The sequence below is a fragment of the Burkholderia sp. SJZ089 genome (assembly GCF_007828315.1).
Classification (GTDB): Bacteria; Pseudomonadota; Gammaproteobacteria; order Burkholderiales; family Burkholderiaceae; genus Burkholderia; species Burkholderia gladioli.
In genome coordinates, this window is record NZ_VIUM01000019.1 from 57,672 (window position 1) to 171,151 (window position 113,480).

Genomic DNA, 113,480 nt, shown 5'->3' on the forward strand with positions numbered 1-113,480 from the left:
CACGCACGACTTCAACCAGCCGCCCAACGGCAAGAACCGCGTGAAGCAGTGGAGCACCCTGATGAACCAGGGCATCACCAGCCTCAAGAACTGTGACGCCGATATCGTCAAGGTGACCAGCTGGACGATGAAGTAAGTCCGGGGCGGGGCCGGCCGTCGCGAGCGGCGCCGGCCCCGCCCACTATCTGGGCGCCTCGCACGCGCTTTTGCATTTCCGGGCCGGACCGTGTATCAGAGCGAGACGGCGTCGGCGCCGGCGCCGCCCGGCCGTATCGGCGGCCGGTGGCGGCACATGGCGCCGGCCGATCCTCAACCGCCAGCCGACCGAAATCCGATGACCGACACGACTGCCCAGCCCGCCCCGAACGCCACCGCCACCCTGCTGGTCGACGGCCGCCACGCGCTCGGCGAATGCGCCACCTGGTGCGAACTCGCGCAAGCCTTCTACTGGACCGATATCGAGGGCGCCCGGCTGTGGCGCCACCGCAGCGGCGCGACGCCGGAAACCGAAAGCTGGGCGATGCCCGAGCGGCTCGGCTGCTTCGGCCTGACGGACGACGCCAACGTGCTGCTGGTCGGGCTGGCCACCCACCTGGCGCTGTTCGACCTGCGCGACGGCCGCTTCGAGCGCATCGTCGAGGTCGAGCCGGGCGAGCGCTCGCGCCTGAACGACGGCCGCTGCGACCGCGCCGGCAATTTCGTGTTCGGCATGAAGGACGAGCACGATCCGCTGGAGGCCTCGACCGGCTTCTACCGCCTCAATGCCGATCGCTCGCTCGAGCGGCTCGCGCTGCCGCCGGCCGCGATCGCCAACAGCATCGCCTTCTCGCCCGACGGCACGCGCATGTATTTCTGCGATTCGCTCGCGCGCCAGATCATGGTCTGCGACTACCGCGCCGACGGCCCGGTCGCCCGGGTGCGTCCCTTCGTGGCCCTGAGCGACGCGAGCGGCGATCCCGACGGCTCGACGGTCGACGCCGAGGGCGGGCTCTGGAACGCGCAATGGGGCGGCTCGCGCGTGGTGCGCTACGACGCGAACGGCGTGGAGACCGACCGCGTCGCGGTGCCGACCGCGCAGCCGAGCTGCGCCGCGCTCGGGCCCGCGCCCGGGCGGGCCGGCGATGCATCCGGCGACGGCGAGGGCTGGCGCACGCTCTACATCACCAGCGCGCGCACCGGGCTCGACGAAGCCGCCTTGGGCGCGGACCTGCATGCGGGCGGTGTGTTCACGGCGAACGTCGCGTATCGCGGGCTGCCGGAAGCGCGTTTTCCGCTGCGCCGGGGGTAAGGCGCGGCAAGCGGGGTGCGGGCGTCGAGCCGTCGAGGCTCGCGCTGGTTCGCCGACGGTTTCGGCGTTCGCGCCCGGGCCCGCCTGCCTCGCTCCGTCAGCCGGATCAGCCGGCCCCTCGCGCGGCAAGCCGCTCGCGCAGCAGCGGCAGGGCCGTATCCCGCCAGAAGCACGGCGAGATCATCCCGCTCGACATCCCGCCATGCCCGAAGGCCGGCACATGGAGGCGGTCAGGTAAGTCGAGCGCCTGCCCGGTGAGGCCGAGATAGCGCTCGGCGATGCTTGCCTCGAGCGCCTCGGCCGAGGCCGGCAGCGCCTGGCCACGCAGGGCCGCTCGCATCGCTTCCCACAGATACGGATCGCCGCGCAGGCCCCATTGCGCCGGCGGCGGCTCGAACAGCGAGGAGAAATCCTGCTCCGGGATCAAGGGCATGACGCGCCGCGCGGGCTCAGGCCGGGCCGCCGGCGAGATCGTCGCGTGTATCGACATCGCGCAGCACGCCCGGATCGTCGACCTCGAGCTCGGCAACCTCGTGCGCGAGCAGCAGGGCGCGCGCGCCGGTGTCGCCGTCGAGCGCGGCCAGCGCGTCGCGATGCACGGCCGCGAACGCCACCGGGTGCCCGCGCCGGCCCTGGTGATGGGGCGCGGCGATGGTGTTGCGCCCGCTCGCCAGCTCGCGCGCGACCGCGCGGATCGAGGCCGGCGCGACCCAGGGCATGTCGCCGAGCGCGACCAGCCAGCCGCCCGCGTCGCGCGAGGCGCGCACCGCGGCGGCCAGGCTCGCGCCCATGCCCTGCGCGGCCTCGGGCGCCACCAGCACGCGGCAGCCGACGATCGCCAGCCGCTCGGCCAGCACCTCGGCGCCGGGCCGCACCACGGCGATCACCTCTGGCATCACGGCGCGCAGCCGCCGGGCGGCGGCCACCGCCACCGGCGTGCCGTCGGGCAGGGCGGCCAGCAGCTTGCTGTCCTGTCCGCTGGGGTCGAATCGGGTGCCGAGGCCGGCGGCGAGCAGCACGCCGATCACGGGGGAGGAGTGAACGTCAGACATGAGCGAAACCGGAAACAGGGAAGCCGTGATGGCGATTGTGCCGATTCCGCCGCGGCTTCGCACGGATCAAAAAACGACCGTGGAGAGCGGCCGCCGCCGCGGGCCCTCAGTCGCGCGCCTCGGCGTCCTTCGCATACCGAGCCAGGAACATGTCCGCCGCCGATTCCGCCAGCGCGCGCCGCGCCTCGCCGGCGATGGCCGGCTGTCCCATCGCCACCTGCGGCCAGAACGCGAAGGACTTCACCAGCCCCTGCAACTGCTGTCCGGCAAAGCCTGGATCCGCCACCGACAGCCGCCCGTCGGCGCTTGCCGCGCGGATCCAGATGCCCAGGTCCTCCTCGCGTTCGCCCAGGCGCGCCACCATGTCCCGTGCCCGCTCGGGCGAATGCATCGCGGCGGCCATCGCGACGCGCACCAGCGACAGGAAGGTGTCGTCGGCGAGCAGCCGCAGCTTGCGCATCAGCAGCTCGACCAATTGCCCGCGCAGCGGCTCGCCGGCGCGATAGGCGAGCGCCTCGCCGCCGCGCGTGGCGTCCCACAGCCGCTCCAGGATCGCCAGGAACAGCGCGTCCTTGCTCGGGAAGTGGTTGTAGACGGTGCGCTTCGAGACCTGCGCGCTGGCGGCGATGCGGTCCATGCTGGTCGCGTCGTAGCCGGCCGAGAGGAATTCGTCGATCGCCGCGCTGACGATCGCGGCCCGTTTCCGGTCGGTCAGGCGGGTGGGAGTGGGATTGGCGTCCATGGGCGAATTTTACACTTGTCGGTTTACTTTTCCTGAGAACAAACTACACTAGCGAGTCTACTTTTCGCTCTCCGGACGGATTCACCATGATTTCGCTTCCCGACTGGTTCAGCCGCACGCTGGGCATCGCCGCCGCACAACGCGGCCGCGCGCTGTCCGCCGCCTCGCCGCAGCACGACGGCGAGCGTTTCCGCAATGTGCGGCCGCGTCCGTCCGAGGGTTTCGGCAAGACCTTGTCGATCGCCTGGAACGTGCTGTTCAACAAGCCGCGCGGCACCCAGCCGGGCGCCGCGCTGCCGGTCGATCCGCTCACGCGCGCCGAGCTGGACGCCGCGCCCGATCGCAGCCTCTACCGGCTAGGCCATTCGACCCTGCTGCTCAAGCTGCGCGGCGGCTTCTGGCTGACCGATCCGGTGTTCGGCGAGCGCGCCTCGCCGTTCAAGCGCGTCGGGCCGAAGCGCTTCCACGCGCCGCCGATCGCGCTGGCGGCGCTGCCGCCGCTGGCCGGCGTGATCCTCTCGCACGACCACTACGACCACCTCGACCGTGACACGGTGCTGGCGCTGGCCGAGCGCACCGCGATCTTCCTGACGCCGCTGGGCGTGGGCGAGCGCCTGATCGAATGGGGCATCGACGTGGCCAAGGTGCGCCAGTTCGACTGGTGGCAGGGCACCGAGATCGACGGCATCAGCTTCACGGCCACGCCCGCGCAGCATTTCTCGGGGCGCAGCCTGTTCGACGGCAACAGCACGCTGTGGGCCTCGTGGACCATCATCGACGCGCAGCTGCGAATCTTCTTCAGCGGCGATACCGGTTATTTCGACGGCTTCCGCGAGATCGGCGAACGCTTCGGGCCGTTCGACGTCACGATGCTCGAGACGGGCGCCTACGACGCGCAATGGCCCTATGTCCACATGCAGCCGGAGCATACCGTGCAGGCGCACCAGGACCTGCGTGGGCGCTGGCTGGTGCCGGTCCACAACGGCACCTTCGACCTGGCCATGCATCGCTGGCAGGACCCGTTCGAGCGCGTGTTCGGCCTGGCGGCCGCGCAGGGCATCGCGCTGGCCACGCCGCGCATGGGCGAGCGGCTCGACCTGGCCGCGCCGCATCGCGGCGAGCGCTGGTGGCGCGGCGTCGCCGACGCGGCAGCCGAGCCGGCGTCGCGCGCGCGCCGCTGGCGCTGCCGCGGCGAGCAGGCGCCGGAGACCTGAAGCGGGTCAGTTGATCAGAAGCCCGAAGTATCGAAGCCGCCGTCGTTCCTGTCGCGACGGCGGCTTTGTTTTTATCCACCGTTGCGGCCGCGCTCAGCGCTCCTCGTCGCGATAACGCTTGCGATACTCGGCCGGCGTCACGCCCACGTGCTTGACGAAGGCGCGGCGCAGCACGTCGGCATTCGCGAAGCCGCACTTGGCGGCCACCTGCTTGGGCGCGTCGCCGGCCGTCTCGATCAGGGCGCGCGCCGCGTTCACGCGCGCCAGCTCGACCCAGGCGGCCGGCGTCACCCCCACCTCGGCATGGAACAGCCGCGCGAAATGGCGCGGGCTCAGGCCGGCGCGCCCGGCCAGGCTCGTCACGCTGTGATCGAGCTCCGGCTGCGCGGCCACCCAGCGCTGCACGTCCTGCAGCACCGAGCGGCCGGCCGGCGCGGTGGCGCCGTTGCGGCTGAACTGCAACTGCCCGCCGGGGCGCTTGAAGAACATCACCAGTTGGCTCGCCACGCGCATCGCGATCTCGCGGCCCAGATCCTCCTCCACCAGGGCCAGCGCCAGGTCGAGCCCGGCCGTCACGCCGGCCGCGGTGCGCAGCCGGCCGTCGCGCACGTAGAGTGCATCGGCTTCCACCGTCGCGCTCGGGCAGCGCTCGGCCAGCGCCTCGACCGAGGCCCAGTGCGTGGTGGCGCGTCGGCCGTCGAGCAGGCCCGCCTCGGCCAGCACCAGCGCGCCGGTGCAGACCGAGCCGAAGCGCTTGCAGCGGCGCGGTACCGTGCGCAGCCAGTCGAGCGTCGCGACCGGCACGCCGCCGGCGCCGATGCCCGGCGCGCCCGCCACCAGCAGCGTGTGGATCTCGGGCAGCGCCTCGCCGACCACGCCATCGGGCACCAGGCGCGCGCCCGATGAACTGACCAGGTGGCCCGGCTCGCAGGCCAGCACCAGCATCCGGTAGGCGGCCTTGCCGGCTTCCACGTTGGCCTGCGCGAACACGTCCAGCGGCCCGCTGACGTCCAGCAACTGCACGCCCGGCACGGCCAGGATCGCGATGGTCTTGCTCATTCGGGTTCCCCTTGGCGCCGTCCGCATTCCGCGCGATTTGGCAGAAAATGACGTGACACGCCGATTGATGACAATCCTATCACGCGGGAGAATCAATTCCGAAGCCCTCACACGGAGAAGAAGATCATGAGCGTCGATATCGGTGGCATCCGCGTTCCCGACAGCCAGCTTGCGCGGGAGATCACGGAATTCGTTCGGGATACCGAAAGTCCCCTGTTGTTCCATCATTCCAGCCGCGTGTTCTATTTCGGCGCGCTGGCCGGCCGCGATCGCGGCCTGAAGTTCGATCCGGAATTGCTCTATGCCGGCGCGATGTTCCATGACGTCGGCCTGATGCCCTCGCACAGCAGCGCGCACGAGCGCTTCGAGGTGGACGGCGCCAACGCGGCGCGCGAGTTCCTGCGCCAGCGCGGCATCGAACAGCACGATATCGACCTGGTGTGGACCGCGATCGCGCTGCACACCACGCCCGGCATTCCGCAGCACATGCATCCGGTGATCGCGCTGGTGACGGCCGGCGTCGAGATGGACGTGCTGGGCCTGACCTACCACGAGTACCACGAGCACGAGCGCGAGGCGGTCACGCACCTGCACCCGCGCCCGGAGCACTTCAAGGAAGACATCATCCAGGCCTTCTACGACGGGATCCGCCACAAGCCCGAGACGACCTTCGGCAACGTCAAGGCCGACGTGATCGCCGACAAGGAGCCGCATTTCCATGCCGGCAACTTCTGCTCGGTGATCCGCTGCTCGGCCTGGCGCGGTTGAGCGCGCCACGCGCGTGGCGGCATGGCTCGAGCGGTGACGCGAAGCGCGTCACCGCAGCAGGGCGTGGACCGCGCGAGGCGTGACGGGGGGCGTCGCGTCTCGCGCTAAGCGGGCGCGGGGCCTGGCGCGGCGTGGGGGAGACCAGGCCGCGCCAGGCGTTCCGCGCCCGCGCCGCGCACCTTGCGCGCGGGAGATTCCCGTCATCCCGGCCGAAAGCTTTCGATTGGTTTTCGATGCGCAACGGCGTGTCATTTGATTTCAAAAAGAAAAACGAAAAAATTAAAGTTGGGGAAGCCGGCGCCGTAATCGCGGCAGGGCATGCCGTCCCGAGGGACGGCACGTGCCCGCCGAAATTTCGCCCGCCGCGCCCGGGGGGGCGGCCAAAAAAACAGGAGACCCCACCGTGAGCAGCGTGCAGCACAGCGTCCGTTTCAAAATCGTGATGGCCATGACGGCCTGCGTGCTGATCATCGCGCTGGTCGGGGTGTTCGGCACCCTCACCATCTCGCGGCTGGAGACGATGGTCAGCGACGAGTACACCACCACCGTCAAGCCGATCCGCACGCTCGGCGAGATCCGCGCCGGCCTGATCGACGTGCGTCTGCAGATGCGCCGCATGCAGGTGATGCGCGAGGGGGAGGGCAACCGCAAGTCGCTCGATTCGATCCAGCGCACCGTGAGCCGGATCGCCAAGATCTGGCCGAACTACTATCCCGGCGCGATCAACTCCGACAAGGAGCGTGAGCTGGCCGACGGGCTCAACGCCGCGATGCCCCAGTTCCGCCAGGCCACCGCGCAGGTGGTGGAGGCGTTCACCGCGGGCAACTACGACGGCGCGACCCAGTTGATCGACGCGCAGAACGACGCGACCAACGAGATGCTCGATCGCATCAAGGCCGATATCGACGTGAACGACCAGCAGGCCGCGCAGTTCGCGGCGGAAGGCGCGGCCAGCGCGCGCAACGCGCTGGTGATGGCGATCGTGCTGGTGGCGGCGGGGCTGCTGGTGGCGGTCGGTGCCTCGGTCTACCTGCTGCGCACCATCATGCGGCCGCTCGGCAGCGCGATCGCGGTGGCCAACACGATCGCCGACGGCCGGCTGGAAGTGCGCATCGACGACAGCTTCCGCGGCGAGTTCGGCGAACTGATGCACGCGCTGCGCGTGATGGACACGCAACTGGCGCAGACCGTGCGACGCATCCAGTCGAGCACCGGCTCGGTGTCGCTGGCGGCCCGGGAGATCGCCACTGGCAATCTCGAGCTGTCCTCGCGCACCGAGGAACAGGCCGCCTCGCTGGAGGAAACCGCCTCCAGCATGACCGAGCTGACCGAGACGGTGAAGCAGAACGCCGACAACGCGCGCCAGGCCAACGGCCTGGCCACCAACGCCTCGAGCCTGGCCGACGACAACAATCACGCGATGCGCGAGATGGTCGACACGATCCTGCAGATCAGCGGCAGCTCGGGCAAGATTTCCGAGATCACCGGCACCATCGAGGGCATCGCGTTCCAGACCAACATCCTCGCGCTCAACGCGGCGGTCGAGGCGGCGCGCGCCGGCGAGCAGGGCCGCGGTTTCGCGGTGGTGGCCAGCGAGGTGCGCACGCTCGCGCAGCGCTCGGCAGCGGCCGCCAAGGAGATCAAGGAACTGATCGCCTCCTCGGTGACGCTGATCGAGGGCGGCGCGGGGCAGGCCAATGCCGTCAGCGAGAAGATGGGCCGCGTGCGCGAGGCGATCCGGCGCGTCTCGGACATCGTCGCGGAAATCTCGGCCGCGTCCGACGAACAGGCGCGCGGCATCGAGCAGATCAACCAGGCCGTCACGCAGATGGATGCCGTCACGCAGCAGAACGCCGCGCTGGTCGAGCAGGCCGCGGCGGCCGCGCAGTCGCTCGACGAACAGTCGGCGGTGCTCAACGATGCCGTGTCGGTGTTCCGCCTGACGGGCAACGGCGCGGCCGCGCATGCGCCGCGCGCGCCGGAGCGGGCGAAGCGCGGTGTCGAGCTGGCCACGGCCTGAGGTCGGGACGGCTTGAAGGAAGGCGATTCGCCCCGGGGCGTGCCAGGCACGGCCCGTGGCGCGGATCGCGAGGGATGACGCCGGGCGGCGTGTCGTGCGTCATGGCACGACACGCCGCCTTGTCCTTGGCTAGTGCCGTCGCGCCAGCTTGAGGCGCGCCGCTTCGTGCAGCTCGGCCGGCAGGCTGTCCTCGTAGACGAACTCGCCGCCCACCAGGGCCGCCACCGCCGCGCCGTCGCGCAGCAGCACGCGGTTGCCGGCCAGCGCCGGCACCTTGCGGCCCGGCAGCAGGGTGCCGGCCAGATTGAGCGGATCGGCGCCGCTTACCACGATCCATTGCCCGTCGGCGGGCTGGCGGCGAATCTCGCGCAGCACCGGGATCGCCTCGGGCAGCGCGAACTGCTCGCCCGCCAGCCCCGCCACGAAGCGCCCGCCGCGGATCTCGCCGCGCGCCTCCAGGCGCTGGTAGACGCGCAGCAGCTCGCGCCAAGGCGGCAGCCACGCCGCCTCGCGTTCGAGCAGGCGCCAGAACACCACGCCGTAGCGGCGCAGCAGGGTCCAGGCCAGATGCTCGAGCGTCTCGCGCGAACGCGCGGCCGGCGCGGCTTGCGTGGCGAGGTCGTTGCGATGGGCCGCGCTCGCGGCGCCATCGCCGGCGTTGCCGGCGTTGCCGCCGTGCGCGTGATCGCCGTCGTTGTCGTTGCCATCGGCGGGGGCCGGCTGCACGCGCACTGGCCGCCGCACCAGCGACCAGCGCCCCGCGTCGTCCATGCCGCCGATCAGCGCGCCGCCGCGCCGCGTGCGCGGCGCGTAATGGGCGCTGCGCTTGACGGCCGGCCGCAGCAGCGCGCGCAGCCCGGCGTAGCTGTCGGCATTGACGCGGCCCGCCGCCACCAGTTCGCCGAGCGCCTGCTCGAGCTCGATCGGCAGCAGGCGCGTATCGTCGAGCAGTTCGTCGAAGAACATCGCGCCGTGCGCGGCCAGCGCGTCGTGCACACGGGCCGCGCGCGCCGACAGCGGCGGCTGCGCCCCGGCCTCGTGCAGGGCCTGCCAGGTGCCGACATGGCGGCGCGGCAGCAGCACGATCGGGGTGGTCCTGACCGGGCCGCCGGCGGCCTTGGCGGCGGCGCCCGCCGGCTTGGGCGGCGGCGCGATGCGGGTCCACACCACGCGCCCGGAGCGGCACAATTCGTCGATGCCGCCGGTCGCGTAGTCGGCCACGCGCGCCGGCAGCAGTTCCTCCTCCCAGGCGGCGGCCGCCGCCTCGAAGCCTTCCAGTTGCTCGACCACGGCGGCCAGCGCATCGCGGCCCAGGCCGCGCGTCTCGCCGCCGACATGCTGCCAGTGGCACAGGAAACGCATGAAATCGGCGCGCTCGACCGGCTCGATCTCGCGGCGCAGGCGCTTGACGGTATAGCGATGAATCCGCGCCAGCAGATGCCGCTCGCACCATTCCTCCCGCGCGGTGCCCGGCGTGAAGCGGCCGCGCATCACGTAGCCTTCGGCCTCGAGCGCGACCAGCGCGGCCTCGACGGCCGGCTCGGGCAGGCCGAGCGGCGCGGCGATGGCGGCCACCGTCAGCGGGCCGAAGCCGGTCAGGCGCGCGCGCAGCACGTCGACCAGCGCCGCCTCGTGTGTCCAGGGCCCGTCATGGCCCTTCGGCGCGGCGATCGCGGGCTCGGGCCGCGCCTCGGGATGCAGCGCGCGCAGGCAGGCGATGCGCTCGGCCGGCACCCACAGCAGGTCCTCGCCGGGCAGGCGCAGCGCGGCCACGCGCCGGCCCGCCGCGAGCCTGGCCAGCGCCGCCTGCCAGCCGTCGTGCGCGCGCGCTTCCCTGTCGGCCACGCAGGCCAGGCTGACCAGCGCGTCGTGCACCTCGTCGGCATCGCGCACCAGCGGCCAGGCTTCCTCGCGCACCGCGGCGATCGCCTCGGCGTCGAGCGCGCCCAGGTCGTCGGCCGATTCCGGGTCGCTCCAGCGGCGCGCCAGCACCGCCTGGGTGCGGCGTTCCTCGAGCGGCGCATCGTCGAGGAAGGCATAGGGCTTGGCGTTGAGGATCTCGGCGGCCAGCGGCGAGGGCGCCGGCAGGTCGCGCGCCACCAGCTCCACCTCGCCGGCCTCGATGCGGCGCAGCAGGGCCAGCCAGGCCTCGGTGTCGAGCGCCTCGTGCAGGCAGTCGTCGAGCGTCTGGTCGACCAGCGGGTGATGGGGAACCTCGCGCTCGCCGACGATGTTCTCGATGCAGGCCACCTGGTCCGGGAACACCGTGGCGAGCAGGTCCTCGCTCTTCATGCGCTGCAGTTGCGGCGCGGTGCGGCGCCCGCCGGTATAGCGCGGCAGCGCCAGCGAGGTGGTGGCGTTCCAGCGCCAGCGCACGCCGAACAGCGGCGCGTCGAGCAGGGCCTGCACCAGCACGTGCTCGGCGCTGGCCGCGCGCAGGTAGCGCCAGACCTCGGCCAGCTCGAAGCTGTGCGCGAGCGAGAGCGACAGGATGATGGCGTCGTCGGTGGCCGCCGCCTGCAGCTCGAAATTGAAGGCGCGGCAGAAGCGCTTGCGCAGCGCCAGGCCCCAGGCGCGGTTGACGCGGTTGCCGAAGGGCGAATGGATCACCAGCTGGGTGCCGCCCGATTCGTCGAAGAAGCGCTCCATCACCAGCGTGTGCTGGGTCGGCAGCGCGCCGAGCGCGGCGCGCGAGCGGGCCAGGTACTCGACGATCTGCCGGGCGGCTTCGGGCGCGAGGCCGAGCGTGCCGGTCAGCCAGTCGAGCGCGGGGGCCAGGCGGCCGGGCTCGGGCGTGTCATGGGCCGTCGAGTCGGCGAGCGGGGCAGCGCCTGCCGGCGGGGGCTCGGCGCCGGGCCTGGCCTTGGCGGCGGGGTTCGGATCGAGCGCCGCGCGCGAGGCGGATTTCGCCGCGCCGGCCTTGGTCGCCTTGGTTGCCTTGGTCGCGGCCTTGGCGCGCGTGCTCGCGTCGGTGGCGGCGTCCTGCGCGAGCGCGGCCGTCGAGCGCGCCGTGTGGATCGCCCGCGAGGCGGCTGGCGCGGCGGCCGCCAGCTCGCCCTGTTCGAGCAGCGCGTCGAGGGTGCCGCGCAGCCGCGCCACGCCGGCCGACAGCTCGTCGCTGCGCCCCGGCGCCTCGCCGAGCCAGAACGGGATGTTGGGCGCCTGCCCGCGCGCGTCCTCGACGCGCACGCGGCCGGTCTCGACGCGCAGGATCCGGTAGGACTGGTTGCCGAGCTGGAACACGTCGCCGGCCAGGCTCTCGATCGCGAAATCCTCGTTGACGGTGCCGATCTGGGTGCCTTGCGGCTCGAGCAGCACCGAGTAGTCGGCCGTATCGGGGATCGTGCCGCCCGAGGTCACGGCGGTCAGCCGCGCGCCGCGCCGGGCGCGCACCGTGCCCGTGCTCAGGTCGCGATGCAGGTAGGCGCGACGCGGGCCGCGCCGGCTCGAGAAACCCTCGGCGAGCATCGCCATCACTTCGTCGAAGCGCTCGCGCGACAGCGCCGCGTAGGGCGCCGCCTGCGTGAAGCGGCGCCACAGCTCGGTCTCGTCCCATTCGGCGCAGACCACCTCGGCGACGATCTGCTGGGCCAGCACGTCGAGTGGCGCGCGCGGCACATGCAGCCGGTCGAGTTCGCCGCGCGCCACGCAGTCGAGCAGGGCCGCGCATTCCACCAACTCGTCGCGCGACAGCGGGAACAGGCGCCCCTTGGGCGTGCCGCCGACCTGGTGGCCCGAGCGCCCGACGCGTTGCAGGAAGGGCGCGATGCCGCGCGGCGAGCCGATCTGGCAGACCAGCTCGACCTCGCCGATATCGATGCCGAGTTCGAGCGAGGCGGTGGCCACCAGCAGCTTCAGCTCGCCGCGCTTGAGGCGCTGCTCGGCGTCGAAGCGCGCTTCCTTGGCGAGGCTGCCGTGATGCGCGGCGATCGCCTGCTGGCCGAGCCGGTCGCCCAGATGGCGCGCGAGCCGCTCGGCCATGCGCCGCGTGTTGACGAACACCAGGGTGGTGCGATGCGCGGCGGCGAGCTCGGCGATGCGGTCGTAGATGCGCTCCCAGACGTCGTTGGCCATCACCGGTTCGAGCGGGATCGGCGGCAGTTCGAGCGCGAGGTCGCGCTCGCGGACGTGGCCCACATCGACGATCGCGCAGGCGCGCGTGTCGAGGGCTTGCGGGAGCGATGGCGGGGGCGATGCGGGCGATGTCGTCGCTGTATCGGCGGGTGCCGAGGCGGCTGCCTTGGTCCTGCGCCGCTTCGTGGCCGGCGTCTTGGGGGCTTCGGGTGGTTCCGACGCTGCCGAGGCTTTCGGCGCTTGGGGAATGGCGGGCGCTTTCCGCGCTTCGGGCGCTTCCTGCGCTCGCGCCGCGTCGGCCGCGTCGGCCGGCTCGCCGCCGGCCGAGCCGTTCGCGGCGCCGGCCTCGACGCCCACCAGGAACCGCGCCACCAGCTCGATCGGCTTCTGCGTGGCCGACAGCCCGATGCGCGGCAGCGGCCGGCCCGCCAGCGCGTCGAGCCGCTCCAGCGACAGGGCGAGATGGCTGCCGCGCTTGTTGCCGGCCAGCGCGTGGATCTCGTCGACGATGGTGGTTCGCACCGTCGACAGCATGCGTCGCCCCGATTCCGAGGAGAGCAGCACGTACAGCGATTCGGGCGTGGTCACCAGGATGTGCGCGGCGCGTTTGCGCAGCGCGCTGCGCTCGGCCTGGGTGGTGTCGCCGGTGCGCACGGCGGTGCGGATCTCGGGCACCGGCAGGCCGAGCCGGGCGAGTTCGTGCGCGATGCCGGCCAGCGGCGCCTCGAGATTGACGCGGATGTCGTTGGACAGCGCCTTGAGCGGCGAGACATAGACCACCAGGGTCTGGTCGGGCAGGCTGCCGTCGTTGGCGAGCGCCTCGCGCACCAGCTCGTCGATCGCGCAGAGGAAGGCGGTGAGGGTCTTGCCCGAGCCGGTCGGCGCGGCCACCAGGGTCGAGCGGCCGGCCTTGATGAGCGGCCAGGCGCGTGCCTGCGCCTCGGTCGGCGCGGCGAAGCTGCGCGCGAACCAGCCGGCCACGGCCGGGTGGAAGGCATCGAGCGGGGCGGCCGGCGAGGCCGCGGGCGAGCGGGTGGCGCTATCCATCAGGCGGGTCCCGGGCCGGATCGCGGCGGGCGCGGCGCCGGCGCTCCGCCGGCTCGGCGCGCCGCGGGGCGGCGAAGCGAAAACATCAAGTTTGCCAGAGCCGCGGCCCGGTTGCCGGGGGCCGGATCGGAGCGGGGGAGATCGAGGCGATGGCAGGCGCCGGCGAGGGCGGGCAGGGTGGTCATGGGGGTGAAGATGGGGGCCCAGCGCGGGTTCGCAAGCCTGCCGAGAATTCTCTGCGCAGCGCGGAGAGAATTCGACCGCCCGTGCCTGCGTGTCTCGTCAAGGGGTTTGCTGGCCGGCGCGTCGCTTCGTCCCCGAGCCGGTGGAGCCGCCCCTACCGCCCCGGCTCGTAGAACAACGCGAACAATTCCGACTGCGAACTGACGCCGAGCTTCGCGTAGATATGCTTCTTGTGGGCGCGCACGGTCTCGAACGAGATGGCCAGGCGTTCGGCGATCGCGCGGGTGGAGAAGCCGCTCAGGCCGAGCCGCACCACCTCGACCTCGCGCGCCGTCAGCGGAGCATGGCCGCGCTGCTGGACCACGCGCTCGAAGTGCTCGGCATAACCCGCTTCGTCGGGCGCGGCCGGGGCAAGTCCGGCTGCCTCCGCCGGCCCCGCGTGCTGGCCGGCTCCGGTAAAGCTTTCGTAAGGCAGGCGCTGGCGCATCAGCGCGATCACCCAGGGCGCCACCACCGCGAACAGCGCCAGGTCGCGCTCGCCGTAATGGCGCGTGGCGCCCAGCGAGAAGATCAGCGTGTGGCGCTCGTCGATCGCGTGGTTGAACTGCACCTCGTCGCCGATGATGTTGCGCTTGAAGTAGCGCTGGTAATAATCGGTCATCCGGAAGTTGTCCGGCGCCACCGACTCGAGCGTGACCAGGCCCGAGGCGGGCCGCTCGCAGGCCGCGATATAGAAGGGATCGAGCTGGTAGAGCGCGCCCAGGTAGTCCTGGAACATCTGGTCGACGGTGCCGTCGGGCATCGGCGATTCGGCGCACACCAGCGGCGCGCGTTCGCGCGCGAACAGCATGCCCACCCAGTTGTCGAAGGGCACGAAGCGCTGCAGCACGCGGGCCAGGCGGGTCCAGAAGTCGGGGCTGTCGAGCGCGTCGATCAGCGTGGCGACGTGGTGATGGAACGCGAGATCCCGCCAGTCGAGTTCCATGTGTCCTCCGATCGTGGTACCCCAGGTGGGGAATTCCTGGACAAAAATAACGTCCCGATAATAGCGCCACGCCGCCGCGTCGAGCGGTGGCGCAATGCGAGCGCGAGTCTATCGGCCCGCAATACTGGAGGCAAGCAGATGCAAATTGAACTCGCCCAGATCCCGGTCGTCGACGGTCACGTCGCCCCGAATCTGGCCCGTGTCACCGAGGTGATCCGCGCCCGGCGCGACGGCACCGACCTGATCGTATTCCCCGAAACCACCCTGACCGGTTTCCCCACGCGCGAGAACGTGCGCGAGCTGGCCGAGCCGCTCGCGGGAGCCTCGATCGCCGCGGTGCGCGAGGCCGCGCGCGCGGCCGGCGTGGGCGTGGCGGTCGGTTTCGCCGAGCGCGACGGCGGGCGCTTCTTCAACACCACGGTGCTGGTCGACGCGCAGGGCGAGATCGTGCTGCGCTACCGCAAGACCCATCTGTGGGCCTCGGACGTCGGCGTGTTCGAGCCGGGCGACCGTTATGCCGTCTGCGAATTCAAGGGGCTGACGGTGGGCCTGCTGATCTGCTACGACATCGAGTTCCCGGAGACGGCGCGCGCGGTGGCCTCGCTCGGCGCCGACCTGCTGATCGTCACCAACGGCAACATGGAGCCGTTCGGCCCGGTGCACCGCCGCGCGATCGTGGCGCGCGCGATGGAGAACCAGATGTTCGCCGCGCTGGTGAACCGCATCGGCAGCGGCGACGACGACCTCAGCTTCCCCGGAGAATCGGCGCTGATCTCCCCGTCGGGCGACGTGCTCAGCGAGCTGCACGGCGAGGACGCGGTGCTGTGCGCCACGCTCGATCCGGCGCTCCTGGCCGCCAGCCGCGAGCATTACAGCTACCTGCACGACGCGCGCGTGCGGCTCGAGTTGCGCGAGGATCCGGCCGGCGATGCCGAGCCCCACGCGGGACGCGGCCGCGTGATCCGCGCGCGCTGAGTTGCGCTGAACCGCGCCGGTTCGCGCCGGTGTTCCGATTCGCGCCGGCCCGCTGCCGCATGAACCGGGCCGCCCCGCATCACCCTGGCGCAGCACGCTTCGTCCCGCCATCCGCGGGCCGGGGCACCCGGCCCGCGTCCGCGCGGCCGGCCGGCGCGAACCCATCGCGCCGGGGCCGCGGCACCTGTCGTTTTCGCTTTCGCCTTCGTTTTCGCTGAACCCGCAGCATCCTGCCGCCGCCGTGCCATCGTGCGGTGCGGCGCCGTGCAACCTGGTGTATCGCATCCGGACGCGCCGAGCGCGTCCATCGGAGACCCGACCATGACCTCATCCTCCCCGACCTCCGCGGCCGGGCACGCGCCGCGCCTGAAACGCACGCTCGGCCTGCCCTCGGTGCTGCTGTTCGGCCTGGCCTACATGGCGCCGCTGATCGTCTACGGCACCTACGGCGTGCTGGCCGGCGCGAGCCAGGACACCGCCGCGCTGGCCTACCTGCTGGCGCTGATCGCGATCGTGTTTACCGCGCTCAGCTACGGCAAGCTGGCGCGCCTGTTCCCGGTGGCGGGCTCGGCCTACACCTACACGCGCAAGACCTTCAACGCGCATCTCGGCTTCATGATCGGCTGGGCCACGCTGCTCGACTACTTCTTCCTGCCGATGGTGATCTGGCTGATCGGCGCGGCCTACCTGGTGGCGGCCTTCCCGTCGGTGCCCGCCTGGGTCTGGATCGTCGCCTTCATCGTGCTGACCAGCGCGCTGAACATCCTCGGCATCGAGCTGGCGAACCGCTTCAACATCGTGCTGATGATCGTGCAGCTGGTGATCGTCGCGCTGTTCGTGACGCTGTGCTGCCACTACGCGATCGCGGCGGCCGGCCCCGGCGGGCTGATGGCCGCGCAGCCCTTCTTCAACGCCCATGTGCCGCTGTCGGCCACCATGGCGGGCGCGGCGATCGCCGCCTATTCCTACCTCGGCTTCGACGCGGTCTCGACGCTGACCGAGGAGACCGTCGATCCCGAGAAGACCATCCCGCGCGCCATCGTGCTGATCGCGCTGATCGGCGGCGCGATCTTCGTGATCGCCGCCTACACGCTGCAGCTCGCGCATCCGGGCGCGGTCTTCAAGGACCCGGATTCGGCCGCCTTCGAGATCGCCAGGAAGGTCGGCGGCGACATCTTCGTGTCGGTGTTCCTGGCGGGCCTGATCCTCGCGCAGTTCGCCTCCGGCATCTCGGCGCAGGCCAGCGTCGGCCGCCTGCTCTACGCGATGGGCCGCGACGAGGTGCTGCCGCGCCGCCTCTTCGGTTACATCCATCCGCGCTTCCAGACCCCGGCGCTCAATATCGCCTTCGCCGGCATCATCGGCCTGATCGCGCTGAAGCTGGACGTGGCCACCTCCACCTCCTTCATCAACTTCGGCGCCTTCCTGGCCTTCACCTCGGTGAACCTGTGCGTGATGCGCCAGTTCTTCCTGATGTCGCCGCAGCAGCGCCGCTTCGGCTGGCTCGGCGGGCTGCTGTTCCCGGCGCTCGGCGCGATCGCCGATATCTGGCTGCTGGTCAGCCTGGAGAAATCGGCCCTGGTGCTGGGCGGGATCTGGTTCGTGCTGGGCCTGGTCTACCTCGGCTGGCTCACGCGGGGCTTCCGTCAGGCGCCGCCGGAAATGGCGGTGTGAACCGGCGGCCCGGCGGTTCGTGCCGAGGCGCCGGGCCGCGCCGGTTGCCGCCGTGCCGCGCGGCCTTACAATCGAGGCCGCGCGCCCGCCGCGCCGCCGTCCCGCCCGGGCCGGCGATGTCCGCCCCGGAGGCACAAGTGCTTGACCTGTCGACGCTCGGTACCTTCATCGTGATCATGTTCGGCCTGTTCCTGGTGCCGGGGCCGGCCGTGCTGCTGGTGCTCTCGCGCACCGCCCAGGGCGGCCGGCGCGCCGGCGTGATGACCAGCATCGGCGTGGCGATCGGCGATTTCGTCCACACCCTCGCGGCGGCGGCGGGCCTCTCGGCGCTGCTGATGACCTCCGCGCTGGCCTTCAACGCGGTCAAGTACGTGGGCGCGGCCTACCTGTTCTACCTGGGCTGGCGTGCCTGGCGCGCGCCCGCGGCCGACACGCGGCTGCCCGAGCTGGCCGGCGTCACGCCGGGGCGGGCCTGCCTGCAGGCGATCCTCACCGAGCTGCTCAATCCCAAGACGGCGCTGTTCTTCATCGCCTTCCTGCCGCAGTTCGTTCATCCCGAGCGCGGCCATGCCTTCGCGCAGTTCATCGAGCTGGGCCTGCTGTTCGCGGTGTTCGGCGCGCTCTATACCTCGTTGCTGGTGCTCGCGCTGCGGCCGCTGCGCCATGTGCTCGGCAGGCTGCCGCTGCTGCGCCGGCTGCAGGGCAAGCTGATCGGCGGCATGCTGATCGGGCTCGGGCTCAAGGTCGCCGCGCAGAGCCGCTGAGCGCGGCCGGCCGCTCGCGGGAGCCATCAGGGCCGGGCAGGGTCGGATGCATGGGGACGCTCCTATGCAATATCAGTCCCGTCCGATATCGCTCACGGAGCGATATGTCTACCATTCGTCGGTTTTGGCGGTGCCGGCCCGCAATGCGGCCGGTGCCTCGATGCCTGTCGAAGGAGCCCAGCCCGTGATCGAGAAATTCGAGCAGTTCAAGCAGCGGATCGCCACCATCCAGCAGCAACTCGACGACGAGAAAAGAACCGCGGCCGCCGGCGTGCTGGCCGATATCCGCGAGTGCGTGCGCCTGTTCGGCCTGACGCCGCGCGATATCTTCGGCGATGCGATCGCGGCGCCGCGCCGGCAGCGCGCCCCGAAGTACTGGGATCCCGTCTCGGGCCGCACCTGGAGCGGCATCGGCCGCGAGCCGGCCTGGATCAAGGGACGGGATCGCGCGGCCTTCGCGCTCGATCGAAGCGGCAGCGAACCCGGCGACGCAGCCGAGGTGGTGGTGGCGCCGGCTCGGACCGAGCCTGGCGCGGCGAAGCCGGCCGCCAAGCGCCGCGCTGCCGCGCCGGCCTCGGTCAAGCGCGCGGCGCGTCGGCGCTGAAGCGGGGGGCGCGAGGCGCGGGCGTTCACTTCCCGGCTGTTCGACACAGCTTGGGCTTCGGAAGCCTTTCCTTCCCATCAACGGCCTGCTCGGCCGTTCCCTGCCTCGCTCCGGTCCTTTCCGCCCATTCCCGCATCGCCTCCCCCATTGGATGATGCCGGCTCGCATCCCAGGCGAGCGCGGCTGTCACCACCATCACGCGCTCCTTGAGCGGACGCACCATCACGTTGTCCGGCGCCAGCAAGCGCATCGACGCGGGCACCAGCGCGCCGCCCTGGCCGCAACTGACGTAGGCCATCTGCGAAGCCGTCGAGCGCACATCGTGCAGGACGCTTCGCTGTCCTACCTGGCTGAGATCGAGGCGCGCGGCCCGACGCTGGCCGAGATTCCGCGCTGCGGCCATTTCCCGATGTACTCGATCCGGCCGCGATGTGGCAGCGGATCGCCGCGTTCCAGCGGCAGGCGGTGGCAGGGGAGCGGTGACGTGGGGCGGTGCTTGCTGGCCGCCATGATCGATGCGCATCGATCATGGCGGCCTTGCCGTTGCGGCGCTGGCCCTCGTGCGATGCGAGGCCGGCATCGGCAATGTCCGGCGCGGCGCTCGCCGCCGGCAGCCTCGCCGGCGCCGAGCCCCTCGGCCTCAGGCCATCCTCAACCAATGCAGCCAGTGCTCGAGCAGCGCATCGCGCTGCCAGGCCGCCTGCGCGACCCACAGCGCGCCGATCCAGGCCGCGGCGACGACGATCAGGTCGCAGCGCCCGCTCTTCCACCAGTTCAGCGAATGCCGCTGCAGGATCCACGGCACGCCGAGCGGATTCGGCCAATCCGCCAGCAGATGCATGAGCCCGCCGCAGGCGAAGCCGAACAGCGGCGGTGCCCAGGGATGCAGCGCGCTCAGCGAGCGATCGGCGAACCACAGCAGGGCGATCCATCCCAGGCCCCAGTGCGTGGCGGTGCGATGCCTGATCCACAGCCGCCGCTTGCGCGACCACCATGCCACCTCCAGCCAGTCGGGCGCCGTGCCGCCGGCCACGCCGGCCGCGAACGCGGCGAAGCTGCCGACGTGCCAGGGCCCGGCGGCGCCCGCCTGCCAGACGAGCGCGGCGGCGATCAGGCCGGCGGCCCAGCCGGTGGCGTGATGGGCATTGTGTGAGGCCATGCGGGAAGCGATCGCGAGGTTGCGCTGCAAAAATTCTGGGGCGCCATCATCTCAGATCGACACGCGATATGGCGCATCTGCGACGGAATATTTCTCTGTGCGCAGCAATTGCATCTAACGGCTCGGAACCCGCGCGGGGCCTGGCTCGCGCATCGAAAGTTGCATTGCACCATCGGGCGGCGGCGCATTTTTTTCGCGTGTCGGACCATGCTATAAGCGGCGGGACGGCCTTACTTTTCAGCCCGCCAGGGCAACCTCGTGAGGGATGCGCAATGATCGTTTCGTTCCATCGTGTCAGGATTTCCATGCTCGCGGCCTGTGTCGGCGCGGCGGTTGCCGGCTTCGTTCCCAATGCGCCCGCGTTCGCCAAGTCTTCGTTGCACGCGCAACTAACCGGCTCGGCGGTGGCGGTCGCCGACAAGTACAGCGCCGATGCGGCCGAGAAGATCTTCAAGCAGGGCGGCAATGCGGTGGACGCGGCGGTGGCGATCGCGTTCACGCTGGCCGTGACCTATCCGGAAGCCGGCAATATCGGCGGCGGCGGGTTCATGACGCTCTATGTCGACGGCAAGCCCTACTTCCTGGACTATCGCGAGCGCGCGCCGCTGGCCGCCACCAAGGACATGTACCTGGACCGCGATGGCAACGTGATCAAGGGCATGAGCCTGTACGGGCCGCGCGCGGTGGGCGTGCCCGGCACGGTGGCCGGCATGTGGGAGGCGCAGAAGCGCTTCGGCAAGCTGAAGTGGCAGCAGGTGCTGGCGCCGGCCATCCACTACGCGAAGGACGGCTTCGTGGTGGACGAGCAACTGGCCCAGCGCGGCGTCGACGCGTCCAAGGAGTTCGACGGCAAGACCAACTTCGACAAGTTCTTCGCCGGCATGAAGGCCGGCACCAACTTCAAGCAGCCCGACCTGGCCGCGGTGCTGCAGCGGATCGCCTCGCAGGGCGCCAAGGGTTTCTATGAAGGGCCGACCGCCGAGAAGATCGCCGCCGCGATGCAGCCCGGCAACGGCCTGATCACCACCGAGGACCTGGCGCAGTACAAGGCCGTCTGGCGGCAGCCGGTGCAGGCCAACTGGAACGGCTACCGCGTGATCACGGCGCCGCCGCCGAGCTCGGGCGGGGTGGGCCTGGTGCAGTTGCTGAAGATGAAGGAGGATCTCGCGGCCGACTTCAAGGGCGTGCCGCTGAACTCGGCGCAGTACGTGCACCTGGTGGCCGAGATCGAGAAGCGCGTGTTCGCCGATCGCGCCCAGTACCTCGGCGATCCGGATTTCTACAAGGTGCCGGTCGCGCAACTGACCGACGACGCCTATCTCGCCAAGCGCGCGGCCGAGGTCAACCCCGACACGCCGTCGGACACCAAGAGCGTGCAGCCGGGGCTCGGCACCTCGATGCCGGAGAAGGCGGAAACCACGCACTTCTCGGTGATCGACAAGTGGGGCAACGCGGTGTCGAACACCTACACCATCAACGGCTATTTCGGCTCGGGCGTGGTGGCCGAGGGCACCGGCATCGTGCTCAACGACGAGATGGACGACTTCTCGGCCAAGCCCGGGGTGGCCAACATGTTCGGCGTGGTGGGCAGCGACGCGAACGCGATCGAGCCGAAGAAGCGGCCGCTGTCGTCGATGTCGCCGACCATCCTCACCAAGGACGGCAAGGTCGCGCTGGTGATCGGCACGCCGGGCGGCTCGCGCATCTTCACCTCGATCTTCCAGGTGATCACCAACGTCTACGACTTCGGCATGCCGCTCAAGGAGGCGGTCGGCGCGTTCCGCTTCCATCACCAGCTGCTGCCGCCGAACACGATCTTCTGGGAGCCGTATCACCCGATCACCGGCGAGCTGGCCCAGCAGATCGAGGCCAAGGGCTACACGCTGAAGGGGCAGGATTTCAGCGGCGACATCCAGGTGATCCGGGTCGACGGCAAGTCGCCCGAGGCGGCGGCCGATCCGCGCGGGCGCGGCGTCACGCGTGTGATCCGCTAAGGTCGCGCAAGCCCGCGAAGGCCCGCGCAGGCGCGAAGCCGCCCGGCGCGTCGGGCGGGGTGGCGGCGGGCCGATCCCGCCGCCCCGTTCGCGTTGCGGTGCTCAGTGCAGCGGGCTCGCGGCCGGCGCCGTCAGCCATTCGGCGCGCAGCCGCTCCAGCGTGCCGTGCACGCGCCGCAGCTCGGCCACCAGTTGCGGCGAGGCCGGCGTGATCGGCATGCGCACCTCGGCCGTCATGTCGTGCGAGAAGGCCAGCATGGCCTTGATCGCGGCCGGGTTCGGCGCCGAGAACAGCAGGCGGATCGCCGGCTGCATCGCGTCGAACAGCGTCTGCGCCTCGGTCACGCGGCCGACCTCGTACAGGCGCTGCACTTCCACGAACAGGTCCGCGCCGACATGCGCGCTGGCCAGCACGCCGCCCGAGCCGCCCGCGGCCAGGCAGTCGAGAAACGCGCCGTCGGTGCCGCACAGCACGTCCAGCGGCAGGCTGTCGAGCGCATCGAAATGCGCGGGCACGCATTCCTTGATCCCGACGATGTTGAGGTGACGCGTGAGCTGGCGCACCGTCGACGGCTCGATCGTCACGCCGGTGCGATGGGGCACGTCGTAGAGCATCACCGGCCGTCGCGTATGCAGCGCGACCTGGCCGAAGTGCCAGAGCACGCCGGCCTGGTTCGGGCACAGATAGGCCGGCGGCGAGACCAGGTAGCCGGCCACCTCCCATTGTTCGAGACGATCGATCTCCTCGAGGAAGGCGCGCGTGTCGAAGCCGCCCACGCCGACGAACACCGGCAGCCGGCCGGCCGCCACGTCGAGGATCGCCTGCAGCGCCGCGGCGCGCTCGAGCTCGCTCAGCAGCGCCGCCTCGGCCGTGGTGCCCAGCGCGACGAAGCCGGCGATGCCGCTGTCGAGATAGGAGGCGGCCAGCGCGCGCAGCGCGTCGAGATCGACGAGACCGGCGCGCAGCGGCGTGACCAGCGGGACCCAGATGCCTTTGAGCATGTCAGTGCTCCCGGCGGATCGACGAATCGGCGGGCGCGGCCGGCAGCGAGCGCGTGATGGTGCCGATGGTCGCTTCGTCGAGGGTCGCCATCAGCAGGTCGAGCAGCGCGCGCATGTCGTCGGGCGCGGTGACCAGGCTCAGGTGGATCGCGCGGCGCGCGGGCCGGGCCTCGACCAGGTGGCTGGCCAGCGGCGAGCGCAGCAGGGTGGCGAGCTGCGCGTCGCGGTCGTGCCGCGTGAGGGCGATCCGCACCACGGCCTGGGCCGGCCGCGGCACGCGGATCGAGGGGGAAGGGGAGCGTTGCAGCGAGGGCGAGACAGCCTGGATATGGCGCATGCGATGGTCGTTGACCCGGAACGGGTAGGAAGGACGACATCAGCGTAGCGGGCCGCGCGTAAATCCCGCGTAAAAAGTGCGGGCGGATCCGTAAACCGCGAGCCGCGCGCCGCGCGTGGTTCAGGCCTGCCAGCCGTTCGCCACGCACTGCTCGACCACCTCGACGAACACGCGCTTGAGGATGCTGCCGTCGTCGAGCCAGATCAGGCCGAGCGGGGCGCGATAGCCGGGCAGCGCGAGCGGCAGCGCCACCACGTTGTGCGGCACGGCGGCGGCCGCCTCGGCCGGGATCAGGCCGATGCCGAGGCCGGCGGCCACCAGCGCCAGCATGGTGGTGTATTCGCCGAGCTCGCGCGCGATGTCGAGCGTGACCTGCTGCGCGCCGAGCGCGACCAGCAGCGCGTCGAAGAAGCCGGGCGCGTAGCGGCGCGCCAGCACGAAGGCGGGCTGGCCGCGCAGCGCGGCCGGCTCGATGCGGCGCCGGCGCGCGAACGGATGCGAGGCCGGCACCGCCACCACGAAGGATTCCTCCATCACCACCCGCGAGCTCAGCCCGCTGGCCGCGATCGGCAGGCGCGCCAGGCCGAAGTCGAGCGTGCCGCCGTGCAGCGCCGCGATCTGGTCGGGGGTGGGCATGTCCTTCAGCTCCAGCGCGATGCGCGGGTAGCGCGCGTGCATGGTGCGGATCAGCGTCGGCAGCAGTTGCGGCAGCACCGAGGAGACGAAACCCAGCCGCAGCGTGCCGATCTCGCCCTGCGCCGAGAGCCGCGCCACCTGCGCGGCGCGCGCGGCCTGCTCGAGCGTGGCGCGCGCCTCGGGCAGGAACAGGCGGCCCGCCTCGGTCAGCGCGACCTTGTGGCGGTCGCGGTCGAACAGGCGCACGCCGAGGCCGGTCTCGAGCGTCTTGATCTGCATGCTCAGGGCCGGCTGCACGATGCACAGCCGTTCGGCGGCGCGGCCGAAATGCAGTTCGTCGGCGAGCGCGACGAAGGCGCCGAGGTGTTTCAGTTCCATGGCGGACGGCTCCCGTGCGGCGCATCGGCCGCTGTCATCAGCGTGGATGATAACAATGGACGGGCAGCGGCGAAGCGTGGATCAGGCGGGAATCGTGGAGGGCGCGGTCGCGTCTCGACGAGTGGCCCGGGTCGTGGCGGGCTGGTCATCGGCCGGCATGATCACGATGGGCGCCGTCACGCCGCCGGCTTCAGCGCCTCGCGCGCTCGTCGCTCGCGAAGATCTCCACCAGGAAGTCGATCAGCACGCGCACGCGCATCGGCACGCGCCGGCCGGCGGCATGCACGAGGTGGATCGGCAGGGGTTCCGGTTGCAGCCTGGGCAGCAGCACCTGCACGCGGCCGGCGCGGATCTCGTCCTCCAGCAGCCACAGCGGCGCCTGCGAGATGCCGAGCCCGTTCACCACGGCCGCGCGCACGTGTTCCGCGTCGCCGGTCAGCAGCGAGCCGCGCGGCCGGTAGGACAGCGCCTCGCGCCCGACCCGCAAGGCCCAGGGATAAGGCTCGCGCTCGCGCGAGAACACGATGCAGCGATGCGCGTCGAGATCGTCGAGGCGCGCGGGCGTGCCGTGCGTGGCGAGGTAGTCGCGGCTGGCGACGAGCACCAGCGCGGTCTCGCCGAGCCGGCGGGCGATCAGCGACGAATCCACCAGCTTGCCGTGGCGGATCGCCAGGTCGATGCCCTGGCCGACCAGGTCCACGTTGCGCTCCGATACCGACAGCTCGACCGAAACCTCCGGATGGCGCACGAAGAATTCGGGCAGGCGCGGCGTGATCCAGAGCCGGCCGTGGCCCGGCGCGGTATTGAGCCGGACCAGCCCGCGCGGCGACTGCTGGCGCTCGCCGACCGAGGATTCCACCGCATCGAAATCCTCCACCAGTTGCCGCGCCGATTCGTAGAAAGCCTGGCCGGCATCGGTGACGGCGATGCGGCGCGAGGTACGCAGCAGCAACTGCGCGCCCAGGTGGCGTTCGAGCGCCGCGATCTGCTTGCTGACGGCCGGCTGGCCGATGCCTTGCTCGCGCCCGACGGCGGAGAAGCTGCCGCGTTCGACGAGGCGGACGAACAGGCGGATGGCATCGAGACGGTCCATGGGGGCGGTGATCCATTCCAGAGTGGAATCGATGATATGTCGCCTGACGGCGTTTTCGCAATCGATGAAAGGGCCCAGGCTACGGGTTCGTCGTGCCGGCCAAGGCACGCGCCACCCACCAGGAACAGGAGCGGCATCGATGAAGGCGATTTGCGTGACCCCCGAGCGGACCCTGGAAGTCCGCGACATCCCCAGGCCGGCCGAGGCGGCGCCGGGCCATTTGCTGGTCGAGATGGACGCCTCCGCGATCAACCACGGCGACAAGACCTTCCTGCGCCAGCCGGGCGCCGCGGGCGCCGGGCTGCTGCCGGTCGGCCAGGGCGTGTGGGGGGCGTCGGGCGCGGGCACGGTGCGCGCGATCGGCGCCGGCGTGCCGGCCGACTACCTGGGCCGGCAGGTGGCGATCTACCGGTCGCTCACGCGCAGCGCCGAGACCATCGGGCTCTGGAGCGAGCAGGCGCAGGTGCCCTGGACGAGCTGCCTGATCCTGCCGCAGACGGTGCGCGCGCGCGATTACTGCGGCTCGCTGGTGAACGTGATGACGGCCCATGCGTTCCTGGAGGAAATCGTCGCGGCCGGCCATCGCGGTGTGATCGTCACGGCCGGCAATTCGGCCACCGGGCGCGCGCTCGGCGCGCTGGCGCGGGCCCGCAAGCTGCCGGCGATCCTGCTGGTGCGTCATGCCGAGGCGGCCGAGGCGCTGCGCCGCGAAGGCGAGCCGCATGTGATCGCGGCCGGGGAGGGCTTGGTCGACACGCTCGCGCCGCTGGCCGAGACGCTGGGCGCCACGGCCGTGTTCGACGGCGTCGGCGGCGCGCTGGCGAGCGCGCTCGTGCCGGCCCTGCCGATGCGTTCGACGCTCTACGCCTACGGCTTCCTCGATCGCGCGGCGCCGTTCTCGATCCCGACCTCGCTGCTGATGATGAAGGACCTCACCCTCCGCCGCTTCAGCAATTTCGAGAGCGCCACGGTGCGTGAGCCGCAACGGCTGGCGGCCGCCTTGCGCGCGCTGGAGGGGGTGATCGGCGATCCGGTGTTCCGCACGCGGCTCGGCGAGGCTTTCGCCTACGAGCACGTCGAGCAGGCGATGGCGCTGGAGGCGCCCGAGGGCCGCAAGGCGATCCTGCTGGCCCGCGCCTGAGCTGGCGAGGCGGTTGCCGATGGACAGGGCGGCTCGCGCATGGTGTCATGTGGGCCTCCCGCCCACTGGAGCCCCACGATGTCACGCCCTGAATTCATCAAGCACTGGACCGAACTCGAAGGTGCCGACGACCAGCACTATCCCGGCGACAGCGAATTGATGGGGATTGGCGCGCCGCTCGCGCGCAAGCTCGGCCTCGAGCGCATTGGCATTCATCACGTGCGCCTGCTGCCGGGGCGGCGGACTTCCTACCCGCACGCGGAAAGCACCGAGGAGGAGTTCGTCTACGTGCTGGAAGGCACGCCCGATGCCTGGATCGACGGCCATCTGCATCGGCTCGAACCCGGCGATGCGGTCGCCTTCCCGGCCGGCACCGGCATCTGCCACAGCTTCCTCAACAACACGGCCGAGGAGGTGCGCCTGATGGTGATCGGCGAGCCCGCCAAGGACGACAACCGGATCCGCTACCCGCTCAACCAGGCGCACCAGGCCAGGCGCCCCGACGGCTGGACCGACTGGCCGACGCGCGAACTCGGCCCGCACGACGGCAAGGCGCGCGTCGAACCGGAGTGAGGCGGGGGGGCCGGCCGACGCCGCCTTCCCGCAAGGGCCGATCGGGCGCCCGGCCACGCTATCATTGGCGCCCCGTTTCCAGAGTCAAGCCGTATCGTGCCAGCCATCCCGTCCTTCCTGCCCCGTCTGCTGGCCGCCTGCGCCTGCGCTTGCGTCTGCCTGCCGGCCCTGGCGCACGCCGCCGCGCAGGATTCGGCCGCGTCGTCCGAGCCGGCCGCTTCCCCGGCGTCCTCTGCCGCCCGTCCCGCCGGCGCGCAGCCCTTCGTCGGCGACGACGCGCTGGCGGTGCGCGACGCGCTCGCCAAGGCGAAGCTCGATACCGGCAAACCCTCGCTGAAGGAACACGCCCGCGAGTGGCTGCACGCCGTGGCCAGGCAGCCGACCGACGAACCGGCGCTCAAGCCGCTCGGGCTCGATCGCACGCTGCGCTTCGTGATCCCGGTGAGCTACGGCCTCCTCTATCGCGCGAAGCGGCACCAGCTGAGCGTCGATCTCGATCTCTCCAGCGAGGCGACGCCCGACACGATCCTGCTCAGGAAGGCCATCACCGGGCCGCGCGGACGGCGGCTGGTGGTGGCCGCCGAGGCCAAGGCCAAGGGCTATGTCCAGCACATCGACATCATCGAGATGGATCCGGGCAAGGCCAGGCAGACGGCGGTGCGCGCCCGGGTGAGCGTCGCGCCGTCCGACTTCGCCGCCGCCGGCGACGACGGCGGCTTCGCGATCGTGCTGCTGGCCGAGCTGGCGCCGCCGTACCTGAGCGAGCGCAGCGAACACAGCGACCCGAGCAACGAGGAGCCGACCGACATCACCACCCGCACCTCGACGCTGCATGCGCAGGTGCAGGCGGTATGGCTGGTCAATACGAAGACGGGCGCGGTGCTGACCCGCAAGCTGCGGCTGTCCAGTTCGAAGTAAGGCGGCCGGGCGCCGCTCAGGGGCGGCTTCGATCCTCGCCCTCGGCAGCCTGCCGAGGCGCTTTCCGAGCTGCCGGGCCGGGCGCCGTCGCGGCGCCTTCCGGCGCCTGCGCGCGCGTATCGAAACGCTCGCGCGCCTCGGCGATCTCGGGCTGGTGCGTCTTGGCCCAGGCCACCAGCGGCCCCACCACCTGCGCCAGCGAGATGCCCAGCGGCGTGATCGAAGACAAACCGACGATCCGGGGCGGCGAGGCTTGAGGGCGCCGCCGCGCGCCGCGGCGCGTTTCAGCCCAGCCGCGGCTGCCGGCTCAGATCACCTCGTCGCGCAGCCAGTTCACGATCTCCTCGAACACCGGCGCCCAGTGGCCGGTCTCGCGCTGGCGCAGCACGGTTACGCCCGGCAGCCAGGGCGTGTCGCGCCCGCGGCTGCCCCAGCGCCAGTCGCCGGCCTGGTTGAGCGGCACGCAGGTGCGCGCGCCCAGCAGCGCGGCCAGGTTGGCGACCGCCGAATCGACGGCGATCACCGCATCGAGTTCCTGGATGCAGGCGGCGGTATCAGCGAAATCCTCGATATCGGGCGCGTAGTGGCGCATGCCGCGCGGCAGCCCGCCGGCCAGCGCCTCGCCGCTCGGGTGGTGCAGGCTGACGAATTGAATGCGCTCGGCCAGCGCGGGATGCGCCACCAGCCGCTCGATCTCGACGCGCGGCAGGCTGCGCAGGCCGGCCCAGCAGCGGATCGTGCTGCCCAGCTCGGGCCGGTGGCGATGCGCGCAGTCGTAGCAGAGGCCGACCAGCTTGCGGCCCGGCGCGGCGGCGCGCATCCGGCGGGCCCACAGCGCGGCGTCGCGCGCGCGCTCGGGCGGCACGCGCAGATAGGGCTCGAAGCGGCCGCGTGGCTGCGCTCGGGCCGCGTCGAGCAGGGGCAGGTGCAGCAGGGTGGCGTGCAGGTCGGGAGCGAAGACCTCGAACTCGCGGCGCAGCGCCTCGTCCTCGGGCCAGGGTTCGGCCGGCGTCAGCGGGCGCGGCGCGTCGATCACGCGGCACTCGGGCAGCGAGGCGCGCAGCAGCGGCAGCAGCGGCGTGTCGCAACTGATCATCAGGCGCGCGCCGGCATGCAGCCAGTCGCGCGCGGCCGCCAGCATCAGTAGCTGATCGCCGAAACCGAGCTGGTGGGTGACGAGCACGCGCCGGCCCGAGGGATCGCCGCCGTTCCAGGTCGGCAGGCGCGCGGGGCGGTAGCTGCCGCTCGAATTCGGATCCTCGTTGCGATGGAGCCAGTTGGCGAAACCTTGCGGCTTGCCCTGCCTGAGCTGCGCGTCGCCCAGGCGATGGGCGGCCAGGCTGGCGATGGCGGTGTCGCCGGCGGCGACGGCCTGCCGCCGGGCCTCGTCGAGCCGCGCCGCGCCGGCCTCGGGATCGCCCGCCATGCTCAGTTCGTAGCCGAGCCAGCTCTCGAAATCGCGGCGACGCGAGCGCAGGCCCTCCTGGTGGCGGCGCAGCGTCTCGGCGGCTTCGCGGTGCAGGCCGCCCAGCGAGAGCGCCAGCGCGCGCATCTCCACGAAGTCGAGCGCGAGCGGGTCGATCAGCAGGGCGCGGTCGGCCCAGGGCAGCAACTCGTCCTCGCGCTGCTGGGCGATCAGGCGCTTGCAGATCTCGCGCAGGAAGGGCGGGATGGCCGGCGCCGCCGGCTTGGCGAGCGGCACGCGGAAGGGTTCGGCGGATGACTTGCTCGGCACGGTGCGCATCGTGGGCAGGTGCGGCTCTCTCGGGTTCCGGGGCGGTTTGCTGTTCTGCTCGGGGCTGGCGCGGCCCGATGTGGAATCGGGCCGGATACATTCCTCAGTGTAGAGAATCCCGGGCCGATCGGCGAGAGGCGATCCCGCCGGCCGCCAAAATCCCGTCGCCGGGCGCCCGGGCCACCGCCCTGGCCGCCACTGCCGGCCGCCATCCCTGCGTCTCCACGCCATCCCGTCCTTCGGCCCGAATTAATGCATCTGACACGCAGCGCTGCGATAATCGGCGCACGAACGACTCTGACGTAGATACGGAGGCAGCACGATGAGCGAGAACCGACCCGAAGACCGAGACGCCGCCGAAATCGAGGCCGTCGAACGCCAGCGCCGTCTGGAAGAGGATCTGGTCGACGCGTATGACGAAGAGCTGGAAATGGAGCTCGACGACCGCCGCTTCGACGAGCCCGACACGATCTTCACCGCCGAACGCCGCGAGCAGCGCAAGCAGTACTTCCGCGAGCTGTTCCGCCTGCAGGGCGAACTCGTCAAGCTGCAGGACTGGGTGGTCAGCACCGGCCATCGCATGGTGGTGATCTTCGAGGGCCGCGACGCGGCCGGCAAGGGCGGCGCGATCAAGCGCATCACGCAGCGCCTGAATCCGCGCGTGTGCCGCGTCGCCGCGCTGCCGGCGCCGAGCAACCGCGAACGCACCCAGTGGTACTTCCAGCGCTACGTCGCGCACCTGCCGGCCGGCGGCGAGATGGTGCTGTTCGACCGCAGCTGGTACAACCGTGCCGGCGTCGAGCGCGTGATGAATTTCTGCACCGATGCGGAGTACGAAGAGTTCTTCCGCTCGGTGCCCGAGTTCGAGAAGATGCTGGTGCGCAGCGGCATCCAGATCGTCAAGTACTGGTTCTCGATCACCGACGAGGAGCAGGAAACGCGCTTCGAGGCGCGCATCCAGGATCCGCTCAAGCAATGGAAGCTGAGCCCGATGGACCTGGAAAGCCGCCGCCGCTGGGAGGCCTACACGGTCGCCAAGGAAGAGATGCTGGCGCGCACGCATATCCCAGAGGCGCCGTGGTGGGTGGTGCAGGCCGTCGACAAGAAGCGCGCGCGCCTGAACTGCATCGACCACCTGCTGAGCCTGGTGCCCTACCACGAGGTCGAGCGCGAGCCGGTCAAGCTGCCCGAACGTGTCCACCACGAGGATTACCTGCGCCGTCCGACGCCGCGCGAAATGATCGTCCCCGAGCGCTACTGAGTTTCGCTGCGCGCCGGGCGTGCCTGATCCAGGCTCGCCCGGCGCGGGGATTGACAAACGCGCCGGCATCCCGGATGCTTCCGCCCATGACACGTCACGCCTTCCCGATCGCGCACATTATTCACACCATTCATCGAATGGTGGGTTAGCGCGCGCAGGAAGCCGTCACGAAACCCGCCCCCGAGGCGGGTTTTTCGTATCCGTCTCCGGGCAAGCCCATCCCCAGCCAGGAGCGTCCGATGCTGTCGCCGTCCCGTCGCGGTCAGGAAACCGCCACCACCCCGTCCGCCGAGATCGCGTCGAGTGTCGATGCCTACCTGAAGAAGATCCTCACCTCGCGCGTCTACGACGTGGCGGTGCAGACCGCGCTGGAGCCCGCGCGCAACCTCTCCGCGCGCGTGAGAAATCGCGTCCATCTCAAGCGCGAGGATCATCAGCCTGTTTTCTCGTTCAAGCTGCGCGGCGCCTACAACCGCATGGCGCATCTGTCGGCCGACGCGTTGGCGCGCGGCGTGATCACCGCCTCGGCCGGCAACCACGCCCAGGGCGTGGCCTTCTCGGCGGCGCGGCTCGGCGTGAAGGCCGTGATCGTGGTGCCGGTCACCACCCCGCAGGTGAAGGTGGACGCGGTGCGCGCGCACGGCGGGCCGACCGTGGAGGTGATCCAGGCCGGCGAGTCCTATAGCGACGCCTATGCCCACGCATTGACGGTGCAGGCGGAACGCGAATTGACCTTCGTCCATCCCTTCGACGACCCCGACGTGATCGCCGGCCAGGGCACCGTGGCGATGGAGGTGCTGCGCCAGCACCAGGGCCCGATCCACGCGATCTTCGTGCCGATCGGCGGCGGCGGCCTGGCGGCCGGCGTGGCCGCCTACGTGAAGGCGGTGCGCCCCGAGATCCGCGTGATCGGCGTGCAGGCGGCCGATTCCTGCGCGATGGCTCGGTCGATCGAGGCAGGAGAGCGCGTCACGCTCGGCGAGGTCGGCCTGTTCGCGGATGGCACGGCCGTCAAGATGGTTGGTGAGGAAACCTTCCGCTTGTGTCGCGAACTGCTCGACGAGGTGATCACGGTCGACACCGACGCGCTGTGCGCGGCGATCAAGGACGTGTTCCAGGATACGCGCAGCGTGCTGGAACCTTCGGGGGCCTTGTCGGTGGCGGGCGTGAAGCGTTATGCCGAGCGCGAGGGCCTGGAGGGCGAGACGCTGGTGGCGATCACCTCGGGCGCCAACATGAATTTCGACCGGATGCGCTTCGTGGCCGAGCGCGCCGAGGTGGGCGAGGCGCGCGAGGCGGTGTTCGCCGTGACGATCCCCGAGGAACGCGGCAGCTTCCGGCGCTTCTGCGAGCTGGTGGGCGAGCGCAACGTGACCGAGTTCAACTACCGGATCGCCGACACGCGCTCGGCGCATATCTTCGTCGGCGTGCAGATCCGTCGCCGCGCGGAATCGGCCGAGATCGCCGCGAATTTCGAGGCGCATGGCTTTCGCACCGCCGACCTGACCGACGACGAACTCTCGAAGGACCATATCCGCTACATGGTGGGCGGGCGTTCGCCGCTGTCGCGCGAGGAGCGGCTGTTCCGCTTCGAATTCCCGGAGCGCCCCGGCGCGTTGATGAAGTTCCTGTCCTCGATGGCGCCGAACTGGAACATCAGCCTGTTCCACTACCGCAACCAGGGCGCCGACTACAGCTCGATCCTGGTGGGCCTGCAGGTGCCGGCGGCCGATCGCGAGGCCTTCGATACCTTCCTGGCCGCGCTCGGCTATCGGTTCCAGGAAGAGACCTCGAATCCCGCCTATCGCCTGTTCCTGGGCTGAGGGATCGGTTGCGTGTGCATCGAGATGGGTGCTCGTGCAAGCATCTCGATGTCGCACCGTTCATTCGAAGGCGGGAAACCCGGCGCGCCCCTGCGTGGCGTCGATCAGCATGCTGCGTGCCGCTTCCACCTCGGTCACCGGCAGCTTGATGACGAGCTTCACGGTCATGCCGTAGGCGCTGTCGACGAGCTCGTGCCCGGCCTGCTCGATCCAGCGCCGCACGCGGGCCTCGTCGGGATAGCTCATCTCGATCGCGAGCCGCGTCATGGCGATGCGCTCGACGCGCTGCGCATCGAGCAGCGCGCCGGCAATCGCATCGGTATAGGCGCGCACCAGGCCGCCCGCGCCGAGCTTCACGCCGCCGTAGTAGCGGATCACGGCGCCCAGCACGCCGTCGAGATCGTGGTGGCGCAGCACCTCCAGGATCGGCCGGCCCGCCGTGCCGGACGGCTCGCCGTCGTCGGACATGCCGGACTGGCCGCCGGCCAGCAGCGCCCAGCAGACATGGGTGGCCGTGGCGTGCTCGGCGCGCAGCCGCTGCAGTTCGGCCATCGCGGCGTCGCGGTCGGCCACCGGAATCGCATGCGCGATGAAGCGGCTCTTGCGGATCTCGAGCTCGCAGGAGTAGGTGGTGGCGAGCGAGTAGGTCATGCGCGGGGGGATTGGAAGTCCATCGAAATCAACTGGTTGTTCCTTTTTTACCGCCTTTGGCATGAAGCGGGAGCGGGCCGGGAGGAATTTTACCGTGGCGGGTATCGAAGCGTGCCGATGGCTGCGCGGCAGAACCGCAGGATCGGCCGGGATGCCCAGGCGCCCTGCTTGGGACTGAGAGTGGCGCCAAGGAGCGCGTTTGCGGATATGTTCGCGTGACGATCGATCGTCTGGATCGATTTCATGGCGCGCGGCCGACATAAATGATGACTTGGTAAGTTTTCCTTAAATGCGTCGATTCGAATGGAAATAATTTCCGCGAATTAAGCTGATTGAAAGTTTCTGAATCGGCATTTTAGATGACCACGTCGGTTCAATACCGTTTTTCACGGATCAGTTTGCTCTCGTGATGCAACTTTTTGTAGAATCGCGGCGCTTGTATTGAATGCGGGTGCAGTTAAAAGAACGGAAAAGGAAGGCGGGGCATGGGCGCACAGGATCTGATAAGTAGCTGGATGACAGGCGGCATCTCGCAGAACGATCGCCTGATAAGACTCGACACGCCGCTCGGTGCGGATCGACTGCTGCCGCAGCGCGTGGTGGGCCGCTCGCGGCTCGGACGCCACTTCGAATTCACCGTCGATGCGGTTTCCACCTCGGGCGGCGTCGAGTTGAAGACGCTGATCGGCGAACCGGTGACCCTCTGGATCCAGCAGGCCGACAAGTCGTATCAGCCGCATCACGGCTACGTGCATACCGCGCGCCGGCTCGGTTCGAACGCGGGGCTCACCAGTTACCAACTGGGTTTCACCTCGTGGATGCACTTCCTGCGATTCCGGCGCGACCAGCGCATCTGGCAGGATCGCAGCGCCGACGACATCATCACCGACGTATTCAACACGCATCCGCAGGCACAGGGCCTGTTCCAGTTCGCGCTCTCGAAGCCGCTGCCGCCGCGCTCGTATTGCCGGCAGGACGAGACCGACTGGAACTTCGTGCACCGTCTGCTCGAGTGCGAGGGGCTGTACGGCTTCTGGCAGCAGGCGCCGGACGGCAAGTCCCACACCCTGGTGATCACCGATCGGCTCGCGGCGCTCGATGCGATGCAGCCCGGTGCGGTGTCGTTCTATCGTGCCGGCACCGGCAGCGAGACCGATGCGCTGGTGCAATGGGCCGGCACGCGCACGCTGCAGAGCGCCACGCTGACCACCCGCACCTTCGACTACAAGAACCCGGCCTCCCCGCAGAACCCGAAGGGCACCAACGTGCCCACCATGCCGAACCAGGGTTCCCTGCCCGAGCAGGCCGAAGTCTACGAATATACCGGCGCCTATACCTACGGCGGTCAGGATCGCGGCGACCAGCTCTCCAAGATCCGCATGGAGGAATGGGAATCGCGCGCCAAGCGCTTCGTCGGCACGGGCAGCCTGCGCGGCATCGACGCCGGGCGGCGCTTCGTGCTGGACGGCCATCCCGAACACGATCGCGATCGTGCTAGTCAGCGCGAATTCGCCGTGATCGAGACGGCCTGGACGATCGCCAACAACCTGCCGATCGGCAAGCAGGACCACGCGTTTCCGCACAGCCTGCAGGCCGTGGTGGACGCCGCGCGCGCGAACCACGCCGGCGGCGGCGCGTTCGCGGTGCCGCACGCCGACGGCTCGGAAGGCTTCTACCTGACCGAGATCGAGGCGCAGCGCACCAGCGTGCCGTATCGCAGCCCCTTCGAGCACGACAAGCCCCAAACGCATCTCGAATCTGCGATCGTAGTTGGGCCGCCGGGCGAGGAAGTCCATACCGACGCGCTGAACCGCATCAAGGTGCGCTTCATCTGGGATCGCCAGAACGACGGCGACGAGCGTGCCTCGTGCTGGGTGCGCGTGGCGCAGTCCGACACCGGCAGCGGCTACGGCGGCGTGCACATGCCGCGGGTGGGCGAGGAGGTACTGATCGACCACATCGGCGGCGACTGCGACCGCCCGGTGGTGACCTCGCGGCTCTACAACGGCGCGGCCAAGCCGCAATGGCATTCGAACGGCCTGTTGTCGGGCTACCGTTCGAAGGAATACGGCGGCACCGGCTACAACCAGCTCGTGATGGACGACGCCACCGCGCAGAATCGCGTCCATCTGTATTCGAGCAGCTTCGATTCGCACCTGCACCTGGGCTACCTGATCGACCAGACCGGCAATACGCGCGGCGCGTTCCTCGGCAACGGTTTCGACCTCAAGTCGCAAGCCTACGGCGCGATCCGTGCCGGCCAGGGTTTGCTGGTGTCCACCCATGCCACCACCAGCCAGCCGCTCGACGCCGGCGAGGCCACCGAGCAGTTGGTCAATGCACACGGCATGATCGATGCCCTGTCGCAGGCGAGCGAGACGAGCCAGGCCGAGAGCCTGCAGGCCGGCCGCGATTCGCTGGCCGCGTTCCGCGACGCCACGCGCCGCAACGTGGCGCCCGAGGCGCGCGGCGGCAAGACGGGCGGCGGCGGCAGCGGCAGCGCGAACGGCTTCGGCAAGCCGATCCTGCTGATGGCGAGCCCGTCCGATCTCGGCCTGTCGACGCAGCAGTCCGCGCAGCTCACGGCCGACCAGCAGATCAACCTGGTGAGCGGGCAGAACATCCATGTGGCGAGCGGCAAATCGCTGATCGCGAGCGTGACCGAGAGGATCAGCCTGTTCGTGCGCCAGGCCGGCATCAAGCTGTTCGCGGCCAAGGGCAAGGTGGAGATCCAGGCGCAGGCCGACGAAATGGCGCTCGCCGCGCTCAAGGACATCACGATCACCAGCAAGGACGGCAAGGTGGTGCTGACGGCTGCCAAGGAGCTGTGGATCGGCGCCGGCAATTCGTATATCAGGATCACGCCGAACGCGATCGAGAACGGCACGCCGGGGCAGATCACCGAGAAGTGCGCGTCGTGGGAGAAGCAGGGCGCGGCCGGCGGCAACCCGGCGCGGCAATCGTTCTTCGACAGCCAGAGCGAGCTGCAGTACAGCCAGCAGCTGATGCTCGACGAGGCGCTGCACAAGCCCGACGGCACGGCGATTCCCGTGAAGTACCAGTTCCGTGACGAGCTCGGCACCATCCTCGGCGCCGGCATGCTCGACGGCAGCGGCCAGACGCTGCGCGCGTTCACCGAGACGCCCACGCCGGTGCACGCGATCCTCGACATGAAGCAGGGCAAGTGGGAGACGCTGACGTACCAGGAGCCGTTCACGATGTTGAGCGACATGACCGACCGGGACAACGCGGGCGTGTTCGACTACGCCGATCACGACAACGTGGCCGAGGTGCCGGACGACGACGGACCGGACGAAGACGATGCGTCGCGGGCGGCCCCGGATGCGGAGCCGGCGGCGATCTGAGCGCATTCGCACGCGATCGCGGCGCGGGCAGGGCCGTGAACCAGACCAGAGACAGGGCAAGAGGCAGATGAAATTCGATCGCAAGATGGTGCAGTGGATGGCGGCCGCGTTGGCCGGTGCATGTCTGCAGGTGACAGGCGCGAACGCGCAGGCGCTGAACCTGCCGCTCGGCACGCCCGACGGGTTCTCGGCTTCGTCGATCAGGGACGTCGGGCAGGGCCGCTATTGCATCAGCGGCCGTGTGTACGACGACGCGGGGCCGAGCAACACGGCGATGGCCGTGCTGGTGGACGCCCGGCACCGCACGGTGCTGTGGAAGACCTCGATCCCGCATCCGCGCGACTACGTCGGCAATTCGGCCGTGGCCTGCGCGGCGAGCGGCGACGCCTACTATGTCGTCACGCAGCAGGACACCCAGGCCTCGGAGGCGCAGAAGCAAACGCGCGTCGTCGTCAGCCGCATCTCGAGTGCCGGCAGGATCGAGCAGCAGCAGACCATCGAGGCCGGCTTCGACGAATGGTTCTACGGCCTCGACGTGAGCGCGGCCGGCGTGGCCGTGGCCGGCGGCACCAGCGCCACCGCTCAGCGCAACGGACCGTTCGGCACCTTCGTGGCGCGCTTCGATCCGAACCTCGGCGCGCCGAAGCTCGGCAAGCTCGACAGCGGTGCGTTCTGGGTCGGCAGCAGCGCGCGGATCGACGCGCAGCACCTGCTCGTGGCCGGGCAGTTCATGCCGAACGCCGGCGCCGGCCGCGACGCGATCGCCGCCTCGCGAATCGACCTGGGCAGCGGCAAGTACCAGTGGTCCGCCTACCCGCTGCCCGACAATATCCGCTCGGCGCGCGCGTGGCTGTCGCCCGAGGGCGGCGTGGCCGTGGTCGGCCTCACGCCCTCGGAGATCGCGGTGGCCACGCTCGATCGCAACGGCAAGCCCGGCGTGTCCTTTGCCGGCAAGAAGACGCTCTGCACCATCGAGGCCGTGTCGATGGCGGGCAGCACGCTCCAGGCGATCGGCCGCGCCTGCGACGGCGCCGGGAACACCTCGCTGGTGTCGATCGACCTGAATGCGCGCACCCTGGGCGCGCCGCGTTCGCTCGGCGGCAAGCTCGAGGCGGCCGGCTTCGACGGCGGCGGCTGGGTCGGCGTGAGCCAGGGCCACGGCGCAGTGCTGCAACGCGGTGGGGAATGAGCCATGACAGCCGAGAAGAAGACCTATACCTACGACGACGAGATCCAGTTCATCAAGAACCTGTACTGTCCCGCGCGGCAGGTCGCCGACGAAACCGGCTGCTCGTGGCAACTGATCCTGGCGCAGGCCGCGCAGGAAACCGGCTGGGGCGAACACGTGCTGGCGGGCACCCACAACATCTTCAATATCAAGGCCGATCCGTCCTGGCACGGTGAGTCCAAGACCTTCACCGTGTGGGAGAAGGTCAACGGCAGGAAGGTGTGGGTGACCGCGCCGTTCCGCGTCTACGACTCCGTGCTCGACAGCCTGCGCGATCGCCAGAAGTTCCTCGCCTCGAACCCTCGCTACACGCGGGCCGGGTTGTTCGATCCCGGCACCAAGGGCGATCTCGGCAGGGAGGCGCAGGCGCTGCAGAGCGCCGGCTACGCGACCGACGAGAGCTACGCGGCCAGCCTGCAGAAGGTGTTCGACGGCAGGACCATGAAGCGCGCGATCGCCGCCGCACAAAAGGAGGGTTGCAAGGGCTGCCTGCCGTCGGTGAACGTGTATGTGCTCGACGCGGCCAAGGTGCCGATGGCCGACACGAAAATCAAGGCGAGCCAGGCGGGCAAGACGGCCGATCTCGTTACCGACAAGACCGGGCACGTGCAGGTGCAGGCCGCGATCTCGGGCGGACCGGTGTCGCTGCAGGCCTGGTCGGAGCACGACCATACCTGGGTGAGCATCGAGCAGAAGGTGACGCCGGCCACGCCGCCCGTGGCGCTGACGGTGATCGCGCCGACGCTGGTGGTGAAATCGGCCACCGAACTGCACAAGCCGGTGGCGGCGCCTACCGCGAGTGCGGCAGCGGGCGCCGCCGCCGCTGGTTCCGCCGCCGCGGCCTCGGCGCCGCCGGCGAGTGCCGGCCACCCACCGGCAGCCGCCAAGCCGGCCGCCGCGACGAGCAGCGGCCATGCCACCGCGGCCGGCCCGGCGCCCGCGCCGAGCCACGCGCCTGCCTCCGGCAATGGCGCTCAAGCGGCTCACGTCGCCGCCGAGTCCTATACCGTGCAGCGCGGCGATTCGCTCAGCAAGATCGCCAAGGCGCACGGCACCAGCTATCAGACGATCGCTCACCTGAACGGCATCGCGTCTCCGTATTTCCTGTTCCCGGGGCAGGTGCTGAAGATGCCGAAGAAAAGCACGGGGGGCGCGGCGTCGGCACCGGCCGGTGCCGCGCCCGCACCCGCGGCCATGCCGGCTTCGCACGCGCCTGTCCCCGCCGCCGCGCCTGCGGCCAAGCCGGCCGCGCCCGCATCCGCAACCGCGCCGAAAGCCACCGAGCCTGCCGCCTCGCATGCCGGCCCGGCGGCCTCGGCCGCCAAGCCGAAGCCCGGCGCGGACGTGCACGCGGTGCGTTATCGCGACACCGGCGACAAGCCGCAGACCGAAGTGCTGAGCGCGCGTCACGCGCCATGGATGGCGGTGGCCGAGGTGGAATTCCAGGCGCACGTGAGGCGGCGCGGCGGCGCGAACCCCGACCAGCACATCGAGGAGTATTTCAGCGCCACCTCCCTGGGCAAGCAGAAGTCGGATAAGCTGGCCTACTGCGCGGCCTTCGTGAACTGGTGCCTGCAGCGTGCCGGTTACAAGGGCAACAACAACGCGGGCGCGGCTAACCTGGCCACCTGGGGCCGCCCCACCAAGGGCAACAAGCCTGCCTACGGCGCGGTGGCCATCGTGCACTTCCCGGAAGGCGGTCATCACGTCACCTTCGTGGCCGGCCGGGCCACGTCGCCGCCCCATCCCCTGTCGATCGCCACCCTCGGCGGCAACCAGGGCCACGCCCACGAGGTCAGCCACAGCCGGCTGCCCGCGAGCTGGGTCACGCACTACCGGTTCCCGTCCGATTACGTGGAGCGCGACGAGGATTACGATCTGCAACTGGTGGCCACCGACAACGCGCGCATGAGCGCGGCCTCGACGCATTGAATACCGAGGGCCGCGTCGAGCGCGGCTCCCACGACAAGGCAACAGAGACTGACGATGAAAGTGAAAGCAGCACGCATGCTGGCGGCATCGACCGCCGTCGCGGCCGTATCGATGTCCGCCCAGGCCCAGCTCAGTACCACGCTGAGTTCGCCCGCCTCGAAGGACCAGCCCTACCAGGCCACGATTACCGTGGCCGACACGGGCAAGCCCGTCGATGGCAGGAAGGTCGTGGCCTATCACCTGGTGCTGAGCTCGAAGACCTGCCATTCCGATCTCTCCGGCACCGCGAGCTTCTTCTCGAAGACCGACAGCGGCGGCGACGATTCGGCCTTCCTGCCGAACGGCTATGCCACCAAGATCAACATGTTCAAGGGCAGCGACGGCAACGGCCAGGTTGAACTGGTGATGGACATCGAGTCGAAGCACCCGCGGCTGGTCGATTTCACGCTGACCGGTGCGCCCGCGACGCCGGGCGGCTGCGTGCCGAAGGACGGCATCGGCATCGAGTTCTACGGCGCGTCGAAGTAAGGCCGCCGCCATGATCGACTTCATCCGTCTCGGCGACACGCTCGAACACGGCGGCCAGGTGCTCGCCGCTTCGCAGACGATGAACTTCGACGGGAAGGCCGTGGCGCGCAAGGGCGACAAGGTCGACTGCCGGAAGCATCCCGGCACCAGCACGAACGTGATCGAGGAAGGCGACGCGACGATGACGGACGGCGGCATTCCGATCGCCCGGCACGGGCATCGCGCAAGCTGCGGCTGCAAACTGATCTCGAGCCTGGTGTAGCCGCTTCGAGATTGGACGCGACGGGGGCTTTCGAGGCGATGGCGCAGGCGCAATGGCTTGCCGCGCGTAAAAGAACTAAAAAAAGTCGACTCGAGCTGTCGATCACGCGAGAGCGCGAACCTTCCTGAATCGTCGTCGATGCGCGAGCGGGGCGCTGCCGCTCAGCTCGCGAGCTCCGCCCCGAAGAAGCGCGCCGCCCAGATCGGCGGCGCCCCGCGATAGAGCAAATGCAGCCCCTCGTCGAACGACACCGCCTTCAGCCCGTGCAACGCGGCCAGCGTGCCGAGCGCGGTGCCCGAATACAGCGAGATATGCCCGTTGCGCGGCATGCAGTACCACCACATGCCGATCCCGCCGTCGATCGGCCCTTCCGGAACCAGCAAGGTGCTCAGCAGGATCGCGCCATCGCCGTCGAGATAGGACAGCAGGGTTTCGATCAGCGCATGCGGCTCGGGATGATGCTCGAACACCTCGAAGGCGAGCACGTTCCGGAAGCTGGCCGGCGCCGGCGCGGCCTGCGTTCCGTCCGCATAGGGATCGTAGGACGCCACCTGCCCGAAGCCGCGCGCGGCCAGTTCGCGCTCGAGCTGGCCGAGCCCCGAGCCGAAATCGAGGCTCGCCTGGCCGGCCATCTCCGGAAAGCGGCTGGCGATCAGCTCGGCGTTGGCGCGGGCCCGGTCGCCGCGATAGTCGGGATCCTGGCGCGGGTAGTCGTCGTTGTAGACGTGCTCGGCGAAATCCGCCGGGCTCCAGTCGTCGAAGGCGCGCGTGAAGGTGAAGCGGCAGCGCTCGCAGCCGTGGTAGTAGACCGGCACGCCCGCATAAGGATCGAGCTTGCGCCCGGCGATCCGGTCGGCGCCGCCCACCGAGAAATCGACCACGCCGCACAGGCGGCTCGGGCCGCCGCAGCATTTGCAGGTGGTTTCGGGCTCGGCGACACGCAGGCGCTGAAGCGGCATGGCAGGTTCGTGGTGGGGAGGCAGCCGCCATCATGCCAAGTTTCGACGGTGCGCGCACTTCCATCGATTGGCGCGCATGCGAGCCGGGCCGGCCGGCCCGCGAGCGGCGCCGGCACGGGCGGGCATTCCCGGATGGACGCCGCCGGCGGCAGCCGGCGATGCGGCCCGGCGGCATACATCGACCGACCCCGATGTAAACATCGACACGTTGATATGGGTGCCGCTTTTTTGACTCACTACGATCGGCCCCAATCCATCGATACACATGCAAGGGGACGACTCGATGAATCCGACCGAGCAGCAGGTGCTGGCCGCCGCCGATGTCCTGATCGACGCCTTCGCGCGCCACGATCGCGAGGCCTATTTCGCCGCCTTCGCCCCCGAGGCGAGCTTCGTGTTCCATCACGTTGACACGCCGCTGCGCTCGCGCGAGGCCTACGAGCGCCGCTGGCGCGAGTGGGAGCGCGACGACGGCTTCACGGTGCTGGGCTGCGAGTCGCGCGAGCGCGCGGTGCAACTGGTGGGCGAGGGCACGGCGATCTTCACGCACGCGGTGCGCACCCGGCTGCGGACCCGTGCCGGCGAGGACCAGCTCGACGAGCGCGAGACCATCGTGTTCGCGCGCGCCGGCCGGCACTGGCTGGCGATCCACGAGCATCTTTCGCCGGCCTCGGCCCCGGCCGCCTGAGCGGCGCGGCGGCAGCAACACGCATCACCGCGCCGCGCATCGGCGCGCCGCCGTCGAACCGGGCGGCCAGCGCGATGCCGGCGGCGGGTAGCATCAGGACAACTGACCAAGGACCCCACATGGAACATCCAGGCACGACGGCAGCGGACCTCGGCGGCGCGGCAGCGCAGGCCCAGCCGCGCTTCTCCGCGATCGAGACGCGCTCGATCGACTATGTGCCCGACAGCGAGCGGCACGGCAAGGTGATCGACCAGGGGCCGTTCTGGTTCCTCGGCAATTTCCAGTTCTTCACCATCGCGATCGGTTTCGTCGGCCCGGGCATGGGCCTGTCGCTGGGCTACACGATCCTGTCGGGCACGCTCGGCATCCTGTTCGGCACGCTGTTCATGGCCTTCCATGCCTCGCAGGGCGCGCACCTGGGCCTGCCGCAGATGATCCAGTCGCGCGCGCAGTTCGGCTATCGCGGCGTGGTGGTGGTGCTGCTGGCCACCGCCTTCACCTTCATCGCCTTCAACGTGGTGGACGTGGTGCTGATGGCCAGCGGCCTGCATGCGATCTTCGGCTGGTCGCCCACCGCGATCACGCTGGTTACCGCGCTGTTCGCGCTGTTCCTGGCCGTCTACGGCCACGACTGGCTGCACCGCGCCTTCAAGTGGATGCTCTACGCGAGCCTGCCGCTGTACCTGGTGCTGAGCGCCGCGATCCTGCTCGGCGGCGTGCCGCCCAAGGCCGCCGCGCACGCGGGCGGCTTCAGCCTGGTGGCCTTCGCCTCGCAGTTCGCGGCCAGCGCCAGCTACAACATCACCTACGCGCCCTACGTATCCGACTACTCGCGCTACCTGCCGCGCCATACGCGGCCCCGCGCGATCATCGCGGCGGTGTTCGCGGGCGCCGCGTCGTCGGCGATCTGGCTGATCGCGCTGGGGGCGTGGCTGGCGTCGCGGCTGGGCGCCTCCGACGGCCTGATCGCGCTGAACGAGGCCGGCAACGCGATCTTCCACGGCTTCGGCGCGCTGATCGCGATCATGTCGATCGGGGCGATGGTCGCCACCATGGGCCTCAACAACTACAGCGCGATGCTCACGCTGATCACCGGCGCCGATTCGTTCCGCGCCGTGAAGCCCACGCGCACCATCCGCATCGTCACCCTGCTGCTGCTGTCGGCGGTGTGGGTGGCGATCTCGATGATGCTGAGCGGCAACTCGATCGACATCCTGTTCGCCGCGCTGACCATGATGCTCTACCTGCTCGCGCCGTGGACGGCGGTCAACCTGGTCGACTACTTCTTCGTGCGCCGCGGCCACTACGCCGTCACGCACCTGTTCACGGCCGAGGGCATCTACGGCGCCTGGGGCCTGCGCGGGCTGCTGTCCTATGCGATCGGCTTGCTCGCCTCGGTGCCGTTCTTCGTGCTGCCGGGCGTCTATACCGGCCCGCTCGCGGCGCGCCTGGGCGGCGTCGACATCGCCTGGGCGATCGGGCTGGCGGTGGCGACGCTGGCCTACCTGCTGCCGTGGCGCCGCATCGACACGCGCGCCGAGGCCGAGGCGATCCGCGACAGCGACGCCGCGCTGGGTCTGCACTGAAGCCTCGACGGCGGACCTGCCGCGCGGTTTCGCGTATGCGTCGCCGATCGGAGGAAATCCGCCATCGCCGTTGACCGGCCATGCGCCGGTCATGACAATCGATTCGCGCCATCCCGGGCGGATCGTTCCCGGCCGCGCCGTCGTGCCCGAGGCACGGCGGCTTGCGCCGCACATCCATCTCGTCGAACGCAGCGTTTCGCATGCGAGCCTTTCCAGGCATCGCGGCGGAACCCTGCGCGCCGCAACGGGTCGGTCGATGGCGGGGCAGTGTGTTGCCCGCGACGAAAACGATGACCCACGATTCATCGAAACAGGGAGAAACACGAAATGCAGAAGAGGGCTCTGGCGGCATTCGCCTGCCTGGTCGCGTCCTGTGGCGCGCATGCGCAAAGCAGCGTCACCTTGTTCGGCGTGCTCGACGAAGGCATCAACTACACCAGCAACGCGGGCGGTCATTCGGCCTGGCAGCAGACCAGCGTCGACCTGGTCACGAGCCGCTGGGGCATCAAGGGCAACGAGGACCTGGGCGGCGGATTGCACGCGATCTTCGACCTCGAGAGCGGCTTCCAGGTGGACAGCGGCCGTATCTACTACGGCGATCGCGTGTTCGGCTACCAGTCCTACGTCGGCCTGCAATCGGAGCGTTTCGGCACGATCACCTTCGGGCGCCAGTTCGATACGGTGGCCGATACCATCGCGCCGCTGACGGCCAACGGCAACTGGGCCGGCTACCTGTTCTCGCATCCGTTCGACAACGACAATACCGATGCCTCGTTCCATGCCAACAACTCGATCAAGTTCACCAGCGCCAGCTATCACGGGCTGACGGCCACCGCGCTCTACGGCTTCGGCAACCAGGCCGGCAACTTCGCGAAGAATCGCGCGATCGGCGCGGGCCTGACCTATGCCTGGAACACGCTGACGGTGGGCGCCGTCTACGAGGATCTCGGCTCGCCCGGCACCACCACGGGCGGCAGCGTCGCGCCCGACGACATGGACTTCATCGCGAACAACCAGAAGATCTACGGGATCGGCGCCAACTACGGGATCGGGCCGGCCACGCTGGGGCTGGTCTACACGCATGTGGTGGTGCAGCAGCCCACCGCCTCGCTGTACGCGGGCGCGTTCGCCTCGCCGGTGTCGCGGCTGCGCTTCGACAATATCGAGGCGAATGCCAAGGTCTATGTGCGGCCCGACCTGTTCGTCGGCGCGATGTATACCTATTCGCGCGCGCAGCTCGGCACGGGCAGCGGCGAGAACTCGCTGCACTGGAACCAGGTAGGGCTGATGGCGCAGTACTCGCTGTCCAAGCGCACCGGCATCTATTCGCAGGTGGCGTACCAGAAGAGCAGCGGCGGGAATACCGGCACGCCGCTGGAGGATGCGTTCGTGCTCGGCTCGGCGGGGCAGTCGTCGAACTCGCATCAGGTCGTGGCGCGCGTGGGGATCACGCATTCGTTCTGAGGGCATGCTTGCCGATGAGGCGCCGCGCAAGCGACGCTTCGCGACCCCGGGGCGTTATGAGTTTGCGTCGCGGTGCCGTCTGTCGGCATTCCGCCTCGGTTCCCGTCAGCTAACTGCATTCGCGACGATCCCGTTCGGGCTTCGCGAAGCGACAGCCGACGATCCGTGAGAAGACGTTTTCGATGCGCGTTCAATTGTGATGCAGCGTCTCGATGACAAGTTGGCGAAGCCAACGGATCCCCTCGTCATTGTCGAAGTTACGGTGCCAATGAACGGTTGATTCAATGTCAGGTATTTCAGCCGGCATCGGATAGATAGAAAACCGGCCCGTTTCATTGAACATGAGTGCCGCGCCTTTATGGAGTGTCACCATCCAGTCCGTACGCTCGAGGATCCGCGGAACCACCGTGGCCGCTGGTTGTCATGTTCACATGCAGGCATTCCAGGAATTTTTGCCGTGGCGACTTCCGGACCGGTAGGTGCGGGCACATCACCCGTGATCCAGGTCGCGGCCGACGCAGGAGGACTCGGCGACATTGCGCTGCAAGCAATTCGCCGGTGACCCCGGCGTAGCGTGGTTGCGCGACACGATCCACATGATGTTCAGCCGGACCGACGGCTGATGCGCCTTGGTTCGCTGGACCGGGCAGCTTATCGTCGACATCCCGGCCATGATTCAGGGCGATCCGGGAGGTCGGTATCGAGTACGACGCTCCTGATCTCGAGCCGGAAAGCTCAAGAATCGCCAAGCTGGTCGACACCGTTAGTCACCGGCTTGCCGCGCCGCCACCTGCGCCGCCAGCGCACCAAACAATACGTCGAGACTGAGCTCGAAGTTGGCCTCCAGGCGTTCCACGGCCAGATGCGGCGCGATGGCCCGTACATGCGGATAGGCGATGCGCTCGGGCGCATGCTCGAGCAACAGCGTCGTCGCATCGTCGACCTGCTCGCGACTGGCCACCTCGGCCATCCCGGCGCCGCAGACATAACCGCCGATCAGCCGGAACCAGAAGGCGGATTCCTTTGCGCTCAGACCCAGTTCGGCGAATGCCGCGAGCACTTGCTCGTAAAGCGCGAACGCGAAATCGGTATTGAAACGCCGGCTGGCCAGCAGGATGAAGGCGCGCGGATGCGCAATGGCGACCGCACGCTGGTTGCGCATGAATTCGCGCAAGCGCTTTAGCGGCGGCAAAGAGGCATTCAGTTGCTGGCCAACCAGCAGTTGCTCCATGACGGCGTCGAGTAATTCGCCCTTGCCCTTGAAGTGATGGTAGATCGCCATGGCCTCCACGCCCAGCCGAGCTCCGAGCCGCCGCATCGAGCAACCGTCCAGCCCTTCGTCGTCGATCAGCGCCAGCGCGGCCTGCGCGATGCGCTCGCGGGTCAGGGGTTCGCGCGGCGTCTCCTTCTGCGCCACGCCTTTTGTGCTTCGTGCCATGCCTCTCCTTTACACCGTAAATTTCGCATGATAATTTCTGCGCCATCGTAACTTACAGTGTAAGGAAAGGCCATCGTGAATGCTTTCCCGACTCCCCGAGAAATGGCCGCTCTCGCCGATCAGGCCGAAGCCCTGGCCTGGTCCGATTTCATCGCCGCCGCACCGGAAACCCTCAAAACCGAGCTGGGCCTCAGCGTCGAGCAGGTGGGCGACGCCACCCTGCTGATCGGCCCCGGCACGTCACTGACCTATTTCAACCGGGTGATCGGCCTTGGCATGCGGGGCGAGGCCACCGCGAACCAGGTCGACCGGATTGTCGAGCGCTATCGTCGCGCCGGCAGCCCCGCGTGGCTCCTGCTCTGGAGCGATCTGGCCCGGCCCGCGACGATGCCTCCGATGCTGGCCGGCCGGGGCTTCACGTATCCGGCAGCAAGCAGCTGGGTCAAGTTATACAGGGACGCGCAAGCGCCCGCGCCGGTCGCGAGTGAACTCGCAATCGTCGAAGCCTCGGCCGACCAGGCCGTCGAGCTCGCGCGTGTCGTGGTCGGCGTGTTCGGCATGCCTGCCTTTGTCGGCGAATGGTTGGTGCGAGTGCGGGGCAGGACCGGTTGGAAACTGTATGTGGTGCTCGACGGCGAGCGCGTAGTCGGCGGGGGCTGCCTGTTCGTATCGGGCGAACAGGCCTGGTTGGGCTGGGGAGCGATAGCGGAATCGCACCGCCGCCGTGGTGGCCAAAGCGCCCTGATCGCACGCCGCATCGAGGATGCCATCGCCTCGGGTGCCCGTCATCTGTTCGCCGAAACGGGCGAACCCGCAGAAGGCAGCCGCAACGCCTCGCTCGACAACATGCTGCGAAATGGATTTTCCCGAGTCATATCGCGTCAGAATGTCGTGGGACCGACATTCTGACCTGGCGTAGCGTGTGCCGATTCCTGGCGCGGTCCAGGGCGAGGGTTGCTCGATGTCTTGCATGGTCGAGACGAGGCGCGCACGCCGCCCGACACCGTGACGGCGGCTTCCGTGCCGTCCGTGTGGCCGAACGCCCATGAATCGCCGCCGCTGCGCATCGCATGCACGACCGCCTGATGCCGGCCGAGCTCGGCCGGCGTCGGACGCACGCCGTGCTCGACGAAGTACGCCTTCGATCCGGCCACCAGCCGTCGTCCGCTCACCACACGACGTGCCCTCAGACTCGCAACCGCCCCGACAGCCCACCGCTGATTCGCGTACCGAACGTTCCGCGCGCTCCGCGCCTTCGATAGCGATGCGTGATCCGCAGCTTCCGCGAGCGGCGCGGGAATGCGCTCATGCTCGCGCGGAATAGGTCTTATCTCCACCATGGTGCTTCCGAGGCAAAGGCCGATCGACGAAAGTGAGGGCATTCCAGTCACGTATCCAGGAGTCACTTCATGTACCAGGTCTACGCGTTTGCCACGCCGAATTCCGTCAAGGTTCCGATCGCGCTCGAAGAGCTCGGTTTGCAATATGAACTGCATTCGGTCAACGTCAGGAAAGGCGAACAGAAGCACCCGGATTTCATCGCACTGAACCCGAACGGCAAGGTGCCGGTGCTCCGTGATGGTGAGCGGGGCTTCACGCTGAGTGAGTCGGCGGCGATCCTGGTTTATCTCGCCGAGCGTCATGGTGCGCTGCTGGCCGAGGATCCGCTGACGCGCGCCCGGACTTTCGAGCAACTGTTCGCGCATGCTTCCGGTCTCGGCCCGGCATTCGGGCAGGCCGGGTATTTTCTGCGCTTCGCGCCCGCGGAATCCCCCGGGCATGCGCTGGACCGCTTCGCGCAGGAAGCCCGACGTCAGCTTGGCCTTCTGGATGCGTTACTGGCCGGCCGCACGTTCGTGGCGGGGGAAGACTTTTCGATCGCCGACATCGCCCATTTCGGATGGATCTGGCGACGGACCTTTCCGGACCTGACGCTGGACACGGCACCGAACGTGCAGCGCTGGTACGACGCCGTGGCAAGCCGCCCGGCGGTGGAGCGAGCCATCGGCAGGATCGAGGCGCTCGCCGAAGGCAGGCAACCGGCATGACACGGACGCTGTCGAGATACCGTCCTCTCATCGCGCTCGCCGTGCTGTCGAGCGCGGCAAGGATGATCAGTAGCCGCTCGTCGTCGACGCCGGCAGCGGCGCCCTTGTCGAGCGCGGCCGTGAGTGCGGAGCTTGCCCGGATGGTGGGCTTTGGCATGGTCTAGATGACGCCCAGTATTCGATCCACCACCTATCACCCACTAGTGAACGATATGAACAGACTTTTCAGCCGCATCAACGTCGGCCCTCTCGAACTCGACCACCGCGTCGTTCTCGCGCCCCTGACGCGGATGCGCACCGAAGAAGGCAACATACCCGGTGATCTGATGGTCGACTACTACACGCAGCGTGCGTCCCGCGGCGGGTTGCTGATTAGCGATGCGACCGCTGTTTCGCCGCTTGGCATCGCTTACGTCGACGCACCGGGGATCTATACGGAAGCCCAGATGCGCGGATGGCAGCGTGTGGTCGACGCCGTGCACGCCAGGGGGGCGCGCATCTTCCTCCAGATGTGGCACGCGGGTCGTCAGGCGCATCCGGCCAACACGGGTGGCCTGACGCCGGTTGCGCCGTCGGCACTGCGCTCGCTCGAACATGCGGCTATCCGTGACGCGAACGGAAGTATCGTCGAAGCGGAATTGGTCGTGCCGCGCGTGCTCGAGATCGATGAGATCGAGGCGATTGTCGAGCAGTTCCGTCGCGGCGCCGAACTTGCCTTGCAGGCGGGATTCGACGGCGTGGAACTGCACGGTGCGAACGGCTACCTGTTCGAGCAGTTCCTGCTGGACGGTACCAACCAGCGCACGGATCGATACGGCGGCCCGATCCCGAACCGCGCACGTTTTCTGTTCGACACGCTGGATGCCGTGGCATCCGTGTGGGGACCGGGTCGAGTGGCGCTTCGCCTGTCGCCTAGCGGAACTTATGGAACGATGTCCGACAGTGATCCGTATGCAACGTTCGGCTACGTGGCTCGCCGTCTCAACGATTACGATCTTGCGTACCTGCATTTGATCGAACCGCGTATTCGCGGCATCGTCGAACAGGCGACGCGCGAGACCGACGTGACGTCGAAGGACATCCGCCAAATCTATCGGGGGACCATTATCGCGGCGGGCGGCTTCACGGGCGCCAGCGCGGAACAGATCATTGCTGACGGGCATGCGGATCTCGTGGCCTTCGGCCGGATGTTCATTTCCAATCCCGATCTGCCGTACCGCCTGCGCCAGGGCAGGCCGCTCGCACCCTATGACCGATCGACGTTCTATGGTGGAGACGGACGAGGGTATACCGACTATGCGCGGGATTCGCAGACGATTGCGTGACGGAGCGTGTCAATCGCTGGTGTTCCCTATCTCAGGAAACGGTCGCAAAGGCGCCCGGCGCTCATTCGCCTGCCTGGAGGTGTAGAGGTGGTCAGGCGTCTCGCCATGAAGTCTCGGACGGCAGCCCAGCCGGCTGCGGAGTCCGGCAAACTGCGGATTCGCTTCGCGCGCCGATTTGATCGTCATGCCGCTTGGTTCGTGCCGGCCGCCGCCGTGATCGGCTCGCGATGCGTGGATGGCTGGCGTAGGCAGGCGCCGACCTCGCACTAGCTGTCGCGGCAAGGCCCCGTCGACTCGCGCACCCTCAAGACCGCCGGCACCGCATGCCCGTGCCGCCGCGGCTTGCCATCCAGCGCATCCAGCAGATGCCGCGCCGCAACCACGCCGATCTCGCGCGTATCCACGTGCATGGTGGTCAGCGGCGGCCGCGCCTCGCTCGCGATCGCCAAATCGTCGAAGCCGGTCACGGACAACTGCCCGGGCACGGCGATCCCCAGCGCTTCCGCTTCCCGCAGCACGCCCAGCGCGATATGGTCGTTGCCGCAGATGATCGCGCTCGGCCGCGATCCCGCTTGCTGCCAGATCGAGCGCAGGGCGCGCCGGCCGAAATCGAGCGTGGCTTCTCCCTCGAGCAGATGCTCGGGGCGCACCGCCAGGCCGTGACGCGCAAGCGCCGCGCTGATGCCAGCCAGCCGGGCCTGAACGCGGTCGTTGCCGTGGGTCGACTGGAGGCAGACCGCGAAAGCGCGATGGCCGAGCCCGATCAGGTGCTCGGTGATCTCGCGATAGGCGGCATGGTTGTCGAAGCCGATGCAGTCGTGCGGGCTGCCCTCGCGCCAGGCGTACAGCACCACATAGGGTACCCGCCAGACGCGCAGCGCATCGAACAGCGCCGGTGGATGCGCCTCGCCCACCACCGCGATCGCTTCCACGCCGCGCGCGAGCATGGCATGGACCTGCGACAGCGCCTCGTTCGGGTCGTAGTTCGAGCAGCCGAGAAACAAGGTGATGCCGCGCGCGGCGAAGCTGGCCTGCATGCCGCTGACCTGCGAGGCGAACACCTGGTCGTCGAGCGTGGGAATGACGATGCCGGCGATATGGCTGCGGGTGGAGGCCAGCGCCCGCCCGGCCGCATTGGGGAACCAGTTCAGTTCCAGCGCGGCCTGCTCGACGCGCGCGCGCACCTGCTCCGATACCTTGCCGGGTTCGTTGTAGACGCGCGAGACCGTGGCGGTGGACACTCCGGCGCGCTTCGCCACGTCGGACAGCACCGCGCGCCCGCTGCCGCGGCGCGCGCGCGCGCCGCTCGAGCGCTGTACCGGCGACGGTTCTCCGTCTTCAGGGGCCGGGGTGGAGGCGTAATCGGAGGAACGGGGCATCGACAGTCGGTTTCGTGCAGGCGGTTCGCCATCTTACCCGCTGCGGGCCGGGCAGCGCCTGGTCAGGCCGCGGCGGCGATGCGCGCGCGGAAATGCTCGGTGCCCTCGACGATCTTGTCGAGCACGGCATCGAGCGCCCAGAAGCGTTCGCGTACGTCGTAGTCGATCACGCGGCAGCGGATCGACTGGAAGGTGCCGATGCGCTGGTGATAGATCTTCGCGAGAGCCGGGTAGCCGAGCGCTTCGGACACCGCTGACAGCACCAGGAAGGTCGAAAGTTCCTGCGCCAGCGCGGGGTTCTCGTCGGCACGATTGCGCAGCCAGTGGTACAGGTCGGGATGGAAGTTCGTGAACACGCCGTTGAATCCGCCCGAGCCGGCCTTCATCGCATCCCAGGCGATCGCGGCGTTCGCGTTGAGGACCGTCATCGGCGAGCCCTGGGCCAGCGCGACGCGGCGCTTGACCGTGTCGAGATCGCAGCTGACGTCCTTGAGCATCACGAAGCGGCCCGTATCGATGCACAGCTTGAGCTCGTCGTCGGACAGCAGGCGCCGGTAGGGCGCCGGGCATTCGTACAGGCCCAAGGCAATGTCCGACGGCAGGCGCTTGATCAGCCGGCGCAGGTTCGCCGCGAACGCCTCGGTGCCTTCACGGCGCGGATCGAGCCGATTCGTCACCAGCACGATGCCGTCCGCGCCCGTTGCGGCCGCAGCGTTCAACTCCTCGGCCTGTGCATCGGGGTCGTCGCTGATGTGGCCTGACACCACCACCGGCACGCGGCCCGCCACGCGCTCGACCACGAAGCGGCCCAGCGCGGCACGCTCGGCCAGGCTCAGGAACTGCATTTCGCTGGACTGGGCGACCGCGAACAGCGCGTCGCTGCCGTGCGCGAGATACCACTCGATCAGCCGTTCGAGCCCGGCATAGTCGATCGCGCCGTCCTGGTCGAACGGCGTCAGCATGACCGGAACGATGCCTTCGATGGATTGCGACGCGCGTGTCGCGAAGAGGGGGGATGTCATGTCGGTGTCCTGCCGTGTGAGGAGTGAATAGGGCGCAGCTCAAGCCGGCGCACGGGCCGTGCTGCCGGGTTGCGCTTCGCCCTCGATCGGCTTGCGCACCAGGAACAGGTAGCTCATCGCGCCGACGAAGGCGATCGCGGCGGCGGTCAGCAAAGCCGGCACGAAGGACCAGGCCTGCGCGATGTAGCCGGTGAGGATGGGTGCCAGGGCGCCGCCGAGAAAACCGCCGAAATTCTGGATCGCGCCGAGCGAGCCGACGCGATTGGGCGGCGCCGCGGCCGTCGCGAGCGCCCAGGAGCAGGCCGAGGCCGCATTGGCCAGGAAGATCACCACCGAGATGCAGACGATGGCGACCGTATTGCTTTCCACCAGCGCAGCCGGCACCGTGAATGCCACCATGCCGAGCATCGCGATCACCACCGCGTTGCGCCGGCTCGCCACCGGCGAGGTGCTGCGCTTCGTGATGAGGTCGGAGAACCAGCCAGCGCACAGTGCGCCGAGAAAGCCGCAGAAGAAGGGCAGCGAGGCGGCCATGCCGGTATGGATCAGCGTCATGTGGCGCTGCATGGTCAGATAACCGGGCAGCCAGGTCAGGTAGACCCAGTTCAGGTAGACCGAGCCGAAGAAGCCGATCAGCATGCCCCAGGTGGTCAGGTTCGAGAACAGGGCACGCCAGTCGGCGAAGCTCAGGTGTTCGGCGGCCTGCGTCTTTGCCGCGTCGCCCTGCAGATAACGGGCTTCCTCGGCCGTCAGCACCGACGGGTTCGGGTCGCGATAGACGGCAAGCCAGATCACCGCGACGACCAGGCCGAGCGCGCCGGTGGCGATGAAGGCCCAGCGCCAGTGGAACTCGGCGACCAGGATCGACAGGCAGAGCGGGGCGAGCGCGGTGCCCAGCGGCGAGGCGGAATTGAAGATCCCGGTGGGCTTGCCGCGCGAGCGCAGCGGAAACCAGTTGCTCACCACGCGCGCGGCGGACGGAAACTGCGGCGACTCGCCGATGCCCAGCACGATGCGCGCGACGATGAACCAGCCGAAGGTCGAGACCAGGCCGCCCGCCGCCTGCGCGAGCGACCAGACGATCAGGCCGATGCCGAGCAGCCGGCGCGGCCCGATGCGATCGACGAGACCGCCGACCGGCAACTGGAACAGGGCGTAGCTCCACGAGAACGCCGACAGCAGCAGCCCCATTTCGCCGAGCGAGAGGCCGAGGTCCTTGCGGATCAGCGGATTGGCCACCGCCAGTGTGCCCCGGTCCAGGTAGTTGACGATGCCGCTCACCATCAGCAGCGTGAGGGCCACGATCTGGGCGCGGCGCACGCGGGGTGGGGCCTGCTCGGGCGTGAGGCTTGGCTTCATGCTGTCGTCTCCATGCGTTTTCTTGTTGGGCTGCGGCGCTGGTCGCGTGCAGTCGGGGCTACCGGGCGACGAGGGCGGGCGCGGTTCGCGCCCGGACCTCGGCCTGCGTCGGAATGGATGCCTGCGCGCCCTGGCGCGTGACGCTGAGCGCGGCGGCCTGCTGGCCGAATTCGATCGCATCGCGCAGGCTCGCGCCGCGCACGTGCTCGGCGGCGAAACCGCCTACGAAGGTGTCGCCGGCGGCCGTGGTGTCGATCGCCTCGACGCGTGGCGCGGGCAGATGGCTGGCCTCGTCGCCGCGCGCATACCAGGCGCCCTGTGCGCCGAGCGTGACGATCACCGTCTTCACCCCTTTGGCGAGCAGGCATGCCGCGGCCTCGCGGGCGGCGGCAGGGCCATCGACGGGCAGGCCGGTCAGCAGTTGGGCTTCGGTCTCGTTGAGGATCAGGAAGTCGACCTGCCGGTAGAGCGCATCCGGAAGCGGCTGCGCCGGCGCGGGGTTCAGCAGCACCGGCGTGCCGGCTCGCGCGGCGAGCGCCACGGCGCGCAGGACCGTATCGAGCGGCACCTCGAGCTGGCAGATCAGCAGGCCGGCGGCGTCGATGGCGTCCCGTGCCGCCTCGACGTGATCGGGGGCGAGGCGGGCGTTGGCGCCCGGGGACACCACGATCGTGTTCGCGCCGTCCTCGGCCACCGTGATGACCGCGGTGCCGCTTGCGACGCCGGCAACCGTGTGCAAATGGGCGGTGTCGATGCCTTCCGCCTGCAGACCGTCCCGAAGCTGCACGCCGAAATCGTCGGCGCCGAGGCAGCCGAGCATCGCCACCGACGCACCCAGGCGCGCCGCGGCCACGGCCTGGTTGGCGCCCTTGCCACCGCCGAAAGTCGCCAGATCCCCGCCCAGCAAGGTCTCCCCGCGTGCGGGAAGACGCTTCGCCTGCACCGCGAGATCCATGTTCGCGCTGCCGACGACAAGGATCGAGGCCGGTATCTGCCGATTCGTCGGCGCAATGTTAGCGCTTACATTTTGGGACGTTTGAGGATTCGACATATCAAATCGGTGCGGAAATGAATGAAGGCGTGGACGTGTTAGCGCTTACATTGATGTTGCCGGAGCATAGCAGGGGAGCGGCAACGGCGGGGAGTAGGGGAACTCCTTAAGCCGGCGGGCTCCGGGTTCCCCTGGATAAGACCGTCAAGCGGTGCCGGCCGAGCGCTGCCCGGCAGGTCAGTTGCGAACGATCCGATCCCAACCCGCCATCGCCATCGCCATCTCGGCGATGGCTTGGAGTTCTGCTCTTTCGGCGCCATCCCGCGCTCGGATCGTCATGCACTCTGGACTGTCTGGAGGAACCTCGCGAACTTCACGACATCCGGTGATCCCGGAAATTCGCCTTCGGCGGCGGCCTTCTCGAAGCGCGACAAGAGCACGTCGAACGCGCCGCCCCGTGTGGTCCGCATCAGGTCACCGAGTTCGGTATGGCCATCGCTTCCGACCGTGTGCCGGCGCGCTGGTGGGAAGCCGGGACGCTTCGCATTCGGCTGCGTGACGTTCGGGCCGGTGGACGGGATGTGACGAGGGGCGCCCTGTTCGCGAGGCCGTTCCCTTCTCAGGCGTCGATCAGCCGCCGCGCTTCAGATTCGCGTCGTTGGCCAGCTTTTCAAGTTCCTCGGTGAACAACTGGTATCTGGGGTTGTCGTTGACCATGGCCTGGCGTTGCTGGACCTCGCCCCAGGCTGCCGGGGTCTGATTCTTCGCGGCTTTCTTCTGCTCCAGCATGCCCCACTTCTTCCGGTAGTAAATGGTCCAACTCTTGATCTCGGGCTTCTGGGTGACCAGCAGTTCGAGTTTGGCGTAGCACGACTTCGGCTTGCCCGGCAGGTTGTCGCTGGCCTTGGGGCCATCGTGGATGGTGCAGGGGCTGTCGGACAGATAAAGCCGGACTTCGTCGGGCTCCTCGCGGTTGAAGTGCGTGCCGTACTGCTTGATCATCTCGTCCCAGCCCATGATGACGCGTTCCTCGGCATGGCCCACGCCACCGTCATCGTCCCCGCCCATCCCTTGCCGCCCGACATAGTCGGCAATCTTTTCGTTAATGGTGCGCCTCACGGCGTTGAAATTGCTGGCCTCGAGCTTGGTCATGGGGCCGATCGGCTTGCTGCGGGCGTTGGCCTCGTCGAGACTGCTCTTCAGCTCGTTGCCGATGACCTGCAAGGTGTTTTGTGTCGAGATGGTCACCCAGAAGCGCTTGTTGCCGGAGCTGCGGTTGCCCAGCTCGGCAATGGCCCAAACCCGGTTCTTGCCGATGCTGTTTCTCGCGATATTCGCGAAGGCCTGGCCGAGTTCGTCGAACGAGGCGAGAAGATTGGGTAGCACGTTGTTTCTCCTGGGTGACATTGCGATCGATACCGTTTCGTGTCCAGAACAGCGCAACGGACGGATTTATTCCATGCCGGCATCGTTTTCGACTTGCCGCTGCGAGACGGGAGCGAAGCCTAGGGGTGGCGCGCGAGCAACTCCGCGTTCCCGTGGCGATCGACTGCAAGGACCCAAGCCCGGCGTCAGTTGCGCGCGCCGGTAGTCAGCGAATCTTGTTTTCGCCACGCCTTCCGGCGCTGTGTCATCACGGACAGCGCACCTCGCGCAACCTTCCACCACGCGAATGGACGAGGATCTGCGAGCATGCTCAACGCCCGCGCATAATCCAGCGTAAGTCCCGGCGTCCATGCCATCGTGACCGCGCGTTCCCCGCCTGCACGCCGCCCCATCGGCTCGGGGGGGCATTACATCAGGTCATGACGGCCACAACAATTTCGGCGTTGTCCGCCGTAAATTGGCTCTCTATATTCGAATCGCCCCGATGATCGAATGCCCGATGCGGCGCGCCATTGAAGCCCCGCGCCGGACGACGTTTCCACTTCCAACGTGTCGAGGAAGATTCACGATGAGAATCAACCGTTTGTGTCAGGCTGCCATAACACTCGCGATCGCCAGCGCGAACGCCGCGCCGGCATTCGCTGCCGGCCAGATCACCTTCGTTTCGCAGGGCGGCGCCTATCAGGAGGCGCAAACCAAGGCCATTCTCGATCCGGCCGCCAAGCAGCTCGGCATCACGATCAACCAGGACAGCATCCCCGACGCCTGGCCACAGATCAAGGCGCAGGGCGCCACCGGCAAGCCGATCTGGGACGTGGTGGACACGCCCACCTCGAACTGCCTGCGCGGCGGCCACGATGGCCTGATCGAGAAGCTCGACTATTCGAAGATGCCCAATGCGGCCTCGATCCCCGAGAAATACCGCACGCCGTATTCGGTGCCGTACGAGTTCTATTCGAGCGTGATCGGCTACAACAGGAAGACCGTCAAGAAAGTGCCGCACAGTTGGGCCGACTTCTGGAACGTGAAGGGTTTCCCCGGCACGCGCGCGCTGCGCAACGATCCGCAGACGACGCTCGAGGCCGCGCTACTGGCCGACGGCGTGCCGCGCGACAAGCTATACCCGCTCGACGTGGACCGTGCGTTTCGCAAGCTCGCGCAGATCAAGCCCGACATCGCCGTGTGGTGGACCTCGGGCGGCCAGTCGGCGCAGTTGCTGCACGACGGCGAGGTGGACATGGAGATGATCTGGAACGGTCGCGCGAGCGCGGTGGCCAAGGACAATCCCGACATCGTGTTCACCTACGAGGACGGCATCCTGCAGAACACCCAGCTGTGCATCCTGAAGAACGCGCCGAATCTCGCCAACGCGGTGCGCTTCGTGGACGCGGCCGTGTCGCCGGACCTGCAGGCCAACCTGCCAAAGTACATCGATTACGGCCCGGGCAACCCCGCCGCCTACGCCGGCAACAAGATCTCGGCACAGCGCGCGGCGGAATTGCCGAGCTCGCCGGCGAACGCGGCCAAGCAGGCGCTGATGTCGGAGACGTGGTGGGCCTCGCCGGCCGGCATCGACGCGAAGGCACGCTGGCTCAAGTTCATGCAGCAGTGAAGAGGGCCGGTGCGGCGCGCGCTCGATATGCGCCGTACCGTGTCTTTCAGGGTTCCCCGATCTTCCGGTGGTGCCGCGCGGCGTCTCTTACCCGTCCTTCATCGTGTATGACTATCTGATCCTGGGTGGTGGTTCGGCCGGCTGCGTGCTGGCCGCCCGGTTGTCCGAGGACGCCACCGCCTCGGTCTGCCTTGTCGAGGCCGGCCGCAACGTCGAGGCTGCAAGCTTGCCGCCCGAGATGCGCAGCCGCTATCCGGGCCGCGCCTACCTCGACGCGCGCAATCTCTGGGCACGCCTGCAGGCGCGCATGAGCGAGCTGGCCGCGCCTCGCCGCTACGAGCAGGCGCGCGTGCTCGGCGGCGGCTCCGCGATCAATGCGCTGATGGCGAATCGCGGCGCCCCGGCCGATTACGACGAATGGGAGGCGCTCGGCGCGACCGGCTGGAACTGGGCCGCCTGCCTGCCATATTTCCTGAAGCTCGAGCGCGACGTCGATTTCGCGGGCCCGCTGCATGGCGCGAGCGGCCCGCTGCGCGTGCGTCGCGCGCCGCCCGAGCGACTCTCGCCATTCGTGCGCGTCGTGCTCGACGCGCTCGGCCGCCAGGGCCATCCACTGCGCCTGGATCAGAACGGGGCGTGGGAAGACGGCGCCTTCATCGGCGCGATCGCGGTCAGCGATCAGGGGGAGCGCATTCCCACCTCGGTCTGCTATCTCGACGACGCCGTGCGCGCGCGCTCGAACCTCGCGATACTGACCGACACGCAGGTCGAGCGTGTGCGCTTCGAGGGCCGCCGCGCGGTGGGCGCGGAGATGCTGCGCGCCGACGGCAGCCGTGCCGTGTTGTCGGCACGGCGGGTGATCGTCAGCGCCGGCGCGATCCACAGCCCGACGCTGCTGATGCGCAGCGGGGTGGGGCCGGCCGACGTGCTGCGCGAGCACGGCATCTCCGTGGTGGCCGCACGCGATGGCGTGGGTCGCAATCTCATGGAGCATCCGTCTATCGCGGTGTCGGCGTTCCTGCCGCGCGAGATGCGCACGCCGTTTCCGGACGAGCATCACGAGCAGGCTATCGTTCGTTATTCTTCGGGGCTGCCCGGCACGCCGCCCGGCGACATGCACGGCGCGATCCTGTCGCGCTCGGGTTGGCACTCGATCGGGTACCGGCTCGGCACGATGTTCTTCTGGGTCAACAAATCGTATTCGCGCGGACGGGTCACACTGGCCTCGACCGATTCGGGCCACGAGCCGAACGTGGCGTTCTCGATGCTGTCGGACGCACGCGATCTCGAACGGCTCAAGGGCGCGTTGCGCTTCGGCGCGTGCACGCTGGCCGAGCCGGGGCTGGCCGCGCGGCTGGGGCCCCGCTTCCCGTCGAGCTATTCGCCGCGAGTGGCGGCCGTGGCATTGCCAGGCAGATGGAACGCGTGGCGGCGAGGCGCGCTAAGCGGGCTGCTCGACGCGGCGGGGCCGTTGCGCGGCGCGCTGATCGAGCGGGTGGTCACGCAGGGCGTGTCGCTGGCTACGCTGCTGGCCGACGATGCCGCGCTTACCGAGTTCGTCACACGTTCGGTGGGGGGCACCTGGCATCCGTCGGGCACCTGCCGGATGGGCGCGGCCGACGACGCGATGGCCGTGACCGGCGCCGACGGCGCGGTGCATGGCGTGGACGCGCTCACCGTGTGTGATGCCTCGCTCATGCCGTCGATCCCTTGCGCGAACACCAACGTGCCGACCATCATGGTCGCCGAGCGCATCGCCGACATGTTGCTGGCGAAGTCCAGGCGAGGCTGACCGAACGCCGGCGGGATGCGCGGGCAGCGGGCGCGACGCGTTCGCCGCCGCCGCGTGCTCAACCGCCGTGGCCGACCACGCCCTTCACCTCGAGAAATGCCTCGAGGCCCCATTCCGCATATTCGCGGCCGTTGCCCGACTGCTTGTAGCCGCCGAACGGCGCGCCCGCGTCCCAGGCAGGATAGTTCAGGTACACGCTGCCCGCGCGCAGCCGCAAGGCCAGGCGGCGCGCGCGCTCGAGGTCGCCGGACTGCACGTAGGCGGCCAGGCCGTAGGGGCTGTCGTTGGCGATCGCGATCGCCTCCTCTTCGTCGCGATAGGGCAAGATCGCCAGCACCGGCCCGAAGATCTCCTCGCGCGCGATTGTCATGTCAGGGCGTACGTTCGCGAATACGGTGGGCCGCACGAAATAGCCGCGCCTCAGATCGCCGGGCCGGCCCGGGCCACCCGCCACCAGCTGCGCGCCGTCGGCGATGCCGGTTTCGATCAGGCACTGGATTCGTTCGTACTGCGTGGCGTTGATGACCGGTCCCATGGTGCTGCCGTCCATCTCGGGCGGCCCCACGCGATGCGCGTGGGCGGCGCGCCGCGCGATCTCTACCGCCTCGTCGTGGCGCGCGGCTGGCACCAGCATGCGGGTGGGCGCGTTGCACGACTGGCCGCTGTTGCTGAAGCAACTGTCCACGCCTGAGGTCACGGCGGTTTCGAAGTCGGCGTCGTCCAGCAGCAGGTTCGCGGATTTGCCGCCGAGCTCCTGGTGCACGCGCTTGACGCCGGGCGCGGCCAGCGTGGCGACCTGGATGCCGGCGCGCGTCGAGCCGGTGAACGACACCATGTCCACCTCGGGATGCGCGCACAGCGCGGCGCCCACGCCGGGGCCGTCGCCGTGCACGAGGTTGAACACGCCCGGCGGCACGCCCGCCTCGTGCAGCACCTCGGCGAACAGCGCGGCGTCGAGCGGCGACACCTCGCTCGGCTTGAGCACCATCGTGCAGCCGGCTGCGATCGCGGGCCCCACCTTGCAGACGATCTGGTTGATCGGCCAGTTCCACGGCGTGATCAGCGCCACCACGCCGAGCGGCTCGTGGCGGATCAACGTGGTGCCCTTCATGCGCTCCCACCGGAACCGCTCGCAGGTGCGCAGCAGTTCCTCGAGATGGCGCTGGCCGAGCCCGGCCTGCCAGTCGGCGGCCAGCGCCGGCGGCGCGCCGAGTTCGTGCGACAACAGGAGCGAGAATTCATCGTAGCGGCGCAGATAGATCTCGAGCACGCGGCGCAGCAGCGCGACGCGTTCGTGCGGCGCTGTCTGCGAGAAGCTCGCGAACGCGCGCCGCGCGGCGGCCACGGCACGCTCGACGTCGTGTGCGTCGCCGAGCGCGACCTCGGCATACGGCGTTTCGGTGCAGGGGTCGACGACGGGCAGGCGCGCGTCGCCGTGCGGCGCGACCCACACGCCGTCGATATAGAAGTGCAGGGCATCGGTCATGCGGTGGGTTCCGTCGGGTTGGGGAGTTCGCGAAGGGCGCGGCGCGTGCGGCTCACGCCGTGGCCGCGCCGGCGTGTTCGTCGCGCGCGCTGCCGCGGCCGGCCTGGCGGCCCGCGGCGTCGTTGCCGCGACGCGTGATCACCACCATCAGTACCATCGCGAGCGTCAGCGCGGTGAGCATGGTACTGATCGCGGCGATGGTCGGATCGATCTCGTCGCGCAGCGTCACGAACATGCGGCGGGTCAGCGTCTGGTTCGCGCCGCCCGACACGAACAGTGCCACCACGGTTTCGTCGAGCGCCTGGATGAACACGAACACGGCGCCCGCGATGACGCTCGAGCGGATCTGCGGCAGCGTCACCACCATGAAGCTGCGAAAGCGGTTCATGCCGAGACTGCGCGCGGCCATTTCCTGCGCGTGATCGAACGAGCGCAGATCGGCGCCCACCGAGATCAGCACGTAGGGCAGGCCCAGCATCGCGTCGGCCAGGATCAGGCCGCCCAGCGAATTGACGTAGCCGAGCCGCGAATAGACGAAGAACACGCCCACCGCCACGATGATGATCGGCACCATCAGCGGCAGCAGCAGCACCGCTCGCATACGGAGGATCAGCGGATGCGAGCCGTGCTCGATCGCATAGGCGGCGGCCACGCCCAGCGGCGTGGCGATCAGCACCGCGCCGAACGAGGCGACCAGCGTGGTGCGCGCCGCGGCGAGCCATTCGGGATTGCCGAAGAACGCCGCGTACCAGCGCAGCGACAGCGCGGGCGGCGGGAAGGTCATGAAGCGGGTGTCCGAGAACGACATGGGCACCACGATCAGCACGGGGATCATCAGGAACGCGAGGATCAGCACCACCGCCGCGACGAGCAGCGCACGAGCCGGCAGATTGGGTTTCATTTCGCCCCCAGTGTCTTGTCGAGCGGGATCACCCGGCTGGCCACCCAGAAGATCGTGAACACGCAGGCCAGCAGCACGACGCTGACGGAGCTCGCCGCGCCCCAGCTGTTGTATATCTCGACATTGCGGTTGACGACCATCGACACCATGATCGATCGACCTCCGCCCATCAGCTCGGGCGTGATGTAGAAGCCCAGGCACAGGACGAACACCAGCGTGACGCCGGCCACCACGCCGGCCATGGACAGCGGCAGGAACACGCGCACGAAGTTGTGAAGCGGCGAGGCACCGAGGCTGGCCGCCGCCTGCGAGAGATCGCGCGGGATCTTCTGCATGGCCGAGTACAGCGGCAACACCATGAACGGCAGCAGGATGTGGATCATCGATATGATCACGCCGAGCTCGTTGTAGGCGAGTTGCATCGGCCGATCGATCAGGCCGCTCGCGAGCAGCAGCTTGTTGACCACGCCGGTGCGCTGCAGCAGCACGAGCCACGCGTAGGTGCGCACCAGCACGCTGGTCCAGAACGGCAGCACCACCATGCCGAGGATCAGCGCCGCGTAGCGCGGCTTGACCGAAGCGGCCAGATAGGCCACCGGGTAGGCGAGCAGCAGCGTGATGGCGGTGACGATCGCGCTCATACGAAAGGTGAGGGCGAAGGTGTCGAGGTAGGGGCCGCTGAAGATGCGGCGATAGAAGGCGAGGGTGAAGCCGCCGTCCTGGCGGATCGACTGCCAGGACAGCCACGCGAGCGGCACCACCAGCAGCAGCACGACGACCGCGAGCGCGGGCAGGAGCAACAGCAGCATCGTGCAATCCTCGCGCCGTTGATGGTGGCGCGCGGCGCCGGCCTCGTTCGATCGCATCAGTTCGGATTCCGGAATCAGGGTTCGGGCAGTCGTCATCATATCCCCAGCGCATCGAGAACCTGGTACCACGCGGCGACGAGCCTGACGCCCGGCGCGCGCAGCGCATGCAAAGGCACGGGCCGCAGCCCCTCCTGCGCGAGCAGCGCGAGATCGGGCCGCTCGCCGAGCGCGAGCGCCGCGGCGTGACGGCCGACCAGGCTCGCCATCGCCACGCCCGCGCCGTTGTACCCCAGGCAGAACACCGTGGACGCATCGGCCCGGCCCACGTGCGGCAGCGCGTTGAAGGTCATGCCGACGTAGCCGGACCATCGATACGCCACGCGCACCTCGGCCAGTTGCGGGAACAGCGCGACCATCCCGCGGCGCAGCGACTCGAAGCCGGTGCCTCCACCTTCCTTGCCGAACGCGTCGCGGCCGCCGAAGATCATGCGTCCGTCGGCGCGGCGGAACCACTTCATCATGCGGCGCGTTTCGGTATAGCTGCGCTGCTGCGTCATCAGCGTGGCATCGAGCCCGGCCGGCAACCGGTCGGTGGCGATCATGGCGCTGCGGAACGGAACCAGCTCGCGCTGGAAGTCGGCCGTGGCTGACGTCAGCGACGAGTAGGCGTTGGTGGCCATGATCACCTGCCGCGCGCGCACCGTGCCGCCGGGCGTGAGCAGCGTCGCGCCGTCGGCATGGCGGGCGAAGCCGGTGACGGGCGTGCCGGTGTGGATCGGCACACCGCTCGCGGCCAACCCGCGCGCCACGCCGAGCACGTATTCGAGCGGCAGGATGGTGCCCGCGTCGGCGCTGAGCACGCCGCCCACGAAGCCGTTCGAGCCGGTTTCCTCCGCCACTTCGGCGCGCGATAGCGTGCGCATCGAGGCATCGCCGAGCATGGTGCGCACCCAGTCGGCCTCGGCCACGCATGCCGCGAGTGCGCGCTCGGTGTGCGCGCAGCGCAGGCTGCCGGTGCGGGCGAGGCACGCCCCGGCGATGCCGAATTCGTCGACCAGCGCCTCCACCGCGCGCACGCCGTCGTGCGCGAGCCGGTGCATGCGCTGCGCGACTTCGAGGCCGTGTCGGCTCGCGATGGTCGGGAACGACAGGCGGAACTTGGACGACACCACGCCGCCGTTACGTCCGCTCGCGCCCCAGCCGACCGGGTTCGCGTCGAGCACCACGCAGGCCACGCCCCGCTGCCGCAGCGCGTGGGCGGCGGCCAGGCCGGAGTAGCCGGCGCCGACGATCGCGATCTCGGTACGCAACTCACGATCGAGCGGCCCCGCGCCGCGCTCGGCGCCGCTCGCGAGCGCGCCGGATTCGGCGGCCAGCGCGCGCCACAGCGAGGCCGGCTGCGGGGAGGTGGAGGCGGGCGCTTCGAGCATGATCAGATGGCGGCCAGTTCGGCGTCCACCGCGTCGGCCAGTTCGCCGAGCGTCGCGAAGCAGAACGTGGGCGTGGTCACCTCGCTCGGTACCGGGGTGCCGCCGAAGCCCTGCTCGTCGCGGCGGCGCTCGATCCAGCACGTCGCATAGCCAAGCTTCGTGGCGATGCCGATATCGTGGTACTGACTCTGCGCCGTGTGCAGGATCTCGCCGAACTTGTAGCCGAACGCAGCCTGGCGCCCGCGGTTGTAGGCGAAGAATTGAGGGTCGGGCTTGGCCACGCCGGTGTCGTCGCAGCACACCGTGTCGTCGAACGGGTCTCCCAGCGTGTGTGCGTAGGCCGACAGCGCCACGCGGTCGGCATTCGTCATCGCAACGAGCCGGAAGTGCCTGCGCAAGCGCTTGAGCGCTGCCACCGAATCCGCGAACGCAGGCCATTCGAGCACGTCGCGCTGGAATGCCGCGGCCGATTGCGCGTCGTCGGGCAGGCCCAGCTCCTTCGCCAGCGACAAGTAGACGAGCGCCATCGCATGGCTCGATCGGCCCGGAAACGCGGCGCGGCCACGCAGATACGGCTCGAAGATCTGGTCGTCGGACAGGTCGTTCGCGGCCGCGCCGCCCAGGCGCCGCACCGAGGCGAGCACGCCCTGTTCGAAGTTGATCAGTGTCCCGACGACATCGAACGTCAGTACCTTGAAATCGGTGAGCTTCATGGCTTGTATCCTTGATTGCGTGGCAGGTGAGCGAAAGAGGCGAACGCTGGTAAAAAAACAGACGAAAGTCAGTCGATGCTGAAGAACAACGCGCGCGAGCGGCCGCGCCGGCGTCGCCGCGACGTGGGCGACGTCGTAATGGAAAATATTTCGAAAGCGGAACGATCCGTCAGGCCGGCACGACGATCGTGTCGCGCGGATCGAGTGCCACGGAGATCATGGCGCCGGGCGCAGGGATGCGCTGTCGCGCCTCGTGGTTGCCGGGCTGGCGCAGGCTCAATGCGGTGCCGTCGGGCAAGGTCGCGAACACGCGCAGGCTTTCGCCCTGGTACAGCACCTCGGTCACGCGCGCGCTGAGGCGGTTCGCGGTCGACGGCGTGCCGGGGGCGGCGATCACGAGCTTTTCGGTCTGCACCGCGAGCAGTAGCGTGTCGGCGTGTGGTAGCGGCGCGCTCGCACGCAGCACCGAATCGCCCAGCCGCACCATGTCCTCGCCGGCGCGCGTCACCGGCAGCAACGTGGCCTCGCCGATGAAGCTCGCCACGAAGGCGTTGCAGGGGCGGTCATAGAGCCGCTCGGGCGTGTCGATCTGTACGAGCTTGCCGTTGCGCAGCACGGCCACGCGATCGCTCATCGTGAGCGCCTCGCGCTGGTCGTGGGTGACGTAGATGATCGTGGCGCCGAGGCGCCGGTGCAGGCGGCGCAGCTCGATCTGCATGGTTTCCCGCAGTTGCTTGTCGAGCGCGGAGAGCGGTTCGTCCATCAGGATCAACTGCGGCTCGAACACCATCGCGCGGGCCAGTGCCACGCGCTGGCGCTGGCCGCCCGACAGCGAGGCGATGCGGCGGTGCTCGTAGCCGCCCAGCTCCACCATCGCCAGCGCGTCGGCCACGCGGCGCGCCCAGCCAGCCTTCGGCTCGCGACGCGCACGAAGCGCGAAGGCCACGTTCTCGCCCACCGTCATGTGCGGGAACAGCGCGTAGTTCTGGAACACGATCCCGATGTTGCGCTTGTGCGGCTGCACGAATGTAATATCACGGTCGCCTACCCATACGCTGCCGCTGGTGGGCTGCACGAAGCCGCCGAGGATGCCGAGCAGGGTGGTCTTGCCGGAACCGGACGGCCCGAGCAGCGAGACGAATTCGCCTGGCGCCACGTCCAGCGACACGTCGTCGAGCGCCGCCACCTGGCCATAACGCTTGACGGCGGACCTCACCGATACGCCTGCTTTCACTCTCGCGTCCATCCATCGCTCCTGCTTTGTCGGTCCGTGATGGGAAAAATATAGGCGCGGGTTTTTTTGACGGCAATTCCCAAATTGTTGGATCGGGCATAACATCAGGTCATGCCGAACCTCCGCCGCAAGCTCCCCAGCGCGAACGCGCTGTTCGTTTTCGAGGCCGCCGCGCGCTGCGGAAACTTCACGCGCGCGGCGCAGGAGCTTTATGTGAGCCAGCCGGCGGTGAGCCGCATGCTCTCGCGTATGGAGAATCACCTCGGCGTGCGCCTGTTCGAGCGCGTGCACGGCGGTATCGAGCTGACCGAGAACGGGCGCATCCTCTACCGCAAGATTTCCGAAGGGTTGAACGGCATCGAGGATGCCATCGGCGAGATCGAGGCTCGCGCCACCGGTGTCGAGCCCGTCACGCTGTCCGTTTCCACCGCCTTCACCACCCATTGGCTGATGCCGCGCATGGGGCGGCTCAACGCGGCGTTTCCGTGCGTGGACCTGCGTTTCCAGTTGATTTCGGGGCGCATCGGCGGCCCGCTCGGCGATGTCGATCTCGGCATGCGCTTCCAGCATGGCGCCGAGCTCGACGAGCACTGCGTGGCCGTGATGCCCGAGGTGCTGCTGCCCGTGTGCAACGCGCGTTATGCCGAGCTCGCCCGGGGCGAGGCCTGGCACGAGCACGGCGACACCGTGATCGTGATGGACGCCGAGGAGCGTGGCTGGCACACGCGCTTCGCCGCATTCGCGAACGACGAGCGCACGGCGGCGCACGTGCTCAGCTTCAACGATTACGCCATCGTGGTGCAGGCCGCGCTGCTCGGGCAGGGCATCGCGCTCGGCTGGGTCAACGTGCTCACGCACTGGCTCGCGCAGCGGCAGCTCGTGCCTGCCGTGCCCGAGCTGCAGGTGACGGACCGCACGTGCTGCCTGTCCTGGTCGCCGGCGCGGCCGCTGCGGCCGATCGTGGCTGAACTGCGCGACTGGCTGCTGGCCGAGATGCGCGCCGATCTCGCCGCCGTCGATCACGCCTATCCGGCGCTCGGGCTCGCGGCCGTGGTCGCGGGCGGACCGCGCGCGTCGGTCGGGGCGTGAAGCCTGCTCGGCACTTGACGCATCACGTCGCAGCCGATGTGACGGCACACGGCACGACCTGCCGTTAACTTCATCGACGGGCGCCGGGCGCCCGCCGTCGACCGCCACCGCTTCGGCACGACCGATCCGGCCACTGGCAGGACTATCACCTCGATGACTGACGGCGGCGCGGCCGACGCTGGCATGCCGTCGGTACGGGCGTGGCTCGCCAATGCGAGCGTGCCCAGGGTGGCGTTCACATGCTCGACGCCGGTAGATCGGTATCCGTCGAAGGAATCGGCGGCTACGCTGAAGAGGCCGTCGCTCGTGCCTGGCGGCAACGCACCGTTCATCATGTTCGACGAAGCCGAACTCGAATCCCGACGAACTTGCTGCGCCACGGCTAGTCGCTCGCTTCGGAAAAGCCATGCTGGAGGCAGAGCGCTTCGACAGGCAGGCCGGCCTGCGCCTCGCGCGGGAAACCAATGATCCGCTCTTCGGTGAATCGTTTCCGCATGCCCGAGCTCCTGACTACGTGATCGGGCGCCAAAGCGTCGTGCTAGGCAAGGGCGGGGGACGTCGATGTTCAGGAGGACGATCTGAGGTCCAGCCGCACCTCCTATCTTTTCTCCTCCACGAACTTCAACCGCTCCCGCAAATACCGCACGAACGCCTGCACCTTCGGCGCGGGCACCCGCTCCTTCGGGTACAGCGCATTCAATTCCTGAGGCGGCCCGATCCATCCCGGCAACACACGGCACAGGCGCCCGGCCTCGACTTCGGGCGCCATGCTCATGTCCATCGCCAGTGTGAGCCCCTTGCCCTCGCGCACGGCATCGAGGATCAGGGCCGGGTCGCTGGCCACCACCACCGGATCGAGCGCGTAGTACGCCGGCTTGCGGCCGGCCTTGCGCAAGGGCCAGGCATAACCGCTGTCGCGGCGCGCCTGGTGCAGGGTCAGGGCGGGATGCCGGATCAGCTCCTCGGGGTCGGCCGGCGCGCCGTGCTCGGCCAGGTAGGCCGGGCTCGCGTAGATCGAGGTGGCGAAGCTGCCCAGGCGCCGCGCCACCAGCCCAGAATCGGGCAGGGCGCCGAGCCGCAGGGCGAGATCGACTTCCTCGGTCAGCAGGTCGAGCGTCACGTGCGAGGCGAGGATCTCGAGACGGATATCGGGGTGGCGCGCGCGGAATCCCGAGATCAGCGGCGAAATCCAGGCCACCCCGAACGAATAGGGCAGGGTCACGCGCAGCCAGCCGCGCGGGCCGTCGTGCACCGCCTGCACCGCGTTCTCGGCGGCATCGAGCTGCACGGCGATCGCGCGGCAATGCTCGAAATAGACCGTGCCCGCCTCGGTCAGCCGCAGCCGGCGCGTGGTCCGGTGCAGCAATTGCGCGCCCAGATGGCTCTCGAGTTCGCGCACGCGTCGGCTGACGGTCGTCTTCGGAATCTGCAAGGCCGAAGCCGCGCCGGTGAAGCTGCCTTCCTGCACCACGCGAAGAAAGATCAGCGTGTCGTTCAAGTCGCGTGTCATGGCTCGTCCACTCCGTCGATTCACGATTGTGCCATCGGTGGTCCAAAGCATGCCGGCAAAATGGGCTAATCGGCGATACGCGGCCGTTCTATCTTGCCGGTTCCTACCGGAGAACGAGATGACACTGGACGAATACACGAGCCACGATGCCCTGGGCCTGGCGCAACGGGTGCGGGACGGCGAAGTCACGGCAGCCGAACTCGGCGAGCTGGCACGCAGGGCCGCCGAGGCGGTCAATCCGCGCATCAACGCCGTGGTCGAGCACTGGCCGATCGAGGCGAGCGGCGCCGGCAGCGACGAGCCTGCCGGTCCGCTGGCAGGCGTGCCCTTCCTGATCAAGGACCTGGCGGTCTCGATGGCCGGCAAGCGGCTGGAACTCGGCAGCCGGCTCGCGCAAGGCTGCGTGGCGGCCGAGGATTCCTGGCTGATGCGCCGCTTCCGCGCGGCGGGGCTGGTGACGATCGGCCGTTCCACCACGCCCGAGATGGCCTTCAGCACCACCACCGAATCGGCCGCGCAAGGGCCGACGCGCAATCCCTGGGCGCTCGACCTGAGCGCGGGCGGCTCCAGCGGCGGCGCGGCGGCGGCCGTGGCGGCCGGCATCGTGCCGCTGGCCCATGCCACCGACGCGGCCGGCTCGATCCGCGTGCCGGCCGCCTGCAACGGCCTGTTCGGGCTCAAGCCGACGCGCGGCCGCAGCTCGAACGGCCCGGCGCTCGACGAGGTGTTCGCGGGGTTCGGCGTGCAGCTCGGCGTCAGCCGCTCGGTGAGGGACAGCGCGGCCCTGCTCGACGCGATCCAGGGGCATGCCCCCGGCGATCCCTATGTGACGGCCGCGCCGGCGCGCAGCTTCCTGTCGGAAGTGGGCCGCGATCCGGGCCGGCTCACGATCGCGATGAGGGTCGATCCATGGAACGGCGCGCGCACCGATCCGGCGATCGCGGCCGCCACGCGCGCGACGGCCCGCGAACTGGAAGCGCTCGGGCACCGCGTCGAGGCGCCGGACCTGCCGCTCGGCGTGTCCTGGGAGGCGCTGGTGGCGGCCAACGCCACCATCTGGTGCGCCACCCTGGTGGGCTGGATCGACGCCGTCGCGGCGGCGACCGGCCGGCCGATCGACGCCACCACGCTGGAGCCCGCCACGCTGGCCTGCTATCGCCATGGCCGCGAAGCCAGCGCGACGTCCTTCGCGGCGGCGCTCGACTTGCGCAACCGCCTGAGTCGCGAGGTCGGCGGCTGGTTCGAACGTTTCGACCTCCTGATGACGCCGACGCTGCCGCGACTGCCACCCGCGATCGGCACCTACGCGCGCGGCGCCGAAACCATGACCGGGCTGGAATGGACCGCGCGCGTGTTCGAGCATTCGCCGTTCACGCCGGCCTTCAACGTTGCCGGCGTGCCCGCCATGTCGGTGCCGCTCACGCATGACGTCGCCACCGGGCTGCCGATCGGCATCCAGTTCGTGGCCGGCTTCGCGCGCGAGGCCACGCTGCTGCGCCTGGCGGGACAGCTCGAACAGGCCTTGCCCTGGTCGGGCCGCCGCCCGCCGGTTTGGGCGGCAAGCGTGGCGTGAGCGGCGGCATGAGCGCCAGGGCGCTCAGAACCGGTAGTTGAGCAGCAGCTCGAAGCTGCGGTCGCTGCCGATCAGGTACTGCGTCTGGTTGTAATACGCGCTCTGCACGTAATGACGATTGAACACGTTGTAGGCGCGCGCGGTGACGGTGGTGTCCTTGCGCGGCTGCCAGGCCAGCGCGAGATCGACGGTCGTGTAGGACGGCATCACCAGCTGGTTGGCGCTGTCGGCATAACGCTTGCCCACATGGCGCAGCCCGCCGATGCCGGTCCATTGCGAGGCGAACCGCCAGCTCAGCCAGAGGTTCGCGAGCCGCTGCGGCACCGAGGTCGGCACCTTGCCGTTGCGCGAGACGGCCACGCCGCCGTTTTGCTGGACGAAGTCGTCGTATTTCGCGCGCAGCGCGGCCAGGTTCGCGTCGATGCGCAGCTCGCGCGTGAGTTGCAGGCCGAAGCTGGCCTCGACCCCACGCGAGGATTGCTGGCCGACCTGGAGCGACTGGTTCGGGTTCTGCGGATCGGCGGTGACGAGGTTGTCCTTGACGATCCGGTAGGCGGCCAGCGTCCACTCGGCGCGGCCGTCGAGCAGCGATTGCTTGAAGCCCACCTCGATCTGCCGGCCCGTGGCGAGCCGGTAGTTCGCGTTCGAGGAGTTGAGCATCAGCAGCGAGCTGACCGGGTCGGCGGCCACCGAATACTGGCCGTAGACGGTGAAGTTCGGCGCGATGTCGTAGACGGTGCCGAGCCGCCAGCCGGTATTGGCATAGACGCGGGTGAAGCCGCCGCCATTGACGAGATCGTCGCGGTTGACGCTGGCGTGGTCGTAGCGCAGCCCGCCGACCACCGACCAGCGCGAGCTGAGCGCCAGCCGGTCCTCGGCGAACAGCGCGTACTGGTTGGCCTGCGAGTCGTACTTGGGCCGCGTGCCGGCCAGGTTGAGGAAGCTGCCCGGATCGGGCGCGAACGGATCGACCAGCGAGCTGCCCGAATACGGCGAGTTGTTGTCGTGGCGGAAGCTCGTGTGATTGAACTCGAAGCCGGCCGAGAAGGTATTGCGCCGGCCCAGCACGCTGCTCTCGACGGTGGCGGTGGTGACGTTGCCGAACTGCTGCTGGTCGTGAAGGATCTCGGTGTAGCTGCCGCGCTGCACCTGGCCTGTGGCGGGCAGGAACGTGTAGTTCTCGGCATCCTTCCAGTGGCGGTTGCTTTTCATCCGGTAGAAGGTGCTGGTCACGTTCAACTGCTCGCTCGGTTGCCAGTTCGCGCTCAGCGTGGCCCAGCTGTCGCGGAACGAGATCAGGCTGTCGCCGACGTTGTAGTTCTTCTTGAGCAGGGCCGAATCGAGCGTGCCGTTCACCAGCGGGATGCCGAAATAGCGCATCGGCTGCTGGTAGCCCTGCGCGTACGAGGCCGTGATCGACAGGTCCGGCGTGAGGTCGTAGCGCAGCGCGCCCGAGATCGAGAGGTTGCGCGAATTGCCGGCGTCCACCCAGTTCGCCGAGCGGTTGCCGCTGACGTCGAAACGATAGGACAGCTTGTCGTTGATCGCGCCGCCGCTGCCGAAGGCCAGGCGCGCCGTGCGTTCGGTGCCGATGCCCATCTGCAGCTCGTTCTGGATCGGGCCGCGGCTCGGCTTCTTCGGCACGATGTTGACCACGCCGCCGATCGCGCCCTCGCCGTAGATCACCGAGGCCGGGCCGCGCAGCACGTCGATATGGTCGACCGACCAGGTGTCGAAGGGATAGGTCACGCCGATCGCGCCGTAAGGGCGCACGCCGTCGAACAACTGGGTGACCGAGGCGGCGCCGACGAAGCCGCGCGCCGACAGCTCGGAGTCCCCGTTGCCCGGATGCGGCGAGGCGGCGATGCCGGTGGCGCGGCTCACGGCATCGACGATCGACGCGTCGCCGCGTTCGACCAGGGTGGCGCGGTCGATCTGCTCGACGCTGGCGGGGGTTTCGAGCGGCGTCAGGCCGAGGCGGCTGCCGGTTTCCTGGGGGCGGCGCAGGTTGCTCTCGTCGGCGGCGTTGACCTGGACAGTGGGCAGGGCGCCGCCCGGCGTGGCCGGGGGCGATTCGGCGAAGGCGAAGGCGGGCAGGGCGCCAAGCGCGGCGCAGAGCGTGGTGAGCGGATGAGGCTTCATGGCAATCAGGCGAAATCGATCGAAAGCGGAATGGGACGGCGCGCGTCCGAGACTTGGTCGACGCGGCACCGCGAGCGCGGCGGGTCCGGTCTGGCCGTCGCGGTCGGCGTTCCTCGTGTGTCGCGAATGGACGTGGCGCATCGCACGCGGTCGTCACGATGTCGTGAAGCGTGCAAGCGAGACGCGCATTCGGCCGAATGCGAAACGCAGAGGATGACGAAACGACGAACCAGGAAGGCGCGGCTCAGCCAACCCGAACGCGTGACCCGGCCACGGTCGAACGACCGGGGCAGTCAGGCACGACGGGAATCAGCGGCGCGGCACGCCGGACCGGCGATCAGGCGGGAAGGGAGCGAGGCGGGGCGCGTGCGCCGGGACGCGCATGGGCGTGATGCTGGCGGAATCGCAGCAGGCGCGGCGCCGCGCGCCGGGCCACCACGTCGAGGCGGGCCCATCCGACCAGGACCACCACGGCCAGCGCGATCGCGGCGGCCAGCGAGGCGCTGAACGGGCACAGCTCGGCGCTGGCGCCGGCGCGCTGGTGATGCGTGTCGGGCGTCGGCGAGAGTGCGGAGCCCAGCGCGCGCGACAGGTCCTCGTTGGCCTGCAGGGCGGCGGGCGTCAGGTCGAGCGGGCCATGGCCGCTGCAGATCGCGAGGCCGGCCCAGCCGCCGTCCGCGTCCGGGTCGAGCATCAGACCGGTCGGGAAGATCAGGCGGAACGCGAGCAGGCAGAGGATCAGCAGCGAGAGCAGCGGATGATCGGCGCGCCGTGCCAGCAGATGGCGGAGTCGGCTCATGGCGGCGGTATTGTAGCCGCGTTCCCCGCCTCGGCCGAACCGCGACGCGATGTCGCATATCGAGATCGACCGCCGCCGGGCGCGGTGCTCGCCACCGATTTCCAAGGACTTCCGGGGAACCGGGCGTGGGCCTGGAAACCACTGTTCCGGCACCGATACCGGGCATCAGTCGGTGCGACTTCACGTCGCCCGCCTACGAGGGTTACAATCGCGCGCCATGAACGCACTTCGCCACTTCCTGCTGCGGGGCGGCGTCGCGACACGATTGCTGTGGGGCCTGCTGCTGGCCGTGCTGCTGTCTCGCGCGCTGATCTCCGGGGCCGTGATGCTCGATCCGGACGGCCCGGACGCGGGCGCGGTGGTGCTGTGCTCGGGCCATGGCCCGCTGCTGCTCGGCGCGGCGGCGCTGGCCGCGCGCTTCGATGCCGATGCGCCGATCACGCCCGCCAACGATGCCGCCGCGCTCGCCAGCCGGCTCGCGCATCACGATCACGAAGGCGCGGGCGATTCGTCCTCCGCCGCGGGCAACCCGGGCGATATCTGCCCGTTCGCGATCGCCTTGTTCACGGCGCTGGCGTCCTGCCTGCTGCTGGTCCTGCTGTTTGCGTTTTCCATCGCGCGCGCCGCCTGGCCACGCCCCGTCACGCGCCAGGCCCTGCGCCTGACGATCGGCGATCGGCCGCCTTCCCGCGCTCCGCCGCTGTTCGCCTGATCCTTTTCCGCCGATGCGGCGCGCCTCGCGCCGCCGCCTTCGGCGCGACCTCGTAGCGAAATCCGAAGCATGAATCCCGTCGCGCGCCCGCGTTGCGCGAGCGATGACGGCCGGCCGCGCATCGGGCGCGGCAGCCGCTCGTCCTCGCGTGCTCGATGAGCGCGACGACCCGTTCGACGCGCAGCTGTCTCGACGGCCGCCGCCGACCCACGATCACCACCGGGAGCTGACAGCATGTCGACCACCGTCGGGCACGCGATGACGTCCGCCCGTTCCCCGCAAGCCGGCTATCGCACGCTCTGGCGCTGGCATTTCTACGCCGGCCTGTTCGTGATGCCGTTTCTTGTGATCCTCGCCGTCACCGGCACGATCTACTGTTTCCAGCCGCAGATCGAGCCGCTGCTGTATCCGCACCGGCTGATCGTCACGCCCGGCATCGAGCCGCGGCTCGATGCCGATACGCTGCTGCAGCGCGCCGTCGCGGCCATGCCCGCCGGCGCGAAGCCGGTTTCGGCCGAGATCCGGCGCGAGCCGGATCGCAGCGCCGAGTTCGTGTTCCGCCTGCCCTCGGGCAGCCGCGAGAGCGTCTACGTGAACCCCTATGACGGCCGCGTGCTCGGCACGCTGAGCGTCGACGCGCGCTTCATGCAGGTCGACCGGATGCTGCATCGCAAGCTGCTGCTCGGCAAGCCGGGCGAACTGCTGATGGAACTGGTGGCCTGCTGGACCCTGGTGATGATCGGCACCGGCGTGGCGCTGTGGTGGCCGCGCGAGCCGGGCCGGCTGCGCCGCGCACTGCTGCCCGATGCGGGCCTGCGCGGCCGGCCGTTGTGGAAGAGCGTGCATGCCTCGCTCGGCATCTGGCTGGCGCTCGGCGCGCTGGCCTTCGTGCTGAGCGGGCTGCCGTGGACCGGCTCCTGGGGCAAGCAGTTCAAGTCGCTGGCCGCGAGTGTCAACCTCGGTTCGCCGCCGGGCGCCTGGGGCGGCGCCTCGCTGCATTCGACGCGACCCGGCGCCAGGGCGGCCAAGGCGGGCGAGGCGGCCCCGGCCGCCGCCGCGCCGATGCGTCACGCGCATGGCGACGATTCGATGCCGGGCATGGTGATGGATGACCTGCCTCTGCCGCAGACGCCCTGGGCGGTCGGCAACGTGCCGGTGCCCGATTCGAGCGCGGCGCCCACCGCGCATCCGCTGACGCTCGACGACGCCGTCGCGAAGGTGGCGACGCTGGGCGTGACGAGCGGCTATTCGCTGGTGATGCCGGTCGATGCCGACGGCGTCTACACGGTGTCCTACTTCCCGGCCGACCCGAAGGCCGAACGCACGATCCACCTCGACCAGTACAGCGGGCAGGTGCTGCGCGACATCCGCTACGGCGATTACGGCGCCGTCGCGCAGGCCGTGTCCTACGGCACCGCGCTGCACATGGGCCGCTATTTCGGGCTCGCCAACCAGCTGATCTGCGCGGCCATCTCGCTCGGCCTCGCGGCGATGGCCGTGACCGGCTTCGTGATGTGGTGGAAGCGGCGCCCGGCGCTCACGCTCGGCGCGCCGGCCCGCGAGCGCGCCGCGCCGCCGATGCGCGGCTGGATCGCCGGGCTGGTGCTGCTCGGCATCGTGTTCCCCTTGATGGGGGCGAGCATCGTGGCGGTCTGGCTGGCCGACCGGCTGGTGTTCGGGCGCGCCGTGCGCAGGGCCGCCTGAGTGTCGCCGCCGGCGCCGTGATCGGCGCGCCGGCGGCCTGGCAGCGCACGCCGGGGGGGCGTGTCGCGAGCCGATCGAAGGGCCGGCGCTCGACGCCGGCCGCCCCGCGCTCGATCGTCCGAGTCGAGGTCGAGCCGTTTCGATAACGAGACATCAGTACAACGAAAAATGATCCGTCCTTCCCGCATCGCCATCGCGATGGCCGGCGCGCTGTCAGCGCTGTCCGCCACCGCCGCCGCCATCGTTTCCCGGACCACCGACGCGGCGAGCGAGCCGCCGGCCACGCCGCTGCCCTCGATCTCCGTGAAGGCCAGCGCGAACGCCTCGCCGACCTCGCTCGGCACCGAGGCGCTGAAGCGCCGGCTCGACCAGACAGTCGGCTCGGTCGGTTTCGTCGATGCCGCCAGCTACACCAACAGCTATGCCTTCACCTTGCGAGACGTGCTGAAGGACGCGCCGGGCGTGTTCGTCGAGAATCGCTACGGCCAGGAGCTGCGCCTGTCGATCCGCGGCTCGGGCATCGCGCGCGGCTACCACGCGCGCGGCCTCGACATCCTGCAGGACGGCATCCCGACCAATCTCGCCGACGGTAGCGGCGACTACTACCAGATCGATCCGCTCGGCCTGCAGGCCACCGAGATCTACAAGGGCGGCAACGGCCTGCAATACGGCGCCTCGACGCTGGGCGGCGCGATCAACTTCGTCACGCCGACCGCCTACACGGCCGAGGCGCCGAACATCCTGCGCATCGAGGGCGGCAGCCACGGCACGCTGCGCACCAGCGCGCAGATCTCGCGCGTGATCGGCCCGCTCGATTTCCTCGCCACCTTCAGCGTCAACCACGCCGACGGCTGGCGCGACCACGAGCGCGGCCAGTACGAGCAGTTCAATGCCAACGTCGGTTATCGCTTCAGCCCGAGCGTGGAGACGCGCTTCTACGTGGGCGCCTACGTGGTGGACCAGCAACTGCCGGGTTCGCTGTCGCTGACCGATGCGCTGAACCATCCCACGCGCGCGGCGCCGAGCGCCTTGTCGGGCGACCAGGCGCGCAACACGCGCACCGAGCGCATCGCCAACCGCACCACGGTCAAGCTCGACCAGGGCGAGCTGCAGTTCGACACCTGGGCGATCCACAAGAGCCTCTACCACCCGATCTTCCAGGCGATCGACCAGGACGGCTGGACCTACGGCTTCGCGCCGCGCCTGAGCCTGCATCCGGAGCTGGCCGGCATGCGCGACGAGCTGATCGTCGGCGCGCGCTTCTTCGGCGGGCGCACGCAGGCGAACCAGTATCTGAACGTCAACGGCGATCGCGGCGCGCAGACGCTCGACTCGACGCAAACGGCCTTCAACTACGAGGCCTATGTCGAGAACCGGCTGTTCTTCCTGCCCACCGTCGCGCTGATGACGGGCGTGAAGCTGCTGCATTCGGTGCGCGAGTACATCGACTACGGCGGCCTGCCGAACGATGCGAACTACAAGTCGACGCGCGCCTCGTACAGCGGCGTGAACCCGAAGCTGGGCCTGCTGTGGCAGCCCAGGCGCGAGGTCCAGGCCTTCGTCGACATCACGCGCAGCCAGGACGTGCCCGATTTCACCGATCTCGCGCAGACCTTCGCCACCACCACCCGGTTCACGCCGCTGGCCGCGCAGCACGCCTGGACGCTGGAGCTCGGCACGCGCGGCACGCACGACCGGCTGAGCTGGGACCTGAGCGCCTATCGCTCGCTGGTGCGCGACCAGTTGCTGCAATACACCACCAATCCCGAGATCCCGGCCGCCACCTTCAACGCCAAGCGCACGGTGCTGCAGGGCATCGAGGCCGGCGCCGCCTTCGATCTCTGGCGCGACCTCACGCGCCGCGGCGCGGGCGATCGCATCAGCGTGTCGGGCGTCTGGAACCTCAGCGATTTCCGTTTCAAGGACGATCCGCAATACGGCTCGAACCGCATCGCCGGCGTGCCGCTCAACGTGCTGCGCGGCGTGCTCGCTTATACGCGGCCGAACGGCTTCCATGTCTCGGCGAGCGTCGACTGGGTGCCCTCGGGCGCCTGGGCCGACGACGCGAACACGCTGCGCGCGCCAAGCTACACGGTGTTCGGCCTGCAGGCGGGGATGGACTTCCGCAACGGGCTGTCGATCTACCTCGACGCGCGCAACCTGGCCAACAAGCGCTACGTCTCGGACATCAGCACGGTCGCCAACGCGCGGACCGCTTCGAGCACGGCGATCTTCTATCCCGGCGAGGGGCGCAGCCTGTTCGCGGGGATGCGCTACGCGTTCTGAGCCCGGCGGCAGGCGAGCGGGAGCGGGCCGCGCGCCGATTTTTGGCTCGCTAGAATCGACGCTCCCGTTTTCCCTCATGCGCGGAGCGATGCCGATGGTTTCCCAGGTGGCTGGCGATACGAAGTTCTGGATGGTCGAGGGCGCGCCGACGCCGGTCGGCCCGTTTTCCCACGCGACCGAGCGCGACGGCTGGATCTTCGTGACGGGGCAGATGCCGACCTGGCCCGAGGACGACGAGGCGCCGCTGCCCGGCGGCGTGCTCGCCCAGACGCGCCGCGTGATGGACAACCTGATCCTGGTGCTGGAAGGGCTGGGGCTGGGTCTGGAGCACGTGCTGTCGGCGCGCATCTTCCTCACCGAGTTCAAGCGCGACTACGCCCTCATGAACGAGACCTACGCGTCCTATTTCCCGCCGGGGCGGCTGCCGGCGCGAACCTGCATCGGCGTGACGGGGCTCGCGCGCGATGCGCTGGTGGAGATCGACTTCATCGCGAAACGGCCCTGAGGCGATGCCGAAGTGGCCTGAAGCCGGCCGCGATTCTCTTGCCGATTCTCGTGCCGACCTTCAGGCCGCCGCTGCCGCGCGGCGCCGCTTGCCGGCCCTGAGCGGCAGCACCAGCGGCGTGCCCGTGACGGGATCCTCGATCACGCGCACCTCCAGCCCGAAGGCCTCGCGAACGGTGGCCGGCGTGATCGCCGCGCCCGGCTCGCCGCTGGTGACGATCCGGCCGTCCTTCATCACGATGATCCGGTCGGCATACCGGCAGGCCTCGTTCAGGTCGTGCAGCACGGCCACCACGGTGGTGCCGAAGCGCGTGTTCAGCTCGTGACAGAGCTCGAGCACGTCGATCTGGTGCGCCAGGTCGAGATAGGTGGTGGGCTCGTCGAGCAGCAGGATCTCGGTCTGCTGGGCCAGCGCCATCGCGATCCAGACGCGCTGGCGCTGGCCGCCCGACAGCTCCGCCACGCGCCGCCCGGCCAGCTCGGCCACGTCGGTGCGCGCCATCGCCTCGCGCACCGCGGCGCGATCCGCCTCGCTGGTCCACTGCAGCAGCGATTGATGGGGATACCGCCCGCGCGCCACCAGCTCGGCGACCGTGATGCCCTCGGGTGCCGTCGAGGATTGCGGCAGGAAGCCGACCTGGCGCGCGTAGGCCTTCGGCGCATAGCCGGCGGCCTCGCGCCCGTCCAGCAGCACCGCGCCGCCCTGCGGGCTCAGCACGCGGCTCAGCGCCTTCAGCAGGGTCGACTTCCCGCAGCCGTTGGGCCCGACGATGGTGGTGAACGCATGCGGCGCGATCGCCACGTCGAGATGCGCGATGATCGGCGCGCCGCCGGGATAGTGCAGGCTCAGGTCGACCGCGCGCAGGCCTTTTTCCGGGCGCCCGTCAGGCCGTTGCGCGTCGCGGCCGTTCATTGGCCGGCTCCGGCCAGCGCGCGGGCGACGCGCGGCACCAACTGGTCGAGCGTGGCGTCGATGCTGGTCGGCGAGCCGGTGGCGAAGGCGGCGCGCAGCGCGGCGTCGCGCTGGTTGTCGAGCACCACCAGGCGATGCCGGCGCGCCGCGTCGAGCGCCTGCACCGCCGGCTCGGCCAGCAGCGAGGCGGCCGGCCGCGCGAAGGCCACCAGCACCACCAGGTCGGCGTCGATGGCCGAGGTCCGCTCGATCGGCAGGTCCGCGTAGTAGTTGCGCGCGGGCAGCGTCTTCAGCGTCGGCGACAGTTTCATGCCGAGATCCTCCAGCAGTCGCGGGCGCACGTCGCCTTCCACATAGGCATGCCAGCCGTTCTGCACGCCCCAGTCGATGCTGAAGCTGCGGCCCGCGAACTCCGGGTGGGCGCGCCGCGCGGCGGCGATGCGGGCCTCGGTATCGGCGATCAGCCGTTCGCCGGCCGCCACGCGGCCGAGCGCCAGCGCATCGATGCGCACCTGCTGCTGCCAGGGCAGGTTGTTGTCGCGCACCTCCTTCGGCGAGGCGACGGTCGGCGCGATCCGCGACAGCAGCGCGTAATTGGCTTGCGAGCTGTTGTCGCGGCCGTTGACGTCGAGGATCAGATCCGGATGCAGCGCGGCGATGCGCCGGAAGTCGAGGTCGCCGCGCGGCAGGATCACGGGCGCCGTGCCGTGCACCAGCGCCTGCGACCAGGGATTGACCTGGCCGTCCTTCAGTCCCAGTTGCTGCCAGTCCTGGATCGCCACTGGCGTGACGCCCAGCGCGAGCACCACGTCGGCCTCGTTCCAGCCCAGCACCACCACGCGCCGCGGCGCGCTCGGGATGGTCGTCGCGCCCCATTGATGCGCGATGGTGACCGGGAAGGCGGGCGCGGTTTCGGCCTGCGCGCGGCGGGTGCCGAATCCGGCGAGCAGCAGCGTGGTCGCGGCGGCCAGGCCGAGGAAGCGGCGCAGCGCGCCGGCGGCCGGCATCGCGCGAAGGCGCGGGCGATGGAGAAGTTCGGAGCCGATCATGCGTGATCCTTTCAAAACGCGTTGCCGCGCGCGCCGGGGCGATCGGCGCGCAGCAGCAGCGTGAGCAGGTACAGGCCGCCGAGCGCGCCCGTGACGATGCCCACCGGCGGATGGATGGGCAGGGCGTTGGCGGCCACCGCGTCGCAGCCCGTCACCAGCACGGCGCCGACCAGGGCCGGCGCCAGCGGGTTGGCGAGGCGCCCGCCGTGCAGGCGGCGCGCGATATGCGGCGCGGCCAGCGCGACGAAGGCGATCGGGCCGGTGACGGCGGTTGCCGCGGCCACCAGCAGCACACCGGTGACGATCCAGCCGGCGCGCTGCCGGCCCGGCCGCGCGCCGAGCGTGGTGACCAGGCTGTCCTCCAGTTCGATCAGCCCGAAGCTGCGATGCCGCAGCAGGCACAACGCGATCAAGGCCGCCAGCGCCGCGGCGAGGCCCGGCAGGTCGTGCCAGGCGGCGGTATTGAGGCTGCCCGACAGCCAGGCCAGCACCACCTGGGTGTCCTGCACGTCGGCGTCGAGCAGCAGGTAGCCGTTCACGGCCGCCAGCAGCGCCGAGATCATGATGCCGCTCAGGATCAGCCGGCGCGGCGAGGCACGCAGCCCGCCGGCCAGCCCATAGACCACCAGCGCCGCCAGCAGCCCGCCGGCCACCGCCATGCCTGCCGTGAAGCCCGGCTGGCTCTCGCCGAGCCGCAGCGCGAGGATCGCGCCGCTGGCTGCGCCGGCGCCGAAGCCGAGCACGTCGGGGCTCGCCAGCGGGTTGCGCGTGACGGTCTGGAAGATCGCGCCCGAGGCGCCCAGCGCGACGCCGGCCAGCGCGCCGAGCAGGTAGCGCGGCAGGCCGAGCGTGAACACCGCGAAGCGCTCGGGCGAGGCGGGATCGAGCAGCGCATGCCACAGCGCGCCGGGCGAGATGCCGAACGGGCCGAGACAGAGCTGGGCCGCGAGCGTGGCGGCCAGCGGCGCGAATCCGAGCAGGATCGCGAGCAGGATCGCGCGCACGATCGAAGGCAGTCGGCGAGGCATCGGTCGCGCGGGTGTCATGGCGCGAACTTCGCGCGCCGCATCAGCACGAAGAACAGCGGCGCGCCGATCACGGCCGATACCGCGCCGGCCGGAATCTCGCTGCCCGGCACCAGCAGGCGGCCGAGGATGTCGGCCGCGAGCAGCAGCGCCGCGCCGAGCAGCGCGCAGGCCGGCAGCACGCGGCGCAGGCCGATGCCCACCAGCATCCGCGCCAGGTGCGGCACCAGCAGGCCGACGAACACGATCGGGCCGGCGGCGGCGGTGGCCGCGCCGCACAGCATCGAGATCACGGCGCCGCAGGCGATCAGCAGGCGCCCACGATGGATGCCGAGCGCGAGCGCGTGTTCGTCGCCCATCGCCACCACGTCGAGCGGGCGCGCCAGCGCGAGGCTGGCGGCCAGGCCCGCGAGCAGGCAGGCGGCCAGGATCGGCAGCATGGCCTCGCCGCGATCGGCCACCGAGCCGACCGCCCATAGCCGGAACTGTTCGAGGCTGTTGGGCTGGAGCAGGCTCAGGCCGGCGGTGGTGGATTCGAGGCTGGCGCCGAGCGCGGTGCCGGTCAGCAGCAGCCGCACCGGGTCGCTCGAGCGCGACAGCAGGCGCGAGGCGAACACCAGGCCGGCGACCACGGCGGCACCGGCGAAGGCGAGGCCGAATTGCGCGAGCGGGGCGATCACGCCGGCGCCGATGCCGAGCACCACGAACAGCCCCGCGCCCGAGTTGACGCCGAGGATGCCGGGGCCGGCCAGGGGATTGCGCGTGAGAGTCTGAACCAGGCAACCGGCCAGGCCGAGTGCGCCGCCCACCAGGATCGCGAGTTCGGTGCGCGGCAGCCGGTAGTCGCGGATCGTCGGCCAGGCCTCGCCTTGCGCGTGCCACAACGAACGCAGCGTGAGCGCGATCGGCAAACCATGCGAGCCGACCAGCAGGCTGAGCACCACCAGGCCCGCCAGCAGCGCGCCGAGCGCGACCAGCGCCAGCCACCAGGGGCGGGGCGGCGCCGGGGTGGCGCGCTTGCTTGCCGCGAAATCGCCGCTAACGGCCGTCGCTGCCCATCGTGGCGATTTCAAGGTCCTGGCTGTTCCATCGGGAGCGCAGCGGCAGGCGATCGAGGCGATCGGCCGGATGCGCGGGAAGTGTCGTGCCGCGTCGTCAAATGGAAATGATTCGTTTTTCCATCGGCGCAGTGTAGGCGGCGCGATGTCAAGGTTTCGTTAAGACGCGCGCGCGATGGGCGATCTGTCACGAGCCTGACGGGAAAGTGTGCCGAGGGAGGGAGGATGCGGGCGCGTACGGGGAAGGAGGCCCACGCGCGATCGATTGCACGCGGGCCGTCCCCTGCTTGTCGTTACTGCTTTTTTTACTGCTTTTTATAAAGGTACCGCGGGTGCTGCCTGGTGCTGCCTGATGTTGCCAAGCCGGGCGACGCTTATTGCGCCGTGAAGCTGTAGCTGCCTTGCGTGCGATGGCCGTCGGTGGCCACCGCCACCCAGTTGACCGTGTAGACGCCCGGCTTGAGCGCGGCGAGATCGACGCTCATGTGCTTCTTGTCGCTGCCGCTGACGCTCGACTTGTCGCGCGTGACCGAGGCGCCGGCCGCGTCGCTGACCTTCAGCGAGCTGAAGGCCGGCTCCAGGCCCTCGTCGAAGTCGATCGACACGCTGGCGGTGGCGGCCGGCACGGTGGCGCCGGCCTCGGGGCTGCGCTGCTTCGGATGCGCGTGGGCGAAGGCGAGCGGCGCGACGGCCGCGAGCAGCAGGGCGGCGGCGCCGTGCGCCGCGAACTGGCGAATCTTCATGGCGGGATTCCGGTTGGGCTCGAGGGAAGGCGGCTTACTTCGACATCGCCTTGGGGCTTTCGACCTTGCACTGCGCGCTGAGCTTCTCGCCGTCGCCGAAGCTCAGCGTGAGCGGGATCGTCGAGCCGATCTTGAGCGCCTGCCTGGGCTCTTCCAGCATCACGTGATAGCCGCCCGGCGCGAACGACAGGGTGCCCTTGGCGGGCACCGTGGCGGTGTCGACCATCACCATCTTCGACATGCTGCCGTTGCTCTGGGTCTGGTGCAGCATGGCCATGCCGAACGCGTCGGAATCGACGCCGGTGAGCTGGACCGGCTTGTCGCCGCGGTTGGCGACTTCGAAGAAGCCGCCCGAGGGGATGCCGGCGGGCATCGCGCGGATCCAGCACTTCGAGACGGACAGGGCGTCGGGCGCGGCGAAGGCGGTCGAGCCGGCGACGGCGAGGGAGGCGGCGGCGAGCAGGCGGATGGCGGTTTTCATGGTTCGGATGTCCTTGGAATATGAGTGATGCGTGATGTCGTGACGGGCGGCGCCTCAGGCGTCGCTGCCCTTGAGCAGCAGCGGCAGGTCGTGCACCCAGGGCGGGGTGCCCTGGCCGTCGCGCGCGAACAGGCGCAGCTTGCCGCTCGGGTCGAACACCACGCTCGCGGCCGTGTGGTTCATCGAGTAGTTGTCGGGCTTGCTGCCCGCCACCTGCTCGTAGGTGATGCGGAAGTCGTTGGTCACCTGCTTCAACTGCGCGTCGTTGGCCGGGCGCAGCGCGCGGAACGAGGGATCGAAGGCGCTCACGTACTGCGACAGGACCTGGTCGGTGTCGCGCTTCGGGTCGACGCTGACGAACAGCACCTGCACGCGCTTGGCGACGTCGGGGCCGAGCTGGTTGAGCGACTGCGCGAGCTCGGCCAGCGTGGTCGGGCACACGTCGGGGCAGTGCGTGTAGCCGAACAGCAGCACCACCACCTTGCCGCGATAGTCGGCCAGGGTGCGCAGCTTGCCGTCGGTATCGGGCAGCGAGAAGTCCTTGCCGAACTGCGTGTTGCCGGTGATGTCGAGGTTGTTGAACGAAGGCTGGTCCTGCTGGCAGCCGCTCAGGGCGGCCGTGCCGGCCAGCGCCGCGCAGACCAGCGCGAGCGTGGCGGCGCCGCGCGAGGCGCGCAGCGGTAAGGCGGTCAAACGCTTGAACATGGTGGTCTCGCCACGAATATCAGGAGATCGAAGGAGCGGACGATCGCGCGACAGGGCGCGCTGGCTCGGGACGAGGCGGCCGGCTCGGGCCAGGCAGGTCTCGGCGGCGGGCGCGGGCCCGCGCGATCGAACGCAGCGGCGGAATCAGGCCAGCGAGGGTGGCGCGCGCGCCGGCGCGGCCAGCGAGGGGAAGGAGCGGGGCGGCGGGGCCGGCGCGAGCAGCGGCACGCGGCGCACGAGGGGATGCTGCAGGGCATCGGCGGGCGCGGCGGCGGCCGGCGCATAGGCATGCGAGGCCAGCAAGTCGCAATAGCCGCAAGCCGACAAGGCGTCGCGCGGCAGCTCGTGCCGGTCGACATGCTGCGCCGCCGCGCAGATCGGCGCGTCAGGCCGATGCGCGGCCGCCGCTTCCGCCAGCTGGCTGGCGAGCGGCATCAGCACCAGCAGCCAGATGGCCAGCAGGCCAAGCCAGGCGGTCAGACGACGTCGGGAGGAGATGGGCGACAGCATCGCGCGATGGTAAACCACTGCGGCGCGATTTGCGTCGGGAATGTGTCAGGCGGGACGGCGGAACGGGCTTGCGCGCTGAAAGGTGAGGCGATTTGTCGCGTGAGGCAATCGGCGCTTAGGCTGGGGGGCAGGCGCGGTGAAGACGAATGGTGGTTTATCGGGCGGTGGCGGTGGCGTCGCGCGGGGTGCGGCCCTTCACGCCAGAAGCAGGGCGGCGCGGATGCGCGCGCCGCAGGCTGTCCCGCCCGCCGCGCGCATCCGCCGTGCCACGCTCACCCTCACACGCCCGGCGCCAGGTCGCGGATGGCTGGGGCGGCCGACGGAATCCGTCCGGCAGCCGCCAGCACCGAACGGCCGGTGGCCGTCAGCGCCGGTCGCGCGACACCGTCCTCGTGCGGCTCGACCGACACCAGCCGGTGTTCGAGCAGCGTGTCGATCTCGGCGCGATCGGGGTCGATCCCGTCGGGCGCGCCGTGGATCAGCATCAGGGTGGCAAGTTCGTGTGGGCTCAGCATGGTCGACTCCGAAGGCAGGGCAGCCGCGTCGCAGACGCGGGGACATCGGAAATACCGTATCGACGTGACGCGATGATGACGAAGGCCGCGCGCGGGGCGGCCGGGCCTGTCGCTACGGTGGAGCGTCGAGTGCGGCGGCGGCACCCGCGGCGCGCTCGATATGCTGTCATGGACCGCGCGCGACGGCCGGCCGTTCCCCTCGATTGTGTTACCGAGGGTCACCGTTGCCAGGGGCGGTAAGCGAGGCCTCGCCATAGCGCCGCACAAGCCGCGCGCGACGCGGGCGCCGGCCGCGCGCGAGCCCCGTCGGCGCGACGTCGCGACCAAGGCCAGCCGATGCTGCGCCGCGCGAGCGGGGCGAAACGCGCCCTTGCATTGCGCTCGCCGCCCGCGCGAACTCACTGCACGAAACGCTGCAACTCGATCGTCTTCGGCGCGCCGAAGATCTGCTCGGGCGGCCCGCTTTCCCACACGCGCCCCTGGTGCATGAACACCACCTGGTCGCTCACGGCGCGCGCGAAGCGCATCTCGTGCGTGACCATGATCAGCGTCATGTCCTCCTTGGCGAGGTTCTCCACCACGCCCAGCACTTCCGCCACCAGCTCGGGATCGAGCGCCGAGGTGATCTCGTCGCACAGCAGCACGGCCGGCTTCATCGCCAGCGCGCGGGCGATCGCCACGCGTTGCTGCTGGCCGCCGGAAAGCTGTTCCGGATAGGCGTCGAACTTGTCGCCGAGGCCCACGCGCTCCAGCATCAGCTCGGCGATCGCGCGCGCCTGGTGGCGGTTGGCCTGCTTGACCACGGTCTGCGCCAGCATCACGTTCTGGCCCGCGCTCAGGTGCGGGAACAGGTTGTACTGCTGGAACACCATGCCCACCTTCAGGCGCAACGCGCGCAGGTCGCCGCGGCGCGCGTCGACGGTGGTGCCGTCGATGGTGATCGAGCCGGCGTCGATGCTTTCCAGGCCGTTGAGCGTGCGCAGCAGGGTGCTCTTGCCCGAGCCGCTGCGGCCGATGATGCTCACCACCTGGCCGCGCTCGACGCTGAAGTCGATGCCTTTCAGCACATGGTTCGCGCCGAAGTTCTTCTCCAGCGCGCGGGTTTCAACGAGCGGCATGCCATTTCCTTTGCAAGACGCGCGCCCAGCGGGTCAACGGATAGCAGAGCGCGAAATAGATGAGGGCCACCAGCCCATAGACCAGGAACGGCCGGAAGGTCGCGTTCGAGATCACGGTGCCGGCGCGGGTCAGCTCGGTGAAGCCGATGATCGAGACCAGCGCGGTGTCCTTGACGGCCTGCACGCCGAAGCCGACGGTCGGCCCCACGGCGATGCGCGCGGCCTGCGGCAGGATCACGTGGCGCAACTGCTCGAGATAGCTCATCGCCAGGCTCGCCGAGGCTTCCCACTGGCCGCGCGGCACCGCCTCGACGCAGCCGCGCCAGATCTCGGCCAGGTAGGCGCTGGTGAAGAAGGTCAGGCCCAGCGTGGCGGCCACCCAGGGCGGCACGTCGAGGCCGGCCAGCGGCAGCCCGAAGAACACCACGAAGATCTGCATCAGCAGCGGCGTGCCCTGGAAGATCTCGATGTAGAGCTTCACGGCGCCGCGCAGCGCGACGTTGCTGGACACGCGCATCGCCAGCAGGGCCAGCGCGAGCGCGCCGCCGAGCACGAACGAGACCAGCGACAGCACCACGGTCCAGCGCGCGGCCAGCAGCAGGTTGTCGAGGATCTGCCAGAAGCTGAATTCGATCATCGCGCACCTCCCGCGCGGCGCAGGAACAGGCGCCGGCCGGCGGTATTCAGCACGAAGCGCAGCAGCAGCGCCATCGCCAGGTAGGCCAGCGTGATCACGAAGTAGGTTTCGAAGGCGCGGAAATTGCGCGACTGGATGTAGCTGGCCGCATAGGTCAGGTCGGCCACCGAGATCTGCGAGACCACCGCCGAGCCGAGCATGGTGATCACGATCTGGCTGGTCAGCGCCGGGAACACCTTGGCGAAGGCCTGCGGCAGCACCACGTGGCGGAACGCCTGGGCGCGCGACATGGCCAGCGCGGCGGCCGCCTCGTGGTGGCCGCGCGGCACCGCGGCCATGCCGGCGCGCACGATCTCGACCGAGTAGGCGCCCAGGTTCAGCGTCATCGCCAGCACCGCGGCCGTCACCTCGCCGATGTGGATGCCCAGCGCGGGCAGGCCGAAGAACACGAAGAACAACTGCACCAGGAAGGGCGTGTTGCGGATCGCCTCGACATAGGCGCCCGTCAGCGCGCGCAGCCAGGCCAGGCCCGGCGCGCGCGTGTCGTGCGCGGCGGCGCCGAGCACGCCGATGGCGAGGCCGAGCACGGTCGACGCGGCGGTGAGCGCGAGCGTGGTCGCCGCGCCGCTGGCGAACATGCCGGCGTAGTCGGCGAGATCGCCGAACTGGAGCTGGTAGGTCATCTCGAGGCTGGGTTGGTTGGGCTTCGGGAGGGGCGGCGCCGCGTTGGGCCGCCCCGGCGGGTCAGGCGTGGGCCGCGTATGTCGCCGCCGCGAGAGCGCCGCGGCGGATGTCGCCCGCGGGCTCGCGAGGGACGGCGTTCGCCGACCCGCGACGACGCTCGCTCCGGGCCGCGCGTCGCGCGTCGCTCACAGGCCGGCCGGCAGCGGCTGGCCCAGCCACTTCTTCGAGATCGCGTCGAGCGCGCCGTCCTTCTTGGCCTGCGCGATCGCCGCGTCGACCTTGGCCAGCAGGCGCGGCTCGTTCTTGTTCAGGCCGACGAAGCAGGGCGAGTTCTTGATCACGAACTTGGTTTCGGGGCGGCGCGGCGGGTTCCTGGCGAGGATCGCCGCCGCCACGATGTTGCCGGCCGCGATCAGCTGCACCTGGCCCGACAGGAAGGCCTGGATGGTCGCGTTGTTGTCCTCGAAGCGCTTGATGGTGGCGTTCGGTGCCATCTGGGTCAGCGCGATCTCCTCCAGCGCGCCGCGCGTGGCGCCGACGGTCTTGCCCGTCAGGTCGGCCGGGCCCGCCACCTTGATGTCGGCGGGGCCGAACACGCCCTGGAAGTAGGGGCCGTAGGCGGCCGAGAAATCGATCACCTTCTCGCGATCGGGCGTCTTGCCGAGCGAGGAGATCACCAGGTCCACCTTGTTGGTGGTCAGGTAGGGAATCCGGTTCGCGCTGTTGACGGGCACCAGCTGCAGCTTCACGCCGAGCGACTTGGCGAGCAGCGCGGCGGTGTCGATGTCGTAGCCCTGCGGCTGCATGTCGGCGCCGACCGAGCCGAACGGCGGATAGTCCTCCGGCACCGCGACGCGCAGGGTGCCGCTCCTGGTGATGGTGTCCAGCGCGTCGGCCTGGGCGGCGTTCGCGCCGAACAGCAGCAGGGCGGGGGCGGCCAGCAGCGCGGCGAGCCAGGCGCGGCGGGAGGAGGTGCGGTTCGGTCGGAAATCCATCGCGGGTTCTCGGGTGGTCTTGTCGGTGAATCGGAGCGGTCGGGTCGGGCCGCCGTGGCGGCCCCCGATGATTTAGCAAGAGCCGGGCCATGTGCCGTTCGGCTGGTCTGGCCACGCTGACCGGCGCTGCGGCGCGTCGATGCACCGTTTTTGCGCGGCGGCGATGCGTCATTCGGGTGCGCGAGCGCGAGGAAGGCGCCGAAAACGGGCGTGGACAGGGCTGGGCGGGATTCGGATCGAGCCGATCAGACGCGATGGCGAGCTGCGGCAGAGGCGAAAAGCAGGCTCGGCCTTTGTTCATACTGGTATGACCAGTGAGGGCCAAGGCCGGCATTTCCGTTGATCGCGGCCGGCGGATGAATCGAATCATGTCTGCCGGGATAGGGCGCCGCGGCAAGGTGGAAGCCCCTGTTCCACACCCGGCCGTGGCCGTCGCGACAGGCGCCCGCCGGTCCTTGCCGGCTCGTCATGTCGCCAACCCGCCCCTTATTTCACATGCATCGAGCGATTGCACAAAGCTGTCAGTTATATAAAAATGCGAATGATTCTTATCTTCACTTCTGATTCGAAGCGCTTGCCGCAAAAGGGGTTTCCTCGATGTCCGCCGTCCTCTCCGACGTGCAACGTGAAGTCAGCACCTTGTACCTCGACCATCACGCTTGGCTGCAGGGCTGGCTGCGCCGCAAGCTCGGCAATGCCTCGGACGCGGCGGACCTGGCGCAGGACACCTTCGTGCGGGTGCTGAGCGCCTGGAGCGGGGCCGGCGGTTTCGATCCGCGCGAGCTGCGCGAGCCGCGCGCCTACCTGAGCACGGTCGCCGGTCGCCTGGTGCTCAACCATTACCGCCGCCTGTCGCTCGAACGCGCCTGGCTCGAGGCGCTGGCCCTGCTGCCCGAAGCCTGCGCGCCCTCGGTCGAGGAGCGCTGCCTGGTGCTCGAGACCCTGCACGAGATCGACGCGATGCTCGATCGCCTGCCGCCCAACGTGCGTACCGCCTTCCTGCTGTCTCAACTGGAGGGGCTGACCTATGCCGAGATCGCCCTGCGGCTGGGCATCAGCGATCGCACCGTCAAACGCTACATGGTGAGCGCCTACGAAGCATGCCTGCTGCTGACGCTGTGAGTGCGGCGGCCGATCGCGAGGCGCCGCCGCTCGATCGCGCGGTGGCGCGCGCGGCCGCCGGCTGGGCCGTGCGCTTGCGCGAGCGCGCGTCCGCCGAGGACCTGGCCGCCTGCGCGCGCTGGCGCGAGGCCGACCCGGAGCACGAGCGCGCCTGGCAGGGCGTGCTGCGGCTCGACGCGAAGTTCGACGCGATGCCGGCCGCGGCCGCGCTGCCGGCGCTGGGCCGCGAGCGGCGCGTCGACCGGCGCGCCGCCTTGAAGACGCTGGGCGGCACCGCCGCCGCGCTCGCGCCGGCCGGTTACCTCGCCTATCGGCTGCTGCCTTGGCAGGCCTGGGGCGCCGAGCAGCGCACCGGCCCCGGCGAGCGGCGCGGCCTGATGCTGGCCGACGGCACGCGCATCGAGCTCAATACCGGTTCGGCGCTCAACGTGCGCTTCGATGCCAACGAGCGTCGCCTCGAGCTGGTGGCCGGCGAGATCCTGGTGGCCACCGGCGCCGACGCGCACAGCCCCTATGCCTGGCACCGGCCGTTCGTGGTGAAGACGGCGGCGGGGCGGATCCGCGCGCTGGGCACGCGCTTCGTGGTGCGCGACGGCGTGGTGGAGCCGGCGCGTGCCGCCTCGCGCGTGACGGTGCTCGACGGCGCGGTGGAGATCACGCCGGCTGCCGCGCCCGCGCTGCGGCGTCGGCTCGACGCGGGCCGGCAGCTGTGCTTCTCGGCCGACGCGATCGGCGCGAGCGGGCCGGCCGATCCGCATGCGGCCGACTGGTCGCGCGGCGTGCTGTTCGCGGACCGGATGCGGGTCGGCGCCTTCGCGGCCGAACTCGCGCGCTATCGCCCCGGGCTGCTGCGCTGCGACCCCGCCGTCGCCGAGCTGCGCATCACGGGCGCCTTCCAGATCGACAATACCGACAACATCCTGGCCGCCTTGCCGGCCACGCTGCCGGTGCGCGTGGTCTATCGCACGCGCTACTGGGTGACGATCGAGCCGGCGCGGCCCGAGGCCTGAGCGGCGGAGGCCTGCTCGATCCCGGCGGCGAAACGGCGTGCTCGACATTGCGGAAACGCTCGCCCGGAATCTCTCGCGCCTGTCGGCGCAATCGCGCGCGGCGGCGTTAGAGGAATATCGGCCCGCTGGCGAAGGGCCTTCGACGGATTCGGGAGACCAAGCATGAAGACATCGGCACGAGCCGGCAGCGCGGCGCGCCTGGCCGGCCTGGCGCTGGCGGCCGGGGCGATGCTGGCGGGCCAGCCTGCCCACGCGGCGGCCGGCACCGGCGCGGTCATGCTGCGCGCGCAGGGCACCTCGACCACCACCACCCTGGTGCTGCGCGATGCCGGGCAGGATCCGGGCGGCAAGCGTCGTTACGCCTACGAGCTGCGCGTGGCGAACGGCGCCTGCCACGCGACGCTGGCGGGCGTGGTGCATCGCGTCTCGAAGACCGACGCGGCCGGCGACGATTCCACCTTCCTGCGCAACGGCGAGAGCGTCGACACCAGCGTGTTCCGCGACCTCGCCGACGGCCGCCGGGTGACGCTGACGATCGACGTCAGCTCGCCGAAACCCCGATACGCGGGCGTGGCGGTCGACCAGGCGCCGGCCGGCTGCGCCGACTGGCAGCACCTCGACAGCGAGTTCTACGCTCGCTGATCCGTCGCGGCGGTGCCCGATCCGGCATCGCCCGCGCCGATTATGTCCCGATCTGAAACAAGCCCTTGTCCGTCCGCGCTATCGAATGGAACCGGTTCCATCTATAATGCGCGGGCTAAATGAAATGTAGGTGTCTTGTCTGTATCGCCTATTTTTCAAGATAACGGGCAGCGGCGGGGCGCGACGATCGGTGAGGACGTCGTGCCGAACGGCACGCGCCCGACCCGTCGCCCCAACCCAGAACGGACCATCATGACCACCCCACCCGACAAACCGGGCTCGCGGCGCCGCTTCCTGCAGACCAGCATCGCGCTGGTGCCGGCCGCCTCGCTGGCCGGCTGCGATCTCGGCAGGCACGAAGGCTCGGCGCCGGCGCAGTCAGCCGGCGCGCGCGCCGACGCCGGCCCCTACAAGCCGCGTTTCTTCGATGCCGCCGAATGGGCCTTCGTGCAGGCCGCCTGCGACCGGCTGATCCCGGCCGACGCCGAAGGGCCCGGCGCGCTGGAAGCGGGCGCGCCCGAGTTCATCGATCGCCAGATGGAGACGCCCTATGCGCACGGCGCGACCTGGTACATGCAGGGGCCGTTCCAGCAGGGCGCGCCGGAACTGGGCTACCAATTGAAGCTGGTGCCGCGCGACATCTACCGGCTCGGCATCGCGGCGGTCGACCGCTATAGCCGCACCGCCTACGGCAAGCCCTTCGCCGAGCTCGACGCGGCCACGCGCGACACCGTGCTGGGCGCGCTGGAGGCCGGCAAGCTCGAACTCGGCGACGTGCCCGCCAAGGTGTTCTTCGGCCAGTTGCTGCAGAACACGCGCGAGGGGTATTTCTGCGATCCGGTGCACGGCGGCAATCGCGGCATGGCGGCCTGGAAGATGATCGGCTTCCCCGGCGCGCGCGCCGACTTCATGGATTTCGTCAATCAGGACGGCAAGCCCTATCCCTACGGGCCGGTGTCGATCAACGGGGAGCGCAGCTGATGGCCGAGAAGAAACCGCATGTCGATGCCGTGATCGTCGGCTTTGGCTGGACCGGCGCGATCCTCGCCAAGGAACTGACCGAGGCCGGCCTCAAGGTGGTCGCGCTGGAGCGCGGCGAGTATCGCGATACCTATCCCGACGGCGCCTATCCGAACACGCTCGACGAGCTGACCTACAACGTCCGCAAGAAGCTGTTCCTGGACCTGTCGAAGACCACCCTGTCGATCCGCCATGCGCCGGGCGACACGGCGCTGCCTTACCGGCAGCTCGCGGCCTTCCTGCCCGGCGAGGGCGTGGGCGGCGCGGGCCTGCACTGGTCGGGCGTGCATTTCCGCATCATGCCGGAGGAGCTGCGCCTGCGTAGCCACTACGAGGAGCGCTACGGCAGGAAGTTCATCCCCGAGGGCATGACGATCCAGGACTACGGCGTCAGCTACGAGGAGCTCGAGCCGCACTTCGACTTCGCCGAGAAGGTGTTCGGCACCTCGGGGCAGGCCTATCGCGTGAAGGGCAAGGTGGTGGGCGACGGCAACGTGTTCGAGGCCGATCGCAGCGACGGCTTTCCGCTGGCCGCCCAGCTGAACACCTATTCCGCCCAGCGTTTCTTCGACGCGTCCAGATCGCTCGGGCTGCACCCCTACCGGCTTCCCTCGGCCAATACTTCGGGGCCCTACACGAATCCCTACGGCGTGCAGATGGGGCCGTGCAACTTCTGCGGTTATTGCAGCGGTTATGCCTGCTACATGTACTCGAAGGCCTCGCCGAACCTGAACATCCTGCCGGCGCTCAAGCAGGAGCCGCATTTCGAGCTGCGCTCGAAGTGCCACGTGCTGCGCGTCGAGCTCGACGACACCAGGAAGCGCGCCACCGGCGTGACCTATGTCGATCCGGCCGGCCGCGAGGTGTTCCAGCCGGCCGATCTGGTGATCGTCGCCGCGTTCCAGTATCACAACGTGCACCTGCTGCTGCTGTCCGGCATCGGCAAGCCTTACGACCCGATCTCGGGCGAGGGCGTGGTGGGCCGCAATTTCGCCTACCAGAACCTGTCGACCATCAAGGCCTTCTTCGACCAGGACACCTACACGAATCCCTTCGTCGGCGCCGGCGGCAACGGCGTGGCGGTCGACGATTTCAATTCCGACAACTTCGACCACGGCCCGCTCGGTTTCGTCGGCGGCTCGCCGATGTGGGTCAACCAGGCCGGCGTCAAGCCGGTCAGCGGGATCGCCACGCCGCCCGGCACGCCGGCCTGGGGCTCGCCGTGGAAGAAGGCGGTCAAGCAGAGCTACGCGCACACCATCTCGATGGACGCGCACGGCTCGAACATGTCCTATCGCGACGTGTTCCTCGACCTCGACCCGACCTACCGCGACTCCTACGGGCAGCCGCTGTTGCGCATGACCTTCGACTGGAAGGACAACGACATCAGGATGGCGCGCTACGTCACCGGGCAGATGCACAAGATCGCCGAGGCGATGGGGCCCAAGGCGATCAGCGTATGGACCCGCGAGTTCGGCCAGCATTTCGATGCGCGCCAGTACCAGACCACCCACCTGGTGGGCGGCGCGGTGATGGGCACCGACCCGCGCACCAGCGTGCTGAACCGCTACCTGCAGAGCTGGGACGTGCACAACGTGTTCGTGATGGGCGCCTCGGCCTTCCCGCAGGGCACCGGCTACAACCCCACCGGGCTGGTGGCCGCGCTGGCCTATTGGTCGGCGCGCGCGATCCGCACGCAGTACCTGAAGAACCCCGGCCCCTTGGTGAGCGTATGAAGCAGAGCATCTTCTCGAGGACGCCGCGTGCCGCGGCGTGGCGCGTGGCGATGGCGGCGGGCGTGGTGGCCGCCGCGGCGGCGCTGGCCTGGCCCGCGCTCGGCGCGAGCCAGGACGCGGTGGCGGTGAAGCCGGTGCCGGCTTCGTCGGGCGTGACGGCGGCGCCGCTCGCGGCATCGGCGGCGGCCGTGGCGGCGCCGGCCGCCGGCCACGACGCGGCGCGGGCCGAACTGCTCAAGCGCGGCGAATACCTGGCGCGCGCCGGCGACTGCATCGCCTGCCACAGCGCGCCGAACGGCAAGCCCTTCGCGGGCGGCCTGAAGTTCGACACGCCGATCGGCGCGATCTACTCGACCAACATCACGCCCGACGCGAAGACCGGCATCGGCGGCTGGCGCTTCGAGGACTTCGATCGCGCGGTGCGCGCCGGCGTGCGCAAGAACGGCGACACGCTCTATCCGGCGATGCCGTATCCGTCCTACGCGCGCCTGAGCGAGGAGGACGTGCGCGCGATGTACGCCTACTTCAGCCAGGGCGTGGCGCCGGTCGAGCAGCCCAATCGCGCGGTGGACATCGTCTGGCCGCTGTCGATGCGCTGGCCGCTCGCGATCTGGCGCAAGCTGTACGCGCCGGCGCCCAAGCCGTTCGAGGCCGCCTCGTACGCCGATCCGGTGCTGGCGCGCGGTGCCTACCTGGTGCAGGGGCTCGGCCATTGCGGCGCCTGTCACACGCCGCGCGCGCCGACCATGCAGGAGCGCGCGCTCGGCGACGCCGACGGCAGCGATTTCCTGGCCGGCGGCGCGGCGATCGACGGCTGGGTGCCCACCAGCCTGCGCGGCGAGCCGCGCACGGGCCTGGGCACCTGGTCCGAGCAGGAGATCGTGCGTTTCCTGAAGACCGGGCGCAACCTGCACACGGCGGCGTTCGGCGGGATGACCGACGTGGTCGACCACAGCATGCAGTACCTCAGCGATGCCGACCTGAGCGCCATCGCGCGCTACCTGAAGTCGTTGCCGCCGCGCGCGAGCGGCGAGACCGCCTACGCCTACGACGACGCGGCCGCCCAGGCGCTGCGCGCCGGCGACGCGAAGCGGCCGGGCGCGTCCGTCTACGTCGACAACTGCATGGCCTGCCACCGCAGCGACGGCCGCGGCTACACGCGCGTGTTTCCGGCGCTGGGCGGCAACCCGGTGGTGCAGGGCGCCGATCCCACCTCGCTGATCCACGTGGTGCTGGAAGGCGCGGCGCTGAACGGCACGCACGAGGCGCCGTCGAGCTTCACCATGCCGCCGTTCGGCTGGCGCCTGTCCGACCAGGAGGTCGCCGACGTCGCGAACTTCGTGCGCACCAGTTGGGGCAACACCGGCTCGACGGTGACGGCCGCGCAGGTGGCCAAGCTGCGCCGCGCGTATCCGGGCAAGCGTCCCGATGCGCCGCCGGGCGCCGACTTCGCGCGGCCTTCGGCGAGCCGGACGAACTAGGCTCCCGGGTCCATGAAAAAAACCGCGCGGGATGGCTGTCCCGCGCGGTTTTTTCTTTCCGGAGGTGGGCGAGGCAGCTATTGCACTTCGTCGTAGACGTGCTCGAACGCGCGCCGGTAGATCTCCAGCGCGCTGGCCTCGTCGATCTCGCAGGGGTTGTTGACCAGCAGCCGCTCCTGCTTCATCGCATCGGCCGCCAGCCCCGCCAGGTCGCCGACGTCGATGCCGACCGCCTGCAGGTTGGCCGGCAGCCCCGCGTCGCGCGCCAGCCGCACCAGGTAGGCGATGAAGGCCTCGGCCTGTTCCTCGACCGGGCCGACCGGCTCGAGCCCGACCAACTGCCCGAGCTCGGCATACTGCTGCGCGGCGGCCTGCGCGTTGAAGCGCAGCACGTGCGGCAGCACCAGCGCATTCGACAGCCCGTGCGGCACATGGAACACGCCGCCGATCGGGTAGGCCAGCGCATGCACGCCGCCCACCGGCGCGTTCGCGAAGGCCTGGCCGGCCAGCATCGCGCCGAGCAGCATGGCCGAGCGCGCGGCGAGGTTCTGGCCGTCGCGGCAGGCCGGCAGCAGGTTGGCGGTGAGCAATTGCAATGCCTTGCAGGCGAGATGGTCCGACAGCGGATTCTTCAGACGCTTGCTGGTATAGGCCTCGATCGCGTGCACCATCGCGTCGATGCCGGTGGCGGCGGTCGCCGCCGGCGGCAGGCCGACCGTCAGCTCCGGGTCCAGCAAGGCCGAATCGGCGTAGAGCCGCGGCGAGACCACGCCGCTCTTGGTGGTCTTGCCGGTGGTCACGATCGAGATCGGCGTGACCTCGGAGCCGGTGCCGGCCGTGGTCGGGATCTGCACCAGCGGCAGTCGGCCGTGCTCGACGCGGTTCACGCCGTACATCTGCTCCAGCGGCTGCTCGCTCGCGCACAGCGCGGCCACCAGCTTGGCGACGTCCATCGAGGAGCCGCCGCCCAGCCCGATCACCAGCTCGGCGCCGAATTCGCGCGCGCGCCGGGCCGCGTCGCGCACCACCTCCTCGGGCGGGTCGGCCACCACCTCGTCGATCACCAGCACCTCCCAGCCGGCCCGCGCCAGGCTGGCCAGCGCCGGCGCGAGCGTGCCGCCGCGATGCAGGAAGGCGTCGGTGAGCACGCAGGCGCGGCGGCCGGCGTGGCGCTCGCGCAGCAACTCGCCGAGCCGGCGAGCCAGCCCCGCCTCGAGCACGATGTGGGGGACGGTCTGAAACGAAAACGATTGCATGGGGGGCGTCTCCGGCTGTTTTCGTGGGGCGCGATGGGCGGCGCCGCGCGGTGGCATGTGCCGGTCATGATACCGGCGCGCGCGGTTTTCGTTCCGGCCGGCCGCGGGCGTCGGCCCGCCGGATCGATCCGCCGCTGCCCGATCGATTTAAATGCAGTGAAAATTACCGGTCAATCAATTCGCCATTAAATCGACGGAAAATTTTACTAAATCCGACGGCATTCGACCGATTGATCGAATTCGATCGACGCGGTTTCACGCCGTTTCATTTACCTGGATGGTCAATGCGTTTATAGTCGCCGTCGGCCGACTCGACAGGCTTCGGAGACAAGTCGGGCCGAGTGCCGCGATACCAGGAAAACCACCATGACCGCTACTCGGCCGACGCAGTCGAAGTCGAAATCGCGTTCGAACCATCCGCGCCCGCCCAAGAAGCAGGGCTGGGTCGCGATCGATCCCTCGGTGGTGCCGCCCGCCTCGCAGAAGGCGCTGCGCGACGCGATCGCGCTCGAGAAGGCGCCCGTCACCGATTATGCCGACCCGTTGTGGATCCTGGCGCAGGAATCGAGCGGGGTGGTGAACTCGCATAATCCGAATTCCACGGCGCGCGGCCTGTTCCCGTTGTTGCGCGCCCAGTACGCGCTGAATCCGAATGGCGAGAAATCCTTCGGTAATGCCGTCGAGAAAGCGCAGGGCGGGCTTCGATATATTTACGGCCGTTATCACAGCGCGCAGCATGCCCGTAAATTCTGGGAAAAACATCACGGGTATTGAACGCAATGAAAGGTCTTCGTTTTGCTGTCGCATCGATCGTTTTCGGTATCGCGGCGAACCTGGCGCTGGCCGCCAGCCCGGCGCCGGTGCCGCAATTCGACAACTTCCCGGCGCCGGCCTGGCACGGCAAGGTGGCCGCCACCACGATCCAGTCCGAGCAGGACCACAGGTTCGCCGCGCGGCTGCGCGAACTGTCGGGCAAAAAACCGAACTTCGCCGGCCATTACGCGCTGAGCAGCTGGGGTTGCGGCGCGTCCTGCACCATGACGGTGGCGGTCGACGCGAGGACGGGCGAGACCGTCTGGCTGCCGTTTACGGTCTGCTGCTGGGACGTCGACATCGACCAGCCGATCGAATTCCGGCGCAACAGCAAGCTGGTGATCGTGCATGGCAGCCGTAACGAAACCGGCAACGGAACCTACTATTATCTGTTCGATCAGAATCGCTTCACCTTGCTGCGCGGCGACGAACGACGGGTCAAGCCCGGTAGCTGAACGTCGCGCGGCGCGCTGGCGCCGGCCTCGAATTCCCGGGTTGTTTTTCCGGCATTCGTTCATACTTATCGCCGACGTTCAGCAATACACCGAAGGCGGACCGCATGACGAAACCTGAATTCACCGACACGGCGAGCGCGAGACCGGACCTGTTGTGCTACCTGGTCGCGATCGCCGCCGCCTCCTATGCGCTGACGCAGGAATGGCGCGTCGACCACGTGGTCAGCTGCTGCCGCGGCTGGCTCGACAAGCAGCGCGTCACGATGGACTGGCTCGATCGCGTGCGCATCGGCCAACTGGCGCTGAAGATCGCCAGCCGCGACCTGCTCGGCGCCGGCATCGCGGTGCGGCTGTCGAGCGTGCCGGCGCTGTTCACCAGCGAGATGGAACTCAACGAGGCGTCCACCATGGTGCAGCGGATGATGGTGCTCTGCCAGGAGGCGCTGTAGAGGGCGCGCAACGTGCCTGACCGCTTCGCGTCGGCATCCCGGGCCGACCGCCGTTTGCCTCCTTCGCTGCTTCCCCCGATCTCCCGCCTCGTTCGCCGCGCGTCTCGCGCGGCGCCGGAAGCGCTCGGCCGCGCGCGGCGCGCTTCGCATCTCGCGCCGGGCGCGGCCGGCAGGATTCACGCAGCCGGCATATAGTGAGCGGCGCGCCGCCGTCGATCGCCAGCCACGCGTCACCCGGCTTGCGATTCGCTTGCGCGCTCCCCCCACATCAGACTCTTTTGCAAGGAACCCGGCGATGTCAGATAGCGCGCTCACCTGCGGCATCGATCACCTCGGCCTGACCGTTCGCGACCTGGCCCAGACCCGCGACTTCTTCGTGCAGTGCCTGGGCTGGAAGCTGGTCGGCGAGCGGCCCGACTATCCGGCCGCCTTCGTCTCGGACGGCCATCTGGTGCTCACGCTCTGGCAGCTCAAGGAAAGCGAGGCGCCGGTCGAGTTCGACCGCAAGCGCAATGTCGGCCTGCATCACCTGGCCTTGCGCGTGGCCAGCGAGGCGGCGCTCGATGCGGTCCACCAGCGCGCCTCGGCATGGCCCGGCGTGCGCGTCGAGTTCGCGCCGGAGCCGCTCGGCAAGGGCCCCAAGCGCCACACGATGATCTACGAACCGGGCGGCATCCGCCTCGAGTTCGACCACGACACCAGCAAGCCGGCCTGAACCCGGCTTGATCGAAGCCCGGGCGGCGGGCTGCCGGCCCGCTCAGGCGGGCGCCGGGTCGGTCCCGGCGCCGGCGCGCTCGCGGATCAACTGCTCGAAGGCCTCGGCCGTCAGCGGCTGGCCGAGCAGGAAACCCTGCATCTCGTCGCACATCAGCGCGTTGAGCTTGTCGAGCTGGGTGGCGGTCTCGACGCCCTCGGCCACCACGTCCATGCCCAGCGAATGCGCCAGCGCGATGATGGCCGACACGATCGCCGCGCCTTCCTTGCCGTGCCGGTCCAGCCCGCTGGTGAAGAAGCGGTCGATCTTGAGTTGCTTGACGCGAAAGCGCTGCAGGTAGGCCAGGCTCGAATAGCCGGTGCCGAAATCGTCGATCGCGATCTCGAAGCCGGCTTGCTGGAAATCGCGGATCGCCACGATGGTGCGCTCGGCATCCTGCATCGCCATGGTTTCGGTGATCTCGAAGATGATCTGCCGCGGCGCCACCTGCTGCGCCTCGACGATCTCCAGCATCGCGTCCGCCAGCCCCGGCTGCGCGAGCTGGCGCGTCGACAGGTTGACGGCCACCTTCATGTTCGGCAGGCCCGCCTCGCGCCAGGCGCGGATCTGCCGGCAGGTCTCGCGCACCACCCAATAGCCGATCGGCACGATCTGCCCCGAGCGCTCGGCGATCGGGATGAAGTCGAGTGGGGCCAGCGCGCCGAGCTTGGGATGCTGCAGGCGGATCAGCGCCTCGGCGCCGGTCAGCGCCTGGGTCTTGCCGCGGAACTTCGGCTGGAAGTGCAGGCTGAAATAGCCGTTGGCGAGCGCCTCGTGCAGCGCCTGCTGGATCTGCAGGGTGCGCAGCGCGGCATCGTTCATGCCGACCTCGAAGAAGCGGTAGGTGCCGCGGCCGCCGCGCTTGGCCTCGTACATCGCCGCGTCGGCGTGCTTGAGCAGGGTGTCGACGGTCTCGCCGTCGCGCGGGTAGAGCGCGATGCCGATGCTCGGCGTGACGGGCAGCGGCGTGTCGGCGCTCCAGGTGCCGTCGCGGGTGCGCTCCAGCACCTTCTCCGCCACCAGCCGCGCATCCTGCGGCGAGACTAGCGGCTCCACCAGCACCACGAATTCGTCGCCGCCCAGGCGCGCCACCGTGTCGGCGGCCCGCACGCAGCCGCGCAGGCGCTGCGCGAAGCTCACCAGCACCTGGTCGCCGACCGAATGGCCGAGCGAATCGTTGATCGCCTTGAAGCCGTCGAGATCCATGAACAGCACCGCGAAGCCGGTCTGCCGGCGCCGCGCGCGGTCGATCGCCTCGACCATGCGCGCATTGAGCGTGCCGCGGTTGGGCAGGCCGGTCAGCGTGTCGAGCGTGGCGAGCCGCACGATCTCGCCGTTCAGGCTCGACACCGCGCACGCCAGCCGGCTGTTGCGCATGTCGATGCGCGACAGCAGCAGGGTGACGATCAGGATCGCGAAGGTGAACAGCGTGACGGTGGTGGCCAGCCAGGTCGAATCGACGCCTTTCGCCGCGCCGCAGACGCTGCCGGGCGGGAAGTCGGCGGCGGCCATGCCGGCGTAGTGCATGCCGCTGATCGCCATGGCCATCACGAAGGCGGCCGCGATGCGCGCGCGCACCACCGAGCGGCGCTGCTCGTCGCGCAGGCGGCGCGCGATCGACAGCGCGGCGATCGAGGCGGCGATCGCGATCGCCAGCGAGGCGGCCAGCCAGCCGGGCTGGTAGTCGATGCCGGGCGCCATCTTCATGGCGGCCATGCCGGTGTAGTGCATGCCGGCGATGCCGCAGCCCATCAGCGTGCCGCTGATGGCCAGGTGGGTGCGGGTGGCCAGCGCGCGCGTGGTGAAGAACAGCGCGAAGCAGGACACCACGATCGCCAGCGCCAGCGAATAGCCGGTGTCGAGCACGTCGTAGCCGAGCGGGATCGGCAAGGAAAAGGCCAGCATCGCGATGAAGTGCATCGACCAGATGCCGGTGCCCATCGCCACCGCGCCGCCGGCCAGCCAGGCATGACGCTGCGGCGAACGGCCGAGCAGGGCGATGCGGCTCGTCAGGTCGAGCGCTGTGTACGAGGCCAGCGTCGCCACCACGAACGAGACCACCACCAGGAGGAAATTGTACGAGCCGTGCATGTCGAGAAAACGGAAGCAGGGGCGTGCGCGAGCGTCGGCGGCACGCGGCCGCCCCATCCGGCGCGCGAGCGGCGACTCGAGGCAAACGGGGCGGGAACGTCGCCCGCAGCACGCGGCCGCAGGCCCAGCATCATAGCCTCAGCGCGGGGCGAATCGGCGGCAATCGTGACGGCCGCACATATTCCCGGAGATTGGAAAGCTGTTCCGAAGGCTTGTCGCCAATAAGGAAGTGATTTCGAATGCCTTCCGTGCGTATTTCGAACCACGCTAGAATGGCGCCCGCCAAGCTCGGAAGCGGGTGCAAATCCCGCGCGGTCGCGCCACTGTGACCGGATCGCCGTCTTTCGACGGCCAGGCCGGAAGTCAGACCTGGGCTTTGTCTGGTCCTTGATGTTTTGTTCCAACGGGGCGCGAAACCCCAGGAGACTCCGCGTGATTCATGCCGTCCGATTCCGCGACGCGTGCCGTGCTGGCGCGCGCCGTGTCGATTTTCCCCTCGATTTTTTCATTGCCGCCGTCTTGATTGGCTCGATGGGTGCCGTTGCGTCGCCCGATGCGATTTCCCCGCCGGATTGTCTGGCCTGAGCCGCCGCGCGTTCTTGCGCGCTCGCCACGACTCCGCGATCCGAGCCGCCGCCGACGCGGCACGCCGGATCATGCGCCGCGCCCGCGGTGCACCTGCCACATGCCAATCCGGGCAATGACATGAAACGCCATCACCATTCCGTCTTTCCGCGCGCGCCGCGCACGGCCCCTCGTCGCGCCTGCGCGAGCGCGGTCGCCATCGCCTCCCTGCTCGGCGTGCCGCGCGTGGCGCTGGCCGATGACGCGCTGCCTTCGAAATCGACGACCGACGCGGCGCCGGCCGGTGCCGCGAAACCCGCCGCCGGCGGCGGCGCGGCCCAGGCGCTGCCGGCCATCTCGGTGGGCGCCGCGCGCGCCGCCGCCGATGCCGGCAATCTCAGCAAGCCGGCCGCCACCGGCAGCCGGCTCGGCCTGTCGAGCCTCGACACGCCGGCCAGCGTCGAGACGCTCGACGGCGAGCGGATCCGCGAGCGCGGCGACACCAGCGTGCTCGATGCCGTCACGCGCGCGGCCGGCTTCGCGGCCAACGCGGCGCCCGGCAACGGCGGCACCTCGGTATCGGTACGCGGCTTCAGCGGTCCCGAATCGATCACCACGCTGTATGACGGCACGCGCATGCTGGTGGGCGCGGGCACGGTGACCTTCCCGGTCGACACCTGGTCGGTCGAGCGCATCGAGGTGCTGCGCGGGCCGGCTTCGGTGCTGTACGGCGAGGGCGGGCTGGGCGGCGTGATCAACGTGGTGCCCAAGGCGCCGCGGCGCGAGCGCGAGACCAGCTTGCTGGTGGGCGCCGGCAGCTACGGCCAGAAGCGCGTCGCGCTCGACACCACCGGCGCGCTCGGGCCGATGCTCTCGTATCGCTTCCATGTGAACGACGACCGGCAGAACGGCTGGGTGCCGCGCGGCGAGTCTCATTTGACCTCGGTGGGCGGCGCGCTGAAGCTCGACGTGAATCCCTCGCTGTCGTTCACGCTCGACTACGATTTCGCGCGCCAGAAGCCGATGACCTATTTCGGCGTGCCGGTGATCGACGGCGTGCTCGATCCCGCCATGGCGCGGCAGAACTACAACGTCGGCGACGCCTCGATCGCCTATTACGATCGCTGGGCGCGCCTGAACACCACCTGGCGCGCCGCGTCCGGCCTCACGGTGCGCAACCAGTTCTACGGCATGCTGACCGATCGCCATTGGCGCGATTCGGAAAGTTATGCGCTGCAGGGCGACGGCAGCGTGCTGCGCAGCGACTACATCGAGATCCGCCATCACGAGCGGCAGGTCGGCGACCGGCTCGACACCACTTTCGACGGCCATCTGCTGGGCCGCCAGAACCGGCTGGTGGTGGGCGCCGAATTCAACGACGTGAGCTTCGTCGACACCAGCAATACGCCCTTCGACGGGCAGTCGGTGGTGCCGGCCTTCGGCTTCGATCCCGGCTCGTTCTCGAGCCCGGACGCGACCGTGCCGGTGTTCCGCACGCATACGCGCCAGGCCGGCGTGTTCGCCGAGGATCGCATCGAGCTGAGCGAGCGGCTGTCGTGGATCTCGGGCCTGCGCTACGACTACATCGACTACCAGCGCGATACCTTCGCCACGCCGAGCTCGCCCGCCTCGTCGTTCAGCAAGACCTTCGCGCATACCAGCTGGCGCACCGGCCTGGTGTTCTCGCTGACGCCCGACATCTCGCTGTACGGCCAGTACACCACCGGCACCGACGGCGTGGGTTCGCTGATCACGCTGTCCAAGAGCAGCAGCGCCTTCAATCTCTCGACCGGCGATCAATGGGAAGCGGGCTTCAAGCAGGCCTTCGCGGGCGGACGCGGCGCGTGGACGCTGGCGTTCTACCAGATCGTCAAGCGCAACCTCCTGAGCGTCGATCCGCAGAACCCCGGCCAGACCATCCAGGTCGGCAAGCAGTCCTCGCGCGGCGTCGAGTGGACCGGCGCCTTCAGGCTCGGCCACGGCATCTCGATCGACGCGAACGCGGCCTTCCTGCGCGCGCGCTATGACGACTTCAACGAGTCGGTGGACGGCGTGAGCGTGTCGCGTGCCGGCAAGGTGCCGATCAACATCCCGCAGCAGACCGCCAATCTGTGGCTCGACTGGGCCTTCGCGCCGGGCTGGCGCGCCGGCGCGGGGCTGCGTTATGTCGGCCGCAGCTACGGCGATACCGCCAACACGGTATCCCTGGCTTCCTATACGCTGCTCGACGCCTCGGCCTCGTGGCGCGCCACCAAGGACCTGACCTTGTCGCTCTACCTGCACAACCTGACCAACCGTGTCTATGTCGAGACCAGCCAGAACAGCGGCAGCGAGTGGCTGCTCGGCGCGCCGCGTTCGGGCGGCGTGACGGCGACGCTGAAGTTCTGAGCCGCGCCGCGCGATGAGCCATTTCCGCATCAGCTCGCTCGACTGGTCGCCCGCCGACCGGCCGCGCGCCGCGCGCGCGCTGCTCAGCCGCGTCGCGCTGGAGGCGCGGCCTGGCGAGTTCGTCGGGCTGATCGGCCCGAACGGCAGCGGCAAGACCAGCCTGCTGCGCTGCGCGTTTCGCTACGAGCGTCCGCGGGCAGGCGCGATCGAGATCGGCGGCGAGGAGGTCTGGACCTTGTCGCCGCGGCGTGCCGCGCAGCGCATCGCGGTGGTGCTGCAGGATCCGCCCGACGAGTTCGGGTTGACGGTCGGGCAGGTGGTGGCGATGGGGCGCACGCCGCACAAGCGCATGCTCGAGGGCGAGACCGCCGAGGATCTCGCGCGCATCGAGCGGGCGCTGAGCGACGTGGGCCTGGCCGGCACCGAGGCGCGCGCCTTCGCGACGCTGTCGGGCGGCGAGCGGCAGCGCGCGCTGCTGGCCCGCGCGCTGGTGCAGGCGCCCGAGCTGCTGATGCTCGACGAGCCCACCAACCATCTCGATCCACGTCACCAGATCGCCTTGCTGGCGCTGGTGAAGCGGCTGCGCATCACCACGCTCGCGACCATCCACGATCTCAATCTCGCCGCCGCGTTCTGCGATCGGCTGTTCGTGCTCGCCGACGGCGAGATCGTCGCGAGCGGCACGCCCGACGAGGTGCTGACGCCCGAACTGCTGAGGGCCGTCTACGGCGTCGAGGCGATCGTCGACCGGCATCCCGGCGGCGCCTATCCGCGCATCACCCTGATCATCGACGAGGCCTGAGCGATCCGCATGAAGCCGTCCAACCCGAGCTCCCGTATTGCCTTCTTGCCGGCGCGCCGCGCGGCGGCGTTCGCCGTGTGCGCCGGCGCGCTGCTGCCGGCCGCACCCTCGCTGGCCGCCGGCCACTATCCCGTCACGGTCCGCAGCTGCAATCGCTCGGTGAGCTTCGAGCGCGCGCCCGCGCGCGCTGTCAGCAACGACGTGAACCTGACCGAGATGATGCTCGCGCTGGGGCTGCGCGATCGCATGGCCGGTTATACCGGCGTGGGCGGCTGGAAGACCGCCACGCCGGCCCTGCGCGCGCAACTGGCCGGCCTGCCCGAGCTGGCGCGCCAGTATCCGGCGATGGAGACGCTGGTGGCGGCCGATGCCGATCTCTACGTGGCTGGCTGGAACTACGGCATGCGCGTGGGCGGGCCCGTCACGCCCGATACGCTGGCGCGCTTCGGCATCGCCGCCTACGAGCTGACGGAATCCTGCTCGCACGTGATGCCGCGCCCGCCGGCCTCGTTCGACGATGTCTATGCGGACCTGCGCAACCTCGGCGCGATCTTCGACGTGGCGCCGCGCGCCGACAGGCTGATCGCGGCGATGCGCGCGCGGGTCGAGGCGGTCGGGCGCGCGCTCGGGCCGAAGCGGGTGCCGGTGCGCACCTTCGTCTACGACAGCGGCGGCGACAAGCCGTTTACCGCGGGCCGTTATGCGATGCCCGATGCGTTGATCCGCGCGGCAGGCGGTGTCAACGTGATGGACGATCTCGCGCAGAGCTGGGCGGCGGTCGGTTGGGAGAGCGTGGTGGCGCGCGATCCGCAGGCGATCGTGATCGTCGACTACGGCGCCGAGACGGCCGCGCAGAAGATCCGCTACCTGAGCACCAATCCCGCGCTGGCGGGGCTCGCCGCGGTGCGCGAGCGGCGTTTCATCGTGATCCCCTATGACGAGGCGACGCCGGGCGTGCGCAATGCCGAGGCGGTGGAGGCGATCGCGCGCGGGCTGCATCCCGCGGCGTTTGCCGCTGGCGAGGGCGGGAAGTGAGCGCGATGCGGGGCGTCGAGGAGGCGGCGGGCGAGTCGGTGAGGGTGGATTCGGGCTCGGGCTCGGTTTTGAGCGCGAGCCCGGATTGCGCTGCTGCCTATGCTTCAGGCTCTGCTTCAGGCTCGGAGGCGCTAACGGCAGCCGCCACTCCGGCCGCCCCAACTTCCTATTCCACGCGATCGGCATCGCGGCCCGCCAACCGACGCGCACGCCGCGCGATCTGGCTCGGCGCCGTGCTGCTGCTCGCCTCGATGCTGGCCGCCACCGGCCTCGGCCCGGTGGCCATCGCGCCGGGCACGGTGGCGCGCGTGCTGCTCGCGCATCTCGGCGGGCACGCGGCGCCGCGCGTGGCGCCCGGCATCGATACCATCGTCTGGCTGATCCGCCTGCCGCGCGTGCTGCTCGGCGCGCTGGTCGGCGCCACCCTGGCGATGGTCGGCGTGGCCCTGCAGGCGGCCACCGGCAATCGCATGGTCGACCCGCACCTGCTCGGCGTCAGCTCGGGCGCCTCGCTCGGCGCGGTGGCGGCCACCGTCTGGTTCGGCGCCGCCTTCGGCTGGCTGACGCTGTCGGCGTTCGCCTTCGCCGGCGCGCTCGGCGCCACCGCGCTGGTGATCGTGCTCGGCGTGCGCGCGGGGCGGCTCGATTCCTCGCGCCTCTTGCTGTCGGGCGTGGCCGTCTCGTTCGCGATGATGGCGCTGGCCAACCTGCTGATCTACCTCGGCGATCCGCGCGCTGCGCAGTCGGTGCTGTTCTGGATGCTCGGCGGGCTGGGGCTGGCGCGCTGGTCCCTGCTGCCGGTGCCGGTGCTGTGCCTGGTCGCCGGCGGCCTGCTGCTGATGGGCCGCCGCCGCGAGCTCAATGCGCTGACCAGCGGCGACGTGGCCGCCGCCGCGCTCGGCGTGGACGTCTCGGCGCGGCGGCGCGAGCTGTTCGTGGTCTGCTCGCTGCTGACCGCGGCGGCGGTGGCCGTCAGCGGCGCGATCGGCTTCGTCGGGCTGGTGGTGCCGCACGTCTGCCGGAGGCTGTTCGGCGCGGAGCATGGCGGCCTGCTGCCGATGGCGGCACTCGGCGGCGCGCTGGCGCTGGTCTGGGCCGACGTGCTGGCGCGCATCCTGATCGCGCCCGACGACCTGCCGATCGGCGTGATCACCGCCCTGATCGGCGGGGCGATGCTGGTGGGGCTGGTGCGGCGCGGCTAGCGGAACGCCTCGCGTCCGGCGCCGAGGATGCTCACTGCTCCTCGCCGGCTTGCCGTGGCAAGGGCGCCATGCCGTCGAGATACCGAGCCACCTGCACCGCGGCCGGCAGGAGCACGGCCCAGCCCGCGGCCAAGGCGGCGAAGGCCGCCGCGGGAGGCGCGAAGCTTACCGCGCCGAGCGCCGCGCCCGCGCGAAACGACAGTGGCCCGGCGAGCGTGCCCAGCATCGCCGCGAGCCAGGGCCGGCCGCGCAGCCGGACGAAGACGACATTGAGCTGGATCGCGAAGATCGCCCAGAGCGCGGCGATCCAGGCCGGCGCGCCGAGGGCGCCGGCCGGCTGGCCCGGATAGACGAGCCAACCGGTTCCGGCCAGGACGCTGTCCCAGCACCAACCGAGCAGGGTCACCGCGAGGATCGAGCTGGCTTCCACCGATGGCCGGGCGGCGCGTGACAGGTGCCAGCTCGCCATGCCGGCGGCGCAGAGCCAGCCGGGCACCGGATCGGCGTGTGCGCCCCCATGCACGGCCGCCAGCCAGGCTGCCTGGCCCACCACCCAATAGAGCGCCACGGGATGCCCGCCATGGCGAGCAGGCTTGCGCGACGCGGCCGAGGTCGGCATCGGGCGATGCGCTCGGCGGCGTGACAGCCGACAGGCGACGAAGTGACGGCGCAGGCATCGGGCCGCCCGACCGTCCGTATCAGTGCGCATCGACGAAGTCCGTGACATCGTCGAGCACCGGGCCGACCGGGATCAGGCGCTTCAGGGCGATCAGGGGCGTGGCCAGGCTGCCCACCATCATTTCGTGCGTCAGCCTCGGGTATCGGCGCACCTGGACCGCATCATCGTGCGCGCGCAGGCGTGCAGCCATCCGCTCGGTGTTGCCCGGATCGACGATCGTGTCGCGCATGCCTACGCCGAGCAGGATCGGTGGTTCACCGCCTCGCACGAAATCGATGGGCTGGCTCGCGGTGCGCTGCGAGGCCGGGAAAATGCGCTCCAGCGTGCTGTCCCGCAAGGGCAGGAAATCGTATGGGCCCGCCAGCCCGATCACGCCGGCCAGGGCGTGCGGCGGCAAGCCGGCGCGGGCCAGCCATGACCGATCGGTCGCCAGCAGCAGCGCGATCTGCGCGCCGGCCGAATGGCCCGCCAGAAACAGGCGGTCCGGATCGGCCCCGTAGACCGCCGCGTGGTCCCTGGCCCAGCGCACGGCCGCGGCGGCATCCTCCATGAAGCCGGGAAACGCGACCTGGGGGAATACGCGATAGTCGGGAATGGCCACCACCATGCCGCGCGAGGACAGCGCTTCGCCGACGAAGCGGTAATCGGCGCGCAGGCCGCCTTGCCAACTGCCGCCGTAGAAGAACACGACCATCGGGCGCGGCGCCGTCGGGCTCGCGGTCGGCACGTAGACGTCGATGCCCTGTCGCGGGTCGGCTCCGTAGGCGAGCTGGGAGAATCGGGTATGGTCGGTGCGCGGCACCATCGCGTTGAGCCAGGCCAGTGGGTGGAGGTATGCCCAGCCGATGCCGGTTGCCAGGATGCTGGCACCTGCCAACAGGCGCAGGGACTGTTTTCTCATGCACGATTCCGTCTTGATGAAAGTGGCCGGGAGCGCGTGATCGGGCGCGACATTGCCTTGAATACGGCCAGGCCGGCATCGCGGATGCATCCGAGTTGGAACCTCGGCCGTATTGTCCAGGCTTGCCCAGCCGTTTCGGCCAGGCGCAAACAGGAGCCGAACATGAAGATCCGGATGACGATCGCCGCAATCGCGATGGGGGCGGCCTGCATTACCGCAAGCCAGGCTGGACAGGGTTCAGGCAACGCGCACGGCGCGGCAACCGCCGGCATGACCTACCACGGGGACCCCGTGTCCGGCCCCACCAGCCCATTGCCGCCGAAGTCGAAGATGCAATATTCGACGCAAGGCGCGGCGGGTCGCGCCGGTCCCGATGCAGCGGCATCCTCGGCCGCCGCTACACCGAAGAACCAGTGATGGTGGCCTCGGGGCGCGATCGGCGCGGGTCGACGCGCCTCGCGGCGATGCGCGTGGCCGCGTGCCTGCTCGGCTGGACGGTTCTGCTGCCGGGCAGGGTCGCCACCGCGTGCGCGCAGCCGATCGCGCTCTCCGCGTATCTCGCGGTACGCGGGCCGGCCGCGGACCTGGTGTTCCACTATGGCTCCGCACCCTCGCAGGTCGTCGAGTTGTTCAGGCCGGCCGGTCGCGGTCCGTTTCCCGTGGCGATCCTGATTCACGGCGGCTGCTGGCAAAGCCGCTACGGCGGCCTGCCGCAATTCCGCGCGATCGGCGCCCGCCTGGCGGCGCGGGGCATCGCGGCCTGGAATGTCGAGTACCGGCGGCTCGACGAACCCGGGGGCGGCTATCCCGGCACGTATCAGGACGTGGGGACGGCCATCGATTGGCTGGCGTCGCGCGCTGCCGCGCTGCGTCTCGATACGCGCCGCGTCGTGGCGGTCGGTCATTCGGCAGGCGCGCAACTGGCGCTGTGGGCCGCCGCGCGAGCACGGCTGCCGCCGGCCAGCGTGTTGTCCGTCGCGCATGCCCTGGCGATTCCCGATGTCGTGAGCCTTGGCGGCCTGCCGGACCTGGAACACGATGCGCAAGCCATCCGCCAGGCGTGCGGCGTGGACGTCGCCGCGTTGACGGGCTTGCCTGACGACAATCGCCCCGACGTTTTCCTGGACACCTCGGCCGCGTCCATGCTGCCGAATGGCACCTCGGTCATCGCCATCACGGGCGAGCTCGATGCGGTGGCGCCCCCCGAGCTGGCGGCTCGATATGTCGATCGGGTGCGAGCCGCCGGCGACCCGGCCCGTGCCGTGGTGGTGCCCGATGCCGGTCACCTGGACGAAGCCGTGCTCGACTCCCCGGTCTGGCCGATTCTCGAGGCCACGATCCGCGAAGTCCTGCACCTGCCGGCGCGCTAGCGCCGAGCCAGGCACGCGCGGCCGTCGACTTGGCCCCGCTTTTTTTCGCGACGGCTCCCCCATTCGAGGCGATGTTCCCTTATCCTGATAAGCTTTCGAAACCTTTACATCAAATGGAGGGCGGATGCCGCATGACGTCAGTCTGATCGCTTTGCTTGCAGCCGGTTTCGGCCTCGCGATGGTGTTCGGCTATCTTGCTTCGCTGCTGAAGATGCCGCCGCTGGTCGGTTACCTGCTGGCCGGCATCGTGATCGGCCCCGGCACGCCCGGTTTCGTCGGCGATCTGGCGCTCGCGCAGCAATTGGCCGAGATCGGGGTGATGCTGCTGATGTTCGGCGTCGGCCTGCATTTCTCGCTGGGCGACCTGCTCGCGGTGCGCAAGATCGCGCTGCCCGGGGCGATCGTGCAGATCGCCGTGGCCACCGTGCTGGGCGGCGGCCTGGCGCTGGCCTGGGGCTGGAACATCGGCGCGGCGCTGGTGTTCGGCCTGGCGCTGTCGGTGGCGAGCACGGTGGTGCTGCTGCGGGCGCTGGAAGGGCGCGGGCTGGTGGAATCGGTCAACGGGCGTATCGCGGTGGGCTGGCTGGTGGTCGAGGACCTGGTGATGGTGCTGGTGCTGGTGCTGCTGCCGCCGCTGGCCGCGCTGCTCGGCGGCTCGCCCGAGGGCGCGGGCCACGGCGGCGCGCCGGACGGCAACCTGTGGGGCACGCTCGGCATCACCTTCCTGAAGGTGTCCGCCTTCATCGCGCTGATGCTGGTGGTCGGCAAGCGGGTGTTTCCGCGCATCCTCTGGCTGGTGGCGCGCACCGGCTCGCGCGAGCTGTTCACGCTGTGCATGATCGCGGCCGCGGTGGGCGTGGCCTTCGGCGCGGCCAAGCTGTTCGACGTGTCGTTCGCGCTGGGCGCCTTCTTCGCCGGCATGATGATGCGCGAATCCGAGTTCAGCCGGCGCGCCGCCGACGAGACCCTGCCGCTGCGCGACGCCTTCTCGGTGCTGTTCTTCATCTCGGTGGGCATGCTGTTCGATCCGCGCATCCTGATCGAGCAGCCGCTGCACGTGCTGGAGGTCGCGCTGATCGTGGTGATCGGCAAGACGCTGGCGGCCGTGGCGCTGGTGCTGGCCTTCCGCTATCCGCTCAATACCGCGCTGACTGTCGGCGCCGGCCTCGCGCAGATCGGCGAGTTCTCCTTCATCCTGGCCGGGCTGGGCCGCTCGCTCGGGCTGCTGTCGGCCGAGGGGCAGAGCCTGATCCTGGCCGTCGCGCTGATCTCGATCGCCATGAACACCTTCCTGTTCGCCGCGATCGAGCCGGCCCTGGTGTGGATCCGCAAGCATTCGGCCTTCGCGCGGCGCCTCGAGTCGCGCGACGATCCGCTCGCCGCGCTGCCGATGTCGACGCCGCAGACGCATCTGACCGGGCAGGTCGTGATCGTCGGTTATGGCCGGGTCGGCACGCGCATCGCGGTGGCGCTCGACGAGCGGCGGATTCCCTACGTGGTGGTGGAGCAGAACCGCGAGACGGTCGAGAAGCTGCGCGAGAACGGCGTGGCCGCCGTGAGCGGCGACGCGATCGAGCCGATCGTGCTGGTGCAGGCGCATATCGCGCGGGCCGGCATGCTGGTGGTGACGCTGCCCGATACCTTCGACGTGCGGCAGATCGTGGAGATCTCGCGCACGCTCAATCCCGGTATCGAGATCGCGCTGTGCACCAACAGCGGCGACGAGGCGGCCCTGCTGACCAGCGAGGGCGTCGGCACGGTGTTCATCAGCGAGACCGAGCTCGCGCGTGGGATGACCGAGCATGTGCTCGCCAGGATGGGGGCAACCCAGCCGGCGGCGGCATCGGCATCGACATCGCATTGAACGCGGCGCGCCCCGGGCGCGTGCGCGGATGACGGGTAATGAGAGGGTGGGGGGTACTTGAGGCGCCGGCGGAATCGCGGCGCCATTTTTTTTGCGCCGACGAGTCTGGCGGGCGTGGCGTCAGAGCAGCGGCTGGGTGCCTTGCAAGGCCTCGCCGCGGCTCAGTTCCTTCCCGGTTTCGGCGGCGTGAACCACGAGCTGCACGTAGTTGCCGGCGGGAGCGTAGAGCGCGAAGAATCGCGCGAGCAGCCGCGTGAAGACGACGAGGCTGGTGCCGCGCAATGCCGTCTCGTCGAGTGCGAGCCTGATCTCGATGCCGCGCGCGAGCGATGAGCTTTGTCGGGCGAGCGACAGGCATCGCGAGGCGGGCTTGTGATCCAGGTTCGCGATCGCCTCGATGCAGCGCTGCGCAAAGGCGTTCGAGCGGGAGGCATGCAGCTTCAGGATCGCCTTCAGCGCGGGCAGGCCGTCGCGAGTCAGGTCGGTCGGATGCGGCGACAGGGCGGACAGCAGGTGCCATGGGGCGTCGTCTTCACGCGGCAAGGCAGATGGCGGCGTGGGGCGCGTGATCAGCCGGATCGGGCAGCCCAGCGGCTCGTCCTCGAGCCGCAGGTCTCCCGAGGCTTTGCCGATCGGGATTCGCGAGGGCAAGTCGTGATTGGTGGCGGTCGTCATCACGTCGACTTGCCGGAGCTTCGGATGCGTGGGACGGCCGTCGAGATCCACCAGCGACAGCATCGTTACCGGGAAGTCGGCTCGCCCGGGGGCGTGCGCGCGAAACGCGATCCAGTAGACGTGGGAGGGATCGGGTTCCCGGCCATGGCTGAATGCCTGGTAGGGCGCGGCCGGGGTGAGAACTCGCGGCGGGTCGTCCGCCGCGGCTGTTTTCGGCTTTGCGTTCTCGTTGATGGTGGGCTCGCCGAGATGGACGGTATCGATCGAATACACGTCCAGCGGTGCGCGTTTTTCCAGCGGAACGGGCGTGACGGGATAGGCGAGGTCTTGTT

The 113,480-nt window shown here is 69.6% G+C and carries 101 protein-coding genes, 2 pseudogenes and 1 riboswitch (2 of these 104 cut by a window edge); of the genes and pseudogenes, 53 read left to right on the top strand and 50 right to left on the bottom strand.

The annotated features are described in order from the left end of the window. Both FB600_RS29100 and FB600_RS29105 read left to right on the top strand, forming a co-directional pair. A protein-coding gene (locus tag FB600_RS29100) for a chitosanase (protein ID WP_145758153.1) crosses the window boundary here: on the top strand, positions 1 to 136 show its 3' portion. 986 nt of this gene lie to the left of the window's left edge; the window shows 136 of its 1,122 coding nt (coding positions 987-1,122); its start codon lies beyond the left edge, outside the window; it ends in the stop codon at positions 134 to 136. 198 nt (positions 137 to 334) lie between these two features. After that, positions 335 to 1,288 carry an SMP-30/gluconolactonase/LRE family protein gene (locus FB600_RS29105; RefSeq protein ID WP_098151842.1) on the top strand — a complete coding sequence of 318 codons (954 nt, stop codon included), beginning with the start codon at positions 335 to 337 and terminating at the stop codon, positions 1,286 to 1,288. A gap of 106 nt (positions 1,289 to 1,394) precedes the next feature. Here the strand turns inward: FB600_RS29105 and FB600_RS29110 are convergent, their stop codons facing one another. The 3 genes from FB600_RS29110 to FB600_RS29120 form a co-directional block, all read right to left on the bottom strand. Next, complete coding sequence (locus FB600_RS29110; RefSeq protein WP_145758154.1) at positions 1,395 to 1,721, bottom strand: MobA protein; 327 nt, start codon at positions 1,719 to 1,721, stop codon at positions 1,395 to 1,397. 16 nt (positions 1,722 to 1,737) lie between these two features. After that, complete coding sequence (locus FB600_RS29115) at positions 1,738 to 2,340, bottom strand: NTP transferase domain-containing protein (RefSeq protein WP_098182686.1); 603 nt, start codon at positions 2,338 to 2,340, stop codon at positions 1,738 to 1,740. Between the two features lie 106 nt (positions 2,341 to 2,446). Continuing rightward, positions 2,447 to 3,082 carry a TetR/AcrR family transcriptional regulator gene (locus FB600_RS29120; RefSeq protein WP_025101800.1) on the bottom strand — a complete coding sequence of 212 codons (636 nt, stop codon included), beginning with the start codon at positions 3,080 to 3,082 and terminating at the stop codon, positions 2,447 to 2,449. A gap of 86 nt (positions 3,083 to 3,168) precedes the next feature. Here FB600_RS29120 and FB600_RS29125 point away from each other — a divergent pair, with 86 nt between their 5' ends. Beyond that, positions 3,169 to 4,296, top strand: coding sequence for an MBL fold metallo-hydrolase (locus FB600_RS29125; protein ID WP_098182687.1), 1,128 nt, complete (start codon positions 3,169 to 3,171; stop codon positions 4,294 to 4,296). A 93-nt stretch (positions 4,297 to 4,389) separates the two neighbouring features. Here the strand turns inward: FB600_RS29125 and FB600_RS29130 are convergent, their stop codons facing one another. After that, positions 4,390 to 5,355 (bottom strand): GlxA family transcriptional regulator, encoded by a 966-nt coding sequence (locus FB600_RS29130; RefSeq protein ID WP_145758155.1) that lies wholly within the window; start codon positions 5,353 to 5,355, stop codon positions 4,390 to 4,392. Between the two features lie 126 nt (positions 5,356 to 5,481). Here FB600_RS29130 and FB600_RS29135 point away from each other — a divergent pair, with 126 nt between their 5' ends. After that, complete coding sequence (locus tag FB600_RS29135) at positions 5,482 to 6,123, top strand: HD domain-containing protein (protein WP_025101797.1); 642 nt, start codon at positions 5,482 to 5,484, stop codon at positions 6,121 to 6,123. Positions 6,124 to 6,526: 403 nt separating this feature from the next. After that, on the top strand, positions 6,527 to 8,143 hold the full coding sequence (locus tag FB600_RS29140; RefSeq protein WP_098182689.1) for a methyl-accepting chemotaxis protein: 1,617 nt from the start codon (positions 6,527 to 6,529) through the stop codon (positions 8,141 to 8,143). Positions 8,144 to 8,272: 129 nt separating this feature from the next. On the opposite strand, the gene FB600_RS29145 is transcribed toward FB600_RS29140, so the two are convergent. Together FB600_RS29145 and FB600_RS29150 are read right to left on the bottom strand one after the other, a co-directional pair. Continuing rightward, complete coding sequence (locus tag FB600_RS29145; protein WP_145758039.1) at positions 8,273 to 13,264, bottom strand: DEAD/DEAH box helicase; 4,992 nt, start codon at positions 13,262 to 13,264, stop codon at positions 8,273 to 8,275. 337 nt (positions 13,265 to 13,601) lie between these two features. Beyond that, entirely contained in the window at positions 13,602 to 14,432 is an 831-nt protein-coding gene (locus FB600_RS29150) for a helix-turn-helix transcriptional regulator (protein WP_098151848.1), read from the bottom strand. Between the two features lie 138 nt (positions 14,433 to 14,570). Between FB600_RS29150 and FB600_RS29155 the strand changes: the two genes are divergently transcribed. From FB600_RS29155 to FB600_RS29170, 4 genes are all read left to right on the top strand, one after another. Then, positions 14,571 to 15,407, top strand: coding sequence for a carbon-nitrogen hydrolase family protein (locus FB600_RS29155; RefSeq protein ID WP_096752766.1), 837 nt, complete (start codon positions 14,571 to 14,573; stop codon positions 15,405 to 15,407). A gap of 321 nt (positions 15,408 to 15,728) precedes the next feature. Further along, on the top strand, positions 15,729 to 17,081 hold the full coding sequence (locus FB600_RS29160) for an APC family permease (protein WP_145758038.1): 1,353 nt from the start codon (positions 15,729 to 15,731) through the stop codon (positions 17,079 to 17,081). Positions 17,082 to 17,218: 137 nt separating this feature from the next. Beyond that, positions 17,219 to 17,845, top strand: a complete 627-nt coding sequence (locus FB600_RS29165; RefSeq protein ID WP_025101629.1) for a LysE family translocator — start codon at positions 17,219 to 17,221, stop codon at positions 17,843 to 17,845. Between the two features lie 184 nt (positions 17,846 to 18,029). Next, a complete protein-coding gene (locus tag FB600_RS29170; protein WP_098153172.1) occupies positions 18,030 to 18,449 on the top strand; it encodes an H-NS family nucleoid-associated regulatory protein in 420 nt (139 codons plus the stop codon). Between the two features lie 25 nt (positions 18,450 to 18,474). On the opposite strand, the gene FB600_RS37870 is transcribed toward FB600_RS29170, so the two are convergent. Together FB600_RS37870 and FB600_RS29185 are read right to left on the bottom strand one after the other, a co-directional pair. Beyond that, the gene (locus FB600_RS37870; RefSeq protein ID WP_409995262.1) at positions 18,475 to 18,852 is read right to left on the bottom strand and encodes a hypothetical protein; all 378 of its coding nucleotides are present in this window, start codon (positions 18,850 to 18,852) and stop codon (positions 18,475 to 18,477) included. A 237-nt stretch (positions 18,853 to 19,089) separates the two neighbouring features. Beyond that, the gene (locus FB600_RS29185) at positions 19,090 to 19,608 is read right to left on the bottom strand and encodes a metal-dependent hydrolase (RefSeq protein ID WP_043217710.1); all 519 of its coding nucleotides are present in this window, start codon (positions 19,606 to 19,608) and stop codon (positions 19,090 to 19,092) included. 305 nt (positions 19,609 to 19,913) lie between these two features. On the opposite strand from FB600_RS29185, the gene ggt reads away from it, so the two are divergent. Then, positions 19,914 to 21,602, top strand: a complete 1,689-nt coding sequence (gene ggt / locus FB600_RS29190; RefSeq protein ID WP_227742749.1) for a gamma-glutamyltransferase — start codon at positions 19,914 to 19,916, stop codon at positions 21,600 to 21,602. A 102-nt stretch (positions 21,603 to 21,704) separates the two neighbouring features. On the opposite strand, the gene FB600_RS29195 is transcribed toward ggt, so the two are convergent. From FB600_RS29195 to FB600_RS29210, 4 genes are all read right to left on the bottom strand, one after another. Beyond that, positions 21,705 to 22,604: a 4-hydroxy-tetrahydrodipicolinate synthase family protein gene (locus FB600_RS29195; protein WP_145758037.1), complete on the bottom strand. Its 900-nt coding sequence runs from the start codon at positions 22,602 to 22,604 to the stop codon at positions 21,705 to 21,707. Position 22,605: 1 nt separating this feature from the next. Further along, positions 22,606 to 22,941 carry a hypothetical protein gene (locus tag FB600_RS29200; protein ID WP_145758036.1) on the bottom strand — a complete coding sequence of 112 codons (336 nt, stop codon included), beginning with the start codon at positions 22,939 to 22,941 and terminating at the stop codon, positions 22,606 to 22,608. A 120-nt stretch (positions 22,942 to 23,061) separates the two neighbouring features. Beyond that, positions 23,062 to 23,955, bottom strand: a complete 894-nt coding sequence (locus FB600_RS29205; protein ID WP_013689764.1) for a LysR family transcriptional regulator — start codon at positions 23,953 to 23,955, stop codon at positions 23,062 to 23,064. 190 nt (positions 23,956 to 24,145) lie between these two features. Then, on the bottom strand, positions 24,146 to 25,048 hold the full coding sequence (locus FB600_RS29210) for a LysR family transcriptional regulator (RefSeq protein ID WP_145758035.1): 903 nt from the start codon (positions 25,046 to 25,048) through the stop codon (positions 24,146 to 24,148). Positions 25,049 to 25,187: 139 nt separating this feature from the next. Between FB600_RS29210 and FB600_RS29215 the strand changes: the two genes are divergently transcribed. The 3 genes from FB600_RS29215 (at position 25,188) to FB600_RS29225 (ending at position 27,680) form a co-directional block, all read left to right on the top strand. Further along, positions 25,188 to 26,189 (top strand): Zn-dependent oxidoreductase, encoded by a 1,002-nt coding sequence (locus FB600_RS29215; RefSeq protein WP_145758034.1) that lies wholly within the window; start codon positions 25,188 to 25,190, stop codon positions 26,187 to 26,189. Positions 26,190 to 26,267: 78 nt separating this feature from the next. Beyond that, positions 26,268 to 26,762 (top strand): cupin domain-containing protein, encoded by a 495-nt coding sequence (locus FB600_RS29220; RefSeq protein WP_047838548.1) that lies wholly within the window; start codon positions 26,268 to 26,270, stop codon positions 26,760 to 26,762. 96 nt (positions 26,763 to 26,858) lie between these two features. Continuing rightward, positions 26,859 to 27,680 (top strand): hypothetical protein, encoded by an 822-nt coding sequence (locus FB600_RS29225; RefSeq protein ID WP_261383494.1) that lies wholly within the window; start codon positions 26,859 to 26,861, stop codon positions 27,678 to 27,680. A gap of 16 nt (positions 27,681 to 27,696) precedes the next feature. On the opposite strand, the gene FB600_RS29230 is transcribed toward FB600_RS29225, so the two are convergent. Together FB600_RS29230 and FB600_RS29235 are read right to left on the bottom strand one after the other, a co-directional pair. Beyond that, positions 27,697 to 27,909, bottom strand: coding sequence for a hypothetical protein (locus FB600_RS29230; protein WP_096752773.1), 213 nt, complete (start codon positions 27,907 to 27,909; stop codon positions 27,697 to 27,699). A gap of 78 nt (positions 27,910 to 27,987) precedes the next feature. Beyond that, complete coding sequence (locus FB600_RS29235) at positions 27,988 to 29,415, bottom strand: hypothetical protein (protein ID WP_186052324.1); 1,428 nt, start codon at positions 29,413 to 29,415, stop codon at positions 27,988 to 27,990. Positions 29,416 to 29,737: 322 nt separating this feature from the next. Between FB600_RS29235 and ppk2 the strand changes: the two genes are divergently transcribed. Then, complete coding sequence (gene ppk2 / locus FB600_RS29240) at positions 29,738 to 30,676, top strand: polyphosphate kinase 2 (protein WP_096752774.1); 939 nt, start codon at positions 29,738 to 29,740, stop codon at positions 30,674 to 30,676. Between the two features lie 239 nt (positions 30,677 to 30,915). Beyond that, entirely contained in the window at positions 30,916 to 32,499 is a 1,584-nt protein-coding gene (ilvA, locus tag FB600_RS29250; protein WP_145758033.1) for a threonine ammonia-lyase, biosynthetic, read from the top strand. Positions 32,500 to 32,559: 60 nt separating this feature from the next. Here the strand turns inward: ilvA and FB600_RS29255 are convergent, their stop codons facing one another. Beyond that, on the bottom strand, positions 32,560 to 33,150 hold the full coding sequence (locus tag FB600_RS29255; protein ID WP_096752776.1) for an IMPACT family protein: 591 nt from the start codon (positions 33,148 to 33,150) through the stop codon (positions 32,560 to 32,562). 485 nt (positions 33,151 to 33,635) lie between these two features. On the opposite strand from FB600_RS29255, the gene FB600_RS29260 reads away from it, so the two are divergent. The 5 genes from FB600_RS29260 to FB600_RS29280 all read left to right on the top strand — a co-directional run bounded on the left by FB600_RS29260 (position 33,636) and on the right by FB600_RS29280 (position 40,465). After that, on the top strand, positions 33,636 to 36,515 hold the full coding sequence (locus FB600_RS29260) for a type VI secretion system Vgr family protein (RefSeq protein ID WP_145758032.1): 2,880 nt from the start codon (positions 33,636 to 33,638) through the stop codon (positions 36,513 to 36,515). 67 nt (positions 36,516 to 36,582) lie between these two features. Next, the gene (locus tag FB600_RS29265; RefSeq protein ID WP_145758031.1) at positions 36,583 to 37,704 is read left to right on the top strand and encodes a hypothetical protein; all 1,122 of its coding nucleotides are present in this window, start codon (positions 36,583 to 36,585) and stop codon (positions 37,702 to 37,704) included. 3 nt (positions 37,705 to 37,707) lie between these two features. Beyond that, positions 37,708 to 39,675, top strand: coding sequence for a glucosaminidase domain-containing protein (locus tag FB600_RS29270; RefSeq protein WP_145758030.1), 1,968 nt, complete (start codon positions 37,708 to 37,710; stop codon positions 39,673 to 39,675). A gap of 54 nt (positions 39,676 to 39,729) precedes the next feature. Then, the gene (locus FB600_RS29275) at positions 39,730 to 40,203 is read left to right on the top strand and encodes a hypothetical protein (protein WP_227742751.1); all 474 of its coding nucleotides are present in this window, start codon (positions 39,730 to 39,732) and stop codon (positions 40,201 to 40,203) included. 10 nt (positions 40,204 to 40,213) lie between these two features. After that, a complete protein-coding gene (locus FB600_RS29280; RefSeq protein ID WP_036056811.1) occupies positions 40,214 to 40,465 on the top strand; it encodes a PAAR domain-containing protein in 252 nt (83 codons plus the stop codon). Between the two features lie 161 nt (positions 40,466 to 40,626). Here FB600_RS29280 and FB600_RS29285 read toward each other — a convergent pair whose 3' ends face one another. Then, positions 40,627 to 41,424, bottom strand: coding sequence for a class I SAM-dependent methyltransferase (locus FB600_RS29285; protein ID WP_096752780.1), 798 nt, complete (start codon positions 41,422 to 41,424; stop codon positions 40,627 to 40,629). Positions 41,425 to 41,707: 283 nt separating this feature from the next. Between FB600_RS29285 and FB600_RS29290 the strand changes: the two genes are divergently transcribed. From FB600_RS29290 to FB600_RS29300, 3 genes are all read left to right on the top strand, one after another. Next, the gene (locus FB600_RS29290) at positions 41,708 to 42,112 is read left to right on the top strand and encodes a YybH family protein (protein ID WP_145758029.1); all 405 of its coding nucleotides are present in this window, start codon (positions 41,708 to 41,710) and stop codon (positions 42,110 to 42,112) included. Positions 42,113 to 42,231: 119 nt separating this feature from the next. Next, complete coding sequence (locus FB600_RS29295; protein ID WP_098182698.1) at positions 42,232 to 43,698, top strand: purine-cytosine permease family protein; 1,467 nt, start codon at positions 42,232 to 42,234, stop codon at positions 43,696 to 43,698. Between the two features lie 327 nt (positions 43,699 to 44,025). Continuing rightward, positions 44,026 to 45,162, top strand: coding sequence for a porin (locus FB600_RS29300; protein ID WP_098182699.1), 1,137 nt, complete (start codon positions 44,026 to 44,028; stop codon positions 45,160 to 45,162). Positions 45,163 to 45,925: 763 nt separating this feature from the next. On the opposite strand, the gene FB600_RS29310 is transcribed toward FB600_RS29300, so the two are convergent. Beyond that, positions 45,926 to 46,600 (bottom strand): TetR/AcrR family transcriptional regulator, encoded by a 675-nt coding sequence (locus tag FB600_RS29310; RefSeq protein WP_080742186.1) that lies wholly within the window; start codon positions 46,598 to 46,600, stop codon positions 45,926 to 45,928. 75 nt (positions 46,601 to 46,675) lie between these two features. Between FB600_RS29310 and FB600_RS29315 the strand changes: the two genes are divergently transcribed. From FB600_RS29315 to FB600_RS29330, 3 genes are all read left to right on the top strand, one after another. Beyond that, positions 46,676 to 47,509: a GNAT family N-acetyltransferase gene (locus FB600_RS29315; RefSeq protein ID WP_145758028.1), complete on the top strand. Its 834-nt coding sequence runs from the start codon at positions 46,676 to 46,678 to the stop codon at positions 47,507 to 47,509. Between the two features lie 500 nt (positions 47,510 to 48,009). Further along, positions 48,010 to 48,648, top strand: a complete 639-nt coding sequence (locus FB600_RS29325) for a glutathione S-transferase family protein (RefSeq protein ID WP_103691934.1) — start codon at positions 48,010 to 48,012, stop codon at positions 48,646 to 48,648. 212 nt (positions 48,649 to 48,860) lie between these two features. Beyond that, positions 48,861 to 49,973: an alkene reductase gene (locus FB600_RS29330; protein WP_036056805.1), complete on the top strand. Its 1,113-nt coding sequence runs from the start codon at positions 48,861 to 48,863 to the stop codon at positions 49,971 to 49,973. A gap of 266 nt (positions 49,974 to 50,239) precedes the next feature. Here the strand turns inward: FB600_RS29330 and FB600_RS29335 are convergent, their stop codons facing one another. From FB600_RS29335 to FB600_RS37875, 6 genes and pseudogenes are all read right to left on the bottom strand, one after another. Next, positions 50,240 to 51,352 (bottom strand): LacI family DNA-binding transcriptional regulator, encoded by a 1,113-nt coding sequence (locus tag FB600_RS29335; protein WP_017918605.1) that lies wholly within the window; start codon positions 51,350 to 51,352, stop codon positions 50,240 to 50,242. Positions 51,353 to 51,414: 62 nt separating this feature from the next. Beyond that, positions 51,415 to 52,374 (bottom strand): dihydrodipicolinate synthase family protein, encoded by a 960-nt coding sequence (locus tag FB600_RS29340; protein ID WP_096752783.1) that lies wholly within the window; start codon positions 52,372 to 52,374, stop codon positions 51,415 to 51,417. 39 nt (positions 52,375 to 52,413) lie between these two features. Beyond that, complete coding sequence (locus FB600_RS29345) at positions 52,414 to 53,733, bottom strand: MFS transporter (protein WP_096752784.1); 1,320 nt, start codon at positions 53,731 to 53,733, stop codon at positions 52,414 to 52,416. A 58-nt stretch (positions 53,734 to 53,791) separates the two neighbouring features. Further along, positions 53,792 to 54,712, bottom strand: a complete 921-nt coding sequence (gene rbsK / locus FB600_RS29350) for a ribokinase (protein WP_098153174.1) — start codon at positions 54,710 to 54,712, stop codon at positions 53,792 to 53,794. 642 nt (positions 54,713 to 55,354) lie between these two features. Then, the gene (locus tag FB600_RS29360; protein ID WP_044274877.1) at positions 55,355 to 56,110 is read right to left on the bottom strand and encodes a hypothetical protein; all 756 of its coding nucleotides are present in this window, start codon (positions 56,108 to 56,110) and stop codon (positions 55,355 to 55,357) included. Between the two features lie 185 nt (positions 56,111 to 56,295). Then, positions 56,296 to 56,481, bottom strand: a pseudogene (locus FB600_RS37875) (hypothetical protein); the annotation flags it as partial. Positions 56,482 to 56,678: 197 nt separating this feature from the next. Here FB600_RS37875 and FB600_RS29370 point away from each other — a divergent pair. Beyond that, positions 56,679 to 57,722: an ABC transporter substrate-binding protein gene (locus FB600_RS29370; protein WP_036035644.1), complete on the top strand. Its 1,044-nt coding sequence runs from the start codon at positions 56,679 to 56,681 to the stop codon at positions 57,720 to 57,722. Positions 57,723 to 57,825: 103 nt separating this feature from the next. Continuing rightward, a complete protein-coding gene (locus FB600_RS29375) occupies positions 57,826 to 59,514 on the top strand; it encodes a GMC family oxidoreductase (RefSeq protein WP_145758041.1) in 1,689 nt (562 codons plus the stop codon). A gap of 58 nt (positions 59,515 to 59,572) precedes the next feature. On the opposite strand, the gene FB600_RS29380 is transcribed toward FB600_RS29375, so the two are convergent. The 6 genes from FB600_RS29380 to FB600_RS29405 form a co-directional block, all read right to left on the bottom strand. After that, positions 59,573 to 61,000, bottom strand: coding sequence for an aldehyde dehydrogenase family protein (locus FB600_RS29380; protein WP_145758027.1), 1,428 nt, complete (start codon positions 60,998 to 61,000; stop codon positions 59,573 to 59,575). A 52-nt stretch (positions 61,001 to 61,052) separates the two neighbouring features. Then, the gene (locus FB600_RS29385) at positions 61,053 to 61,901 is read right to left on the bottom strand and encodes an ABC transporter permease (protein ID WP_098182700.1); all 849 of its coding nucleotides are present in this window, start codon (positions 61,899 to 61,901) and stop codon (positions 61,053 to 61,055) included. Further along, positions 61,898 to 62,767: an ABC transporter permease gene (locus tag FB600_RS29390; RefSeq protein ID WP_409995261.1), complete on the bottom strand. Its 870-nt coding sequence runs from the start codon at positions 62,765 to 62,767 to the stop codon at positions 61,898 to 61,900. The genes FB600_RS29385 and FB600_RS29390 overlap by 4 nt, the downstream gene beginning before the upstream one ends. Before the next feature lie 38 nt (positions 62,768 to 62,805). Then, a complete protein-coding gene (locus tag FB600_RS29395; protein ID WP_096752789.1) occupies positions 62,806 to 64,140 on the bottom strand; it encodes an NAD(P)/FAD-dependent oxidoreductase in 1,335 nt (444 codons plus the stop codon). Positions 64,141 to 64,142: 2 nt separating this feature from the next. Then, positions 64,143 to 64,853, bottom strand: coding sequence for an HAD-IA family hydrolase (locus FB600_RS29400; RefSeq protein ID WP_098151860.1), 711 nt, complete (start codon positions 64,851 to 64,853; stop codon positions 64,143 to 64,145). 169 nt (positions 64,854 to 65,022) lie between these two features. Then, entirely contained in the window at positions 65,023 to 66,099 is a 1,077-nt protein-coding gene (locus FB600_RS29405) for an ABC transporter ATP-binding protein (protein ID WP_047838569.1), read from the bottom strand. A gap of 99 nt (positions 66,100 to 66,198) precedes the next feature. On the opposite strand from FB600_RS29405, the gene FB600_RS29410 reads away from it, so the two are divergent. Continuing rightward, on the top strand, positions 66,199 to 67,176 hold the full coding sequence (locus tag FB600_RS29410) for a LysR family transcriptional regulator (RefSeq protein ID WP_017918613.1): 978 nt from the start codon (positions 66,199 to 66,201) through the stop codon (positions 67,174 to 67,176). 183 nt (positions 67,177 to 67,359) lie between these two features. Beyond that, positions 67,360 to 67,542 (top strand): annotated as a pseudogene (locus tag FB600_RS38220) (aldehyde dehydrogenase family protein); the annotation flags it as partial. 232 nt (positions 67,543 to 67,774) lie between these two features. Here FB600_RS38220 and FB600_RS29420 read toward each other — a convergent pair. After that, positions 67,775 to 68,686: a LysR family transcriptional regulator gene (locus FB600_RS29420; protein ID WP_098151861.1), complete on the bottom strand. Its 912-nt coding sequence runs from the start codon at positions 68,684 to 68,686 to the stop codon at positions 67,775 to 67,777. Between the two features lie 118 nt (positions 68,687 to 68,804). Here FB600_RS29420 and FB600_RS29425 point away from each other — a divergent pair, with 118 nt between their 5' ends. Further along, positions 68,805 to 70,259: an amidase gene (locus FB600_RS29425; protein WP_145758025.1), complete on the top strand. Its 1,455-nt coding sequence runs from the start codon at positions 68,805 to 68,807 to the stop codon at positions 70,257 to 70,259. A gap of 24 nt (positions 70,260 to 70,283) precedes the next feature. Here FB600_RS29425 and FB600_RS29430 read toward each other — a convergent pair whose 3' ends face one another. Together FB600_RS29430 and FB600_RS29435 are read right to left on the bottom strand one after the other, a co-directional pair. Then, entirely contained in the window at positions 70,284 to 72,401 is a 2,118-nt protein-coding gene (locus tag FB600_RS29430) for a TonB-dependent receptor (protein WP_105819649.1), read from the bottom strand. Positions 72,402 to 72,738: 337 nt separating this feature from the next. After that, complete coding sequence (locus FB600_RS29435; protein WP_124076793.1) at positions 72,739 to 73,200, bottom strand: DUF2946 family protein; 462 nt, start codon at positions 73,198 to 73,200, stop codon at positions 72,739 to 72,741. A gap of 217 nt (positions 73,201 to 73,417) precedes the next feature. On the opposite strand from FB600_RS29435, the gene FB600_RS29440 reads away from it, so the two are divergent. The 4 genes from FB600_RS29440 (at position 73,418) to FB600_RS29455 (ending at position 78,407) form a co-directional block, all read left to right on the top strand. Further along, positions 73,418 to 73,912, top strand: coding sequence for a DUF2946 family protein (locus tag FB600_RS29440; RefSeq protein ID WP_098182706.1), 495 nt, complete (start codon positions 73,418 to 73,420; stop codon positions 73,910 to 73,912). Between the two features lie 234 nt (positions 73,913 to 74,146). After that, positions 74,147 to 75,616, top strand: a complete 1,470-nt coding sequence (locus FB600_RS29445) for a PepSY-associated TM helix domain-containing protein (RefSeq protein WP_145758024.1) — start codon at positions 74,147 to 74,149, stop codon at positions 75,614 to 75,616. 168 nt (positions 75,617 to 75,784) lie between these two features. Next, positions 75,785 to 77,902 (top strand): TonB-dependent receptor family protein, encoded by a 2,118-nt coding sequence (locus FB600_RS29450; RefSeq protein ID WP_145758023.1) that lies wholly within the window; start codon positions 75,785 to 75,787, stop codon positions 77,900 to 77,902. Between the two features lie 94 nt (positions 77,903 to 77,996). Beyond that, complete coding sequence (locus FB600_RS29455; RefSeq protein WP_036056774.1) at positions 77,997 to 78,407, top strand: RidA family protein; 411 nt, start codon at positions 77,997 to 77,999, stop codon at positions 78,405 to 78,407. 60 nt (positions 78,408 to 78,467) lie between these two features. Here FB600_RS29455 and FB600_RS29460 read toward each other — a convergent pair whose 3' ends face one another. The 13 genes from FB600_RS29460 to FB600_RS29520 form a co-directional block, all read right to left on the bottom strand. Next, positions 78,468 to 79,319 (bottom strand): ABC transporter ATP-binding protein, encoded by an 852-nt coding sequence (locus tag FB600_RS29460; protein ID WP_145758022.1) that lies wholly within the window; start codon positions 79,317 to 79,319, stop codon positions 78,468 to 78,470. Then, positions 79,316 to 80,368: an ABC transporter substrate-binding protein gene (locus FB600_RS29465; RefSeq protein ID WP_145758021.1), complete on the bottom strand. Its 1,053-nt coding sequence runs from the start codon at positions 80,366 to 80,368 to the stop codon at positions 79,316 to 79,318. The genes FB600_RS29460 and FB600_RS29465 overlap by 4 nt, the downstream gene beginning before the upstream one ends. Positions 80,369 to 80,379: 11 nt before the next feature. Further along, positions 80,380 to 81,396: a FecCD family ABC transporter permease gene (locus FB600_RS29470; protein ID WP_186082292.1), complete on the bottom strand. Its 1,017-nt coding sequence runs from the start codon at positions 81,394 to 81,396 to the stop codon at positions 80,380 to 80,382. A 14-nt stretch (positions 81,397 to 81,410) separates the two neighbouring features. Beyond that, positions 81,411 to 82,466, bottom strand: a complete 1,056-nt coding sequence (locus FB600_RS29475; RefSeq protein WP_096752801.1) for a FecCD family ABC transporter permease — start codon at positions 82,464 to 82,466, stop codon at positions 81,411 to 81,413. Between the two features lie 359 nt (positions 82,467 to 82,825). Then, positions 82,826 to 83,194, bottom strand: a complete 369-nt coding sequence (locus tag FB600_RS29480; protein ID WP_017921738.1) for a copper resistance protein CopC — start codon at positions 83,192 to 83,194, stop codon at positions 82,826 to 82,828. Between the two features lie 34 nt (positions 83,195 to 83,228). Further along, positions 83,229 to 83,675: a copper chaperone PCu(A)C gene (locus tag FB600_RS29485; RefSeq protein ID WP_096752802.1), complete on the bottom strand. Its 447-nt coding sequence runs from the start codon at positions 83,673 to 83,675 to the stop codon at positions 83,229 to 83,231. A gap of 54 nt (positions 83,676 to 83,729) precedes the next feature. Continuing rightward, positions 83,730 to 84,380, bottom strand: a complete 651-nt coding sequence (locus tag FB600_RS29490; protein ID WP_096752803.1) for an SCO family protein — start codon at positions 84,378 to 84,380, stop codon at positions 83,730 to 83,732. A 144-nt stretch (positions 84,381 to 84,524) separates the two neighbouring features. After that, positions 84,525 to 84,890: a DUF2946 family protein gene (locus tag FB600_RS29495; RefSeq protein ID WP_096752804.1), complete on the bottom strand. Its 366-nt coding sequence runs from the start codon at positions 84,888 to 84,890 to the stop codon at positions 84,525 to 84,527. Between the two features lie 278 nt (positions 84,891 to 85,168). After that, a complete protein-coding gene (locus FB600_RS29500) occupies positions 85,169 to 85,405 on the bottom strand; it encodes a hypothetical protein (protein WP_047838585.1) in 237 nt (78 codons plus the stop codon). Positions 85,406 to 85,803: 398 nt separating this feature from the next. Further along, entirely contained in the window at positions 85,804 to 86,523 is a 720-nt protein-coding gene (locus FB600_RS29505; protein WP_025100937.1) for an amino acid ABC transporter ATP-binding protein, read from the bottom strand. Next, positions 86,510 to 87,160, bottom strand: coding sequence for an amino acid ABC transporter permease (locus FB600_RS29510; protein WP_013689815.1), 651 nt, complete (start codon positions 87,158 to 87,160; stop codon positions 86,510 to 86,512). Before FB600_RS29510 ends, FB600_RS29505 begins: the two co-directional genes overlap by 14 nt. After that, positions 87,157 to 87,843, bottom strand: coding sequence for an amino acid ABC transporter permease (locus tag FB600_RS29515; RefSeq protein ID WP_013689816.1), 687 nt, complete (start codon positions 87,841 to 87,843; stop codon positions 87,157 to 87,159). The genes FB600_RS29510 and FB600_RS29515 overlap by 4 nt, the downstream gene beginning before the upstream one ends. A gap of 186 nt (positions 87,844 to 88,029) precedes the next feature. Continuing rightward, entirely contained in the window at positions 88,030 to 88,839 is an 810-nt protein-coding gene (locus FB600_RS29520) for a transporter substrate-binding domain-containing protein (protein ID WP_145758019.1), read from the bottom strand. A 597-nt stretch (positions 88,840 to 89,436) separates the two neighbouring features. Between FB600_RS29520 and FB600_RS29525 the strand changes: the two genes are divergently transcribed. From FB600_RS29525 to FB600_RS29550, 6 genes are all read left to right on the top strand, one after another. Continuing rightward, the gene (locus FB600_RS29525) at positions 89,437 to 89,961 is read left to right on the top strand and encodes a sigma-70 family RNA polymerase sigma factor (RefSeq protein WP_025100934.1); all 525 of its coding nucleotides are present in this window, start codon (positions 89,437 to 89,439) and stop codon (positions 89,959 to 89,961) included. Further along, positions 89,940 to 90,971, top strand: coding sequence for a FecR domain-containing protein (locus FB600_RS29530; protein WP_096752805.1), 1,032 nt, complete (start codon positions 89,940 to 89,942; stop codon positions 90,969 to 90,971). The genes FB600_RS29525 and FB600_RS29530 overlap by 22 nt, the downstream gene beginning before the upstream one ends. Before the next feature lie 162 nt (positions 90,972 to 91,133). Then, positions 91,134 to 91,613, top strand: a complete 480-nt coding sequence (locus FB600_RS29535) for a hypothetical protein (RefSeq protein ID WP_098182715.1) — start codon at positions 91,134 to 91,136, stop codon at positions 91,611 to 91,613. Positions 91,614 to 91,865: 252 nt separating this feature from the next. Continuing rightward, the gene (locus FB600_RS29540; RefSeq protein WP_025100931.1) at positions 91,866 to 92,594 is read left to right on the top strand and encodes a gluconate 2-dehydrogenase subunit 3 family protein; all 729 of its coding nucleotides are present in this window, start codon (positions 91,866 to 91,868) and stop codon (positions 92,592 to 92,594) included. Continuing rightward, a complete protein-coding gene (locus tag FB600_RS29545; RefSeq protein ID WP_200055535.1) occupies positions 92,591 to 94,369 on the top strand; it encodes a GMC family oxidoreductase in 1,779 nt (592 codons plus the stop codon). The genes FB600_RS29540 and FB600_RS29545 overlap by 4 nt, the downstream gene beginning before the upstream one ends. A gap of 50 nt (positions 94,370 to 94,419) precedes the next feature. After that, a complete protein-coding gene (locus FB600_RS29550) occupies positions 94,420 to 95,850 on the top strand; it encodes a c-type cytochrome (protein ID WP_373421874.1) in 1,431 nt (476 codons plus the stop codon). Between the two features lie 77 nt (positions 95,851 to 95,927). Here FB600_RS29550 and FB600_RS29555 read toward each other — a convergent pair whose 3' ends face one another. Further along, complete coding sequence (locus tag FB600_RS29555; protein ID WP_096752808.1) at positions 95,928 to 97,106, bottom strand: iron-containing alcohol dehydrogenase; 1,179 nt, start codon at positions 97,104 to 97,106, stop codon at positions 95,928 to 95,930. A gap of 366 nt (positions 97,107 to 97,472) precedes the next feature. Here FB600_RS29555 and FB600_RS29560 point away from each other — a divergent pair, with 366 nt between their 5' ends. The 4 genes from FB600_RS29560 (at position 97,473) to FB600_RS29575 (ending at position 99,538) form a co-directional block, all read left to right on the top strand. Beyond that, positions 97,473 to 97,880, top strand: coding sequence for a hypothetical protein (locus FB600_RS29560; protein ID WP_096752809.1), 408 nt, complete (start codon positions 97,473 to 97,475; stop codon positions 97,878 to 97,880). 5 nt (positions 97,881 to 97,885) lie between these two features. Further along, positions 97,886 to 98,374, top strand: a complete 489-nt coding sequence (locus tag FB600_RS29565) for a hypothetical protein (protein ID WP_098151877.1) — start codon at positions 97,886 to 97,888, stop codon at positions 98,372 to 98,374. Between the two features lie 104 nt (positions 98,375 to 98,478). Further along, positions 98,479 to 98,823, top strand: coding sequence for a hypothetical protein (locus FB600_RS29570; protein WP_013689825.1), 345 nt, complete (start codon positions 98,479 to 98,481; stop codon positions 98,821 to 98,823). A gap of 295 nt (positions 98,824 to 99,118) precedes the next feature. After that, a complete protein-coding gene (locus tag FB600_RS29575) occupies positions 99,119 to 99,538 on the top strand; it encodes a VOC family protein (protein WP_013689826.1) in 420 nt (139 codons plus the stop codon). Positions 99,539 to 99,580: 42 nt separating this feature from the next. Here FB600_RS29575 and FB600_RS29580 read toward each other — a convergent pair whose 3' ends face one another. Beyond that, positions 99,581 to 101,668: a putative bifunctional diguanylate cyclase/phosphodiesterase gene (locus tag FB600_RS29580; RefSeq protein ID WP_145758018.1), complete on the bottom strand. Its 2,088-nt coding sequence runs from the start codon at positions 101,666 to 101,668 to the stop codon at positions 99,581 to 99,583. 290 nt (positions 101,669 to 101,958) lie between these two features. Next, positions 101,959 to 102,037, top strand: a riboswitch (cobalamin riboswitch). Positions 102,038 to 102,100: 63 nt separating this feature from the next. Between FB600_RS29580 and FB600_RS37350 the strand changes: the two genes are divergently transcribed. The 5 genes from FB600_RS37350 to FB600_RS29600 all read left to right on the top strand — a co-directional run bounded on the left by FB600_RS37350 (position 102,101) and on the right by FB600_RS29600 (position 107,659). Continuing rightward, positions 102,101 to 102,253 (top strand): hypothetical protein, encoded by a 153-nt coding sequence (locus FB600_RS37350; RefSeq protein WP_186135954.1) that lies wholly within the window; start codon positions 102,101 to 102,103, stop codon positions 102,251 to 102,253. Positions 102,254 to 102,373: 120 nt separating this feature from the next. Continuing rightward, positions 102,374 to 104,620 carry a TonB-dependent receptor gene (locus FB600_RS29585; RefSeq protein ID WP_145758017.1) on the top strand — a complete coding sequence of 749 codons (2,247 nt, stop codon included), beginning with the start codon at positions 102,374 to 102,376 and terminating at the stop codon, positions 104,618 to 104,620. Positions 104,621 to 104,633: 13 nt separating this feature from the next. Then, positions 104,634 to 105,422: an ABC transporter ATP-binding protein gene (locus tag FB600_RS29590; protein WP_096752812.1), complete on the top strand. Its 789-nt coding sequence runs from the start codon at positions 104,634 to 104,636 to the stop codon at positions 105,420 to 105,422. A 9-nt stretch (positions 105,423 to 105,431) separates the two neighbouring features. Beyond that, positions 105,432 to 106,457 (top strand): ABC transporter substrate-binding protein, encoded by a 1,026-nt coding sequence (locus FB600_RS29595; RefSeq protein ID WP_145758016.1) that lies wholly within the window; start codon positions 105,432 to 105,434, stop codon positions 106,455 to 106,457. A 233-nt stretch (positions 106,458 to 106,690) separates the two neighbouring features. Beyond that, the gene (locus tag FB600_RS29600; protein WP_408580156.1) at positions 106,691 to 107,659 is read left to right on the top strand and encodes a FecCD family ABC transporter permease; all 969 of its coding nucleotides are present in this window, start codon (positions 106,691 to 106,693) and stop codon (positions 107,657 to 107,659) included. Between the two features lie 31 nt (positions 107,660 to 107,690). Here the strand turns inward: FB600_RS29600 and FB600_RS29605 are convergent, their stop codons facing one another. Continuing rightward, a complete protein-coding gene (locus tag FB600_RS29605) occupies positions 107,691 to 108,278 on the bottom strand; it encodes a DUF2878 domain-containing protein (RefSeq protein ID WP_186082286.1) in 588 nt (195 codons plus the stop codon). Positions 108,279 to 108,357: 79 nt separating this feature from the next. Next, positions 108,358 to 109,239, bottom strand: coding sequence for an alpha/beta hydrolase (locus FB600_RS29610; protein ID WP_200055536.1), 882 nt, complete (start codon positions 109,237 to 109,239; stop codon positions 108,358 to 108,360). A gap of 162 nt (positions 109,240 to 109,401) precedes the next feature. Here FB600_RS29610 and FB600_RS29615 point away from each other — a divergent pair, with 162 nt between their 5' ends. From FB600_RS29615 to FB600_RS29625, 3 genes are all read left to right on the top strand, one after another. Continuing rightward, complete coding sequence (locus FB600_RS29615) at positions 109,402 to 109,656, top strand: hypothetical protein (RefSeq protein WP_098151883.1); 255 nt, start codon at positions 109,402 to 109,404, stop codon at positions 109,654 to 109,656. After that, complete coding sequence (locus FB600_RS29620) at positions 109,656 to 110,609, top strand: alpha/beta hydrolase family protein (RefSeq protein ID WP_145758040.1); 954 nt, start codon at positions 109,656 to 109,658, stop codon at positions 110,607 to 110,609. The genes FB600_RS29615 and FB600_RS29620 overlap by 1 nt, the downstream gene beginning before the upstream one ends. Positions 110,610 to 110,733: 124 nt before the next feature. Then, positions 110,734 to 112,473: a cation:proton antiporter gene (locus FB600_RS29625; RefSeq protein WP_096752817.1), complete on the top strand. Its 1,740-nt coding sequence runs from the start codon at positions 110,734 to 110,736 to the stop codon at positions 112,471 to 112,473. A gap of 120 nt (positions 112,474 to 112,593) precedes the next feature. On the opposite strand, the gene tssF is transcribed toward FB600_RS29625, so the two are convergent. Further along, a protein-coding gene (tssF, locus tag FB600_RS29630) for a type VI secretion system baseplate subunit TssF (RefSeq protein ID WP_098151885.1) crosses the window boundary here: on the bottom strand, positions 112,594 to 113,480 show its final stretch. The gene runs 1,000 nt beyond the window's last position; 887 of the gene's 1,887 nt are visible here — the last part of the coding sequence; the start codon falls outside the window, past its right edge; its stop codon occupies positions 112,594 to 112,596.

Bases quoted from the DNA above. Each gene is read 5' to 3' on its own strand.
- FB600_RS29105 (WP_098151842.1), top strand. From the start codon at position 335: ATGACCGACACGACTGCCCAGCCCGCCCCGAACGCCACCGCCACCCTG.
- FB600_RS29110 (WP_145758154.1), bottom strand. From the start codon at position 1,721: ATGCCCTTGATCCCGGAGCAGGATTTCTCCTCGCTGTTCGAGCCGCCG.
- FB600_RS29115 (WP_098182686.1), bottom strand. From the start codon at position 2,340: ATGTCTGACGTTCACTCCTCCCCCGTGATCGGCGTGCTGCTCGCCGCC.
- FB600_RS29120 (WP_025101800.1), bottom strand. From the start codon at position 3,082: ATGGACGCCAATCCCACTCCCACCCGCCTGACCGACCGGAAACGGGCC.
- FB600_RS29125 (WP_098182687.1), top strand. From the start codon at position 3,169: ATGATTTCGCTTCCCGACTGGTTCAGCCGCACGCTGGGCATCGCCGCC.
- FB600_RS29130 (WP_145758155.1), bottom strand. From the start codon at position 5,355: ATGAGCAAGACCATCGCGATCCTGGCCGTGCCGGGCGTGCAGTTGCTG.
- FB600_RS29135 (WP_025101797.1), top strand. From the start codon at position 5,482: ATGAGCGTCGATATCGGTGGCATCCGCGTTCCCGACAGCCAGCTTGCG.
- FB600_RS29145 (WP_145758039.1), bottom strand. From the start codon at position 13,264: ATGGATAGCGCCACCCGCTCGCCCGCGGCCTCGCCGGCCGCCCCGCTC.
- FB600_RS29150 (WP_098151848.1), bottom strand. From the start codon at position 14,432: ATGGAACTCGACTGGCGGGATCTCGCGTTCCATCACCACGTCGCCACG.
- FB600_RS29155 (WP_096752766.1), top strand. From the start codon at position 14,571: ATGCAAATTGAACTCGCCCAGATCCCGGTCGTCGACGGTCACGTCGCC.
- FB600_RS29160 (WP_145758038.1), top strand. From the start codon at position 15,729: ATGACCTCATCCTCCCCGACCTCCGCGGCCGGGCACGCGCCGCGCCTG.
- FB600_RS37870 (WP_409995262.1), bottom strand. From the start codon at position 18,852: ATGGCCGCAGCGCGGAATCTCGGCCAGCGTCGGGCCGCGCGCCTCGAT.
- FB600_RS29185 (WP_043217710.1), bottom strand. From the start codon at position 19,608: ATGGCCTCACACAATGCCCATCACGCCACCGGCTGGGCCGCCGGCCTG.
- ggt (WP_227742749.1), top strand. From the start codon at position 19,914: ATGCTCGCGGCCTGTGTCGGCGCGGCGGTTGCCGGCTTCGTTCCCAAT.
- FB600_RS29195 (WP_145758037.1), bottom strand. From the start codon at position 22,604: ATGCTCAAAGGCATCTGGGTCCCGCTGGTCACGCCGCTGCGCGCCGGT.
- FB600_RS29200 (WP_145758036.1), bottom strand. From the start codon at position 22,941: ATGCGCCATATCCAGGCTGTCTCGCCCTCGCTGCAACGCTCCCCTTCC.
- FB600_RS29205 (WP_013689764.1), bottom strand. From the start codon at position 23,955: ATGGAACTGAAACACCTCGGCGCCTTCGTCGCGCTCGCCGACGAACTG.
- FB600_RS29210 (WP_145758035.1), bottom strand. From the start codon at position 25,048: ATGGACCGTCTCGATGCCATCCGCCTGTTCGTCCGCCTCGTCGAACGC.
- FB600_RS29215 (WP_145758034.1), top strand. From the start codon at position 25,188: ATGAAGGCGATTTGCGTGACCCCCGAGCGGACCCTGGAAGTCCGCGAC.
- FB600_RS29220 (WP_047838548.1), top strand. From the start codon at position 26,268: ATGTCACGCCCTGAATTCATCAAGCACTGGACCGAACTCGAAGGTGCC.
- ppk2 (WP_096752774.1), top strand. From the start codon at position 29,738: ATGAGCGAGAACCGACCCGAAGACCGAGACGCCGCCGAAATCGAGGCC.
- ilvA (WP_145758033.1), top strand. From the start codon at position 30,916: ATGCTGTCGCCGTCCCGTCGCGGTCAGGAAACCGCCACCACCCCGTCC.
- FB600_RS29255 (WP_096752776.1), bottom strand. From the start codon at position 33,150: ATGACCTACTCGCTCGCCACCACCTACTCCTGCGAGCTCGAGATCCGC.
- FB600_RS29260 (WP_145758032.1), top strand. From the start codon at position 33,636: ATGGGCGCACAGGATCTGATAAGTAGCTGGATGACAGGCGGCATCTCG.
- FB600_RS29265 (WP_145758031.1), top strand. From the start codon at position 36,583: ATGAAATTCGATCGCAAGATGGTGCAGTGGATGGCGGCCGCGTTGGCC.
- FB600_RS29270 (WP_145758030.1), top strand. From the start codon at position 37,708: ATGACAGCCGAGAAGAAGACCTATACCTACGACGACGAGATCCAGTTC.
- FB600_RS29275 (WP_227742751.1), top strand. From the start codon at position 39,730: ATGAAAGTGAAAGCAGCACGCATGCTGGCGGCATCGACCGCCGTCGCG.
- FB600_RS29280 (WP_036056811.1), top strand. From the start codon at position 40,214: ATGATCGACTTCATCCGTCTCGGCGACACGCTCGAACACGGCGGCCAG.
- FB600_RS29285 (WP_096752780.1), bottom strand. From the start codon at position 41,424: ATGCCGCTTCAGCGCCTGCGTGTCGCCGAGCCCGAAACCACCTGCAAA.
- FB600_RS29290 (WP_145758029.1), top strand. From the start codon at position 41,708: ATGAATCCGACCGAGCAGCAGGTGCTGGCCGCCGCCGATGTCCTGATC.
- FB600_RS29295 (WP_098182698.1), top strand. From the start codon at position 42,232: ATGGAACATCCAGGCACGACGGCAGCGGACCTCGGCGGCGCGGCAGCG.
- FB600_RS29300 (WP_098182699.1), top strand. From the start codon at position 44,026: ATGCAGAAGAGGGCTCTGGCGGCATTCGCCTGCCTGGTCGCGTCCTGT.
- FB600_RS29310 (WP_080742186.1), bottom strand. From the start codon at position 46,600: ATGGCACGAAGCACAAAAGGCGTGGCGCAGAAGGAGACGCCGCGCGAA.
- FB600_RS29325 (WP_103691934.1), top strand. From the start codon at position 48,010: ATGTACCAGGTCTACGCGTTTGCCACGCCGAATTCCGTCAAGGTTCCG.
- FB600_RS29330 (WP_036056805.1), top strand. From the start codon at position 48,861: ATGAACAGACTTTTCAGCCGCATCAACGTCGGCCCTCTCGAACTCGAC.
- FB600_RS29335 (WP_017918605.1), bottom strand. From the start codon at position 51,352: ATGCCCCGTTCCTCCGATTACGCCTCCACCCCGGCCCCTGAAGACGGA.
- FB600_RS29340 (WP_096752783.1), bottom strand. From the start codon at position 52,374: ATGACATCCCCCCTCTTCGCGACACGCGCGTCGCAATCCATCGAAGGC.
- FB600_RS29345 (WP_096752784.1), bottom strand. From the start codon at position 53,733: ATGAAGCCAAGCCTCACGCCCGAGCAGGCCCCACCCCGCGTGCGCCGC.
- FB600_RS29370 (WP_036035644.1), top strand. From the start codon at position 56,679: ATGAGAATCAACCGTTTGTGTCAGGCTGCCATAACACTCGCGATCGCC.
- FB600_RS29380 (WP_145758027.1), bottom strand. From the start codon at position 61,000: ATGACCGATGCCCTGCACTTCTATATCGACGGCGTGTGGGTCGCGCCG.
- FB600_RS29385 (WP_098182700.1), bottom strand. From the start codon at position 61,901: ATGAAACCCAATCTGCCGGCTCGTGCGCTGCTCGTCGCGGCGGTGGTG.
- FB600_RS29390 (WP_409995261.1), bottom strand. From the start codon at position 62,767: ATGCGATCGAACGAGGCCGGCGCCGCGCGCCACCATCAACGGCGCGAG.
- FB600_RS29395 (WP_096752789.1), bottom strand. From the start codon at position 64,140: ATGCTCGAAGCGCCCGCCTCCACCTCCCCGCAGCCGGCCTCGCTGTGG.
- FB600_RS29400 (WP_098151860.1), bottom strand. From the start codon at position 64,853: ATGAAGCTCACCGATTTCAAGGTACTGACGTTCGATGTCGTCGGGACA.
- FB600_RS29405 (WP_047838569.1), bottom strand. From the start codon at position 66,099: ATGGACGCGAGAGTGAAAGCAGGCGTATCGGTGAGGTCCGCCGTCAAG.
- FB600_RS29410 (WP_017918613.1), top strand. From the start codon at position 66,199: ATGCCGAACCTCCGCCGCAAGCTCCCCAGCGCGAACGCGCTGTTCGTT.
- FB600_RS29420 (WP_098151861.1), bottom strand. From the start codon at position 68,686: ATGACACGCGACTTGAACGACACGCTGATCTTTCTTCGCGTGGTGCAG.
- FB600_RS29425 (WP_145758025.1), top strand. From the start codon at position 68,805: ATGACACTGGACGAATACACGAGCCACGATGCCCTGGGCCTGGCGCAA.
- FB600_RS29430 (WP_105819649.1), bottom strand. From the start codon at position 72,401: ATGAAGCCTCATCCGCTCACCACGCTCTGCGCCGCGCTTGGCGCCCTG.
- FB600_RS29435 (WP_124076793.1), bottom strand. From the start codon at position 73,200: ATGAGCCGACTCCGCCATCTGCTGGCACGGCGCGCCGATCATCCGCTG.
- FB600_RS29440 (WP_098182706.1), top strand. From the start codon at position 73,418: ATGAACGCACTTCGCCACTTCCTGCTGCGGGGCGGCGTCGCGACACGA.
- FB600_RS29445 (WP_145758024.1), top strand. From the start codon at position 74,147: ATGTCGACCACCGTCGGGCACGCGATGACGTCCGCCCGTTCCCCGCAA.
- FB600_RS29450 (WP_145758023.1), top strand. From the start codon at position 75,785: ATGATCCGTCCTTCCCGCATCGCCATCGCGATGGCCGGCGCGCTGTCA.
- FB600_RS29455 (WP_036056774.1), top strand. From the start codon at position 77,997: ATGGTTTCCCAGGTGGCTGGCGATACGAAGTTCTGGATGGTCGAGGGC.
- FB600_RS29460 (WP_145758022.1), bottom strand. From the start codon at position 79,319: ATGAACGGCCGCGACGCGCAACGGCCTGACGGGCGCCCGGAAAAAGGC.
- FB600_RS29465 (WP_145758021.1), bottom strand. From the start codon at position 80,368: ATGATCGGCTCCGAACTTCTCCATCGCCCGCGCCTTCGCGCGATGCCG.
- FB600_RS29470 (WP_186082292.1), bottom strand. From the start codon at position 81,396: ATGCCTCGCCGACTGCCTTCGATCGTGCGCGCGATCCTGCTCGCGATC.
- FB600_RS29480 (WP_017921738.1), bottom strand. From the start codon at position 83,194: ATGAAGATTCGCCAGTTCGCGGCGCACGGCGCCGCCGCCCTGCTGCTC.
- FB600_RS29485 (WP_096752802.1), bottom strand. From the start codon at position 83,675: ATGAAAACCGCCATCCGCCTGCTCGCCGCCGCCTCCCTCGCCGTCGCC.
- FB600_RS29490 (WP_096752803.1), bottom strand. From the start codon at position 84,380: ATGTTCAAGCGTTTGACCGCCTTACCGCTGCGCGCCTCGCGCGGCGCC.
- FB600_RS29495 (WP_096752804.1), bottom strand. From the start codon at position 84,890: ATGCTGTCGCCCATCTCCTCCCGACGTCGTCTGACCGCCTGGCTTGGC.
- FB600_RS29500 (WP_047838585.1), bottom strand. From the start codon at position 85,405: ATGCTGAGCCCACACGAACTTGCCACCCTGATGCTGATCCACGGCGCG.
- FB600_RS29505 (WP_025100937.1), bottom strand. From the start codon at position 86,523: ATGCCGCTCGTTGAAACCCGCGCGCTGGAGAAGAACTTCGGCGCGAAC.
- FB600_RS29510 (WP_013689815.1), bottom strand. From the start codon at position 87,160: ATGATCGAATTCAGCTTCTGGCAGATCCTCGACAACCTGCTGCTGGCC.
- FB600_RS29515 (WP_013689816.1), bottom strand. From the start codon at position 87,843: ATGACCTACCAGCTCCAGTTCGGCGATCTCGCCGACTACGCCGGCATG.
- FB600_RS29520 (WP_145758019.1), bottom strand. From the start codon at position 88,839: ATGGATTTCCGACCGAACCGCACCTCCTCCCGCCGCGCCTGGCTCGCC.
- FB600_RS29525 (WP_025100934.1), top strand. From the start codon at position 89,437: ATGTCCGCCGTCCTCTCCGACGTGCAACGTGAAGTCAGCACCTTGTAC.
- FB600_RS29530 (WP_096752805.1), top strand. From the start codon at position 89,940: ATGCCTGCTGCTGACGCTGTGAGTGCGGCGGCCGATCGCGAGGCGCCG.
- FB600_RS29535 (WP_098182715.1), top strand. From the start codon at position 91,134: ATGAAGACATCGGCACGAGCCGGCAGCGCGGCGCGCCTGGCCGGCCTG.
- FB600_RS29540 (WP_025100931.1), top strand. From the start codon at position 91,866: ATGACCACCCCACCCGACAAACCGGGCTCGCGGCGCCGCTTCCTGCAG.
- FB600_RS29550 (WP_373421874.1), top strand. From the start codon at position 94,420: ATGGCGGCGGGCGTGGTGGCCGCCGCGGCGGCGCTGGCCTGGCCCGCG.
- FB600_RS29555 (WP_096752808.1), bottom strand. From the start codon at position 97,106: ATGCAATCGTTTTCGTTTCAGACCGTCCCCCACATCGTGCTCGAGGCG.
- FB600_RS29560 (WP_096752809.1), top strand. From the start codon at position 97,473: ATGACCGCTACTCGGCCGACGCAGTCGAAGTCGAAATCGCGTTCGAAC.
- FB600_RS29565 (WP_098151877.1), top strand. From the start codon at position 97,886: ATGAAAGGTCTTCGTTTTGCTGTCGCATCGATCGTTTTCGGTATCGCG.
- FB600_RS29570 (WP_013689825.1), top strand. From the start codon at position 98,479: ATGACGAAACCTGAATTCACCGACACGGCGAGCGCGAGACCGGACCTG.
- FB600_RS29575 (WP_013689826.1), top strand. From the start codon at position 99,119: ATGTCAGATAGCGCGCTCACCTGCGGCATCGATCACCTCGGCCTGACC.
- FB600_RS29580 (WP_145758018.1), bottom strand. From the start codon at position 101,668: ATGCACGGCTCGTACAATTTCCTCCTGGTGGTGGTCTCGTTCGTGGTG.
- FB600_RS29585 (WP_145758017.1), top strand. From the start codon at position 102,374: ATGAAACGCCATCACCATTCCGTCTTTCCGCGCGCGCCGCGCACGGCC.
- FB600_RS29590 (WP_096752812.1), top strand. From the start codon at position 104,634: ATGAGCCATTTCCGCATCAGCTCGCTCGACTGGTCGCCCGCCGACCGG.
- FB600_RS29595 (WP_145758016.1), top strand. From the start codon at position 105,432: ATGAAGCCGTCCAACCCGAGCTCCCGTATTGCCTTCTTGCCGGCGCGC.
- FB600_RS29605 (WP_186082286.1), bottom strand. From the start codon at position 108,278: ATGCCGACCTCGGCCGCGTCGCGCAAGCCTGCTCGCCATGGCGGGCAT.
- FB600_RS29610 (WP_200055536.1), bottom strand. From the start codon at position 109,239: ATGAGAAAACAGTCCCTGCGCCTGTTGGCAGGTGCCAGCATCCTGGCA.
- FB600_RS29615 (WP_098151883.1), top strand. From the start codon at position 109,402: ATGAAGATCCGGATGACGATCGCCGCAATCGCGATGGGGGCGGCCTGC.
- FB600_RS29620 (WP_145758040.1), top strand. From the start codon at position 109,656: ATGGTGGCCTCGGGGCGCGATCGGCGCGGGTCGACGCGCCTCGCGGCG.
- FB600_RS29625 (WP_096752817.1), top strand. From the start codon at position 110,734: ATGCCGCATGACGTCAGTCTGATCGCTTTGCTTGCAGCCGGTTTCGGC.